Annotated in this window: 109 protein-coding genes, 1 CRISPR repeat array and 1 riboswitch (2 of these 111 running past the window's edge); of the genes, 49 read left to right on the top strand and 60 right to left on the bottom strand. The window is 39.8% G+C overall.

What is annotated here, in order from left to right; translation table 11 throughout:
- Together PL9214_RS25905 and PL9214_RS25900 are read left to right on the top strand one after the other, a co-directional pair.
- Positions 1 to 104, top strand: partial view of a type II toxin-antitoxin system RelE family toxin gene (locus PL9214_RS25905; RefSeq protein WP_072722166.1) — the end only. 166 nt of this gene lie to the left of the window's left edge; the window shows 104 of its 270 coding nt (coding positions 167-270); its start codon lies beyond the left edge, outside the window; the stop codon is at positions 102 to 104.
- A 149-nt stretch (positions 105 to 253) separates the two neighbouring features.
- Positions 254 to 3,643 (top strand): CHAT domain-containing protein, encoded by a 3,390-nt coding sequence (locus PL9214_RS25900; protein WP_072722165.1) that lies wholly within the window; start codon positions 254 to 256, stop codon positions 3,641 to 3,643.
- A 31-nt stretch (positions 3,644 to 3,674) separates the two neighbouring features.
- Here PL9214_RS25900 and PL9214_RS25895 read toward each other — a convergent pair whose 3' ends face one another.
- Positions 3,675 to 4,097: a putative toxin-antitoxin system toxin component, PIN family gene (locus PL9214_RS25895; RefSeq protein ID WP_072722164.1), complete on the bottom strand. Its 423-nt coding sequence runs from the start codon at positions 4,095 to 4,097 to the stop codon at positions 3,675 to 3,677.
- Complete coding sequence (locus PL9214_RS25890) at positions 4,084 to 4,332, bottom strand: hypothetical protein (protein ID WP_072722163.1); 249 nt, start codon at positions 4,330 to 4,332, stop codon at positions 4,084 to 4,086. The genes PL9214_RS25895 and PL9214_RS25890 overlap by 14 nt, the downstream gene beginning before the upstream one ends.
- 165 nt (positions 4,333 to 4,497) lie before the next feature.
- Between PL9214_RS25890 and PL9214_RS25885 the strand changes: the two genes are divergently transcribed.
- Together PL9214_RS25885 and PL9214_RS25880 are read left to right on the top strand one after the other, a co-directional pair.
- Complete coding sequence (locus tag PL9214_RS25885) at positions 4,498 to 4,881, top strand: hypothetical protein (protein WP_072722162.1); 384 nt, start codon at positions 4,498 to 4,500, stop codon at positions 4,879 to 4,881.
- Positions 4,882 to 4,884: 3 nt separating this feature from the next.
- Complete coding sequence (locus tag PL9214_RS25880; RefSeq protein ID WP_072722161.1) at positions 4,885 to 6,318, top strand: hypothetical protein; 1,434 nt, start codon at positions 4,885 to 4,887, stop codon at positions 6,316 to 6,318.
- Positions 6,319 to 6,618: 300 nt separating this feature from the next.
- Here the strand turns inward: PL9214_RS25880 and PL9214_RS25875 are convergent, their stop codons facing one another.
- The 4 genes from PL9214_RS25875 to PL9214_RS25860 all read right to left on the bottom strand — a co-directional run bounded on the left by PL9214_RS25875 (position 6,619) and on the right by PL9214_RS25860 (position 8,632).
- Positions 6,619 to 7,173 (bottom strand): Npun_F5560 family protein, encoded by a 555-nt coding sequence (locus PL9214_RS25875; protein WP_072722160.1) that lies wholly within the window; start codon positions 7,171 to 7,173, stop codon positions 6,619 to 6,621.
- Positions 7,174 to 7,411: 238 nt separating this feature from the next.
- The gene (rpsF, locus tag PL9214_RS25870; protein WP_072722159.1) at positions 7,412 to 7,750 is read right to left on the bottom strand and encodes a 30S ribosomal protein S6; all 339 of its coding nucleotides are present in this window, start codon (positions 7,748 to 7,750) and stop codon (positions 7,412 to 7,414) included.
- Positions 7,751 to 7,869: 119 nt separating this feature from the next.
- Positions 7,870 to 8,346: a Tic20 family protein gene (locus PL9214_RS25865; protein WP_072722158.1), complete on the bottom strand. Its 477-nt coding sequence runs from the start codon at positions 8,344 to 8,346 to the stop codon at positions 7,870 to 7,872.
- 88 nt (positions 8,347 to 8,434) lie between these two features.
- Positions 8,435 to 8,632, bottom strand: a complete 198-nt coding sequence (locus PL9214_RS25860; RefSeq protein WP_072722350.1) for a hypothetical protein — start codon at positions 8,630 to 8,632, stop codon at positions 8,435 to 8,437.
- A 248-nt stretch (positions 8,633 to 8,880) separates the two neighbouring features.
- Here PL9214_RS25860 and glyA point away from each other — a divergent pair, with 248 nt between their 5' ends.
- The 7 genes from glyA (at position 8,881) to PL9214_RS25830 (ending at position 17,566) form a co-directional block, all read left to right on the top strand.
- Positions 8,881 to 10,164 carry a serine hydroxymethyltransferase gene (gene glyA / locus PL9214_RS25855; RefSeq protein ID WP_072722157.1) on the top strand — a complete coding sequence of 428 codons (1,284 nt, stop codon included), beginning with the start codon at positions 8,881 to 8,883 and terminating at the stop codon, positions 10,162 to 10,164.
- A gap of 184 nt (positions 10,165 to 10,348) precedes the next feature.
- Complete coding sequence (locus PL9214_RS25850; protein ID WP_072722156.1) at positions 10,349 to 11,407, top strand: glycosyltransferase family 4 protein; 1,059 nt, start codon at positions 10,349 to 10,351, stop codon at positions 11,405 to 11,407.
- 56 nt (positions 11,408 to 11,463) lie between these two features.
- A complete protein-coding gene (locus PL9214_RS25845) occupies positions 11,464 to 12,711 on the top strand; it encodes a competence/damage-inducible protein A (RefSeq protein ID WP_072722155.1) in 1,248 nt (415 codons plus the stop codon).
- A 539-nt stretch (positions 12,712 to 13,250) separates the two neighbouring features.
- Complete coding sequence (locus PL9214_RS31605) at positions 13,251 to 13,388, top strand: hypothetical protein (protein WP_186440459.1); 138 nt, start codon at positions 13,251 to 13,253, stop codon at positions 13,386 to 13,388.
- On the top strand, positions 13,366 to 13,869 hold the full coding sequence (gene aroQ / locus PL9214_RS25840) for a type II 3-dehydroquinate dehydratase (protein WP_072722154.1): 504 nt from the start codon (positions 13,366 to 13,368) through the stop codon (positions 13,867 to 13,869). Before PL9214_RS31605 ends, aroQ begins: the two co-directional genes overlap by 23 nt.
- 11 nt (positions 13,870 to 13,880) lie before the next feature.
- Positions 13,881 to 14,951 carry an ADP-ribosylglycohydrolase family protein gene (locus PL9214_RS25835; RefSeq protein ID WP_072722153.1) on the top strand — a complete coding sequence of 357 codons (1,071 nt, stop codon included), beginning with the start codon at positions 13,881 to 13,883 and terminating at the stop codon, positions 14,949 to 14,951.
- Positions 14,952 to 15,250: 299 nt separating this feature from the next.
- On the top strand, positions 15,251 to 17,566 hold the full coding sequence (locus PL9214_RS25830) for an HD family phosphohydrolase (protein ID WP_439331544.1): 2,316 nt from the start codon (positions 15,251 to 15,253) through the stop codon (positions 17,564 to 17,566).
- A 10-nt stretch (positions 17,567 to 17,576) separates the two neighbouring features.
- Here PL9214_RS25830 and PL9214_RS25825 read toward each other — a convergent pair whose 3' ends face one another.
- The 3 genes from PL9214_RS25825 to PL9214_RS25815 form a co-directional block, all read right to left on the bottom strand.
- Positions 17,577 to 18,431, bottom strand: coding sequence for a carbohydrate ABC transporter permease (locus PL9214_RS25825; protein ID WP_072722152.1), 855 nt, complete (start codon positions 18,429 to 18,431; stop codon positions 17,577 to 17,579).
- A gap of 1 nt (position 18,432) precedes the next feature.
- On the bottom strand, positions 18,433 to 18,999 hold the full coding sequence (locus PL9214_RS25820; protein ID WP_072722151.1) for a 5-formyltetrahydrofolate cyclo-ligase: 567 nt from the start codon (positions 18,997 to 18,999) through the stop codon (positions 18,433 to 18,435).
- A 332-nt stretch (positions 19,000 to 19,331) separates the two neighbouring features.
- Positions 19,332 to 19,676 (bottom strand): cytochrome P450, encoded by a 345-nt coding sequence (locus PL9214_RS25815; protein WP_139295158.1) that lies wholly within the window; start codon positions 19,674 to 19,676, stop codon positions 19,332 to 19,334.
- Between the two features lie 202 nt (positions 19,677 to 19,878).
- Here PL9214_RS25815 and PL9214_RS25810 point away from each other — a divergent pair, with 202 nt between their 5' ends.
- Positions 19,879 to 21,189 (top strand): serine hydrolase, encoded by a 1,311-nt coding sequence (locus PL9214_RS25810; RefSeq protein ID WP_072722150.1) that lies wholly within the window; start codon positions 19,879 to 19,881, stop codon positions 21,187 to 21,189.
- 157 nt (positions 21,190 to 21,346) lie between these two features.
- On the opposite strand, the gene PL9214_RS25805 is transcribed toward PL9214_RS25810, so the two are convergent.
- From PL9214_RS25805 to recR, 3 genes are all read right to left on the bottom strand, one after another.
- A complete protein-coding gene (locus tag PL9214_RS25805) occupies positions 21,347 to 21,748 on the bottom strand; it encodes a protein kinase family protein (protein WP_072722149.1) in 402 nt (133 codons plus the stop codon).
- Between the two features lie 268 nt (positions 21,749 to 22,016).
- Complete coding sequence (locus tag PL9214_RS25800; protein WP_072722148.1) at positions 22,017 to 22,424, bottom strand: molybdopterin-binding protein; 408 nt, start codon at positions 22,422 to 22,424, stop codon at positions 22,017 to 22,019.
- A 373-nt stretch (positions 22,425 to 22,797) separates the two neighbouring features.
- Entirely contained in the window at positions 22,798 to 23,409 is a 612-nt protein-coding gene (recR, locus tag PL9214_RS25795) for a recombination mediator RecR (protein WP_072722147.1), read from the bottom strand.
- A gap of 261 nt (positions 23,410 to 23,670) precedes the next feature.
- Here recR and PL9214_RS25790 point away from each other — a divergent pair, with 261 nt between their 5' ends.
- A complete protein-coding gene (locus tag PL9214_RS25790; protein WP_072722146.1) occupies positions 23,671 to 24,162 on the top strand; it encodes a redox protein in 492 nt (163 codons plus the stop codon).
- An 80-nt stretch (positions 24,163 to 24,242) separates the two neighbouring features.
- Here the strand turns inward: PL9214_RS25790 and PL9214_RS25785 are convergent, their stop codons facing one another.
- The gene (locus tag PL9214_RS25785) at positions 24,243 to 24,452 is read right to left on the bottom strand and encodes a hypothetical protein (protein ID WP_139295157.1); all 210 of its coding nucleotides are present in this window, start codon (positions 24,450 to 24,452) and stop codon (positions 24,243 to 24,245) included.
- 233 nt (positions 24,453 to 24,685) lie between these two features.
- On the opposite strand from PL9214_RS25785, the gene PL9214_RS25780 reads away from it, so the two are divergent.
- The 5 genes from PL9214_RS25780 to PL9214_RS25765 all read left to right on the top strand — a co-directional run bounded on the left by PL9214_RS25780 (position 24,686) and on the right by PL9214_RS25765 (position 29,624).
- Complete coding sequence (locus PL9214_RS25780) at positions 24,686 to 26,275, top strand: hypothetical protein (RefSeq protein ID WP_072722144.1); 1,590 nt, start codon at positions 24,686 to 24,688, stop codon at positions 26,273 to 26,275.
- 72 nt (positions 26,276 to 26,347) lie between these two features.
- Positions 26,348 to 28,045, top strand: a complete 1,698-nt coding sequence (locus tag PL9214_RS25775) for a glycosyltransferase family 39 protein (RefSeq protein ID WP_072722143.1) — start codon at positions 26,348 to 26,350, stop codon at positions 28,043 to 28,045.
- 42 nt (positions 28,046 to 28,087) lie between these two features.
- Positions 28,088 to 28,837 carry a DUF8692 domain-containing protein gene (locus tag PL9214_RS25770; protein WP_072722142.1) on the top strand — a complete coding sequence of 250 codons (750 nt, stop codon included), beginning with the start codon at positions 28,088 to 28,090 and terminating at the stop codon, positions 28,835 to 28,837.
- Between the two features lie 27 nt (positions 28,838 to 28,864).
- Positions 28,865 to 29,005, top strand: a complete 141-nt coding sequence (locus tag PL9214_RS31600; RefSeq protein ID WP_186440458.1) for a hypothetical protein — start codon at positions 28,865 to 28,867, stop codon at positions 29,003 to 29,005.
- Positions 29,006 to 29,036: 31 nt separating this feature from the next.
- A complete protein-coding gene (locus PL9214_RS25765) occupies positions 29,037 to 29,624 on the top strand; it encodes a Uma2 family endonuclease (protein WP_072722141.1) in 588 nt (195 codons plus the stop codon).
- Positions 29,625 to 29,628: 4 nt separating this feature from the next.
- Here the strand turns inward: PL9214_RS25765 and PL9214_RS25760 are convergent, their stop codons facing one another.
- Both PL9214_RS25760 and PL9214_RS25755 read right to left on the bottom strand, forming a co-directional pair.
- On the bottom strand, positions 29,629 to 30,222 hold the full coding sequence (locus PL9214_RS25760) for a TIGR04376 family protein (RefSeq protein WP_072722140.1): 594 nt from the start codon (positions 30,220 to 30,222) through the stop codon (positions 29,629 to 29,631).
- Positions 30,223 to 30,351: 129 nt separating this feature from the next.
- Positions 30,352 to 31,524: a hypothetical protein gene (locus tag PL9214_RS25755; protein ID WP_072722139.1), complete on the bottom strand. Its 1,173-nt coding sequence runs from the start codon at positions 31,522 to 31,524 to the stop codon at positions 30,352 to 30,354.
- Positions 31,525 to 32,147: 623 nt separating this feature from the next.
- Between PL9214_RS25755 and cphA the strand changes: the two genes are divergently transcribed.
- The 5 genes from cphA (at position 32,148) to PL9214_RS25720 (ending at position 42,477) form a co-directional block, all read left to right on the top strand.
- On the top strand, positions 32,148 to 34,730 hold the full coding sequence (cphA, locus tag PL9214_RS25750) for a cyanophycin synthetase (RefSeq protein ID WP_072722138.1): 2,583 nt from the start codon (positions 32,148 to 32,150) through the stop codon (positions 34,728 to 34,730).
- Positions 34,731 to 35,311: 581 nt separating this feature from the next.
- Positions 35,312 to 39,589 (top strand): EAL domain-containing protein, encoded by a 4,278-nt coding sequence (locus PL9214_RS25735; RefSeq protein WP_083580190.1) that lies wholly within the window; start codon positions 35,312 to 35,314, stop codon positions 39,587 to 39,589.
- Positions 39,589 to 39,864 carry a glutaredoxin family protein gene (locus tag PL9214_RS25730; protein WP_072722347.1) on the top strand — a complete coding sequence of 92 codons (276 nt, stop codon included), beginning with the start codon at positions 39,589 to 39,591 and terminating at the stop codon, positions 39,862 to 39,864. Before PL9214_RS25735 ends, PL9214_RS25730 begins: the two co-directional genes overlap by 1 nt.
- A 95-nt stretch (positions 39,865 to 39,959) precedes the next feature.
- On the top strand, positions 39,960 to 41,465 hold the full coding sequence (locus PL9214_RS25725; protein ID WP_072722137.1) for a UDP-N-acetylmuramoyl-L-alanyl-D-glutamate--2,6-diaminopimelate ligase: 1,506 nt from the start codon (positions 39,960 to 39,962) through the stop codon (positions 41,463 to 41,465).
- A 292-nt stretch (positions 41,466 to 41,757) separates the two neighbouring features.
- Positions 41,758 to 42,477 carry a cyclic di-GMP-binding domain-containing protein, MshE-related gene (locus PL9214_RS25720; protein WP_072722136.1) on the top strand — a complete coding sequence of 240 codons (720 nt, stop codon included), beginning with the start codon at positions 41,758 to 41,760 and terminating at the stop codon, positions 42,475 to 42,477.
- Between the two features lie 113 nt (positions 42,478 to 42,590).
- Here the strand turns inward: PL9214_RS25720 and PL9214_RS25715 are convergent, their stop codons facing one another.
- From PL9214_RS25715 to PL9214_RS25685, 7 genes are all read right to left on the bottom strand, one after another.
- Positions 42,591 to 43,403, bottom strand: coding sequence for a sulfite exporter TauE/SafE family protein (locus PL9214_RS25715; RefSeq protein ID WP_072722135.1), 813 nt, complete (start codon positions 43,401 to 43,403; stop codon positions 42,591 to 42,593).
- 156 nt (positions 43,404 to 43,559) lie between these two features.
- On the bottom strand, positions 43,560 to 45,623 hold the full coding sequence (locus PL9214_RS25710; protein ID WP_072722134.1) for an elongation factor G: 2,064 nt from the start codon (positions 45,621 to 45,623) through the stop codon (positions 43,560 to 43,562).
- 406 nt (positions 45,624 to 46,029) lie between these two features.
- Entirely contained in the window at positions 46,030 to 48,312 is a 2,283-nt protein-coding gene (locus tag PL9214_RS25705; protein WP_072722133.1) for a caspase family protein, read from the bottom strand.
- Positions 48,313 to 48,556: 244 nt separating this feature from the next.
- Positions 48,557 to 49,735 (bottom strand): sulfate adenylyltransferase, encoded by a 1,179-nt coding sequence (gene sat / locus PL9214_RS25700; protein ID WP_072722132.1) that lies wholly within the window; start codon positions 49,733 to 49,735, stop codon positions 48,557 to 48,559.
- A gap of 178 nt (positions 49,736 to 49,913) precedes the next feature.
- Complete coding sequence (gene fabF, locus PL9214_RS25695) at positions 49,914 to 51,167, bottom strand: beta-ketoacyl-ACP synthase II (protein WP_072722131.1); 1,254 nt, start codon at positions 51,165 to 51,167, stop codon at positions 49,914 to 49,916.
- 232 nt (positions 51,168 to 51,399) lie between these two features.
- On the bottom strand, positions 51,400 to 51,636 hold the full coding sequence (acpP, locus tag PL9214_RS25690; RefSeq protein ID WP_072722130.1) for an acyl carrier protein: 237 nt from the start codon (positions 51,634 to 51,636) through the stop codon (positions 51,400 to 51,402).
- A 120-nt stretch (positions 51,637 to 51,756) separates the two neighbouring features.
- Positions 51,757 to 52,524, bottom strand: a complete 768-nt coding sequence (locus tag PL9214_RS25685) for a cobalt-precorrin-6A reductase (RefSeq protein ID WP_072722346.1) — start codon at positions 52,522 to 52,524, stop codon at positions 51,757 to 51,759.
- 48 nt (positions 52,525 to 52,572) lie between these two features.
- Here PL9214_RS25685 and PL9214_RS25680 point away from each other — a divergent pair, with 48 nt between their 5' ends.
- A complete protein-coding gene (locus PL9214_RS25680; protein ID WP_072722129.1) occupies positions 52,573 to 53,598 on the top strand; it encodes a cysteine hydrolase family protein in 1,026 nt (341 codons plus the stop codon).
- Here the strand turns inward: PL9214_RS25680 and PL9214_RS25675 are convergent.
- The 8 genes from PL9214_RS25675 to PL9214_RS25640 form a co-directional block, all read right to left on the bottom strand.
- Positions 53,582 to 55,024: a GGDEF domain-containing response regulator gene (locus PL9214_RS25675; protein WP_072722128.1), complete on the bottom strand. Its 1,443-nt coding sequence runs from the start codon at positions 55,022 to 55,024 to the stop codon at positions 53,582 to 53,584. The genes PL9214_RS25680 and PL9214_RS25675 overlap by 17 nt on opposite strands.
- Complete coding sequence (locus PL9214_RS25670) at positions 55,008 to 56,951, bottom strand: response regulator (RefSeq protein ID WP_072722127.1); 1,944 nt, start codon at positions 56,949 to 56,951, stop codon at positions 55,008 to 55,010. Before PL9214_RS25670 ends, PL9214_RS25675 begins: the two co-directional genes overlap by 17 nt.
- A 58-nt stretch (positions 56,952 to 57,009) precedes the next feature.
- On the bottom strand, positions 57,010 to 57,399 hold the full coding sequence (locus PL9214_RS25665) for a response regulator (RefSeq protein ID WP_072722126.1): 390 nt from the start codon (positions 57,397 to 57,399) through the stop codon (positions 57,010 to 57,012).
- Positions 57,400 to 57,510: 111 nt separating this feature from the next.
- The gene (locus PL9214_RS25660) at positions 57,511 to 60,237 is read right to left on the bottom strand and encodes an ATP-binding protein (RefSeq protein WP_072722125.1); all 2,727 of its coding nucleotides are present in this window, start codon (positions 60,235 to 60,237) and stop codon (positions 57,511 to 57,513) included.
- Positions 60,238 to 60,342: 105 nt separating this feature from the next.
- Complete coding sequence (locus PL9214_RS25655; protein ID WP_072722124.1) at positions 60,343 to 60,945, bottom strand: hypothetical protein; 603 nt, start codon at positions 60,943 to 60,945, stop codon at positions 60,343 to 60,345.
- Between the two features lie 2 nt (positions 60,946 to 60,947).
- Positions 60,948 to 62,036 (bottom strand): bifunctional diaminohydroxyphosphoribosylaminopyrimidine deaminase/5-amino-6-(5-phosphoribosylamino)uracil reductase RibD, encoded by a 1,089-nt coding sequence (gene ribD / locus PL9214_RS25650; protein WP_072722123.1) that lies wholly within the window; start codon positions 62,034 to 62,036, stop codon positions 60,948 to 60,950.
- 91 nt (positions 62,037 to 62,127) lie between these two features.
- Complete coding sequence (locus tag PL9214_RS25645) at positions 62,128 to 62,646, bottom strand: cyclic nucleotide-binding domain-containing protein (protein ID WP_072722122.1); 519 nt, start codon at positions 62,644 to 62,646, stop codon at positions 62,128 to 62,130.
- A gap of 152 nt (positions 62,647 to 62,798) precedes the next feature.
- Complete coding sequence (locus PL9214_RS25640; protein ID WP_072722121.1) at positions 62,799 to 63,617, bottom strand: tetratricopeptide repeat protein; 819 nt, start codon at positions 63,615 to 63,617, stop codon at positions 62,799 to 62,801.
- 108 nt (positions 63,618 to 63,725) lie between these two features.
- Here PL9214_RS25640 and PL9214_RS31595 point away from each other — a divergent pair, with 108 nt between their 5' ends.
- From PL9214_RS31595 to PL9214_RS25620, 4 genes are all read left to right on the top strand, one after another.
- The gene (locus tag PL9214_RS31595) at positions 63,726 to 64,442 is read left to right on the top strand and encodes a hypothetical protein (protein WP_186440457.1); all 717 of its coding nucleotides are present in this window, start codon (positions 63,726 to 63,728) and stop codon (positions 64,440 to 64,442) included.
- A gap of 203 nt (positions 64,443 to 64,645) precedes the next feature.
- Positions 64,646 to 65,002: a DUF7980 family protein gene (locus tag PL9214_RS25630; RefSeq protein ID WP_072722119.1), complete on the top strand. Its 357-nt coding sequence runs from the start codon at positions 64,646 to 64,648 to the stop codon at positions 65,000 to 65,002.
- Between the two features lie 29 nt (positions 65,003 to 65,031).
- Positions 65,032 to 65,754 (top strand): phosphatase PAP2 family protein, encoded by a 723-nt coding sequence (locus PL9214_RS25625; RefSeq protein ID WP_083580189.1) that lies wholly within the window; start codon positions 65,032 to 65,034, stop codon positions 65,752 to 65,754.
- A gap of 15 nt (positions 65,755 to 65,769) precedes the next feature.
- The gene (locus PL9214_RS25620) at positions 65,770 to 66,582 is read left to right on the top strand and encodes a prohibitin family protein (RefSeq protein ID WP_072722117.1); all 813 of its coding nucleotides are present in this window, start codon (positions 65,770 to 65,772) and stop codon (positions 66,580 to 66,582) included.
- Between the two features lie 8 nt (positions 66,583 to 66,590).
- Here PL9214_RS25620 and PL9214_RS25615 read toward each other — a convergent pair whose 3' ends face one another.
- Positions 66,591 to 67,580 (bottom strand): LysR substrate-binding domain-containing protein, encoded by a 990-nt coding sequence (locus PL9214_RS25615; RefSeq protein ID WP_245824369.1) that lies wholly within the window; start codon positions 67,578 to 67,580, stop codon positions 66,591 to 66,593.
- Between the two features lie 124 nt (positions 67,581 to 67,704).
- On the opposite strand from PL9214_RS25615, the gene PL9214_RS25610 reads away from it, so the two are divergent.
- From PL9214_RS25610 to PL9214_RS25585, 6 genes are all read left to right on the top strand, one after another.
- Positions 67,705 to 68,292, top strand: coding sequence for a Crp/Fnr family transcriptional regulator (locus PL9214_RS25610; RefSeq protein WP_072722115.1), 588 nt, complete (start codon positions 67,705 to 67,707; stop codon positions 68,290 to 68,292).
- A 40-nt stretch (positions 68,293 to 68,332) separates the two neighbouring features.
- Positions 68,333 to 68,905 (top strand): MgtC/SapB family protein, encoded by a 573-nt coding sequence (locus tag PL9214_RS25605; protein WP_222425282.1) that lies wholly within the window; start codon positions 68,333 to 68,335, stop codon positions 68,903 to 68,905.
- Between the two features lie 242 nt (positions 68,906 to 69,147).
- The gene (locus PL9214_RS25600; protein WP_072722113.1) at positions 69,148 to 70,671 is read left to right on the top strand and encodes an APC family permease; all 1,524 of its coding nucleotides are present in this window, start codon (positions 69,148 to 69,150) and stop codon (positions 70,669 to 70,671) included.
- A gap of 37 nt (positions 70,672 to 70,708) precedes the next feature.
- Complete coding sequence (locus PL9214_RS25595; protein WP_072722112.1) at positions 70,709 to 71,407, top strand: cadmium resistance transporter; 699 nt, start codon at positions 70,709 to 70,711, stop codon at positions 71,405 to 71,407.
- 61 nt (positions 71,408 to 71,468) lie between these two features.
- Entirely contained in the window at positions 71,469 to 72,113 is a 645-nt protein-coding gene (locus PL9214_RS25590) for a hypothetical protein (protein WP_072722109.1), read from the top strand.
- Positions 72,114 to 72,276: 163 nt separating this feature from the next.
- Entirely contained in the window at positions 72,277 to 72,696 is a 420-nt protein-coding gene (locus tag PL9214_RS25585; RefSeq protein ID WP_072722345.1) for a YidH family protein, read from the top strand.
- Positions 72,697 to 72,840: 144 nt separating this feature from the next.
- Here the strand turns inward: PL9214_RS25585 and PL9214_RS25580 are convergent, their stop codons facing one another.
- Complete coding sequence (locus PL9214_RS25580; protein ID WP_072722107.1) at positions 72,841 to 73,803, bottom strand: DUF389 domain-containing protein; 963 nt, start codon at positions 73,801 to 73,803, stop codon at positions 72,841 to 72,843.
- 89 nt (positions 73,804 to 73,892) lie between these two features.
- Between PL9214_RS25580 and PL9214_RS25575 the strand changes: the two genes are divergently transcribed.
- Together PL9214_RS25575 and PL9214_RS25570 are read left to right on the top strand one after the other, a co-directional pair.
- Positions 73,893 to 74,402, top strand: a complete 510-nt coding sequence (locus PL9214_RS25575) for an SLOG cluster 4 domain-containing protein (RefSeq protein ID WP_072722344.1) — start codon at positions 73,893 to 73,895, stop codon at positions 74,400 to 74,402.
- A 36-nt stretch (positions 74,403 to 74,438) separates the two neighbouring features.
- Positions 74,439 to 74,777 (top strand): cupin domain-containing protein, encoded by a 339-nt coding sequence (locus tag PL9214_RS25570; protein WP_072722104.1) that lies wholly within the window; start codon positions 74,439 to 74,441, stop codon positions 74,775 to 74,777.
- 160 nt (positions 74,778 to 74,937) lie between these two features.
- Positions 74,938 to 75,853: a CRISPR direct-repeat array (repeat unit 37 nt; unit sequence GTTTCAATCCCTGATAGGGATTAATAGTAGTTTAAAC).
- Positions 75,854 to 76,116: 263 nt separating this feature from the next.
- Here PL9214_RS25570 and wecB read toward each other — a convergent pair.
- From wecB to PL9214_RS25535, 7 genes are all read right to left on the bottom strand, one after another.
- Positions 76,117 to 77,232, bottom strand: a complete 1,116-nt coding sequence (gene wecB, locus PL9214_RS25565; protein ID WP_072722102.1) for a non-hydrolyzing UDP-N-acetylglucosamine 2-epimerase — start codon at positions 77,230 to 77,232, stop codon at positions 76,117 to 76,119.
- A 148-nt stretch (positions 77,233 to 77,380) separates the two neighbouring features.
- Complete coding sequence (locus PL9214_RS25560) at positions 77,381 to 79,204, bottom strand: ABC-ATPase domain-containing protein (protein WP_072722100.1); 1,824 nt, start codon at positions 79,202 to 79,204, stop codon at positions 77,381 to 77,383.
- Positions 79,205 to 79,225: 21 nt separating this feature from the next.
- Positions 79,226 to 80,311, bottom strand: coding sequence for a M20/M25/M40 family metallo-hydrolase (locus PL9214_RS25555; RefSeq protein ID WP_072722098.1), 1,086 nt, complete (start codon positions 80,309 to 80,311; stop codon positions 79,226 to 79,228).
- Positions 80,308 to 80,853 carry a hypothetical protein gene (locus PL9214_RS25550; RefSeq protein WP_072722096.1) on the bottom strand — a complete coding sequence of 182 codons (546 nt, stop codon included), beginning with the start codon at positions 80,851 to 80,853 and terminating at the stop codon, positions 80,308 to 80,310. The genes PL9214_RS25555 and PL9214_RS25550 overlap by 4 nt, the downstream gene beginning before the upstream one ends.
- A gap of 20 nt (positions 80,854 to 80,873) precedes the next feature.
- Positions 80,874 to 81,728, bottom strand: a complete 855-nt coding sequence (purU, locus tag PL9214_RS25545; protein ID WP_072722094.1) for a formyltetrahydrofolate deformylase — start codon at positions 81,726 to 81,728, stop codon at positions 80,874 to 80,876.
- Between the two features lie 260 nt (positions 81,729 to 81,988).
- Positions 81,989 to 83,419: a D-alanyl-D-alanine carboxypeptidase/D-alanyl-D-alanine endopeptidase gene (gene dacB / locus PL9214_RS25540; protein ID WP_072722092.1), complete on the bottom strand. Its 1,431-nt coding sequence runs from the start codon at positions 83,417 to 83,419 to the stop codon at positions 81,989 to 81,991.
- A 7-nt stretch (positions 83,420 to 83,426) separates the two neighbouring features.
- Positions 83,427 to 84,608, bottom strand: coding sequence for a lipid-A-disaccharide synthase-related protein (locus PL9214_RS25535; RefSeq protein WP_072722090.1), 1,182 nt, complete (start codon positions 84,606 to 84,608; stop codon positions 83,427 to 83,429).
- 260 nt (positions 84,609 to 84,868) lie between these two features.
- Between PL9214_RS25535 and PL9214_RS25530 the strand changes: the two genes are divergently transcribed.
- Together PL9214_RS25530 and PL9214_RS25525 are read left to right on the top strand one after the other, a co-directional pair.
- Positions 84,869 to 85,651: a 2-phosphosulfolactate phosphatase family protein gene (locus tag PL9214_RS25530; RefSeq protein WP_072722343.1), complete on the top strand. Its 783-nt coding sequence runs from the start codon at positions 84,869 to 84,871 to the stop codon at positions 85,649 to 85,651.
- 39 nt (positions 85,652 to 85,690) lie between these two features.
- Positions 85,691 to 86,851 carry a RusA family crossover junction endodeoxyribonuclease gene (locus PL9214_RS25525; RefSeq protein ID WP_245824368.1) on the top strand — a complete coding sequence of 387 codons (1,161 nt, stop codon included), beginning with the start codon at positions 85,691 to 85,693 and terminating at the stop codon, positions 86,849 to 86,851.
- A gap of 28 nt (positions 86,852 to 86,879) precedes the next feature.
- Here PL9214_RS25525 and PL9214_RS25520 read toward each other — a convergent pair whose 3' ends face one another.
- Both PL9214_RS25520 and trxA read right to left on the bottom strand, forming a co-directional pair.
- Complete coding sequence (locus tag PL9214_RS25520) at positions 86,880 to 87,368, bottom strand: hypothetical protein (RefSeq protein WP_072722088.1); 489 nt, start codon at positions 87,366 to 87,368, stop codon at positions 86,880 to 86,882.
- A gap of 3 nt (positions 87,369 to 87,371) precedes the next feature.
- A complete protein-coding gene (gene trxA / locus PL9214_RS25515; RefSeq protein WP_072722086.1) occupies positions 87,372 to 87,689 on the bottom strand; it encodes a thioredoxin in 318 nt (105 codons plus the stop codon).
- A 126-nt stretch (positions 87,690 to 87,815) separates the two neighbouring features.
- Between trxA and fabG the strand changes: the two genes are divergently transcribed.
- Entirely contained in the window at positions 87,816 to 88,583 is a 768-nt protein-coding gene (fabG, locus tag PL9214_RS25510; protein ID WP_072722084.1) for a 3-oxoacyl-[acyl-carrier-protein] reductase, read from the top strand.
- Positions 88,584 to 88,637: 54 nt separating this feature from the next.
- Here fabG and map read toward each other — a convergent pair whose 3' ends face one another.
- Positions 88,638 to 89,402 (bottom strand): type I methionyl aminopeptidase, encoded by a 765-nt coding sequence (gene map, locus PL9214_RS25505; protein WP_072722082.1) that lies wholly within the window; start codon positions 89,400 to 89,402, stop codon positions 88,638 to 88,640.
- Between the two features lie 77 nt (positions 89,403 to 89,479).
- On the opposite strand from map, the gene PL9214_RS31590 reads away from it, so the two are divergent.
- Positions 89,480 to 89,650 carry a hypothetical protein gene (locus PL9214_RS31590; protein ID WP_186440456.1) on the top strand — a complete coding sequence of 57 codons (171 nt, stop codon included), beginning with the start codon at positions 89,480 to 89,482 and terminating at the stop codon, positions 89,648 to 89,650.
- On the opposite strand, the gene PL9214_RS25500 is transcribed toward PL9214_RS31590, so the two are convergent.
- From PL9214_RS25500 to PL9214_RS25425, 16 genes are all read right to left on the bottom strand, one after another.
- The gene (locus tag PL9214_RS25500) at positions 89,641 to 90,093 is read right to left on the bottom strand and encodes an Hsp20/alpha crystallin family protein (RefSeq protein ID WP_083580188.1); all 453 of its coding nucleotides are present in this window, start codon (positions 90,091 to 90,093) and stop codon (positions 89,641 to 89,643) included. The two genes, PL9214_RS31590 and PL9214_RS25500, sit on opposite strands and share 10 nt — an antisense overlap.
- Positions 90,094 to 90,307: 214 nt before the next feature.
- Positions 90,308 to 91,114 (bottom strand): pyrroline-5-carboxylate reductase, encoded by an 807-nt coding sequence (proC, locus tag PL9214_RS25495; RefSeq protein WP_072722078.1) that lies wholly within the window; start codon positions 91,112 to 91,114, stop codon positions 90,308 to 90,310.
- Positions 91,115 to 91,392: 278 nt separating this feature from the next.
- Positions 91,393 to 92,007, bottom strand: a complete 615-nt coding sequence (locus tag PL9214_RS25490) for a cell division protein SepF (RefSeq protein WP_072722076.1) — start codon at positions 92,005 to 92,007, stop codon at positions 91,393 to 91,395.
- A 117-nt stretch (positions 92,008 to 92,124) separates the two neighbouring features.
- The gene (locus PL9214_RS25485) at positions 92,125 to 92,796 is read right to left on the bottom strand and encodes a YggS family pyridoxal phosphate-dependent enzyme (protein WP_072722074.1); all 672 of its coding nucleotides are present in this window, start codon (positions 92,794 to 92,796) and stop codon (positions 92,125 to 92,127) included.
- A gap of 73 nt (positions 92,797 to 92,869) precedes the next feature.
- Positions 92,870 to 93,139, bottom strand: coding sequence for a transcriptional coactivator PipX (gene pipX / locus PL9214_RS25480; protein WP_072722072.1), 270 nt, complete (start codon positions 93,137 to 93,139; stop codon positions 92,870 to 92,872).
- Between the two features lie 120 nt (positions 93,140 to 93,259).
- Positions 93,260 to 94,204: an energy-coupling factor transporter transmembrane component T family protein gene (locus PL9214_RS25475; RefSeq protein ID WP_072722069.1), complete on the bottom strand. Its 945-nt coding sequence runs from the start codon at positions 94,202 to 94,204 to the stop codon at positions 93,260 to 93,262.
- Between the two features lie 47 nt (positions 94,205 to 94,251).
- Positions 94,252 to 94,512 (bottom strand): four helix bundle protein, encoded by a 261-nt coding sequence (locus PL9214_RS25470; RefSeq protein ID WP_072722067.1) that lies wholly within the window; start codon positions 94,510 to 94,512, stop codon positions 94,252 to 94,254.
- The gene (locus PL9214_RS25465; protein ID WP_072722065.1) at positions 94,497 to 95,498 is read right to left on the bottom strand and encodes a sirohydrochlorin chelatase; all 1,002 of its coding nucleotides are present in this window, start codon (positions 95,496 to 95,498) and stop codon (positions 94,497 to 94,499) included. The genes PL9214_RS25470 and PL9214_RS25465 overlap by 16 nt, the downstream gene beginning before the upstream one ends.
- Before the next feature lie 47 nt (positions 95,499 to 95,545).
- Positions 95,546 to 95,642: riboswitch (adenosylcobalamin-variant (AdoCbl-variant) riboswitch) on the bottom strand.
- Positions 95,643 to 95,814: 172 nt separating this feature from the next.
- Positions 95,815 to 96,027, bottom strand: coding sequence for a ssl0294 family protein (locus tag PL9214_RS25460; RefSeq protein WP_072722063.1), 213 nt, complete (start codon positions 96,025 to 96,027; stop codon positions 95,815 to 95,817).
- A gap of 77 nt (positions 96,028 to 96,104) precedes the next feature.
- Positions 96,105 to 98,570 carry a transglycosylase domain-containing protein gene (locus PL9214_RS25455; RefSeq protein ID WP_437126726.1) on the bottom strand — a complete coding sequence of 822 codons (2,466 nt, stop codon included), beginning with the start codon at positions 98,568 to 98,570 and terminating at the stop codon, positions 96,105 to 96,107.
- A 154-nt stretch (positions 98,571 to 98,724) separates the two neighbouring features.
- Complete coding sequence (gene chlG, locus PL9214_RS25450) at positions 98,725 to 99,747, bottom strand: chlorophyll synthase ChlG (protein WP_072722059.1); 1,023 nt, start codon at positions 99,745 to 99,747, stop codon at positions 98,725 to 98,727.
- 390 nt (positions 99,748 to 100,137) lie between these two features.
- On the bottom strand, positions 100,138 to 100,386 hold the full coding sequence (locus PL9214_RS25445) for a gas vesicle protein GvpG (RefSeq protein WP_072722057.1): 249 nt from the start codon (positions 100,384 to 100,386) through the stop codon (positions 100,138 to 100,140).
- A gap of 11 nt (positions 100,387 to 100,397) precedes the next feature.
- A complete protein-coding gene (gvpF, locus tag PL9214_RS25440) occupies positions 100,398 to 101,135 on the bottom strand; it encodes a gas vesicle protein GvpF (RefSeq protein WP_072722055.1) in 738 nt (245 codons plus the stop codon).
- Positions 101,136 to 101,508: 373 nt separating this feature from the next.
- Entirely contained in the window at positions 101,509 to 101,970 is a 462-nt protein-coding gene (locus PL9214_RS25435; RefSeq protein WP_072722053.1) for a gas vesicle protein K, read from the bottom strand.
- A gap of 156 nt (positions 101,971 to 102,126) precedes the next feature.
- Entirely contained in the window at positions 102,127 to 103,572 is a 1,446-nt protein-coding gene (locus PL9214_RS25430; protein ID WP_083580185.1) for an LCP family protein, read from the bottom strand.
- A gap of 85 nt (positions 103,573 to 103,657) precedes the next feature.
- A complete protein-coding gene (locus PL9214_RS25425; protein WP_072722049.1) occupies positions 103,658 to 104,032 on the bottom strand; it encodes a hypothetical protein in 375 nt (124 codons plus the stop codon).
- Between the two features lie 152 nt (positions 104,033 to 104,184).
- On the opposite strand from PL9214_RS25425, the gene rpe reads away from it, so the two are divergent.
- The 9 genes from rpe (at position 104,185) to PL9214_RS25380 (ending at position 113,223) form a co-directional block, all read left to right on the top strand.
- Entirely contained in the window at positions 104,185 to 104,886 is a 702-nt protein-coding gene (gene rpe, locus PL9214_RS25420) for a ribulose-phosphate 3-epimerase (RefSeq protein WP_072722047.1), read from the top strand.
- A 526-nt stretch (positions 104,887 to 105,412) separates the two neighbouring features.
- Entirely contained in the window at positions 105,413 to 106,189 is a 777-nt protein-coding gene (locus tag PL9214_RS25415) for an SDR family oxidoreductase (protein ID WP_072722045.1), read from the top strand.
- 58 nt (positions 106,190 to 106,247) lie between these two features.
- Entirely contained in the window at positions 106,248 to 106,781 is a 534-nt protein-coding gene (locus tag PL9214_RS25410; protein WP_072722043.1) for a DUF1349 domain-containing protein, read from the top strand.
- A 115-nt stretch (positions 106,782 to 106,896) separates the two neighbouring features.
- On the top strand, positions 106,897 to 108,360 hold the full coding sequence (locus PL9214_RS25405) for an aspartate aminotransferase family protein (RefSeq protein ID WP_083580184.1): 1,464 nt from the start codon (positions 106,897 to 106,899) through the stop codon (positions 108,358 to 108,360).
- A complete protein-coding gene (locus PL9214_RS25400; RefSeq protein ID WP_072722042.1) occupies positions 108,357 to 109,334 on the top strand; it encodes an alcohol dehydrogenase catalytic domain-containing protein in 978 nt (325 codons plus the stop codon). The genes PL9214_RS25405 and PL9214_RS25400 overlap by 4 nt, the downstream gene beginning before the upstream one ends.
- Before the next feature lie 10 nt (positions 109,335 to 109,344).
- A complete protein-coding gene (hxpB, locus tag PL9214_RS25395; RefSeq protein ID WP_072722040.1) occupies positions 109,345 to 110,022 on the top strand; it encodes a hexitol phosphatase HxpB in 678 nt (225 codons plus the stop codon).
- A gap of 58 nt (positions 110,023 to 110,080) precedes the next feature.
- On the top strand, positions 110,081 to 111,277 hold the full coding sequence (locus PL9214_RS25390) for an MFS transporter (RefSeq protein ID WP_072722038.1): 1,197 nt from the start codon (positions 110,081 to 110,083) through the stop codon (positions 111,275 to 111,277).
- Between the two features lie 43 nt (positions 111,278 to 111,320).
- On the top strand, positions 111,321 to 112,154 hold the full coding sequence (locus PL9214_RS25385) for a sugar phosphate isomerase/epimerase family protein (RefSeq protein WP_072722036.1): 834 nt from the start codon (positions 111,321 to 111,323) through the stop codon (positions 112,152 to 112,154).
- Between the two features lie 262 nt (positions 112,155 to 112,416).
- Positions 112,417 to 113,223, top strand: coding sequence for a peptidoglycan-binding domain-containing protein (locus PL9214_RS25380; protein WP_072722035.1), 807 nt, complete (start codon positions 112,417 to 112,419; stop codon positions 113,221 to 113,223).
- Positions 113,224 to 113,285: 62 nt separating this feature from the next.
- Here PL9214_RS25380 and PL9214_RS25375 read toward each other — a convergent pair whose 3' ends face one another.
- Both PL9214_RS25375 and PL9214_RS25370 read right to left on the bottom strand, forming a co-directional pair.
- Positions 113,286 to 113,852, bottom strand: coding sequence for a sugar O-acetyltransferase (locus PL9214_RS25375; RefSeq protein WP_072722340.1), 567 nt, complete (start codon positions 113,850 to 113,852; stop codon positions 113,286 to 113,288).
- Between the two features lie 4 nt (positions 113,853 to 113,856).
- Positions 113,857 to 115,343, bottom strand: partial view of an nSTAND1 domain-containing NTPase gene (locus PL9214_RS25370; RefSeq protein WP_072722033.1) — the 3' portion only. Its footprint extends 784 nt past the window's final position; the window shows 1,487 of its 2,271 coding nt (coding positions 785-2,271); its start codon lies beyond the right edge, outside the window; its stop codon occupies positions 113,857 to 113,859.

Genomic DNA, 115,343 nt, shown 5'->3' with positions numbered 1-115,343 from the left:
GTATTCGCATCGGTGACTATCGAGTTGTTTATACTATCAATGATGAAGATAGAATAGTCCGTATCATGCACGTCAGACATCGGCGAGACGTTTATGGGGGTTAGAGACTCCAAGAAACGGGGTTTGGTGCAACAATAAATCAGACTAACATCAGGGAGTTAAGGTTATAACTAATAGTTCCCAGGACACGCCGACTCAACAGCCTAATCATTTTTAAAATAATCTCTATCTCCTCTATTTCCCACCCCTAACCATGAACGAACAACGCCTCAACGCCTATCTAACTTTAATTAACAATCTTCTCACCTGTCCCAGTGGCGAAGAATCCCAAATATTACAGGACAATCAAGAATTACTGGATCAAGATTTCTTACAGGTTTTATTAGAAATATCCTCACAATTGCAGGAAGCTGGAAGACAACAGGAAGCAGAACTTTTAATCAATTTAGCAGAAGAATTATCGGCTTTTATGGGTAACACCAATTCCCCGGAAGATTATTCTAAATTTTTCATGGAAGTTTTGCAAGCCGTTTTAGAAAGTCGAGGGAATCCTCAAATTGTTTATCCCCTATTCCAACAAAACCTCGATAAACTCGATGAAAATTTAGCCTATATTTTAAAAAACAGGGTAACGGCTACACTTAAAGAACTTTCCCTAGAAGCTGCTATCTATATGGCCGCAGTTATTGCGGAATTTGGTAATTTAATCCTACAGTTTCCCCTGGGAAGCCGAAAGAACAATTTAGAAATTAGTATTGCAACCTCTCAAGCTACTTTAGAAATTTATACCCGTGAAGCATTTCCTGAACAATGGGCAGGGACTCAAAATAATCTAGCTAATGCCTATAAGGATCGAATCAAAGGGGAAAAAGCTCAGAATATAGAACAGGCGATCGCAGCCTACCAATCGGCTTTAGAAATTAGAACCCGTGAAGCATTTCCTAAACAATGGGCAACCACTCAAAATAATCTGGCTCTTGCCTATTATTATCGAATCAAAGGGGGAAAAGCTCAGAATATAGAACGGGCAATCGCACTCTATCAAGCTGCATTAGAAATTTATACCCGTGAAGCATTTCCTGAACAATGGGCAATGACTCAAAATAATCTGGCTCTTGCCTATTCTAATCGAATCAAAGGGGAAAAAGCCGAGAATATAGAACGGGCGATCGCATTCTATCAAGGTGCATTAGAAATTAGAACCCGTAAAGCATTTCCTGAACAATGGGCAGAAACTCAAAATAATCTGGCTCTTGCCTATTATTATCGAATCAAAGGGGAAAAAGCTGATAATATTGAATGGGCGATTATAGCCTACCAAGCCGCTTTAGAAATTTATACCCGTGAAGCATTTCCTAAACAATGGGCAACCATTCAAAATAACCTGGCTCTTGCCTATTATTATCGAATAAAAAGGGAAAAAGCTGAGAATATAGAACGGGCGATCGCATTCTATCAAGCTGCATTAGAAATTAGAACCCGTGAAGCATTTCCTGAACAATGGGCAGAAACTCAAAATAATCTGGCTAATGCCTATTCTTATCGAATCATAGGAGAAAAAGCCGATAATGCCGAGAATATTGAACGGGCGATCACAGCTTATCATGCTGCATTAGAAATTAGAACCCGTGAAGCATTTCCCGAACAATGGGCAGAAACTCAAAATAATCTGGCTCTTGCCTATTCTAATCGAATCAAAGGGGAAAAAGCTCAGAATATAGAACAGGCAATCGCATTCTATAAAGCAGCTTTAGAAATTTATACCCGTGCAGCTTTTCCTTACAATTATGTACTGACATCATATAACTTAGGACTCGCTTATCAACAATCTCAACAATGGCAATTCGCTTATGATACTTTTTATAATGCTATTGAAACCCTCGAAGAAATACGGGCAGGAATTGTTAAAGGGGGAGATGCAGATAAACAGAAATTAGCGGAAAAATGGCAAAAACTTTATCAAGCAATGGTAGAAGTTTGCATCGAACTGAAAAACTATACCGCCGCCATAGAATATGTTGAACGCAGCAAAACCCGTAACCTCGTTGAACTATTAGCAACCCGTGACCTTTACCCCAAAGGCGATATCCCCCAAACTGTCCTCGATGAACTCGACCGTCTGCGTCGAAACATCGAAACCGAACAACGTCGCCTGGAAATCGAAGAACGCAGTCGCAACTCCTTCACAGACGGGACAACCGGAGAACGCAGTGCCAATATCACCGCCCTACAAACTCCACCCCCAGATCGTAGCCGTCTCAACCAACTTCAGCAACAACTCGACACCCTCATTACCTGTGATATTACCCCCATTGACCGTGATTTCCGCCTCACCCAAAAGGTTCAACCCATCCCCTTTAGTGATATTCAAGGGTTGACGGGGGACAATACCGCGATTTTAGAATGGTATATTTTAAGCGATCGCTTTGTGGTATTTATTGTTACTCCACCCTCCTCGCCTCGCGCAAGAGAGGATGGGGGAGAAGTCAAACTCTGGCAGTCCACCCCCGAAGACTATAACGCCTTAATAGCATGGGCTGACGACTACCTCACCGCCTACCGAACTGATAAAAAACAATGGCAAAACACCCTAAACTCCCGTCTGCAACGTCTGGGGGAAATCTTACATTTTGACCAACTCCTCAATGCTATCGGGGAAAAATGCGATAGTCTGGTACTTATTCCTAACCGTTTCCTGCATTTATTCCCCCTTCATGCTTTACCGATATCTCAAGATCGTTTAGGAGAGTTAACTTCCTCGTCAGGGCTAGGGGCGAGGCGCGCCTCGCCCGTACAGGAGTCTGTCATTTTAATGGATCTGTTTTCCGGTGGGGTGAGCTATGCTCCCAGTTGTCAACTATTACAAACGGCAAAAAACCGCCAGCGTCCCGCTTTTTCTCAACTATTTGCCATTCAAAATCCGACAAAAGATTTAGCCTATACCGACTTAGAAGTTAACAGTATTCGCACTTATTTTAATCCAAGCCATATTCTAGTCCGTGAAAACGCGAAAAAAACAACCTTTAATTTAGAACAACAAACCACCCTAAAAACGGCTAATTGTCACCATTTTTCCTGTCACGGTTATTTTAATTTTGAGAATCCTATTTTGTCCGCATTACTATTCGCAGACTGTTACCTAGAACCCCCACCTTTGCCCCTTGATCCCAGTCGCCATCTTCCCTTACAAACAGGTCAAACTCTCGATCTCAGTGAATGTTTAACCTTGGGGGATGTGTTTACATTAGATTTGCGTTGCTGTCGTTTAGTCACCCTTTCTGCCTGTGAAACGGGGTTAATTGATTTTCAATCTAATAGTGATGAATATATTGGTTTACCCAGTGGGTTTCTAGTAGCGGGTTCGACTAATGTTGTTAGTTCTCTATGGTCTGTGAGTGATATTTCTACGGCAATTTTAATGATTCGATTTTATCAATTATTGCGGGAGGGTGAGGAAGTTGCGATCGCGTTAAATCATGCTCAAAACTGGTTAAGAAATGCGACGAAAGCCGAATTATTAGCTTGGATAGATCTGGGGAATAAAATGCAGTTGCGTCATTCCTTAAAGGAAATCAAGGATCATGAAAAACCGTTTGCTTCTCCCTATTATTGGGCTGCATTTTGTGCGATCGGTAAAATTTAATGGTTTAACAGAAGTTAATTAAGACTTTTAATTAAACTAATTTTAAGTTTAAAAAATCAGATACGGTGATTACAGGTTTTCCTCGAAATGGGTTTAAAACTAATAAATCTGCATCTCCAGTTATGAGATAATCAGCTTGACCATTAACAGCTAACTCCAAATATTTATTATCCTTGGGATCACGGCATTCTTGAATTTTTTCTGTCACCTCCATAACAAGAATAACTGTATCGAAAAAATCTTGTAAAAACTTGCTCCTATCTTCCGAAGAAATATATCGATCAAATTTTGGTCGGGATAAAACTTGTTCTAATTCAGCCCAAATTTCAGGAGACATTAAAATATTGCCTAAATTTTGAGCCTTACGGATAGCTAAATCTGGCTTACTTTCAGGTAGTAAAACTGCACTGATAATAATATTTGCATCAAAAATAAATAGGTTATCCTTCATCATCCTTTAAAAGATCTTCTAAAATCTCTGGGGTTAATCCTTTTACAACGGCTTTTTGACCAATTTCGCTCATTGTTTGTCGTAATTTATTAATAGCCACTTTTCGGGATAACGTTTGACTTTTCAATAAAAAAGCAATTCTAGTTTCTATCTGTTTTTTTTCTTGTTCGTTAGCCTGACGGTAACGTTCAGCAATATCAACTGGAACTTTAATCGTAATTTCTTCTAGGTATGTCATCGTGATTTTACCTCAATTATCATATCCTGCGCTATAAGATGTTTCTCCTAGTATAACAGTACAGAAACCCGGTTTCTGGAGGAAACCGGGTTTCTTGGGATGGGTTTACAAAATCAACCCTAAATTTGATATAATTAATCCTATATTGCATTAGAGTATTAGCCGATGTCTTTCTACCAGCAAAACCTAGAAGCTTTTCTGCAACTGTTACAGGAACAGCCTCAATTATTTAGCGAGTCAAAACGTCAAGAATTAATCGCGTTAATTGAACCCTTACCCGATGATCTTCAAACCTTATCCGTTGCGATCGCAAGCTGGTATGAAAACCATGATGAAATTGTGGCTGCTCAATTAGAAATCCTGAATAATTCAAACCATGATGAAATTGTGGATGCTCAATTAGAAATCCTGAATAATTCTATATTAGAAGTTGGTCGTGCACCCGGAACTAACGTTGGTAATGTCCCTAAACTCAATCAACAAATTAACAAAGAAACATTAAAAAACGCTATTCAACAATCCGTTAAAACACCTCCGGCTAAACCCTAATTTATGGCAGATGAATCAATAATTAGAACCGTTAAAAATCCCAAGCTAACACTAATTGCTTTTCAACTTAGAAATAATTTAGCGTTAGGGGATGAACCTGTAGAAACAGCCGATCACCTTTGGAAAAAATGCCAAGAATTAGGAAAAATATTAAATTGTCCCCCGTTAGAAACGTTAATTAATCGACTTTATCAACATCAAGGAAAAATTGGTTTTCCCCCCAGAGAAGATGATATCTCAAATGACTATGTAGAGCTTTTAAAACCAGATCGGTTTTTACATTTTAATGCTATTCCTGATCCAGATAAACCCCAACTTAAAGGCGAAGTCTATCCGCTACAAATTCATGATACCTACGCCATTGATATTACCTTTCGTCGTCCTGAAGCCGTTGTTAATCTGTCTGAATTTAACTATTTTTTAAACCCTAATTATTGTTTATTACCCGATAATATTCAATCGGATTTAGGACAAACGTTAATATTATTTGCAGAACCTTTACTTTCAGAATCAGATCATTATCAAGATTTTGCCAATGCTTGTGTTGAGGCGTTATTTCCCAGTTCAGACGCACAACGGTTGTTAGCAAATTCTCCCTTGGTAGGAGAGTTGTTTGGAAGTCCGATTTTTGAATATAATACGGGAGAATATAACCTCTCTCGTCAGATTCATTTGTTAATTTGGTTTAATTGTTCCCCACAAACCCAAATGTTAGAAGAACAGGGGAATTATTATGAATTGTTAGTTAATTTGTTGTGTTGTCGAAATAAAATTCTGTATAGTTATACTCAAGCTCGTTGGTGTTATCAACAAGCCAAGGATCTATATAAACAATTATTACCCAAAGTAGAGAATCTCAAGAAATTACCTCAAGACTTAACTGAAAAACTGGAATTTTTAAAACAGGAGTTGATTTTAATTCCTCAGTCTTCCTGTGAATATGGTGAGTATATTCAACACATAAAGCTCCACTTAAATACAATAAAAACGAATCTTAAAAATTATCAATATTATCTAAATCAACTGTATGAACTTCTGATATTAGAGGATAATTTACCCTTTTTTAAAAGATTTGAAACCCGCACAAAAAACAAGTTTATAGAACAAATTAACGTTGATTTAGGTTATTTAATACCAGGTCAAAATTTGTTTTCAGAATTAATTAATACGATTCGCGGATTAGTTGAAATTGAACAAGCGGAAATTGATCGCTCGTTAGAAAAAACAATTGCAATATTAGGAGTCAGCTTAGGTGTAGGAGGAATAGCAGCATCAACTTTTTCTGGTTATGTTGAAAGACCTTTGATTGATTCTAATCAATCCCTATCTAAAATATTTACTCATCCGGGGATATTTGCCTTTTTATTGAGTGTAGCTTTCACTTTGGTTACGGGATTATTAACCGCCAAATTTTTATGCTATAGAGGCAGAAAATAACTTATCTAAATCCTAAAATCCTTTTAATTCTTACTGTTGCCTGTTGCCTGTTGCCTGTTCCCTTAAAAATTATATGAAATTATTAAATGTTTGCTACGCATCTAGTCGCTGTAGAGACGTGCCATGGCACGTCTCTACAAAGGTTTAGGATAATAATCTGTAGCATCGATTTCAGGATTTCATATTAGCACTATACTTTGGGCAATTCTTTACTGACTATCAAGTTAAAAGGTTATTCTTGAGTTAGAATAACCTCTTAATTTTTAAGATTTGATATTTTGTTTGAAATCCCATTAACAATCAAGCATTACCAAAAGTGGGAACCTCAACAGAACCCCCACCTCGATTTTGAAAACTGGGTAGATCCAACCCACTCGGACGACGACTTTTTTGAGCTAAACGATAGCTAACGCTTTGTAACTCAGCATTAAGTTGTTTATTTTCACGTTGAAGTAATTCCACTTTTTCCATCACTTCATTCAGACGTTCTGAGAACTTCTGACGGTAAACTCCAGGTAACTCTTGAACGACTTGTTCCAACATCCGGGAACGATCTGTTAACTCCTGAACCGACTGTCTCAGTTGATAAACTTCTGTATCCCGTTCAGCAATTTGTTCTTGATAAAACTTAACCTGCTGTTCCATCTCTTGCAGTTGTTCTCGTAAAGCGACCATTTGGACTTGATGCCGTTCAGACACGTCCGGGGCCGGTAATAAATTAGCATCCCCTTTAACCAAACGGAACAGTTCTTGAGATAACTGTTGAATCAACTGATCTCGCATTTGTAGCTCTTCGTTTAAACGAGCAACTTCAGCGTTTAATTCCTGTGGCGTTTGACTTTTGGCTTGGCTCACGGTAACTGACGGCTCCTATAAATTTATTCTGTATATTTGTTCTTAAAATACTCTTCCTTCCCCAAATTCGCAATAGTAATGAAGCGGGGGTAGGGTGTGGGTATCAGTGTCAACTTCAGCCGAAAACCCATGATTACAGCCCAGATCCCCCTAAATCCCCCTAGAAAAGGGGACTTGCCTCTCCTGTTCCCTCCTTTTTTTTAGGGGGGGTTAGGGGGGATCTTTTGCTCTTCTCTACTTAGGCTTCTTGAAGTTCAGGTTCTGGGGTTTCGGCGATCGCTGGAGCAACTTCTTCCTTAATGGTTAGATAACGAATAACGTCATCACTGATCCGCATTGCTCTTTCTAGGACAGCGATTTGACTTCCAGGGCCTTCATAATTCATCTGGACGTAAATCCCTTCCCGATGTTTAGCAATATCATAAGCTAGACGACGTTTACCCCGATTTTGAATTTCAATATTCTGTCCACCCTGTTCCCGCAGAATATTTTCATATTTGGCAATAGACTGCTCAACTTGTTCATCGTTGAGATCGGGACGCAGGATATACATCGTTTCGTAAACAAAAGGTTTCATGCTGTTATGCTCCTTCTGGACAACAAGGCTTCTGGATTAGAAGCAAGGATCTTTGATTATATCAGGTATTGTCGGTGAAATACAGAAATTTGGGCAGGAAGACCCCGCCCCTAGAAACCTTAACGAACTTGCATATAAACCGCATCAGAAAGGGTAGGAATTTCTGCATATTTTCCTAAAAAGCACTGAATTATAGAATAGAAAAATGCAGCTAAAAGTCCTAGAAAGATCATATTGTAGAGAGTTTGACCAACAAATCCTTGCAAAAGAACATTGCCTAATACTTGGAAGATTAACGTACATAAAATGATAACAATGTCAATCAAAATTGCCTGCATTGTATTGAATCGAATGAAATGAGGAATATTTTCATTCCGAACTACTAGCATATATAACGCTATGAACACAATAAATCCCGCAAAAGGAACAATTTGATAAAGCGTCATCAAGGGAATAACAGGCAATGTAATCAGTTGTAAAATCGGAAACTGTTGAAATAAAAAGCGTCCAAAGGGCAACCCATCCATTAAAGGCAGTAGATAAGGTAAAGCCGCAAAAATGCGATCGCGTACTGTCGTCGTCCCGCGCCAAGTCATAACCAGTTCTCCTGAGTGTGTCTTAAACTCAGGATAGCGTAGTCCCAGATATTCGGTGTCAGTTGTCAGTTAATAGTCAGCAGTTCTATCATTGAATGTTGGCCATGCGGAAACCCATTTGACAATCATACTGACTGGGTTGATTGTCGATGGAGGGGCGCACCAAATGACCACAACAAAGCTGACCGCCTCTCCAACGAGGTTGACCGCTTTGATCAGCCAGCAAACACCCTTGACAAACCTGTTGAGAAGCAAGTACCTGGTTATCCATCAAGATGACTAGCATAATGGTTCCTCCGACAGATGCCATTTCTCTGTATCCATTGTAAGTCAAGAGTTCCAGCCTATTCAGCTAAATGACTTACAATTTAACAAAACGGGCGAAGATTTTAGGGCGTTGCGGTTAGGGAGTCAAGGACTAGAAGGGTTCAGCAAAGAAAGTTATTATTGAAGATTCTGGGTAAAATACGCTATTGAAACCCCTGATTAGGTGCAATAGCATTCTGTTTTTGTTTCATTAAGAGGAATTTTATTGTGAGTCAGACTAACTTAGAAATCTTATCTGAAACTGATCCGGTCATTGCTGATCTGATTCAGCATGAACTTTGTCGCCAACGGGATCACCTAGAATTAATTGCAAGTGAAAACTTTACCTCCGCCGCCGTCATGGCTGCTCAAGGGTCTGTTCTAACCAACAAATACGCAGAGGGATTACCTAAAAAACGCTATTACGGAGGTTGCGAATTTGTTGATGGTGTCGAACAGTTAGCCATTGAACGCGCTAAACAACTGTTCGGGGCAGCTAGTGCCAATGTTCAGCCCCATTCCGGTGCTCAAGCCAACTTTGCCGTGTTTTTAGCCATGCTCAAACCGGGTGACACCATCATGGGAATGGACTTATCTCATGGCGGGCATTTAACCCATGGTTCCCCGGTCAACGTTTCGGGTAAATGGTTTAAAGTTTGTCACTATGGCGTTAGCCCCGAAACTGAACAACTCGATTATGACCAAATTTTAGAATTAGCCAAACAGCATAAACCCCAAATGATGATTTGTGGGTATTCTGCCTATCCCCGAATTATCAATTTTGAGAAATTCCGTGCCATTGCCGATGAAGTCGGTGCTTATTTAATGGCTGATATTGCTCATATTGCCGGGTTAGTGGCAACGGGTCATCATCCTAACCCCATCCCCTACTGTGATGTAGTGACAACAACGACCCACAAAACCTTAAGAGGGCCAAGAGGGGGGTTAATCTTAACACGAGACCCTGAACTGGGCAAAAAATTGGATAAAGCTGTATTTCCGGGTTCCCAAGGTGGCCCCTTAGAACACGTCATTGCCGGAAAAGCCGTTGCTTTTGGCGAAGCACTCAAACCAGAATTTACCACCTATTCGGCTCAAGTGATTGCCAATGCCAAAGCCTTAGCCACTCAGTTACAAAACCGAGGGTTAAAAATTGTTTCCAATGGCACGGATAACCATCTGATGTTAGTGGATTTACGTTCCGTGAGCATGACGGGAAAACGGGCGGATGCACTGGTCAGTGATGTTAATATTACTGCTAATAAAAATACCGTTCCCTTTGATCCTGAATCTCCCTTTGTCACCAGTGGGTTAAGACTCGGTTCTCCGGCTATGACCACACGGGGAATGGGAGAAACGGAATTTATTGAGATTGGTAATATTATTGCAGACCGACTGCTGAACCCCGATGATGAAACCATTAAAGAGGCTTGCCGTCAACGGGTTGCTAATTTATGCGATCGCTTTCCGCTTTATCCCCATCTCAGTGTTAAAGTTCCGGCTTTAGCCTAAAGGTTGGGTAGTGTGAATAATTGTAGAGACGTGCCACGGCGCGTCTCTCTATAACACCGAGGGATCTAATCGTAGGTTTTTCCAATTTCTTGTGACCCAATTTCGATATTTCTTGCAAGAAACGATCCCAAATGTAGTAAACTCTGGCTGACACTTGAAGAACATTTTGCACCTATAACCTCAGATGCCCCACCATCTGTACCACCTCCTTGCTTTTATTATTTCGGCTCTAGTTGTCATCTGGAGTACCCCGATTGTTAAGAAAATCGCCATCCGTTCAGGACAGGTTGATTTACCCAATGATCGCAAAGTTCATCAACAACCGATGGTTCGCTTAGGCGGCGTTTCCATCTTTGCTGGAGCCTTAATTGCTCTATTATTTGTTTGGATATCTGGTGGCTTTATTGATGCCACAGGTAAACCCTTAAGTTCAGAAGCTGAATATGAAATTTGGGGCGTGACTATCGGTGGCATTGCCTTTTTTCTGATTGGTTTAGCGGATGATTTGTTCAGTTTATCTCCCCTAACTCGCCTGATTTTGCAAACAGGAGTTGCGAGTCTGGCTTGGTGGGTTGGTGTCCGTATCGACTTTTTAACCATCCCTTATTTGGGTTTATTTCATATTGGATGGTTGAGTCTACCCATTACAATTATTTGGTTAGTGGGGATGACGAATGCGATTAATTGGATTGATGGTTTAGATGGATTGGCGGCAGGTGTTTGTGGAATTGCTGCCGTTGTCATGTTAATTGTTAGTTTATTTATGAATCAACCGGCTGCGGCTTTAATTGCGGCAGCGTTAGCTGGAAGTGCATTAGGATTTCTGCGATATAATTTTAATCCGGCTCAGATTTTTATGGGGGATGGGGGTGCCTATTTTATGGGATTTACCCTCGCTGGAGTGGGGGTCATTGGTTTAGTCAAAATAACGGCTGTTACCTCTGTTGTTCTTCCCTATTTAATTTTAGCGGTTCCGATTTTAGATATGTCTGCCGTTATTTTAGATCGGATTCGTAATGGTAAATCACCTTTTATTGCGGATAAACGCCATCTCCATCATCGACTATTAGATGCAGGTTTATCTCAACGCAGAACGGTATTATTTATCTATTCTCTTACGCTTTGGGTGGGCAGTTTAGCACTCGCTTTTTCAGGAATACCCAGTGGTTTAGCTTATGCCTTGGGTGCAACCGGATTATTAGGTTATACCAGTTGGCAAGCCTTAAAACGAGCCAGATTGTAGTAACTTCTGAAGTAGCTTCTATCTTTAATTTACAATAACTGACTCTCATTGATCTTATGGTTGCTGAAATTATTTGTGTCGGTACGGAATTGCTTTTGGGTGATATTCTCAATAGTAATGCTCAATTTTTAGGTCAACAATTAGCTCAATTAGGAATTCCCCATTATTATCAAACGGTTGTGGGAGATAATCCAGAACGTCTGAAAAAAGTGATTGAGATTGCCTCTAAACGCTCTCAATTATTAATTTTTACCGGAGGATTGGGGCCAACTCCCGATGATTTAACCGTAGAAACAATAGCAGATTTTTTTGGATCTCCATTAATAGAAAAACCGGAAATTATTGAAGATATTACTCAAAAATTTACTCAACGGGGACGGGTAATGTCTGCGAGTAATCGTAAACAAGCGTTAATTCCTGAAGGGGCAGAAATTCTAACCAATTTAACGGGAACTGCACCAGGAATTATCTGGAAACCCAGGGGAGATAACCTGACCATTTTAACCTTTCCCGGTGTTCCGGCTGAACTTTATCAAATGTGGCGAGATGTGGCAATTCCCTATCTTAAAAATAACGGTTGGTGTCAAGGAATTATTCAAAGTCGAACGTTAAAATTTTGGGGAATAGCAGAATCAACTTTAGCAGAAAAAGTTGCGCCTTTTTTAGAGATGAAAAATCCAACTGTTGCCCCCTATGCGAATCATGGAGAGGTGAAATTAAGAATTTCTGCCCGGGCAGAGTCTCAAGAACTTGCTCAACAATTAATTACCCCCGTTGAAACCCAACTGCGAGAAATTGCGGGGCTCGATTGTTATGGAGCACATGAGGATACCTTAGCTTCAGTAGTTGGGGCGTTATTACAAAAAAGTCGAGCCACATTAAGTGTTGCAGAATCTTGCACAGGAGGAGGGTTAGGACAAATGCTAACCCAAATTCCCGGCAGTTCTGACTATTTTCTTGGGGGTGTGATTGCTTATGGTAATGCCGTGAAAACCTCTGTGCTAGGGGTTAACCTTGATGATTTAACTCAACAGGGGGCCGTTAGTTCCATCGTCGCCCAACAAATGGCCTTGGGGGTGAAAACCCTATTAAAGACGAATTGGGGTTTAAGTATTACAGGGATTGCGGGGCCAGGAGGAGGGACAGCTACAAAACCCGTCGGACTGGTGTATATCGGTTTAGCAACACCCAACGGCCAGGTCGAAAGTTTGGAATGTCGTTTCGGTCAAACCCGGGGTCGGGACTGGATACGCCGGGGGAGTGCCAGTAGCGCCCTTGACCTTCTGCGTCGCCATCTGAGTTAGGGAGAAAAGGAAAGTCGTGCTACGCCTACCCCCGCTCATCAACAATCAACCGTCAACTCTGAAAACCCCTTGCGTAAATTTGTAAAGATTTGTTATGATGAAAGCGGTAAACTTTAATTCAAAACCTAATCACAACTTGTAAAAATTGGTAAGATGTAATTAGTGCAGCCTATCTCAAATTCTAGTTGAGCCAGCCTGTATAACATCGGTTATCATCATTAAACCTTGTTTCAATTCATCCTAAATGCAATTGCTCTAGGAGATGAGTTAAGCTGTAAAATTCTCTAAATTCCTTAGATTGCTCTAAGACTGTCATGTTAGCAAACGCTTAAAAATTCCCAAAATTTTTGTAGAATTTTGAGCGGGAGGTAACATAATAAAATAAAAAATATCTCAGAGATATCTGTTCTGTATAAAACTTGCTAACCCATAGCAAGGCTGAGTTTTGAGCTATATGCCTAGCTTGGCTTAAACTTCGGTTAATTTTAAACCTGCGGTCAAGTTGCGTAGCCAGTTTACAACGAGGAGCCATTTGTTCAATGGAATACATTGAGAGAATACTGGAAAAACTAAAAGAATGGGCGCGTGAGCTAATTGATGCCTTATTAGGCCCTGCGGCTCAACCGGAAGCGGAGCCGATTCCTGTACCAGTAGATGAACCCCTTCGTCGAAGGTAGTTTAGTTGATTTAACATTTTATCAGGTTACTCCGTTGCTAAGTCTTTTGGTACTGCATGGCCCTAATTTGAATTTGTTGGGTCAGCGCGAACCCGAAATCTACGGGAAAACAACGTTAGACGGAATTAATCGAATGTTGGAGCAGGAAGCACAGTTGCTTGAGGTTCAACTTTCGATGCTTCAGTCTAACCACGAAGGAGCTTTGGTGGATGCAATACACTCCGCATTCGGGCAACACCAAGGTTTATTAATTAATGCTGGAGCGTATACTCACACAAGCATTGCCATTCGAGATGCGATTTCAGGGGTGGGAATTCCGACCGTTGAGGTACATCTGAGCAATATTTATCGTCGAGAAGCGTTCCGGCATCATTCTTTTATCTCATCAGTGGCGATTGGGCAAATTAGTGGATTTGGCGCAGAAAGTTACCGTCTGGGACTACAGGCTTTAGTTCATCATTTGAAGGGGCAAAAAGCCTGAGAATCGGTTCCATGAAGAAAGATTCATTATGCAGCCAATTTCAGGGGGCGATTCTCGGAGGAGTCCTCGCTTATGAATTAGGTCAATGTTGGTTAACCTATGGCTCCGTTTCACCGGGTAAACCAGCGATGGAACTTGAGGATGATCCATCTCTACAACCGATGATATCTCTGCTCAAAACAGAAGTTGGACATCTTCAAAAACCTCTGTCTGGGGCGCTATCTCCTCGTTCATCTGGGAATGCAGGAAGATTAATTTCCCAACTCACCCAAAGCTTAATTCAATATCAAGGCTTCGATGCGGTTGATTATGGCAAAAGGGTACAAACCCAAACCAAACCTTTGTTTAAGTCTGCTAGTGAAGTAGCTTTAGTCGGCTTACCCCTAGGGTTGTTCTTTCATGACAATTTGAGGGCGTTACAACCCTTAGACTGGAAGGAATTAGAAGGGGTGGCTGAAATTCAGGATGGGATAGGACTGATGGCCACAGTGATCGCCCAGATGCTCACACCCCACCCAGACCTTCATCGGCTGATTCCTAACCTTTTACCCCGATTACAGCCAAAAACAGCTTTAACGGCTAAATTAGAACAGGTTCAAACTTTATTGGAACACAGAGCTAGTTTAGAAACGGCAGTTCGTCAATTGACTCAAGCGGCAAAAGCTAGTTCTGCTACCTTCGATTCTGAAAACTGGATCGCTTTAGCTTTGAGCCTCTATTGTTTTCTGACCACTCCCGAAGATTATTCTTTAACGGTTTTGCGATCGCTACAAACAGGATATCACCCCGAACTCACTGTGACCCTAAGTGGAGCCTTATCCGGTGCCTATCAAGGCTTAATGGGAATTCCTACCCGATGGCGTTTAGCATTTTCAGAGAAACCGTTATTTTCCCAAACTGACCCAAAGATTGAAAATAATTCTGTAGAATTCAACAATTATGAGACTGAATTGCTACAGTTAGCTCATCACTTATTCGCGGTTTGGTCAGGGGTGTATCATCCCATTCCTTCTCATCCCGCTTGTAAGACTTTCGCACAATCAGCCGTTGCCACCCCAACCCAAATGAGAATACAAGGATAAATTATGTTCAGCCGGAGAGATCGGTGCTGAAACCGCCTAACGATAAGCGTTCCTTAAAAATTTCAAGCAATACTATAGAATGAAGATGACACGGCTGCTAAACCCTTGATCTAGCTTCAATGCAGATGAATACGCTCCATGCTCTGACGCAACAGATTGAACGGCTTTGTAGCCGCGCTCATCCCCCCTTGCCTTGTGCCAAGCCTTCCCAAACAAAAATACCCACTTCCCTCTCCAGTGATAGGACTCCCTCGTGGCCTCGATACCAACGCAGAAACATTAACAAAAGTCCTGGTTCCATGAGTAGTCCCACCTTTTTTCTCGTAGCCGTTGTTTCCTTAACCAGTGTTATGGGAGTACGGTTTTACAACCAACCGAAACTCGATGTGGGTCGGGTTGCACCGGAAACGATTAAGGCACCGTGGGACGCCAGTGTTCCCGATCTTAAAACAACCGATGAGAAGCGCAAAGCCGCAGAAATTGGTGCTATTCCCGTATTAGTGATTGACCTATCTGTTAATCAAGAGATTCATCAAAGGATTCACAAGGTATTGGAACAGGGAACCTATATCCGCAAGATTTCGCAACCCTTTCCTTTTGTGGATAAAGGGATTTTATCGACTGAAGTTCAACGTTATTTAAGGCACTGTCCAGAACGGGAATGGCAGGATTTATTGGCTCAAGTTGAACAAGTGAGTGTGCAAATTCCTTCGACAATTCAACGTAAAAGTCCTAATAAAAAGACGGCTACAAAATTTGCAGATTGGCAACAAGCAACTTTAGAGGCGATTCGCCAACAAAGCTTAATCCAATTAAAATCCTATCGTCGTCGAACGACTCCCGTTGAATTTTCGCAATTGGTCTCTGACATCACGCAAGCTCGTTGGCGTTATGCGAAAGCTTTAAATGCGTTTTCTCAAGAAGGGTCTATTGAGCAAGAAATTTTCTACACGGAATCTTTTTTTGAATGGCCTCATACAACTTGGTTGCAAACTCAAAAAGGAATTAATCAAATTAGTCAGGAAATGTTGGCTCAAGGCATCGCTCCCGGCTTACCCGATGAAATTCTTAGACAAGCGATTGAGATTCAAGTCAAAAATACGATTCCTTCAGACAGTCAATTGTTTGCTACCCATTTATTTACTGAAGTTTTAAAAGCAAATTTGGTTAAAGATCCTCTAGCAACTCGTCATCGAGCGGAGTTAGTTGCCCAACAAATTGAACCTGTGATGGTGAATATTAATAAAGGAGAGATCATTGTTTTTAAAGGGGAAAAAATTACTCAACAGGATTTTGTTCTCCTGGATTATTTTGGTTTAAGTGAACGGGGAATTAACTCCAAAGGATTAATGAGTCTTGTGGGATTAGTGAGTGCTGGAGTTGGAGTGGTTTTAGTCGTTGAATGGAAATTTCATCGAGGTTTACGTCGTCGAGATCGGTTGCTATTATTATTGCTAACGTTAAGTACGCCGATTATTATTTTATTAAAATTACCCCTGATTAATTTACCCGCAGTGGGGTTATTAGTGGGTAGTTTTTATGGGTCTGCTGTGGGTGCTACAGTGGTGGGTTTGCTTTCAATTTTGTTACCGATTGGGATGGAAATTGATAACGTCCATTTATTAGCGAGTGCGGCGGGGGGACTGGTGGGCAGTTTGTTAGCGGGACAATCTCGCTGTCGAGAAGAGTTAGCGTTATTGGGATTAGGAGTTGGCGCGGCTCAAGGTGCAGTGTATTTAATTCTAAATTTAATGGCAAGTGCAACGGCGGGATCAATTTGGTATGTGTTGCTTAAAATTGTGGGGTTACAAGTATTAGAAGGGATTGCTTGGAGTATTGTCGCCTTGGGTTTGAGTCCCTATTTAGAACATTTATTTGATTTAATTACTCCGATTCGATTAGCCGAATTAGCGAACCCCAATCGACCGTTATTAAAACGATTAGCTATGGAAGCACCAGGCACTTTTCAACATACAATGTTTGTGGCTAATTTAGCAGAAGCAGCAGCACAAGAATTAGGCTGTAATGTGGAATTAGTCAGAACCGGAACCCTTTATCATGATATTGGAAAAATGCACGACCCGTTAGGATTTATAGAAAATCAAATGGGGGGGCCTAATAAACATGATACGATTAATGACCCTTGGGAAAGTACCAGAATTATTAAAAAACACGTCAGCGAAGGGTTAGTAATGGCGAAAAAATATCGTTTACCCAAAGCAATTCAAGCGTTTATTCCTGAACATCAAGGCAATATGCAGATTGCTTATTTTTATTATCAAGCGCAACAACAAGCGAAAGAAAATCCTCAGTTAGTCGTGAATGAAACGGATTTTCGCTATGATGGGCCCATTCCCCAATCAAGGGAAACGGGTATTGTCATGTTAGCAGATTCTTGTGAGGCTGCCTTGCGATCGCTTAAAGATGCCAGCCATGAAGAAGCGTTAAATATGGTGAATAAAATTTTAAAAGCTCGATGGCAAGATAATCAATTAATAGATTCGGGTTTAACGCGAGAAGAAATGAGTAAAATCGCCGAGGTTTTTGTCCGGGTTTGGGAACAAGTGAATCACAAACGCATTGCTTATCCTAAAGCGGCGTTAACTTGTCGCTAATAAATATTAATTAGCCTTTTACCCCTGACCCCGCATCTGTTGGCACAATATAGCGTTGTAAAATTAAAAATAATAGCAAAACAGGTGCAATGGAAATGACCGAACCCGCCGCAATTAATCGCCAGTCTAAGGAAAATGTTCCGGCTAAAGTTGCTACTCCTAAAGGCATGGTATAATAATCGGGTTGATCTAATATTAATAACGGCCAGAGGAAGTCACTCCAAGACCCAATAAATACAAAAATTGCTAACGTAATTAAAGCAGGTTTAACGGCGGGAATCATCACATTCCACCAAATCCCTAATTCTGAACAACCATCAATTCTAGCGGCTTCTTCTAGTTCTTTGGGGACGCTTTGAAACGCTTGTCTTAAGAGAAAAATTCCAAAGGCAGAAGCAATACTGGGGAAAATAATTCCTAAATAAGTATTCCTTAATTCTAACTGCACCGTTAACACATATAACGGAATCATCACAATTTGAAAGGGAATCATAATTGTGGCAATAATAGCCGTAAAAATTCCATCTCTACCTTTAAAGTTTAATCTGGCTAAGGGATAAGCTGCTAAGGAACAAAACAATAAATTTAAACTCACTGTTAAGGTGGCCACAATTAGACTATTCAATAAATATCGGCCAAAAGGATTCGCTTCCCAGACGGTAATAAAATTCTGAAACGTCGGTTGACTGGGGATTAATTGCGGGGAAAATTGAAAGATATTCTCACTGGGAGATTTAAACGCGGTACTCACTAACCACACCAAAGGAAATAACATTAAGACAGCAATTATTCCCAAAATAATATAAATAATAACTGTTTTTAGGGTTTTATTATTGAGGTTAAATTTAGGCAATTGATCAATCATTTTAAACTCTTAAATCAAAAAAATTAGATTCTGTACAAACTGCATTTAACGGTTGATCCCAAGAATCAATTGGTAATTGAGGAAGATAAGCAGAATCAAAAATAATTCCAACCGTGGGAATAGAATTCCATTCGGGTAAACTCAACATTCGGTCATAAAATCCGCCTCCGTATCCTAACCGATATCCTTGAGCATCACAAGCAACGGATGGAACTAAGATTAAGTCAACTTCACCGGGTTTGAGTTTCGGTAAGTTAATATGAGGTTCAAGAATACCATAACGATTCATCTCATAAGTATCTCCGGGTTGCCAACAATGCCACGTTAAAGATTGTTCAAAACAACGGGGAAATCCCCAGGTTTTAGGGGTGTTACTCCATAATAAACTTAAATCGGGTTCTTGACGAAAACTGAAATAAGATAAAATAGTTTTGGATTGTTGAAAAAGTGAGTGCTGTTTTAAATTTTGGCACAAGTTTTCACTTTTTTCTTTCCAGTCTTCTGTTGACAGCGAACGACGTTGTTTAATCAGTAAACGTCTTAATTCTGGTTTGGTTTGATTTAACATTACTTTTTAATTTAATGAGATTAAAATTTTTCTAAGATGTAATAGATCCCTTAAGTCTAACAATAAATAGAAAGCGGATTAGAGAAAAAATTCAGTATAATTTAATCTTGACAAACCCGCGCCCAATTTATCATTAAAAAAATTCCAAAACTGCTATAAACTAGAGCCAACAGGATTAGAATTTTGGGGTGAAGTTTCAGATAGGGATCTCTTTTCTTTTACTAACATTTTAAATGAATCTGATATTCCTAATAAAGCTCCCCGTCGTTCCGGTTTTACAGGCTCATTTGTTGTTAATTCTAATTGCCATTGGCTTAAAATTGTAGCTAAAACTAACTTCTCCGTTCTCCATGAAACGGCGGAATTAATAATTTTCGTTGTCGTTGGTGGGGTTTTCCCGCTAAAGATAACAGTGATTGTGGGCCAGCTAAGGGAACTTGAATACCTGCTTCTGCGCCAGAATCTAATTGTTGAGGGTCAGTGGTTAAAATTTGTTGAATCGCTTGGGGATTACTAATAAACACTTGGGGTTTAAATACCGGGCCAATTCTAACAGTAAACATATCCCCATATTGTTGAGTATATTTATCCATGAAACCTAATGGATCTTTCATCCATTGTAAGGTTTGTAGCCAGGGGTGGGTTCGGGGGCCATTAGGAAGTTGAGTATTGACCATGATTTAAGCTTTTGTGGATTTCTGTAAGGATGTTTTCAACTAATTTAACTCATGGCTGTAATGATTTAATTTTGATAGAGATCATGGTAATCTGATTTCGGATCTCATCTGTTTAAGAAACTGAGCAAAGAGATGTCTTTGCTGAGGAAAGATGTTATCTGTGTCTATAAACCGATGAAGCTTGTGTGTGAGGAGTTTAAGAATGCGTCAAGTCTGGCGTTGGGCTATAACAGTAACAGGTAGTATGGCACTGATTGTGGGTCTGGGACTGACTCAAGCACTTCCTTCATTCGGAACCGCTTCAGAATTGTATGGAGCTCGTTCCTTAAAAGAATTAATTGTATTACGAGATCGCTTAATTCACGAGTTAGAAACCCCTCCTAAAGATCAACCTGAACCCAACTTTTTTAATTCTTTATTTGCTGACCCTCTGGAATTTGAACCGAATGAAATATTATTACAGAAATTAAAAACCGTTGAAGTTCAAATTTTAGTGGAAGAACGGGCTGAAGATAGTTGGAAACAAGCGATTCGTTTAGCAACCCAAGCTCAAAAAGTTGCTAATCCTAATGATCCTTCTCCCCAACAGCGAAAACAAGTACAAGATCTATGGGAAAAAGCAATTAATAATTTACAGGAAATTCCCCCCTATTCTTTATTAGCCCGCCAAACCTCTAATAAAATTAAAGAATACAAATCTAGCTTATCTGAAATTACCGATGAATTATTAGATGCACGGGCAAAAATATTAGAACAAATTCGTCAAGAAAGTGGGTTAACTCGTCAAGCAATGCTTACGGTTTGTACCTTAAAACGAGACTGTGTTAATTTACGGGGAAATGAACCCCCAGCGAGTCCCGCTAGTTTAATTAAAGTTCCCGTTGCCATCGCTCTTTTACATAAAACAGCCGAAGAAAAAATTAGTTTAGATCAAAAAGTTCTCGTAGAGAGAGGAAACTTTACCGAGGATGCTTCATCGATTCAAGCTCGTCAATCTTACTCTTTAAAAGAGTTAATGGGAGTGATGATTGATCACAGTAGTAATATTGCAACCAACCAATTAATTGATTATTTAGGTTCAGATTATATTAATAAATTTTTAGAATCCCAAGGCTATAAATTCACAAAAGTTAATTTTAAATTGATGGGAGATCATATTATGCCTTGGCGACCCGGAACAGGACGAAATCGATTAACCAGTAATGAACTAACAGAAATGATGGTACAGATTTATAATTATGAACATCCCTCTTCTCAAGTCTTAATTGATGCGTTAAATCGTCAATATGATCGGGTGATTGGTTATGCGGGTTTGCAAGGATTACCGAAAACTCAATGGTTAGGAGAAAAAACGGGTCAAAATTCTAGGGTTATTGGCACAACCGTTGCGGCTCAAATTAATGGGGAAAAATATATTATTACTGCAATTGATAATAACACAGCTAACGTTCCTCAAATTAGCACCTCAGTCCATAAAATAGCAGAATATATTGTGGAAAATGGGCAACTATAATCAATCATTTCACCGGATGTAGCGATCGCCTAATTAACAATAAAATGTCAGGGACTCACTACACCGTAGTAAGCCCTTCAGGGCTTTCTTAGAGTCCTAAAGGACTCACTACAAAAGTCCTAAAGGACTCACTACAAATAGAAAATTTAGCAGTCAATTATTCTTCATCTTCACTATCAACTTTATTTTTAATTTCATGCCAAACCGATAAAACTCCTGCCATCCAACTTTTAACAAATGTTAATTTATTTTCCTCATCATCGGGTAATAAATGACTCAATTCACCCGATTCTAAACGATTTTGATTTTGATAGTGGTGATGATCTAAAAAATCCCACAATTCGGCAAATGCGTCTGAGTCAATATTAATCCCGGCAACATTCAGATTTGCAATGCGGTGAAATTCTTGATAAGATAAACTACTCGCCGATTTAACCCCAAAATTAAAACCTTGTTCTTGAACTTGTTCTTCTATCGTTTTTTTGTCTTCGCGTAAGCGTTGAACTAAGGATTCAGAATCAAAGGTTGCAGTCATTTGTTCTTGTAGAGAAATAGCCATAATTAAAGCCTCCTGGCATTTGCCAGATTAGTAAATAAGTTAAAAAGGGGAAACTATAGCAATCTGATCTGACTTGTAAATTCTCTCTATTTCGTATTTAAAAAATCGATTACCCTTGTATCTCATAATTTACAAGTAATCTGGAAATGCTATAGTTATTGTTAATAGCATCTGGGTTGTTTGACAAAAATCAGAGTTGTTAACAATAGGAATAGTCGAATCCTGATGAGCCCATTGAAATGAATTCATTAGGTTAAATCACTGAATTTTATTCAGCTTCCACATCATTAAGTTCGTCTTTAATTTGATTCCAAACCGTTAATACGCCTTCCATCCAACCTTCAACAAAAATTGATTGGTTTTCCTCATTCAGAGAAGTCATTTCGCGTAATTCTTCGCCTTGAAATTCCATGTTTTGCTCAGGTTGACGACTGGCTAATAATTTCCACATATCCGCAAAGGAATTAGCTTCGATTCTGACATGACCTAGGCTGAGGCGTTCAATGCGTTGGAATTCTTTATAGGAAAGGGTCATGGCAGATTGAATTCCTAATTTCCGACCTTGTTCTTTGATTTGCGCCACTAACAATTTTTTTTCCAGTTTCAGGCGGTCAATCAGTTGTTGGTGGTTAAAGGTTAATGCTTGGGTTTGGGTTTCTTTGAGTGTAATCGCCATGTTTAAAGCCTCCTGGCACACGCCAGATATGTTGATTTCTTGTTTAACAGTCTGCAATCGCTCATACAACCCATTGGGGATGGCAATAGTCAGTCGTTTTGCACACATCGTTTTAACTTTTCTGTGTATAGGTATACAATAACTCGACTATTTGCATAATGGTAGCTCTTGTTACATTTTTTTACATACTTTTTGGCATTTATCCAATTTGTTATGTATTTATAGGGGTTTGGGGCGATTTAGGACTTATATTATGTAATCAATGGATTTTTGAATAAAGTTATGCAATAAAGGAGTGAACATATAGCCATCGCAAAAACCCGGCTTCTGTCAGAAACCGGGTTTTTATTCCCCAAGGGATGATTGAAGCAGGTTATTCTAACTCTCGTCGCCCTTCTAACGCTCTTGCTAAGGTAATTTCATCGGCATATTCTAACTCACCCCCCATCGGTAAACCAAAGGCAATTCGGGTGACTTTCGTAAAGGGTCTTAACAGTTGACCTAAATATAATGTTGTGGTTTCTCCTTCAACACTCGGACTAATCGCAATAATCACTTCTTTAATTTGTTGTTGACTTACCCGACGAATTAACGGTTGAATGGTTAATTGTTCAGGGCCAATACCATCCATCGGAGAAATCACACCCCCCAAAACATGATATTTCCCTTTATATTCCCGCGTTTTTTCTAATGCAATCACATCACGGGAGTCGGACACCACACAAATTGTATCGGGGTCACGTTGGGGATGGCGACAAATCTCGCAAACGGGTTCAGCCGAGAGATGGAAACAAACCTGACAGAAACCCACTTGCTGTTTCGCATCCAATAACGCCTGGGCTAAGGCTTGCACATCTTCATCAGGACGCTTAATCAGATGAAGCGCCAACCGTTGGGCTGTTTTTGGCCCCACACCGGGTAAATGTTGCAATTGCTCAATTAATCGAGCTAAAGGACGAGTATAAACCGTTGGACTGCCTCCAATTCCAAACCGTAGTAAGCCCTTCAGGGCTTTCTTAGAGTCCTTTAGGACTCACGACAAACCGTAGTAAGCCCTTCAGGGCTGTCCTAAAGAGAGTCCTAAAGGACTCACTACGATCTTACCGTAAAAATTCCCCCTCCCCGTCTCTAGACTATCTATTCGGTTTCCGCATAGAAACTATTCTGAATAAGTTTTGATTGTTTGAACGAGTGTGACTAAGCTAAAGACAACTCGCGAAAAACTAATATTTTAAATAGAGTGAATATGTTTGAATTAATCCCCTTTCATAAATTTCGTGATACCCCCAGTGTGCGTTTTTTTGATATTACAATTGCCAATTCAAACGCCCGTGATTTAGTCTTTCATGAAGGGCCAGCCATTAGCCCGAATAATACTGAAACCGGATATTGGCAATTTTATCTTCATCCTCATCAAGAAGATAATTTATTAGCGGTGAGTGGGGGACGTACTTTTTATTTAGTTAATTTTGCTTGGAAAGATCCCTATCATATTGTTAGATTAGATGCGAACCGTCACATTTTGAGAATTCCCCCCGGAACCTTCCATCGTTCTGTTTCTGACCCCGATGGTTCTTTAGTTTTAAACCAAGCTGTTAGAGCAGCAGAAGCAACAATTCAAAGCGAGTTTCGCATTTATAATAGTTTTGAAATTCCCCGTTTGCTGAAAGTTACTTCTAAATTCGGCCCCGAACCCATTTTACATGGCTTTGATCAGGAAGAACGAAAAGCAGCTTAAATTAGCAACTCAGTCATTCCGCTATAAAACTAAAGGAATGGCTGGGGATACAAATAATTGAGATTCTTCAGTTTAGTCTGTTAAAACTCTATAGTAATCCTATTTGATTTGTATCCAAAATTTCTGCTCAAAAGGGAACAGGGAACAGGGAACAGGGATAATACTTCTGATACTAAACAATAAAGAGCTTCTTCGCTCCCCTTGGGAAGATAGGTAAAATATCCATCAAGATCAACTTTAGGAATTCCAGGATGATTAATTTGACTCAAAACTTCTGCTTGTTGTTTCAATAAATCGACCGCTTTAGGATTATTTGTCAATAAAACTTTAAGAACCTTAACTTTCCCTTGATCATCAATTTCAAAATAAGCTTGATATTTAACCCCAAAGACATCAAGAATATCAAGAATTTACCAGGACTAACCTTGGAAGACCCAATAAACCACGAAATCAAATAGCGATCGCACCTTTTTTGGTACAATAGCGGTGATTTGTTTGGTGCACCGAATAGCCGTTATTAACCGTGAGTAAAGATTTATTTGCCCGTGAAGCCTTGGCTCAAATTCCTAAAATTTTAACCTTATTGGATCGAAATCCCCATAGTCGAACTTATGGTTGTTTTGATCGAAATTTTTGGCATTATAAAATCAAAGATTTTGCCAATGGTAGAATGCAAGAATTAGTGTTACCTCTGGCTTTAGTTTATGATCTTCCGATTTCCGATAATCCCTATTATCAACAACCTGCGATTAAAAATTGGGTGGAGGCGGGTATTCTTTATACCACTGATACGGTTCACAACGATAATTTTTGTGATCAAAATTTTCCCTTAGAACATTCTGCTAGCGCAACGGCTTTTTCCCTATTTGCTTGTTTAGAAAGTTATCATTTATTAGGGTTGATGAATTATGAAGGGTTACAAAGTTTTGAACGTCGGGCGAATGGATTAGCTTATTGTAAATTTAGCCAGAGTGCGAGTCAGGAGGCGTTAATTATTCTCTGTTTAGAACGGTTGGGACAAATGTTACAAACGTCTAAATGGCATCGCATTAAAGCTTCACGTTTAGATTGGTTATTCTCCTTACAAAGTCAGGAAGGATGGTTTAAAGAATACGATACTTTTGATCCCGGTTATCATAGCTTAACGATTTCTTTTTTAGCTCAATTGGATGATTTAAGAGGGGATTTACGCTTTAAAGAATCTTTGCTGAAGGCGGTAGAGTTAGCGTCTTATTTTATTCATCCTGATGGGTCGTATGGGGGTGAATATGGAAGTTTAAATACTTATCAATTTTTTCCCTATGGGTTTGAATTGGTAGGGGAATGGTTACCGGATGCACTACGAATTAATGATCGATTTTTACAGGGTCTTAAGAATGGTTTATCAGCTTGTTATGGCGATGATTATTTATTAGGAAATTGGGTTGGAAATTATCTGCTGGCTTGGCGCAATTTTGTTCCTGGAAGACCCCAGCCTTTACCGCGAGATGTGGCGAGTATTGGCTTAAAGGAAGCAGAAATTTTAATTAAACGTCGTCCTCATGTAGAATTATATGTGGCTTTAAATAAAGGGGGAGTTTTTAAGCTATTTAGAGAAAATAAACTGATATTATCAGATACTCATTTTTCCCTACAAGTTCGTCAGGGTCGTCAGATTAAAAATGCTGTGGCGCATTTAATGAGCTCCTATACCATTCATGTTGAACAGGATGATGTTTTAATTGAAGGGGGATTAAGTTGGGTAAAACCTAATCAATTATCTTCGTTGAAATTAGTGTTAATGCGAATTTTAATATTGATTTTAGGGAGATTTTTCTCAAAGCAAATTCAGAGTTTAAATCCTTCTGAAATTGTTCGCGGAAAACAGGATGCACCTTTTCGATTTACACGACGATTTCGCTGGGAAAGAAATCAATGGCATATTATTGATGAATTATATGCTGATTCTTGGCGAGGAATTATTTCCGCAGGTATTAGTTGTGATCAAACGTCGATGGATATTCCTTCTAGTCGCACATTTCAACGAGGACAATTACAACCTTGGTTAGATTTAACGGATGAAATTAGGAAGTTAACGCCGGGTCAATGTTTGAAATTAGAACGACGATTTTAAGTTATAGTCAGGAACAGAGAGAAAAGATGAATTATAATAATTATCTGCTTTCGTTAAGGATTGTTTTTAAGGATGAAAATTACTAATAACCGATGGTTTCATCCGGTTTTATTATTATTTTGGGTAGGACTGGGAATTTTATTGAGATTTATCAATTTAGGAGCTAAATCAGCATCGAGTATTGAAATTTCTACTTTAGTCTTTAGCTTGGGTCACGGACTGAAAATAATTCCTTTAGATCAAATAATTTCGGCGGATATTTTATTATCCCCTTTGCGGTTTGAAGCAACAACTCAACCGTCGGATGTGGTTTATCATTTGTTTAGTGAAAGTAATCACCCACCCTTATATTTTCTCTTGAATCATTTTTGGATGAAATGGTTTTCAACCGAGGGAGAATTTGTTTCTTTAACGGTAGCGCGATCGCTCAGTTCTATTTTAGGAGTTTTATCAATTCCGGCTATTTTTAGTTTAAGTTATTTTGCCTTCAGATCGTTGATTTTTGCTCAAATTACTGCTGCGTTAATGGCAGTTTCTCCTTATGGCATCTATTTATCGCAGGAAACCCGACATTATACTATAACTATACTCTGGATTATTGCATCTTTAGGCTATTTTGTCAAGGCGATCAGAAGTTTAGAGGGGGAAAAACCCTTATCTATTATTCAAGTAATCGGTTGGATTATGATTAATGGCTTAGGAATAGCCAGTCACTATTTTTTTATTGTGTTCTTGGGTGCAGAGGGGTTGGTTTTAGGGGAATTTTGGTTAAAGAATTGGCAAAATAAATTAGGCATTTTAAGAACAGCTTGGCTAAGAATTTATGGAATAATTTTAGGAACCTTTATCAGTGGGTTAGTTTGGATTCCCATTTTAAAAAGTATTCCCAATGATCAACTTACAGACTGGATTGAAACTGAATTTAAAGGCTTAGGATGGATAGAACCTTTATTTCGTTTACTCGCCTGGTTAATTACCCAGATCTTTTTATTACCCGTTGAAGGAACACCGACTATTATAACGGTAATTTCAGCCTTAATTTTATTAACAGTTTTAGTTGGGGTCAGTCCTGGAATTATTCAGGGAATTCGGTTCAATCTTACATCCTCTAATACTCAATTAGAAACTAAAATTTTTGGCGGTATTTTGTGTGGTATTCTGGTTTTGTTTTTGATTTTAATTTATGGGCTTCAAAAGGATGTCTCTCTGGCAGCCAGATATCAATTTGTTTACTTTCCTGTGTTTATTTTAATTGTAGGTTCTGCATTGGGTCGGATTTGGAAACAACCCGAAATCTTTAATCATTCTTGGGTTTCACTTCCGCCTATTTTGCAAGCTAATAGCCAAAAAATTGTGATTGTTACCTTAATTATGGGATGTGTTGGTGCATTAACCGTTGGGGGAAATTATGGGTTTCAAAAATCTCAACAATCCGATCATTTAGCTAGTTATATTATTAATGAAGCAAAAACACCTGTGATCATTGCCACCAGTCAACGAACCCATGCAGAAACTCGCGCTTTGATGGGATTAGGATTAGAATTCCAACGTCAGCAGGCTGAAAAATTACCCCAATTTCTGTTAGTCAAAAAAACAGATACTCCTTCGCCTGTGGTAGCAACCGTTTTAACTCAAGTTCAACGTCCCTTTGAATTTTGGAGGGTAAATTTAAAAGATAATACAGATTTTAGCCAATTTCGGTGTCAGGAAGATCCCCGCCCTCACCCTGATTTTAAGGGATATCGATATCAACGATATTATTGTCGATAGTTGGGTTATGATTTGAGTTTAACGCCAATAGGATGAGTTCAAATGCAGTTATATCTAACGCTTTCCCCCCTAAAATTAGCCAAACGTTTAACCATGGGAGTGGCATTTTTTACACTAACGAGTATTGCAGTTCAAATTGGTAAATTTGTCTTTAATTATCGAGAAGATTGGACAGCCATGTTCAATGTAGACCGAGAGATGAATTTACCCACTTGGTTTAGTACATTTATGTTAGCCTTTTGTGCTTGGTTATTGGGGGCGATCGCATCAGGGAAACAAGCGGAACTAGAACAACAAAAAACCTTAAATGATCCTGATGATAATACTCCGGTAAACTATCGTTATTTCCAACAGTGGAAATGGTTATCGATTATTTTTTGGTTATTAGCTTTTGATGAAATAGCTACGATTCATGAAATATTAATTATTCCTGATCTTGCGGATGCGTTAAAGTTACCTCCTTTTTTACATTCAATGTGGGTAATCCCAGGGACAATTGTAGTCGTTATTTTTCTAAAACAATATTGGAAATTTTGGTTATATCTTCCCCTAAAAACCCGCTATCATTTTGCTTTAGCTGCATCTTTATATATTGGAGGTGCGTTATTCATGGAAATGCTAGGGAGTTATATTACTGTTATAGAAAATCAACAAAATCCGATTTATGCAGGAATGGCAATTGTAGAAGAAATTATGGAAATGATGGGAGTGATTGTGTTCATGTATGGATTATTAGTTTATATTCGAGAATGGCAACAAAAAATTGATGTAGAGATTAAAATCCTGAGTTAACTGATAACTGATAACTGATAACTGATTATGTATATTCCGACTGAAGGAGAACCTGGTCAACAGATTATTACCGAGTTAGAAGCGTTATTTCAATGTTGGGTAGATGCTCAAGGATTTGTACATTTAATTGACTGTACAGATGTTTATTTAGCTGATGTTAATTTATAATAGAAGGATATTATATTATTAGGAAAATTGTATGGTTGTGCAAACTAAACCTCTCCTCTATTCTCCAGAGGATTATCTCAAACTAGAAGAAACCGCAGAATTTAAACATGAGTATCGAGATGGAGAAATTATTCCCATGACCGGAGGAACAACCAATCATAATCAAATTTTAGTTAATCTTTGCGCTCATTTATATTTTGCTTTAAGAAAACAAAATTATCGGGTATTTACTAGCGATGTTCGCCTATGGATTCCTGATTATCGGTTATATACCTATCCTGATTTAATGGTGATTCGGGGAGATGTAAGCTATCATGAAAATCGCACAGATACAGTTTTCAATCCCTTAGTCATTGTGGAAGTTTTATCAAAATCAACGGAAAATTATGATCGGGGAGATAAATTTAAGTTCTATCGGTCTATTCCTGAATTTCAAGAATATATTTTAATTGATCAATATCAATATTCGGTTGAACAATTTATTAAAACAGAAACGGGAAGATGGCAACTCAACTTTTATGAGTCGGCTGATTCTATTTTAACCTTAAGTACCGTTGAGTTTCAAATGAATTTAACTGATCTTTATGAACAAGTGAATTTTGAACAATTAGAGGAATAAAATTTTAACGTTTCATATTTCGTTTTAACTGGTCTAATTCATCATCCATTTCCCATTGTCTAAATTTCGATTCTAAAGAATCACCAGAGGAACTGGAACTGCTATAGGATGTACTTTGATTCCACCCTTGAGTTTCCCAAGGATTTTGAGCTTTTTGTTGAGCCTGGGATTTCACACGGTTGGCTTCCATTTCTGCGGCTTTGACTTTAACTTCTTTGTGGCGTTGTTGCACTTGATAATAGAGTTCTTTGGATTTTTGAATCCGTTCTTTCACGCCTTGCATTTGTCCCCAACGTTGATTTCCCTGACGCAGCAATGCAGCTTCTCGTTCTTGTGCTGCTGTCACTAAATCTAAGCGATTGGCGGCTTGTGCTTTTTTTACCCGTTCATGCCATTTTTGAATATCTTGAGCAATTTCTAAAATTTCTGCTTGCAGCTTTTTTTCTTCACGGTTCAACTCAGCAATTAACCGTAATGTATCCTCTTCTTGTTCCCGTAATTGTTCTTCTAACGCTTGTAATGCTAAATTAGGATTATCTTTAAGAAACTCCTCTAAACGAGTCTCTAAAAATTGACTAAAATCTTCAAATAAACCCATAATTAAAACTTAAATCTAAGGGGACAGGGGAAATAACTAACTGTTCATAAAAATTGAGCAATCTGCCTAGATTAGATCCCCCTAAATCCCCCTAAAACAGGGGGACTTTGACTGATCTACAGCGACGTTTTAGAACTGTTGTCCGACAAAAATAGTACGAACTTCCCCATTACGACGAATGACGGCTTCTTGGTTGGCAACTTCAACTAATGACCAACCACTCGCCCCAACGGTTTCACCCACATAGATGCGACGAGCGACACCATTAATTTCAAACAAAGCCGCCGAACGATCACCCAATTCCAAAATCCCTACTAAAGTATGGGTTATTGCGGGTGCTGGGTTAACGGCTGTAGGCTGTTCTGTGGGGGTTTGAGTCACCGCCGGAGGAGGTACAGGACTACTTTCGGGTACAGGTTGTTGAGTTTGGGGTGTAGGGGTAACCACTTCCAACGCTGGAGCAGGTTTGGCTTGAGCTTCCGGTTTGGGGGCTGGGGTGGTTGTTTTAGGCGCAGGTGCGGAGACAGAACCCGAATTCCGGCCACCGGGAACCGCAGTTGAGACAGGCGGCGCAGGTTGTTGTCCCTTGGCCAAAGTATTCATCACCTGTTGAGACAGAGAGGCCGTTTGATTCGACGCATCTTGAATAGCCCCCGCCACACGGTTAATCGCGGCGACGAGGTTATTAGTATCCATCACAGGAGCCGTCTGAGCAACGGGAGGAGTCCCAGGAACCGGAAGAGTCGGTAACGCTGTGTTAGGAACCGGAGGAGGTAACAGGGGCAACCCTAACGGAGTTTGTTGATTCTGTTGTTCAATATTGGTGAGCGATCGCTCAATATAATTGGAAAATTGAATATCCGCTTTGGTTTTGGTATCTAAAACAGGTTCCGGGGCTATAGCGACAGGTTCGGGGGCAAATAAACGCCCTAAACCGCCCCGGGTTGCTAACCATAATAATAAGGTAATCAATAATGATGAAAACGCGGCGATTAGCAAAATCCGATCCAGGGATGGAGAGGATTTTTCAGCACTGGCATCGCGTAATTTTTCAGCGTCTTCTTCCTCCTGCCGGGGCATTGGAGGCAGAATAATCTGAGGAACTTTAATTGATTTTAGAGAAACAAATTCCGGTGGTGCGGGTTCCTTGGGTAGCCGGGATTCTCCCTGCATCACACGTTCGACATCGGAAAAAATGTCGTCCATGAGTTCATCGGCATAAGCTTCTACCGAGATCGGTTCTTTGGCGATTGGCACTTCGGAGAATTCCAATCGGGTTTTACTCATCGTTTCTTGAGCCATTAATCGCTCCTCTCCCTGTAAATCGTTAACCTCGATTTATTGATGATACAGCTATATTATTGATATTTTTATATCATTCGTTGTGGCGAATCTGATCTCTATCTCAGAGAAACTTTATGCAAATTTTAGAATATCTGCTCAGTTTAAATACACATACCACACAATTTTAAATTTGTCAACTTCCCTTTGAGAGATGCCTGATGTTTAAGTTCTCCTTTCCGGGAAAATCATTTAGAAATCCATCATTTTCTTGTAGGCGATCGCTAAACCCTTGTCAATATTCGTTGATTTGCTTATACTATTGCCGAAGAAGAAAGGTTAAAATTAAGGGCATTCCCGGCAATTCAAGCTAGGATTCAATGTTTAATTAATCAAGCTAATTATATTTGTATTATTTTTTCAAATATCCGTAAAAAAATAATCCGATAGGCTTTAGCTACAGAATCTAATATTTTCCTTAAATTTTGGAAAAAATTACCCAATTTCTAGGGATTTACTACGCCCAGCTTCTGAAATTGTGGGATAATTTACCCTAAGCTGAAACCGTGAATTGGAGTTGCTGAAGATTCCCCCATGAAGAGGAACACAAATCACTAAATTCTAAAGTTTAGGAGGCAATGAGTATGAAAATTCTAAAAACCCAGACCTTATGCGGGCCGAACTATTGGAGTATTGATCACCATCACCTGATTATTATTCACCTCGATTTAGAAAAGGATAATCGCTACACCCATGAAATTCCAGACTTCTACGAAGGACTGCTGGAAATCTTCCCCCATTTCAACCAATCCAAATATCAAGATTTCATGACAAATGTAAAAACCGGAATCTTGATGAGTGATATCGTTCTACAAGTTGCTTTAGAATTGCAAACCTTAGCGGGAATGCCTGTGGAATTTGGTTGTACTCGTCCCAGTGCTCAAACCGAAGTCTACCGTGTTATTTTTCAATATAAAATCGCTGAAGCGGGACGCTATGCAGCCAGAGCCGCCGTGAGGTTATGTCATCGTTTAATTGATGATGGATATTATCGAAAAACAGAACTGCAACACGATTTACAAGACTTACAAGAAATTTTCCTAGACGCTCAACTCGGCCCAACAACGGAGGCTATTGTCCGAGAAGCGGAATCTCGTGGAATTCCTTGGAGAGAATTACCCGCCCGCCATGTGATTCAACTGGGTTATGGTAAACATCAACGACGAATTCAAGCGTCACAAACCGATGGCAGTAATATTTTAGCCATTGAATTTGCTTGCGATAAAGAAGGCACAAAAACCCTCTTAGACGCAGCCCGTTTACCCGTTCCCAAAGGCACGGTAATTAATAGCTTAGATGATTTAGAAAATGCTATTGATGAAATTGGAGGATTTCCCATTGTTTTAAAACCTCTCGATGGAAATCATGGTCGTGGTATTACTCTGGATATTCAAACTTGGCATGAAGCTGAAAATGCCTATCAAATGGCAAAAAATGAATCTAAAATCGGCAGTGTGATTGTTGAACGTTACTATAAAGGTAATGATTATCGCGTCTTAGTTGTCCAAGGAAAAGTTGTGGCAGTGGCTCAACGAGTTCCGGCTCATGTGATTGGAAATGGTCGTTCCACCTTAGTCGAATTAGTCGAAGACACCAACCGTGATCCTCGTCGCGGAATGGGTCACGAAAATATGTTAACTCGTATTGAAATAGATCGCCAAAGTATTGATATTTTAGATCAACAAGGTTATCGCTTAGAAAGTATTCCTAAATCGGGACAGATTTGCTATCTTAAAGCAACCGCAAATTTAAGTACCGGGGGTATTGCCATTGACCGTACCGATGAAATCCACCCGGAAAATATTTGGATTGCAGAACGGGCGGCTCAAATTATCGGTTTAGATATTGCTGGGATTGATATTACCGCCCCCGATATTAGTCGGCCGTTGCGGGAAGTGGATGGAGTGATTGTGGAAGTTAACGCCGCACCAGGGTTACGGATGCACATTCAACCCAATGAAGGCAAGCCCCGCAACGTCGCCGCCCCCATTGTGGATATGCTGTTTCCCCCCGGAACCTCCGCCCAGATTCCGATTACCGCCATTACCGGAACCAACGGTAAAACCACCACCACTCGTTTAACGGCCCATATTTTCAAACAAACTCAAAAAGTTGTGGGGTATACCACCACCGACGGGACTTATATTGGAGATTTTCTAGCCGAAGCGGGAGACAATACCGGGCCTGCTAGTGCCGCTTTAATTTTAAATGATCCGACGGTTGAAATTGCGGTATTAGAAGCCGCACGGGGGGGAATTCTCCGGTCTGGATTAGGGTTTAATCGTTGTGATGTGGGGGTGGTGTTGAATGTGTCTGAAGACCATTTAGGGTTACAGGATATTAACACCGTTGAAGAAATGGCAGACGTGAAAAGTGTTGTGGCAAAAGTAGCTCACAAGTATGCTGTGTTAAATGCCGATGACCCGTTAGTCGCCGCGATGGCATCACAGGTAAAAGCGAAAGTTGCTTATTTTTCCTTGCAAGCTGATAACCCGATTGTGAATGAACACGTTGCCCAAGGAGGCGTTGCTGCGATTTATGAATCCGGTTATTTATCCTTTTTAAAAGGAGAACAAATGATCCGCGTTGAACAAATGGCTAATGTTCCCCTAACGTTACGCGGGTTAGCCCCTTTTATGATTGCCAATGCCCTCGCGGCTAGTTTAGCGGCCTATCTCCAGGGAGTGACCATTGCCGAGATTAGTCAGGGGTTGCGGACGTTTGAGATGTCGGTGGAACAAACCCCCGGACGGATGAATTTAATTCCTTATCAGTCCTTCCATATTTTATTGGATTATGCCCACAATCGAGCTAGTTTCCAGGCGATTTTGGAGTTTGTTCGCAATTGGCCTGATGGTAAACGGATTGGGGTTGTTGGTGCACCGGGTGATCGCCGTCAAGAAGATTTTATCGAATTAGGACGATTAGCGGCGCAAATGTTCGAGCGCATTATTATTAAAGAAGATGAGGATAATCGCGGATGTCCACGGGGAGACGTGGCTAAATATATTCAGATTGGGGTTAAGAAAGAAAATCCTGATTTTGACTGTGAGATTATTCTCCAAGAAACAGCAGCCCTGGAAACAGCCTTCAAGGAAGCTTCTCCAGGTAGCTTGGTTGTGATTTTCCCCGAAAGCGTTAAACGAGTCCTGGCGTTACTTCAATAACAGCAGACACCAACAAAAAAGGGTGTAGGGAATTTAACTCGAAAATAATCACTTTATCCCTATTCCCTTAATATTTAATAACTTCAAATGTTTTGGATATTCTGTTCTTTATTTCCTCTTCTCTGTGGTGATCACAATTGCCATGGTTTAATCAGATTTGAAAAAAGAGCTACATGAGATCGTCTAAATTGATTTGTCTTAATGTAGAGAAAATCTTCCCAGCAGCTTGATCCTTCTGTAGAGAGATGCAATCCTTCTAAGATTTAAGTATGATCTTGATTGTAACACAAAAGTAACGAAACACCTCGATTTTCACCCTAAGATTTTTATCTTTAGAAAGAATTATCAGGGACAAGGGCATTAATTGAGCAAGCAATTTGGCTCTTGTAGTGACACTGCTGTTAAATCAAAGCCTAGATGTCCGTTAACTTTTTTTTAATTTTCGTTAAAAAAGTCAAAATTTAATGATGATAATCGTAGAATATATAGGGAGGAGCAGATAAAAACCCTTGGTGCATCGAATACTCTGCCAGTGAGCGATAACCACGAGTAATCGAACCAAAAATGCTGGAACCTAGTTGATGCTCAACAAACACGGGACACAGGGAGATCAAGAACAACTTTATCCCATTGCATCCATTGATCGCAGATGGGTCATGGATTCGGATGTGGAGGTTGCATTGCAAGACAGCCAAGCCCTAATACAAGTTATTGCAGAATTATTGCAAGTTCCCTTGGTAGTCAGTCGGATGACTGATGGCCGAATTTATTATTACAATTCTTGCTTTCAAAACACCTTTGGATTTCTGATCGGCGAACCTTTAAATTTTACTGATTCCGACATCTTTGCTAATCTCACGGATCGAGAAATCCTGCTGGAAACACTGCGAAAAAAAAATTCTATTCAACAACAACCCCTACAAGTCAAGGGGGCGGATGGAGTGCTTTACTGGACAATGATCTCCATGCGGTTATTGACGCTTAATGGGGAATCATTGATTGTATCCACCTACTCGAATTTAATTCCGAATCCCTCCCATCATCCCCTACCGTCACGCCCCATCCCCAGTTTTGACCATTGGCAAGACGGGGTAATTTTAATTAATGCAGAAGACCAGATTATTGAGTGGAATACCACAGCCACACAGATGTTTGGTTATGACAAATCTCAAGTTTTGGGTAAAACCCTAGAAGCCTTAAATTTTCCCCTGTTTCATCATCTGGTTACTGACCTCTGCGCTCAAAATCATTGCTATAACTGTTCCGGCTGTACCCGTGACCTGCCCTGGCAACGCCAAGATGGAACATTAAGCCAGTGTCGGACAACCATTTTACCCCTCCGCAATGAATTTGGCCAGTTAACAACCCTGTTAATCAACGTTCAGGAAATCTTTGAAGAAATTCCAGCCCTTCCGATTGAACATCAACTCTTAGCCACTTTACAATCCAAGATTAGTCAGCAGGCGACCGTTGCTTACCTGGGTCAACAAGCTCTGATTCAGTCCGACCTGAGTGTCTTGATGAATGAAGTGGTTTCTGCCGTCGTCAAAACCCTGGATTTAGAATATTGTAAACTCTTGGAACTCATGCCCGGTGGCCATGCGTTTTGGTTGCGGGCGGGCGTCGGTTGGCAACGGGGACTGGTGGGGAATGCCCGCGTCAGTGCCCATGTCACCTCTCAAGCGGGGTATACCTTATTCAAAAATGAACCTGTAATTGTGGATGATTTGCGGGTAGAAACTCGATTTTCCGGCAGTCCCCTGCTGCATAATCATCGAATTATTAGCGGGATGAGTGTGGTGATTTCCCGTTGGGGCCAAGACTCAACAGTCAGCCCAGAACAATTACAGTTTCCAGTATCCATGACCTGGGGGGTTTTAAGTGTCCATAGCCATAACCCTCGTCAGTTTACCCCAGAAGATGTTCATTTTTTGGAAGCCATTGCCAATGTGTTAGCCGCGGCCATTGAACGCCATCGGGCCGAAGAACGGTTACATTTAATGGAACGGGCGATTGATAGTAGTAGTAATGGAATTGTGATTACCGATGCGACTCAACCGGATAATCCAATTATTTTTGTTAATTCTGGGTTTGAGCAAATTACCGGATACAGCCGAGAAGAAGTTTTAGGAAAAAATTGCCGATTTTTACAAGGGAATGATCCCAACAAGCCAGAAGTTGAAGCCATTCGCCGAGGGATTTTAGAAGGAACAGAATGTCATGTAGAATTGCGGAATTATCGAAAAGATGGGACGTTTTTTTGGAATGAACTTTCCATCGCTCCGGTGTATAGTTCTAAAGGGCATTTGACCCATTTTATTGGCATCCAAGCAGACATAACTAAACGCAAACAATCTGAACAAGATTTAGTTTCAAAATCCCAAGCTTTAGCTCAGTTTAGTTCCCATCTCAAACATTTACATCGGATTACCACCTATAACCATCAAAATTTGAATGAACTCTTTCGGGATTATCTTCAGGCAGGTTGTGAAATCTTTCAACTGTCTATGGGTTTTATTAGCCGAATAGAAAACAATCAGATTATTATCGATACGGTTCATTCAGATTTAGATTTAATTCAACCGGGTAGTATCATCCCTTTAGAAGAAAGTTACTGTAAGCAAGTGATTCAGACCCAGGCGACCCAAGTTCATACCCAGATGGGGCAAAATTCTCAGTTCAATCAACTTGAAAGCTATCAAAGATTTCATTTAGAAACCTGTTTAGGAACACCCTTATGGGTTAATGGCAAAATTTATGGCACATTGGGGTTTGCTTGTTTAGAAGCCAAAACCATTACTTATGAATCCCATGAACTGGAAATTTTAGAATTAATGGCTCAAAGTATTGGTCGATTTATTGCCGCAAACCAAACCGAACAACAACGAGCAAAAGCGGAGTTAGCTTTGCGAGAAAGCGAAGAACGCTATCGCCGTTTAGTCGAATTGTCTCCCGAAACCATTGCCATTCATAATGGAGAACAATTGGTTTATATTAATATGGCTGGAGCCAAACTTTTAGGAGCCAATCGTCCTCAAGATTTAATCGGTCGTTCTATTTTTGATTTTCTTCCTCCTGATTATTTGAATTTAATTCAGGCTCAAATTCAAGACCCAATCAACAGACAGCAACCTCTGGATTTAATAGAACAAAAATTAACTCGGTTAACCGGAGAAGTGATTGATGTCGAAATTGTAGGAATTCCAGCAACTTATCAAGGTCAATTGGCGATTCAAATTATTATTCGGGATATTACCGAACGAAAACGATTTGAAGCTCAACTGATGTATGAAGCTTTACATGATGCCCTGACTCAACTTCCAAATCGTAGCTTTTTTAATGAACGTTTAGCCCAAGCCTTAAAACGATCTCGAAAAGAACCAAATTATCAGTTTGCCGTTTTATTTTTGGATTTAGATCGGTTTAAAGTTGTAAATGATAGTTTAGGACATTTGATTGGAGATCAACTCTTAATTGAAATTGCCCACCGCCTTCTCTACTGTGTTAACGCGGTTGATACCGTTGCTCGTTTAGGGGGAGATGAATTCACAATTTTGATTCATCAGATTCAAAGTATTAGCGATGCGACGAGAATGGCGGAGAGAATTCATGATGAATTAACCCAGCCGTTTTATATCCAAGGACATGAGATTTTTACTACTGTAAGTATTGGAATTGTTCCCAGCCGAGGTTATTATCAACAATTGGAAAATGATAGTGAATCTTATCAGTGTTTATTGTATAATAATCCTGAAGATTTTTTACGAGATGCAGATATTGCGATGTATCGGGCAAAAGCAAAAGGTAAAGCTCGATATGAAGTATTTGACTTAACAATTCATAGTCAAGCCATGTCAATGTTGCAGCTTGAAACGGATTTAAGACAGGCGATTTATGGGCGAATGCGAATCGGAACTTCCCCACGTTCAGAATCCTTAACGCCTTCAGAAAATCCTCATTCCAAGGTCTTACAAACGACAGAACATTTATTAGAATCTTTCCCTACTCAACCCATAAATCTCAAGGGTTTTAAAGTTTATTATCAACCGATTGTTTCTTTATCTACGGGTAAAATTACAGGATTTGAAGCTTTAGTGCGTTGGTTTCATCCGAAACGAGGTTTAGTCTCACCTGCGGAGTTTATTCCAGTTGCAGAAGAAACAGGATTAATTATTCCATTAGGAGCTTGGGTTTTACGCGAAGCTTGTCATCAACTGCGAGTTTGGCAAGAACAATTAGCTCAAAAATTAACAGGTTTTCATACGGCTTTAACAGTTCAATCTCATGGCAAAAAACATCATCTGGAGGCTAACATTTATCCGTTAACAATGAGTGTCAATTTATCGAGTAAACAGCTTTGTCAACCCAACCTTTTAGAACAAATCGATCAAATTCTAGCAGAAACAGATTGTAATCCCAGTGATTTAAAGCTAGAAATTACTGAAAGTGTGATTATGGAAAATTTAGCCACCTCATTTATTATTCTAGCCCAATTAAAATCTCGCAAAATTCATTTATCCATTGATGATTTCGGAACAGGGTATTCCTCCTTAAGTTATTTACATCAATTCCCGTTAAATAGCTTAAAAATCGACCGCTCATTTGTTAATCGTTTAGATCTAAAAACGAGTCCCTTTAGTGGAAAAACCAGCCAACCTTTACAAATCGTGAAGGCTATTATTTCTTTAGCTCAAAATTTAGAATTAGATGTGGTTGCTGAAGGTATAGAAACTCGTGAACAACGAAAAATTTTACATCAATTAGGCTGTCCCTTTGGACAAGGCTATCTGTTCGCTAAACCCTTAGAAGCTGAACAGGCAACACAACTCTTATTAGCAGAGGTCAAAGGTATCGTATGATCACACTGATTTTATACAGTAAACCGGGCTGCCATTTGTGCGAAGGCTTACAAGAAAAATTAGAAAAAATTCAAGCATCCTCCCAAAAGTTAGGAGAATTTCAATTAGAAATTCGAGATATTACGACCCGAGAAGATTGGTTTCAAACCTATCAATATGAAATTCCTGTGCTGTTTAAATCCAGTGATGTGGATAGCACAGAACAGCGTATCCCTCGCCCCTCACCCCGGATGTCGGTCATACAGCTAGAACAACTCTTACAAAAATATTGGTAAGTGGGTGGAACAGGCATCTTGCCTGTTTCACATAGCCAGCTTCCCCCTGATATGATGCAAAATAAAATGAGTCCAGTCGTGAGGATTGCTAACAGATGAAGCTCAAAGAGTTACTGGCAAAAGCAGGAATATCAACACCCTTTCAGTCTCACCCCGCTTTAGAGGAAGAAATTAAGGGGTTAACAACCAACTCCATCGCTTCTGGGCCGGGAGATTTATTCTTAGGAATGCCCGGAACCCGTGTGGATGGGGGAGAATTTTGGCCTAGTGCCATCGCCTCTGGTGCAGTAGCTGCCTTCATCTCCGAAACCGCCGCCGAGAAAACCCAAGACCGCATCGCCGTCGAACATCCCTGCATTATTCCCACCCCGGATATGACCCAAACCTGCGCCCAAATTGCAGCAGCGTTTTATGATTATCCAGCAGAAAAATTACAATTGGTAGGGGTGACAGGAACCAATGGGAAAACCACCACCACCCATTTAATTGAATATCTCCTCAGCAATACTAACCATCCAACGGCCTTACTGGGAACCCTTTACGCCCGTTGGCCCGGATTTCAAGAAACAGCAACCCATACCACGCCTTTCTCCGTTGAACTTCAGGAACAACTGGCTGATGCGGTGGCGGCGGGTTGTGAATTGGGGGTGATGGAAGTCAGTTCCCATGCGTTAGACCAGGGGCGGGTTCTTGGTTGTCCTTTTCAAGTGGCGGTGTTTACCAATTTAACTCAAGATCATTTGGACTACCACCCCACCATGGAAGATTATTTTGCAGCCAAAGCCTTATTATTTAGTCCCCAATATCTTAAAGGTCGGGCGATTATTAATGCGGATGACTCCTATGGCCAACGGTTAATCGCTCAGTTGGGAAATCAAGCTTGGAGTTATAGTACCCACGACTCAACCGCCGATTTATGGGCGGATCAACTGTGTTATGAACCTACAGGGGTTAAGGGGGTTCTCCATACTCCCCAAGGAGAGGCGGCATTTTATTTACCGTTGGTCGGTCAATATAATTTATCGAATTTGTTAGCCGCTTTGGGGGCGGGGTTAAGTTTGGGCTTAGATTTAACCACCTTGGTCGAAAAAATTGCCGAGTTTCCCGGCGTTCCCGGTCGTATGGAACGGGTGCAAATTAGCCCTAATCAAAATATTAGCGTGATTGTGGATTATGCCCATACCCCTGATAGTTTAGAAAATTTATTGAAGGCGTCCCGTCCGTTTATTCCAGGTCGGATGATTTGTGTGTTTGGTTGTGGGGGCGATCGCGATCGCACCAAACGCCCACAAATGGGGAAAATTGCCGCAGAATTAGCGGATGTGGCCGTTGTCACCTCAGATAATCCCCGCACCGAAGATCCTGAGCGGATTTTGCAAGATGTTTTAGCCGGAATTCCCGACAATATTAAGCCCATTGTCATTGCTGATCGGGCTAAAGCCATTCATCAAGCCATTTTGGATGCTCAACCGGGAGATGGCGTTTTAATTGCGGGAAAAGGTCACGAAGATTATCAAATTTTGGGAACCGAAAAAATTCATTTTGATGACCGAGAACAAGCCCGTGAAGCCTTAGCCCATCGTCTCCCTAACCCAATTTAGACCCTGAAACTGTCTTTTTTAGAGGGTTGAGGTTGAAGCGTTCGTCTAGTCTTCCCCTCAACTCTCTTTTTTTGTTCAAAGATTTTACTAAACTTTTACAAAAAAACTCAATAAAGTATTCAAATCTTAACACAACACTTGATAAGATAAGATGGAGAACCGTTTAAAATAAGGTTCTAATTACAAATTAAACTGTCAATTTTCCACTAGAGTTCATTGACTAACTCATTTGACCAGAGATTGTATTTTTGATTTAAAGCACTACTACCACTGACTAAGAAGAGAGAGTCTAATGGAAATATTAATTGCCTATTACACAGTAGGAGTTTTAGCTTCGTTTTCGGTGTGCTTTAAAGCATTCGTCGAGGATTCAACAACACCCTTAACGGATCAAAGTTCGTGGGGCGTTTTAGCATTAACATCGGTGTTTTGGCCGATTACAATCCCAATTTCTTGGCTAGAATTAGTCACGAAATCACAAATGTCAATTGTATCCTCTTCTAATAATGGGTTCACTAATTCTTTCTATGACTATCAACCCCAAATGGTCAGGGTGAAACCGTCTCCGTCCCTAGATGTTCAACCTTTATCTAAAACCGTTAATTCCAATCAACCGCGATTTTTACCCCTGGGTTATTTACTCCGTCAAGCGGGGTTAATTACAGAATTTCAAATTAAAGGTGCTTTAAAAGCACAAAAAACCCATCTCAATCATCTACGCTTAGGAGAAATTTTAGTTGATCAAGGCTTGATTGAACCCGAAACTATTAAGTTTTTCGTAGAAGATTTACTGAATCTATATCAAAATCCCCATAAGAAACCGTTAAGTGAATATTTAAAATTAGCTAAACTGTTAGATGATCAACAAATTGAGGAGATTCTCGCTGAAAAACCCCAAACCAATCTTCAATTCGGTACATTAGCGGTACAAAAAGGATGGGTAAAGCAAGACACGATTAATTTAGTATTGCACTATCTGGGAGATCAATCTCAAAAGGCTATACAAGCTTAAAGAATTAAGGTTTTGTAGAGAAATTTGAGGGGTTTCCTATAACGATATACCCAATTTTGATAGCTTGGTACTCTCATTTTTAATTCCCCTGTAGAAAGAGACTCTGAAAGCTATTAGGGTTGCATCCAGGCTTGTCTAAAGATATAAACAGAGAGAATAACTAAGAAAATTCTAAACATTAAACTAACCGTTTTATCCGATAATTTGGGCAAAAACCGGGTGCTAATTTGCGCTCCTAATAATCCCCCTAATCCTAATATAATGCCTTGAATCCATAAAACATTTCCTTGAATAGCGTGTCCAGCACAAGCAGAAATAGCTGTAATGATAATTACTCCTAGACTGGTTTGAATTGCAACTTTAATGGTTTCTCCTAATAAAACAATTTGCAAAGGAACCATAATAATTCCACCCCCCACTCCAAATAACCCAGCTAGAATTCCCGCAGTCCCTCCCGTTAAAATTCGAGCAAATACTGGATTAAAGAGGATATTTTGATTAGAAGAAATAGCAGAATCAGAAACTTGTTGTTCTTCTTGTTGTTTTTTATGGGCTGTTATTTGTTGACGCACTTCTACTAAATAAACATTTAATAACAATAAACATCCAAATAAAAATAATAATAATCGGGAGGAAACTAATTCTGCCAAAAATACCCCTATTTGTGCGGTTAATATAGCCGGAAATCCAATACCAATCACACGATTGAAACTGAGATATCCCATGCGCCAATTTTGTACACTCCCCGAAATTGCGGTAATCACAATTGATAAACTACTGGTAGCAACGGCTTCAACTGGGGTATATCCTAACGCTACCAATAAGGGGACTAAAACTGTCCCCCCGCCAATCCCTAAAAAGCCTGCTAAAATGCCAGCAATGAGTCCCGCCGTCGCCAAAATAATTAATTCAATAGTGCTACGCATGATTGGTGTTTGACAATGAGTAAAACCTGAAACCCTTTCACTTCTTACTGTTCCCTGTTCCCTGTTCCCTGTTCCCTCTTCAAGTAGCACTATAGAAGCTAGAAATCTCCCTAATGCTGTTAACTCGAAAAGGGAGATTTTTTAGCTTACAGGAATTTAGGATTTACTATTACCATTCCCGTTACTCGTTGCTAAAATCCGTTCCGTTAACTTTTCAGGAACTTCTTGTAAATGATCGAATTGCCAATTGAAATAACCCACTCCTAACGTTAAGGAACGCAATTCTACAATTAAATCCTGCATTTCCGCCTGGGGAATATAGGCAGAAATTTTATCCCATCCTTTCCAGTCTGACATCGGTTCATAGCCTAAAATTTGCCCCCGACGCCCGGTAATTAACTGAAACATTTGGGAGGTAAAATCACTGGGGGCACAAATTTCAACAGAAGTAATCGGTTCTAATAAAACGGGTTCACATTTCTCCATTCCTGACTGCATGGCTAACCGGGCAGCTTGTTTAAAAGCTTGTTCGGAACTATCCACAGAATGATAGGAACCATTGGTTAATGTTACCGCTACATCAACAACAGGGAACCCTAAAGGCCCCTGGGTTAAATATTCTCGAACCCCAACTTCAACACCGGGAATATATTGACGAGGAACCACACCCCCCACAATCGTTTCATCAAAATTAAACCCTTCCCCACGCGGTTGAGGTTTAATATCTAAATACACATCTCCAAACTGTCCATGACCGCCACTTTGATGTTTATAACGACCGTGAGAATTTGTGTTTTTACGAATGGTTTCTTTATAGGGAATCCGAGGCAAATGAGTCACCATCGGTAAATTATATTTACGCCGTAACCGATCTAACGTCACTTGCAAATGAATTTGACCTTGACCCCATAAAATAATTTCATGGGTATCTCCATTTTGTTCCCAACTTAACGAGGGATCTTCATCTAACATTTTAGATAAAGCCGCACTAATTTTAACTTCATCTTTGCGGTTTTCAGGAGTAATTGCCCAGCCATAAACAGCCGGTAATAAAGTTGCTTTCGGTAACGGATTTTTTAATTGATTGGGTTCCGTTGTTAAGGTATCTCCGGTTTGAATGCCTTCCATCCGCGCCAAAGCTACAATATCTCCAGTTTTCGCCACTTGTACGCTTTGGGTTTGTTGTCCGATCAACCGATACATTCCCCCCGGTCTTACCCCATTTAAGGTCTGGCCTTCGGTGAGTTCACCTTGCCAAACCCTCACCAGGGAGAGTTTACCGCCTTGGGGGGTGTAATAGGTTTTGAGAACTTGGGCAATGGGCAACCCTTGTGGAGATTTCAGCCCCCGTCGTTCTGCGGTAATGACGGGTTCTGGTGCTTCCCGAACTAAGGCATCCAATAAAGCTCGTACCCCATGATCTTGTTCCGCTACCCCAATTAATACAGGTACAATTAAATCCGCTCCTAATTCCATTTTTAAATCTTTGACAATTTCATCTTGAGGAGGTTCAATTTCTTCTAATAATTCTTCTAATAGATGATCGTCAAAATTGGCTAACTCCTCTAACATCGCTTGACGGGCAGCGTGTTCAGCTTCCTTGAGAGATTCGGGAAGGGGTACAGGATCAGAGGGAGCACCGGGATGATAATGATAGGCTTGTTCGGTAATTAAATCGATAAAACCGACCAATTGTTCACCGTTGCCAATGGGATATTGTTGAGGAATAATAGGACGAGTGGAAACCGCTTTTAAAGCATTCAAGAGTTCGCTAAAACTGGTAACACAACGTTCCTCATCGGTACAAACCCGATCCATTTTATTAATAAAAACGAGATGGGGAATTTCCCAGTCATCCAAGAATTTGAACAGGGGAGATAAGGTTAAAATCCGGGCGGGATCAGGTTCACAGACGACAATAGCTAACCCCGTTCCGATTAACGCATTATAGGTTTCTTGGGCAAATTCTACAGACCCCGGACAATCTAAAAATGTAAAGCGAATGCCGCCATATTCGGTACTGGCGGCATTAACTTCTACACTCATATTGCGTTCACGGGCTTCTGGGGAACTGTCCCCAACCCTGTTGCCATCTTTTGCCGTTCCTTTGCGAGTAGTTACTCCCGTTACGGACAAAATACTTTCTAAAAGTGCGGTTTTCCCACTTAAATAGGGGCCAACAATGGCGATATTACGGCAGTTTGTGATAGTTTCTGGCATATCTATTGCTCCACAAATATAAGTGACTCATTCTGAGGTTTTATCCTCAAAAAATCAGGATCAACCGTTGAGGATGGAGTCCCAAAAATTAAGGAATTGTTAAATTTAACGAATCCGTTGACTGTAGATAGACATCTATTGAATCGCTTTAGTTGGGACTTGGTACTACTCCTTTAAGATTCCGGTTTCTTGATTCGCTTACTTTTTAATTTATAGTGTTTTTGCCACAAGTTAACATCTTGTTCATCAAAAAAAACATTATGAACTTATTACAAGATTTGTAAATGAATATTAAGGAGACGGTTGAGGCAGGTTTGGGTCAATGGTTTAGGAATTGAGAATGGCTCTGGGTTTGAGTTTCATCAGGTTTCAAAACGCGGTTTAAAGAATTATCAATATAAACAGCTTATCCCACAACCCGATAAACAAAATTAAAAGTTGCCCAGCTATTAATATCTAAAGCCAAATCATCCGTAATCACTCCGATTTTTTCTAAACTTTGTTGACTGCCTCGATTCAAATCTTGTAAAATAGCATCAGCAATATCCAAAGGATTTGAGATTAAGTTGAACTTCAATAATCCCTCACTTTTTTTAATGCTTTTATCTAAAATTGTTAAGCTTTCCAAAAAGGGATTTTGGCTTAAAATTACCTGGGTTTCTGCTAATCCTGCTGGACTTTTAACCAGTTCTCCGATAATTTCTGTAGAAGAGTTACCACCGTAAACCGTAGTGGGAGGTACACTCATAGATTTACCCGGTGCAATTTGTTGTTGCTGAGGATCAAAACCTGAATGAAATAGATAGGTTTGTCCTTCACTATTAACGTAAAACAGTAAAAAATAAACGGGAAACTCTCCCTGATTTTGCAGTTGATATTGTAAACGACTGCCCACAGGCACTGTCACAATTCCTAGATTTTCGGAAGCCAATGGAAAAGATGAACTTAAAGTTGAAATAGAATTAACAGATTGAGCATTTTCTCGATTAATTTTGTTTAAAATTCCAGTTGTTTCCCGTTTGATTAATACTTGAGATTGAGGAGCTAATAAATTTAAAGTTGCTCTCACTTTTAACTGCGAAGAGCGTTCATTTTCTGTTAATCGTAATAACTTAATCGCTAAACGGGTTTTGAGTTGGGGAATTAACCGATGTACCGCCACTTTTACCGCCTCTCCTCCTTCACCAATGGTATCGGGAAGCAACACTGATCCTTTAGAGAATAAGCCATAGCGTCCTTGAAAAATCGGGGATAAGGGAGCATTTAAAGCTTGGGCAATGGTTCTATCCGTAACGCGACTGAGTAAATAATCCGCAGGTTGATCACTCGCTACAATCGTCATCCGAGAAAACCCGGAAAATGCACTGGTCGCATCCACCCGTTCAATTCGATTTAATTGAGGATCTAAGGCGATTTTTAAATTAATTTGCCGAGGGAAGATCCGAATAAATTCTTGTACTTTTTGCCCAACTTCTAACCCGAAAGATAAGTTTAAATCAGTCGTTTTGATCTGGGCTTTGGCTTTTAATCCTGCGCGAGAACGTAGTTGTAAATAAACCGGATTTTCTAAAGAATTAGATTCTGAAATAATCGTTAATATTGTATTTAAACCCAATGAATCTAATACAAACGTTGGCAGCCCTGTTAATGAAACTTGAGCAGTTTTTCCATTCTCTTCAACCCCCGTTATTACCCCATCAAGAGGTAAGGAGGGAAGCCACAAACTCCCTAGAGAAACATCTGAATCAGCTTTAGTAGGATTTAAGGTTCTGCGGAGTTGGGGTTGCTGACACGGCCCAACCATTTGTTCAACTTCTCCCGCCACTCGGCTAATTTGGGCCGTTAAATTTGGGAAGGGACTTGCACCCCAAAAAGCTTGGGTTAAAGTATAAGTAAATAATCCTGCATTAAAGCCATCCCATCGACCTTCTGTAGCAACTTGGGACGGTTTAGATGCGGCTAAGACTAATCCGGGTAATTGACCGGGTTTTCGGTGTTCTAATTCTGGTTGTGAAAGGTTGAAACGAGATAACAATTGCTGTTGTAAATCCAGTTCTGTGGGATTAATTTCCAAGGTTGTTGGACTTGAGGCGGCGCGAATTTTGAGAGTCCCTTGTTGATGATACCCAGGATAAATAAAACTTGTATCTAAAACCGTAATTACTTCAGAGGTCGGCAGCGATCGCAATAATAACCACAAGGTATCTTCTAAAATATCATTAACCGTTTCCTGTTCTGATATTTCGGCATCAACAGGCAGATAAGAATATTGAATTTGAGGTAAATTAGAAACAACATCATTACGGGGAATACAACTACCATAACCACTAAAATGAAACAGTACCACATCCCCCATTTGAGCTTGTTCAATTAAATGGGAAATAAAGGCAGATTCAATTTGATTGCGAGTTGCAGCTTGGTTGGTTAACGTGAGAATATCATCGGGTTGAAACCCAAATTTATACATTAATAAATTGCGTTGCAATTCCACATCCGTTAAACAGCCTTGCAACGGTTCTTCAATCCGATTTCCACTCGGATATTGATTAATTCCCACTAATAAAGCTAACTTCCGTCGGGTTGGCTGTGCTAAGGCTTGATAGGAACGCTCATAAAGTCTTTCCTGAATCCCCAGCGCTGCCATCAGTAAGCCAGCTTGTTGTAAAAATTCCCGTCGTTTTAATCCCATTACCAAAAATCAGTTATCAGTTATCAGTTATCAGTAAAGACGTGCCATGGCACGTCTGTGCCAGTTATCAGTTGTTTTCGTGACTAGGAGCAAGGTCAAGAAAAACTTTATTAATTCCCTAAAATCTTGATGAACCTGCTCATAAAGTCTTTGGTTTTAGAGTTTGGGTTAATCGTTGTTAATTAATAACTATTTAACCATCAACCCTTAACTCTTCCACTGATAACTGATAACTGATAACTGATTAAGCTTCCGTTGCCACCTTCATTGCTTTAATCAGTTCATTGGCAACTTCAGGGCGGGAAAATTGCGGGGGTGGAAGTTCACCACGACGCAGTAATTCTCGCACCTTAGTTCCTGATAAATGAATGCGCTGTTCTGGGGTACTAGGACTGGTTTTGCTGGTAGCCATACCTTCAGTCACAGTACAATAAAAAGCGTGTTCAAACATCATCGGAGTAATGCCTAATTCCCCAGGCTCAAACTCATCGAAAATATATTGAGCATCATAAGTTCCATAATAATCCCCGACCCCGGCATGATCTCGACCCACAATAAAGTGAGTACAGCCATAATTTTTCCGCACTAGGGCATGGAAAATCGCTTCACGGGGGCCTGCATAACGCATGGCGGCGGGATTAATCGCTAAAATAACCCGTTGTTTAGGATAGTAATGATCAATCAAAATTTCATAACACCGCATCCGTACATCTGCCGGAATATCATCGGATTTGGTTGCCCCGACTAAAGGATGCAAAAATAATCCATCAACGGTTTCTAAGGCACATTTTTGAATATATTCATGGGCCCGATGGATAGGGTTTCGAGTTTGAAATCCAACAATGGTTTTCCATCCTTTTTCTCGAAACATTGCCCGTGAGTCTGCGGGGTCAATTTGATAGTTCGGGAAGTAAGGATGGGGTTGACGTTCTAATAACCATACTGGGCCAGCGAGATTAACGCCCCCTTGATCATAAACGACTTTCACCCCTGGATGTTTTTCGTCTGTGGTGCGATAAACGTTGAGGGCTTCGGTTTCCTTATCATAGGTATATTTTTGGGTGAGTTCCAAAACACCCACAAATTCCCCCGTCGGGGCATCTAAACGAACTAAACCCCCTTCAGTCAGGGTTGAAGCTACTTCTTCAGAAACCGATAAAGTAATGGGAATTGACCAAGGTAAACCATTACTCAGGTGCATTTGGTTGACGACGGTTTTATAGTCCGCCTGTTCCATAAACCCGGTGAGGGGACTAAAACCACCAATAGCAATTAATTCTAAATCAGAGAGCGAGCGCTCATCCAACTGAACTCTGGGTAAATGTTCCCCTTTGTCCAAAAACTCCTGCCGTTGGTCAGGAGTGGCAATTCGGTTAATTAAATGTCCACCATGGGGAGCAATGGCGTCGAGATGATGACTCAAGGATACCTCTCTAAGTTGACTACAAAGACAACAATTATTAAATTTTCTTTATATTTCTATCCTACCCTGTTACGCGAGTACAGAACAGCTTAATCACTACAAGAGCCACTCCATCAACAACTTGATAAAGTGGCTCTTGTCCTAAGGTAGAGACGCGCCATGGCACGTCTCTACGGGGTTAGGGTTTAAATTTTTTAAACGCTAAGGTCACATTATGACCTCCAAACCCAAAGGAATTGGATAAGGCGACATTAACGGTGTGAGCGCGACTGGTATGAGGAACATAATCTAAATCACACTCTGGGTCAGGATTATCCAAATTAATCGTCGGAGGAACCCGATCCTCAGCAATGGCCATTGCCGTCGCTACCGCTTCAATTCCTCCAGAACCCCCTAATAAATGACCCGTCATCGACTTTGTAGAACTAATCGCCACCTGATAAGCACTTTCACCTAATACCGTTTTAATCGCTGCCGTTTCTGTGGTGTCGTTAGCAGAGGTACTGGTTCCATGAGCATTAATATAACTAATTTGGTTAGGGGTTAATCCAGCATCCTTCATCGCCAAGGAAATCGCTCTAGCCGCGCCTGCCCCACCCGGAACAGGGGAGGTCATGTGGTAGGCATCACAGGTCATGCCATAACCGACTAATTCCGCATAAATGCGAGCGCCACGACTTAAGGCACAGTCTAATTCTTCTAACAGTAGAATTCCGGCGCCTTCTCCCATGACAAAGCCATCTCGATCTTTGTCAAAAGGACGACAAGCTTTAAGAGGTTCATGGTTGCGGGTTGATAGTGCCCGTGCTGCTGCAAATCCAGCCACCGATAAAGGAGTCACCGCCGCTTCGGTTCCCCCACAAATCATCGCTTGAGCATAGCCGCGTTGAATTAAACGAAAGGCATCACCGACGGAATTTGAACCTGCCGCACAAGCGGTTACGGAGCAGGAATTTGGCCCTTTAGCTCCCGTATGAATGGCTGTGAGTCCCGCCGCCATATTGGCAATCATCATCGGGATCATAAAAGGACTACAGCGATCTGGGCCACGATTTAAATAGATCTCTTGCTGATCTTCGAGTACCTTGAGTCCGCCAATACCGGTTCCAATAATGACACCCACCTGTTCTGCATTTAGGTCATTAATGACGAAGCCCGCATCTGCGATGGCTTGTTGACTAGCCGCCACCGCAAATTGGGCGAAGCGATCCATCCGTTTAGCTTCTTTGCGCGAGATGTAATCACAGGGGTCAAATTTTTTGACTTCCCCCGCTATGCGACAATCATGCTTTGACGCATCAAATAAGGTGATAGGGCCGATCCCATTCCGTCCGCTCATTAACCCTTCCCAATAGTCAGCTAGGGTATTTCCAAGCGGAGTAATTGCCCCTAAACCTGTTACAACAACGCGCTTAACATTCATCGTAGTCATGATTTTCGTCGATTCAAGAATTTAATCACCCAAAATGCAGAACAAAGCGTGAGAAGCAAAACTAACAGTATAACAGTAATTTAATTTAAGAGGGGTTGGGATTGCCTAAGCCAGACAGTCGAACGCAGCAAAATTTCCGTGAGACTGGTGGAAGGCTAATCCTTCGCTTATTCTGTTGATTTTACTTCAATTGCAGATTAAGCCTATGCTTTGGCTTGGTGGTCGATGGACTTTACTCCTCCTTGGCTTTGATGTAGTCTATAGCGTCTTGAACGGTCTTAATTTTTTCAGCATCTTCATCGGGAATTTCGGTCTCAAATTCTTCTTCCAATGCCATGACCAGTTCTACTGTATCCAGGGAATCCGCGCCTAAATCTTCGGCGAAAGTCGCCGAAGGAATAATTTCCTCTTCCTTAACATCTAATTGTTCTGCAATAATTTTTTTTACTCTTTCGTCAATTTTACTCATGTCCTATCTTTCCTTTTTGGATGCCGCGTATACCATCTTATCGGAAAGGGGGATCACCGCAGCAACGATCTCAGAGATTTTTTGGGGGTTGACTTTTCCCGACCTCCATTCCCCGGTTCCCTATTGACAAAATTCAACGGCAGTCTTAAAAGAGTGAGTCATTTGAGGATAATCAATCTGGGGTCGGGCAATAATAATTAAAGGAATATTTAATTGGTGAGCTAAATTAATTTTTAGATCTTCGCCTCCTGCCGATCCAGAAGCTTTTGTGACGACCAAAGAAATCTTCCAATGTTGCCATAATGCCCGTTCTAATTCTAAACAGAGGGGGGGACGAATTGCTATAATCCGATCCGGGGTAAATCCAGCCTTTAAAGCAGCATCCAAAGCCATAAGAGACGGTAAAATTCGAGCAAATAAGACGGCTTGTTCTTGCCATTGGGCAAATTGAAATAAACTGCGATATCCCAAGGTTAGTAAGACTCGTTTTCCTTTTAAATAATCCCCGGTTAATAAAGTTTCAAAACTGTCTAAATACAGAAGATGAGTTGAATTTTCAAACTCTATAGCTGGACGTTCATACCGTAAATAGGGAATTTGATGGGTTTGGCTAATGGCAATTGCTAATTGAGAAATTTCTACAGCATAGGGATGGGAAGCATCTAAAATTCGATTAATCTTATAATTTGTTAAAAATAAGTTGATTTGGTTTGGCTCTAATTTTCCCACCCAAATCGTTAAAAATTCTGATTCGGGGTAGAGACATTTTGCTGATTCTGTCGTTACACTAATAATACAATAGATTTGGCATTTGGCGATTGCCTGAGCCAATCTTGCACTTTCCTGGGTTCCTCCAATTAACCACACTCGATCAATTGATTTCAGCATAAAACTAGCTTGAATTCTGCTCTTTAACTTTAATTTTATCATAAACAAATGATGACAGAAAAAATAGATTCTCTCCCCATTCCCCCCCACTTTAATCCCCAGCGTGTGGGAAAAGTTTGGCGTGTTCGATATCAAATTCGAGCCCAGGAAGCAGAACAATGGGCAAAACAGTATAAGATTCAACCTGCTAGTCAGGATCAACTTAAAACCTGTTTAATTTTAATTGATGTTCAAAATACGTTTTGTATTCCTGAATTTGAGTTATTTGTAGGAGGCGCATCGGGAAATGGTGCAGTAGAAGACAATATTAGATTGTGTGAATTTATTTATCGAAATTTAAACAAAATTAGCCATATTATTGTGACTTTAGATACCCATACCGCCTTCCAGATTTTTCATCCCATTTTTTGGATTAATCAACAAGGTGAACATCCAACTCCTGCAACCTTAATTTCCGTTGAAGATATTCAAAATCACATTTGGAAAGTGAATCCGAAAGTTATCAATAGAATTTTAGGTGCAGATGAAAACACCCTAGAACAATACGCCTTACATTATGCCCAAACCTTAGCAAAAAAAGGTCAATATCCCTTAACAGTATGGCCCTATCATTCAATGTTAGGGGGGATCGGTCATGGGTTAGTTTCAGCCGTTGAAGAAGCGTTATTTTTTCATACGATTTCCCGATGTTCTCAAGTTCAATTTGAGATTAAAGGAAATCATCCTTTAACAGAAAATTATTCGGTTTTGCAACCGGAAGTTTTAGAAAATATGCACGGAGAAACCATGGCTCAAAAAAACAAACAATTAATAGAACAGATTTTAAACTTTGATCGAATTCTGATTGCGGGTCAAGCAAAAAGCCATTGTGTTGCTTGGACAATTGACAATTTATTAACCGAAATTCAAGGCAGAAATTCTAATTTAGCCCAAAAAGTTTATTTATTAGAAGATTGTACCTCTCCTGTTGTTATTCCCGATATTGTGGATTATACTGAACAAGCAAATCTCACATTTCAACGATTTGCTACCGCAGGAATGCAGATTATTAACTCTTTTAATCTACTTGAGTAACGATGCAATTTCTCCCTTGTTGTTTAGCTTGATATAAAGCTTGATCAGCAGATTTTATTAATATAAAAGTTGAGTTTTCTTTCGTTGGAATTAAACTAGATATGCCGAAACTTAGTGTGAGTAATTCACTCACTTGAGATTGAGAATGGGGAATATTGAGAATCCGAATAGAAGTTTGAATATCTGTAGCAATTTGCCCTGCTTCTAAGAGATTCGTCTGGGTTAGAATAATAACAAATTCTTCACCTCCATAACGAGCTAGTAAATTTCCAGGACGTTGAATCACTTGATCAATTGCTTGAGCTACTTTTTTTAAACAGTCATCTCCTTCTAAATGACCATAGGTATCATTATAAGCTTTAAAATAATCTACATCACATAAAATCAAGGAAATTGGCTTTTGTTCCTGTAGATGTCTCTGCCATTCTTGATTTAAAAAATCCTCAAAATAATGACGGTTAGCAATTTGTGTTAACCCATCTAATTTAGCCCAACGAGATAAATCAAGCTCTATCTTTTTACGGTCTGTAATATCTCGAATGGCGATCGAAAATCCGTCCCCTAACCTCACGGCAATAAAATGATACCAACCTTGAGTATCGTCACTGTGATAAAAAATATCATCAATTAAAGGAGTTCCTGTTTCTACTAAATTAACAAACTTTTCAAATAAGCTGGAATCTATTTTTTTCAATAATCTTTTTAAAATAACTTTTCCCATTAACTTAGAGCGATCTTGCTTCAAAATTTGGCCAATGATTGGATTCACAACTAAACAACGGAAATCCATAATTTTTCCGGTCATTGTGTTTCGGATAGATTGAAAAGCAGCAATTCCATCCATTGACGTATTTAAAACACTTTGAATTAAAGCACGAGATTGATATAAAATTTCTTCTGTTTCTTTACGTCGTTGAATTTCTTCTTGTAATTGCTCTTCTTTGGCGAGACGGTGTTGAATTTCCTCTTTTAACCGTTCTTCTTGGGCTTGACGATATTCTATTTCTGCTTGTAATTGTTTTTTCTGTCTTTGAATAATAAACTGGGTTTCAATCCGGGCAATAACTTCTTCCACTTGAAAGGGTTTATTAATATAATCAACCCCTCCTAATTGAAACGCTCTTACCTTATCCCAAACTTCATTTAAAGCACTAATAAAAATAATAGGAATTTCCTGTGTTTGAGAATCTTGTTTCAGTTTTTGGCAAACTTCATAGCCATCCATTTCCGGCATTTTTATATCTAATAAAATTAAATCAGGGGGGGATGATTGTATTGCCCTTAAAGCGGATATTCCATTGATAGCTTGACGAACTTTATACCCTTGTTGCTTAAGGATTTCTGATAAAACTTTTAAATTTTCAAGTTTATCATCTATAATTAAAATACCACCGGGTTGTTGTTTTTTATTAGGTCGAATATTCATGGATTTTTATTTTTTCAATAAGATTAAAAATTTGATCAACTCTATAATTAGAAACTAAATCCGTTAAAGCTTGAGACAGATCAGCTTGTCCCAACGGAATTTCTTGAATTAGATCTAAAACTAACTCATAATCTAAGTCAAGGCTGGCTTGATAAAGTTCATCTATCCATTGAGAGGGCATCCCTTTCAAGCTTTCAACAGTAAGTATAGAGTTTGAAGGATTTAAAAAGTTTAGGGAGGTGTCCTCCGCATAGATATATTCAAGACCTAGATATTTTGCAATCATCTCAAAAATATGGGATTCTTGAAAGGGTTTTCTCACAAAATCGTCACAACCCATTGAAAGTACCAAGGCTTTTTGTTCTTCTAAAACACTAGCAGTAATCGCAATAATCACCGTAGCATTTCCTTTTAAGGTATTTTTAATTTGTTTTGTGGCTTCATAACCATTCAAAATGGGCATAATCAGATCCATTAAAATTAAATGGGGTTCCCACACATCCCAAATTTCTACAGCTTCTTTGCCATTTGAGGCTTCTTTTAATTCTAATCCCAAAGGTTTAAGCAATTGCATTAATAATTTACGATTAGAGAATTTATCGTCAACAATTAATATTTTATAGGCAGGTTGATTGGGGACTAAACCAACTATTTTTCGAGATAAATTTTGATTAAATAAACAAATGTCATCAACAAATTTAGCGTGAATATTAAACGTAAAGGTTGTACCGACTCCGACTTGGGAATTAACTTTAATTTTCCCACCCATTAGGTGTACAAATTTTTGACTAATCGATAAACCTAACCCCGTTCCTTCATCAGCTTCTCTTCCCCTTTGAGTTTGAGTAAAAGCCTCAAAAAGCTGATCAATTTCTTCTGGATCAATTCCAACTCCCGTATCTTGAACTGCAAAAATCAGTTGTAGGTTTGAGGGGTCAATTTTATTACAATTGACGGTTAGATGCACGCCTCCTTGATGAGTAAATTTAAGAGAATTATTGAGTAAATTAATCAGAATTTGGCGAAGTTTAATCTCATCAGTACAAACATATTGAGGAACAGCTTTACAACAGCTAAATGTTAAGCTTAAACTCTGATTTTTAGCCTTGAGAGAGAACATATCTTCTAAATCTTGAAGGAGATGATATAGATCAAAATTAGCCTCATTAAGGGTGATTTTGCCTGCCTCAATTTTAGCTAAATCTAAAAGTTGGTTAATTAAACTTAATAAATGTTCTCCACTTTGTAAAATAATCTTCACTTGTTCTTGGTGTTCAGCAGAAAGAGTTGTACTTCGGTTCATTAATTGAGCAAAACCTAAAATCGCATTTAAAGGCGATCGCAATTCATGACTCATATTGGCTAAAAATGTACTTTTAGCTTGATTCGCCACTTCAGCCGCCTGTTTTGCCTGTTCTAATTGTGTAGTTCGTTCTAAAACTTTTTGTTCCAGAGAAATATTTAACTGTTGTAATTGTCGATTTAATTCGTGTAATTTTTGGTTTTGTTCTACCAGTTGTTGTTCTTGAGCATAGCGCCTTAATGCCTCTTGAACTGTTAAAATTAAGTCCGTTTCATCCCAAGGTTTGCTAATATAACGATACAAACTTGCTTGGTTGACTACATTGCCAACAGATTGAGCGTCTGCTTGTCCAGTTAACATGATTTTTAACATTTGGGGATAACTTTGATGAATTCGGATTAATAACTCATCCCCTTGTAAACCCGGCATAATTTGGTCAGAAATAACTAAAGCAACTTCCAACCCTTCCTCATGCAATTCTTCAATAACTTCTAAGGCTTCTTCGCCACTTTCTGCTGATTCTAATTCATAATGTTGAGGTAAATTACGTTTGAGTTGTTCTTTAAGGCTTTCTAAGATAACGGATTCATCATCTACACATAAAATTGCCAATTGTTTAGCCATTGTTCTCAAGTTATTATCGGAATAAATTAAAGCAATAAAAATCTATAAATGTTGATCACTATCCTAAAGCCGATGCAATCGTTTGTGCTAACTCTTCTTCTGTCCAAGGTTTATAAAGACAACGATATAAATTAGCATATTTTTCTGCCCGTTTAATCGCCGTTTCATCCGCTTGTCCCGTCAACATCACTGTAATAATTTTGGGAAAACGACGATGGACTTCAATGAGAAATTCATCTCCTCGCATTTCAGGCATTAACCAATCCGAAACAATAATTAATACTTCAATATTTTCCTGTTCTAAATCTTCCAGAATATCTAAGGCTTCCGGGGCACTTTCTGCACCTTCATAGATATACTCCTTTCCAAATCTCCGCTTGAGTTGTTCTAGGAGACTTTCTACCACAAACCGTTCATCATCAACACAGATAATAGCTTTTTCTACCATTGGCTTTTCCTTTTTGAATTTTAATTAAATTGATTTTTTTGATTAAGATGGCTAATTAAAAGTAAACTTTACTCATTTTAACATAAACAGAACTCATCTCAAAATTTCAGTTTAGGTTCGAGGTAAGGAGATCGTAAAAATAGTGTTTCCGGGTTGACTTTGAACGGTAATCTGACCTTGATGTTTATCAATAATTTTTTGAACAATATCTAATCCCAAACCACTACCTTCTCCCCAAGGTTTTGTTGTAAAGAAAGGTTCAAAAATGCGTCCTTGAATATCCGCCGGAATCCCACAGCCTGAATCGATGATTTGCACCCGAAACTCAGTTTCTTCTTGGAGAACGACAATCTTGAGAGTTCCCTGACCCTTCATGGCTTGAATACTATTATGAATTAAATTTGTCCAAACCTGCATTAATTCATCAGGATAACAATCAAGGGAATGGGTAATTTGATAGATACGATTGACTTCTATGCCGCGTTTGAGTTGATTGTGATAGAGTTCTAAAACCGTATCAATGCCTTCAGTAATGAAGACAGATTGTTTTTGACCACTGGGATCATAACGAGCATAACTTTTGAGAGCAAAAACAACTTTAGAAGCTCGTTCAATCGCCGTAATCATGGTTTGATTATTTCGTTGTAATCGAGCTAGATTATAAGCTAAATTTAATAACCATTCTTGTTCAGGATGTTGAAGCAGGGGTAAAATAAATTCCAAGTTATCATAAATGCCAATATCAATTAAAATATCAGCTATTTTTCGAGGAGATTCGATTTGATACTCTTTTAATTGTTGAGCCAGTTGACGTTTATATTCACGCTGTTCTCGTGTAGAAATTTGCTGGGGGTTGTTTCGCGAAAAATCTAATACCTTAAAAAACAGCACTTGTTGATCAGGATCAAGTTTTTGAGAAAGTTTGGGTAATTCAATTAAAGATTCAATTAAAGCTTGATTATTATTATTAATAGCAGCTTGAATTGCACCTAATGGAGTATTAATTTCATGGGCAATTCCAGCCACCAATTGCCCTAATGTCGCCATTTTCTCAGACTCAACCAGTTGACTTTGAGTAGCTTGTAACTGTTGCAGGGTGTGAGATAATTCTTGCGTCCGTTCTTTGACTTGATGTTCTAAAGTTTGGTTATATTCAGCCAGAATATGTTCGGCTTCTTTAGTCGATGTAATATCGGTAATGGTTCCAACATATCCTGTAATTTGACCTTCTCTATTTCGTTCAGCTAGTGCTTTTCCATAGACCCAAATTGTACTACTATCGGGTTTAAGAAACCGATATTCATACTGAAAAGGAACACCTTCGTGGACAAATTTTAACCAACAGGAAAGAATCTGATCTCGATCTTGTGGGTGTAGAGTTTTTGTCCAACCCATCCCCATTGTTTCCGCTTGACTCAGACCAATCATGGCAAAATGTTGGTCATTTCCATAGATATAATTTCCTTCAATATCAGCCCGAAAAATTCCAACGGGTGCAGCTTGAGCTAAACTCGTATAACGTTGTTCACTAATTTGTAAAGATTGGTTCAGATTTTGCAGTTGAGTTAAAGTGGTTTGCAATTGTTGAATCATGTTATTAAAAGAACGGGTCAGTTCTCCTAATTCATCTTGACGATTCGCTTCTTGGGGTAAATCCCATTGTCCGGCTGCAATGTTTTTCGACGCTTGATTGAGTAGGATAATAGGAAATGTAACCCATCTTGCTGTTAAAATTCCAATGGTAATTGCTACAATAAAGGTGACTAAACACAAAAGTAATGTTGTTCGATTGTTGGCTTGAATTTGATCTAAAAAATCCTGTTCAGGAACAACCAAAACAATCATCCATTCTAATTTTTTATTATCACTAAAGGGAATAACATTTAAAAAATAGTTCTCTTTATTAATTAAGAATTTAAGTTTTTGAGGGTTATAAATTTTATGCAGGCTTTTAAACTGTTTCAATAATTGTTCTGTCGCTGATTGGGTAATTTTATTCTGACTTTCTGTTGCCAAAAAAAGTTGATTTTGATTGCCAATTTTTCTAAAGGGTTGTTCTCCCGTAGAACTAGCTAACAAATGACCTTGGGGATCAACAATAAAAACTTGTCCTGATTTACCGATTTTTAAACCTTTTAAAAAAGTAATAATTTGGTCAAGCCGTAAGGTAGCCAGTAAAATTCCTTCTATTTGTTGTTTTTGATTGTAGATAGGTTCTAAGGCACTAATTAATAAGCTGGGTTCTAAAATAGAAACAAATACATTACTCCAGGAAGCTCGGCGTTCTTTTATGACTTTTAAGTAAGTGGGATGTTGACGTAAATCATAGTCTTTTTTGACTAATTCACCTTGAGTCCGATTTCCTTGAGAATCAAGTTGAAACGTATAGAAATTATTACCAACATCATCCCCGACAACATTAACTTGGAAATCACCATTCAGGCGTTTTTCACCTGACCTTTGTTTATTTTGATTGGTCGCAATGGCAATAAAAGTAATATCAGGATATAATTGAACTTGTCGCCAAAGGTATTTTTCCCAAGGATATAAATTAGTTGTATTTAAAAAACCTAATTTAATTTGATTATAATTAGTTTGGTTAATTTGATCGGGAGTTTCTAAGAAAAACTGTAAATTTTCTTGAACACGATTACTTACTTGGTTCATTAACTGCTGGGCTAAATTTTCAACAGCTTTTTGTCCATTTTTAAATGAAAAATAACCCACTAATCCAACCGTAGCCGTAATTTGTACCACAAAAGGTACAATTAAAACTGTTCTTAACGGCAGTTTACCGATGGTTTTTGCTACAAATTGATTCCAAGGTAAGCGTAACATTATTCATTATTTCTATAGAAATAGTGTTGTAACCTCCCCAAACCTGCAAAAAGTGTAAGTAAGGGTGAGGTTATCGCCGATCATTGTAATTGTTTTGAGGACGTTTTAAGGGGAAGTAGGAGAAACTTCGGGTTCAGGAGATGAAATCGTGGGGGAAGAATTTTGATAGGATTTATTAAAGCTCATGGCAACTAATGAAAATCCTAAATAGGCAGGTAAAATAATGGCAGTTATAAAAGCAATCACCGTTAACCAAGCTCCTAAATTACTAGAAGAACCATAGGTTGAACGATAGGGATCAGCTTTAATTTGGTAATGGTTTTCGGCATGATCTAGTCCTCTTGGACGCTTAAACCGAACCCGTCGATCATCTAATTTTTCCACTAAAATCCAACCCATTTCGGTTTCTTCCTGACATAACTTTTTAAAAATAGTTGGATTCCGAAATACATCTCGACTTGCCCGAACAATTTTATACTCCCATTCCCGAACGAAAGGTTCAGGAGATTCAGCGTTAGAATAGCCGTTAGGTTGTATAGATTTTACAGGCATTTGTTTAGTATCTTCTGAGTCGTACCGAGTCAATGTTTCTTCCTCCTCCTGTTCTAATTGTATATCAGTTTGTATGGAACAGAGCCAACTCGCCAATAAAACAGCATCAATTCCTAGGCTACTGACCATAAGACTTAATAGGGCAACTTCGCTCATAATTAAGTTTGAAATAAATATCCTTCAATCCAAAAATCTTTACCTACAGAACCCCAGGTCATTCGTTCTAATAAAAGTGCTTCTGTCATCTGAGTTAACCCTAAATCTGCGACCGGAGATGGTGCTGTTTTTCCCCCAATAATTTTAGGGGCAATAAACGCTAAGATTTTATGAATACTGCCATCTACGAGCGCCTGAGCCGCAAGGGTTCCTCCACATTCCCACAACACCGATAAAAACTGACGTTTATACAAATAAGCCATGACTTGGGCAGGCGTCAAGGGCGATAATTCCGCTACCTCTACCCCCTTATTCTGCAAAAACTGTTGGAAATCTGGATTTACACCCTCCTCTGTTATAACTAAAGTTTTCGCTTCTTGAGTGTCCCATAAATGGGCTTGTTTGGGTAAGTCTAAAGTTCGACTCATAACCACTCGCAAAGGGTTGGGTTCTCCGGCTTCGTGGGTCGTTAGCCAAGGATTATCTCGTCGGACGGTATTTCCTCCGACAATGACCGCATCACAAGCAACGCGCAACTGATGAACTTTTTGTCGAGCTTCGGTTCCCGTCACCCAAGAACTATGACCTGTTGTGGTGGCAATTTTTCCATCTAAGGTCATGGCATATTTCAAAATTCCCCAGGGTTTCTGATGCAAAATTCGATAGACAAAAGCTTCATTTAATTGTTGACAATCTGGTTCTTCAAGGCCAACAATAACCTCAATTCCTGCATCTTTTAACCGTTGAATTCCTGTTCCTGAAACTAAAGGATTGGGATCAACCATTCCCACCACAACTTTAGCCACTTCAGCTTGAATTAAAGCTTCTGTACAGGGAGGAGTCCGCCCAAAATGATTACAAGGTTCTAAATTAACATAAACCGTTGCTCCCTTGGCTTTTTCTCCGGCATTTCTCAGAGCAAAAACTTCGGCATGGGGTTGTCCAGCACCCGGATGAAACCCTTCTCCTACAATTTTTTTATCTTGAACGATGACACATCCAACTAAGGGATTAGGTGCTGTTTTTCCTAATGCTTGACAAGCTAATTTCAAGCAATATTGCATCATTTCTTGATCAAAATTTAAAGTCATAATTAAAAATAATTAAAATAATCTAAATGGACAAGTTTAATCATAAAAGCAATAAGTTTGCTTCTCGAAAATTTTTTAATTGTATTAATGATTACCCTCCCAAACGCTGCATAATCCAATCTAAACGATGATTGGGTTCATTTTCGGCTATATTATTGGAAGATTTAGAAGCTAACAAAGTAACGTTTTCTTCATGGCCAAAATGGTTAACGGTAGCTCGTAAGCGGGAGGATAAAAATTTAGTAATAGCTCGATAAAATCTCAATGAGAATAAAACATCCTCTTCTAATTTTTGAGATAAAAGTGATCGAGAAATGGATAACACACAACACTCTTCAACCGCTTGCACTGTAGCCGAGGGTAAACGTCCATCCACAAAAGACATTTCCCCTAATATTTCACCACCGCCAATTTTTCCAACCACTTGATTTCCTAAAGCAGCCACACAAACGTTGAGGGTTCCACTCAACACAATATAAAGCGCATCTAAGGGTTGATCTTCTTCAATTAGAACAGTACCCGCTTGCAAAACTTCTCGTTTTCCTTGGGTCACGATCCAATCTATATCTCGATCATTTAATTCCCCTAGAATCAGTAAGGCATTAGTCATAAATTTATGGGATTTTTAGAGAAAAAAAGTCCTTCCTAGAAAAACCGTTAAATCACCGATTTTTCGATCAGAACAAATGATAAAGTTCCCTATGGCGCGTTCTCTATTTTCGGTTTCCGATTCCCTCTGCTCTATTCCCTGTTTGAGTCCCCTTAATATAATTGTAGCATTAATTGTTTCCGATATTTTTGGGTCAAGGGATGGTCATCCCCCAGTAAATTAAAAATAGTCAACATTGCTTTTCTAGCCCCATCCTCTTTATATTTGCGATCGGTAGATACAATCTCTAAAAATAAAGATAACGCCTCTGCGTAGTCTTCCGCTAAAGTTAATTGACAAGCTTTTGCATAGTTCTGTTCCAGTTGGCTTTCTCCCGAAGCAGTAGCATCTGTTTTGAGTTGGATTAATTGTTTTAAAGCCTGAGCTTTGGGGAAGAAATCGCGCTGATCTTCTCCAATGGTATTTAACAGTTTTTCAGCATTTTCAAGTTGATTGAGAACAATTAAAAAATTAGCCGCTTCTAACACTACTTCTAAGCGATTTGGATAGTGAGAAAATAGCTGATCTAAAAGTTGTTTGGCGGTGGGAAAGTTCTTTTGAGTGATCGCAGTTTTTAAAGCCTCTAAATCCTGATCAAAATTAGATTTTAAATTAAATTGGCTTAGGGTTTGCCGAATTTGAGCTTCTGTTAATGCTCCTACAAAACCGGGCTGCATTTCTCCTTGAAGCACAATTCTTACATCCGGTACACCTTCTACCCCATATTGACTTGCTAATTCAGGATTTTGATCAATATCAATTTTCGCTAAAATAAAATCATATTCGTTCACCAACTTTTCTAAAATGGGTTTTAAAATTTGACACGGGCCACACCAAGTTGCATAAAAGTCTACAAATACAGGGCTTTTATAGGAAACTTTGATTACCTCTTGCTCAAAGTTAGATTGATTAACGTCAATTGCATATCCCATCGGATAAATCCTCCCATTGATTTCGTTTCCTATTTTATCGTAAATGTTCAGAGTTATCCTTTAAAATTCCTAAAAAACGGTTTTTTCCCCTTAAAAATTGAGACTGTAATGAAGACTAATCTTAAATTGATGAGCGGGTTAACGGCTATCTTTATTTTTGCTTTTGGTTGCCGTTTATATGCTGTTGATACTCCTAGAACAAATTCTTCTAAAAAAACTAAAATTTCTAACCTTTTCTTAGAAGGTTCTGTTTTGTCTTCTACAAACTCTTCAAGCTTTATTATCCCAAAACCTCCCCATATTAATTCCGTCGAAGAAACAGCTTTTCAAGCCAGAGGGTTAGCGATTAGAGAGAAATTAGCTGCGATTAATTTAGATGAAAAAGATGCTTGGTGGCGACGAATTAAACTCGGTGATCCGCATAAATATTTATTACCGATTATTTTAGCACGATTAAGTCTACAAAATGAACCTGTCGGCAAAAATTATGATCCGCAACACAGTTGGGATGTTTTATTAAAATTGGATCAAGATAAGCCCGATCTCTATCATTTTCGAGCAGATTGGAAAAGTCAAGGAAAATTAAGTTATAAAAGTTTAGCAGGCGATCGCTTAACCTTAACCTATCAACAAAATGGAGCCCTTGGCAATGCTATCATTAATGGAAAACAACAAGTTTTAGAAGATTGGCCCGTTTTAGAGAGTCCTTATATTCAAGAAAAGCTTTATAGTGGCCTACTAGAGGTTAACGTCCCTCAACACCCTCCCTGGCGACTGCGAGGAACCCTGATGGGGCCAACTTGGGAGACGGGCAAACAAAAATGAATTGGAAATGTATTGAATTTCATGCGAGATTCATATACAATATACACAGAAATCAGGTTTCTGAACCAGACCTTTTGATTTCAGCCCCTAAACAACAACTAGAAACTGAGTTTCTTAGGTTTCTGGCATCAGTCCTGAGTCAGATTTTTTTTTGATAACAATTGATAACAATTGAGTTGAAATTGTGGATAATCAAGAGGTTTATGTCTAAAAAATGGATCGGCGGAATTTTGGTTTTTCTGGGTTTCATGATGTCTCCGTTGTGCTGGTGGAACGATTTAATTTTTAATTTACCGATTGCTTATGGGTTTGGATTTGTTTTTAGTAAATTGTCTGAAGATTTATTTTTTCCCAGTTCTATTTTTGGCTATTGGCTGTCAAATTTAGCGGGAATTCTCCTAATGCAATATGGGGCCATCAATGTTGTTGAATCTTCTTCCCCTGAACGAAATCTTAAGAAAGATTTAGCAATGGGTGTCTTTTCCTCAACTGCTTTTACCGTAGTAATGGTACTCTTAGTTCAGTCTAATGTAATTGACCTGTCCCTGCTACCGCATTAAACTGAAAATATGTGCAGTTTTAGGGCAAAATGATGTCTGATTTTAATCCCCATAAACCGTCATTTAGGGACTGGAGTTCTGTTCAACAGTGGTTCATCCTGCATTGGCAGTTTTTAGCTTTAGGAATTTCTTTACCCTTACTGTTGTTTGGGATTCTAGCTTTAAAAGTAGGCGAAAGTTCCAGTGGTCTACCTTGGGATTTATCGATTTTATTCGCCATTCATTCTATAGAACAACCTCAACTGGAAAGCTTGGCGATTATCTTAACCTTTACTTGTACTTCTCTAGGAATCGTTTTCCTAGCAACTCCGGTTGTTTTAATTTTAGGGTATCAAAAACAATGGCGATCGCTTTTGTATTTAATTTTAACGCTTTCAGGAAGTGGAATTCTGAGCCAATCCGCTAAAGTTTTCTTTCATCGAATTCGACCTCATTTGTGGCAATCTTCCTATCCTTTTCCTTCAACTTTTTCTTTTCCTAGTGGTCACGCACTCTTAAGTATGGCCTTTGTAATCGTTTTAATTCTTATAACTTGGAGAACAAAATGGCGAGGGTTCGTGATTGGTTTAGGAGGATTATTTGTCCTTGGAATTGCTTGGACAAGACTGTATTTAGGCGTTCATTTTCCCAGTGATATTTTAGCGGGTTGGTTTCTCGCTATCACTTGGTCAATTCTCAGTAGTTTATTATTAAATATTCACCAATTTAATCGAATTGTAGATACTCAATCTTCTACTGTTCTCGAAAGTTAACTTCAGATTGTACCCATGCCCAGATATCAATTATTTTTGAAGCCAGCTAACCTATTTTTTTTATTTTTATTACTTTTAATTTTCTTCAATCCTCTGATTATTGTTAATGCTGGGGAACGGGGAATTTTAATGGTGTTTGGTCAGGTTCAAGCTGAAATTTTGGATGAAGGATTGCATTTTATTATTCCTGTAGCTGAAACAGTACAAAAGATGACTGTCCGTATTCAAAAACAGGAAATATCGGCTGAAGCTTCCTCAAAAGATTTACAGGAGGTATTTACTGATGTGGCATTGAATTGGCATATTATCCCTGAAGAAGTCAATTTAGCGTTTCAACGAATTGGGGATAAACAAGCCATTATTGAAGCGATTATTAATCCCGTTATTGAAGAAATTCTCAAAGCGGTTATGGCTAAATATACTGCCGAAGAAATTATTACTCGTCGGGAAAATGTTAAATCAGAAGTGGATCATTTATTAACAAGCCAATTAATTAATTATCACATTCAAGTCGATAATATTTCTCTAGTTCATGTTCATTTTTCCCAACGGTTTACCGATGCTGTGGAAGCCAAACAAATTGCTGAACAGGATGCTAAAAAAGCTGGATTTTTAGTTTTAAAAGCCATTAAAGAAGCAGAAGTTAAGGTTAATTTAGCTAAAGGAGAAGTTGAAGCTCATAGTTTACTGCAAAAAACCTTAACTCCCGAAATTTTGCACCAGAAAATCATTGATAAATGGAATGGAAGTTTACCTTTAGTTGTAGATGATAAATTTATTCATGGATTTAAGCTAGAATCTTTATTGAATCATCAGTTTTCTGAATAGAGATCCATTTAGCTAACATTCATTTGAGTGAACTGTAAATTAATTTCATTCAATAATAACATTTTTTCAAAGGTTTGAGAAATGCGAGTTTGAAACCGTTGATAATGTTTGATTTTTAAAAAAGGTCGAATCAATTCTAATTCTTTATGAGAAGGTTGACGATAATCAACAATCCGAATCGCCTTTAAAACTCCTAATTTTAATTCTTTTTTAACCATCAGTTCAGAAATTCCGGCTGCTACATGACCTTCTTCGACAACAGATTTCACCATTTCTCCCGTATTTAAAACTAAAATAACCTTTAATTCGCTGAGATTAATTCCCCAATTTTGTAACGCTTCTTCTAAGCGTTGTTGAGTCCCTGAACCCGGTTCTCGCATGACCCAATCTGTATTTTTAAGTTCTGTTAAATCAACTTTGTCTCGGTTAAACCAAGGATGGGACTGTCCAACAACAATTAATAAGCGATCGCTGCCAATTTCCTCCTGACTTAATAATTTTTGTAAAGAAGGTTTGACTTCCCCTTCAATTAATCCTAAATCAAAGTGTCCGTTGGCTGTCCCTAAACAAATTTCCTCGGTATTCGCTAAGGTGCAGTTGACAATAATTCCTGAATATTGCCGTTGAAATTGACTAATTTTTTCCGGTAGCCAATAGTTTCCAATGGTTAAACTTGAGCCTAACTTGAGTTCTCCCCGTTGTAAATTATTTAACTCTCTTAATCCTCGTTCGGTTAACGCGACTTGTTCTAAAATTTTTTGGGCTTCAAGTTGCAGTAATTGTCCAGCTTCTGTAATTTCAACGTGGCGACCAATCCGATGAAATAACTTAACTCGATATTCTGTTTCTAAGCTTTGAATCGCAGCACTAACCGCCGGTTGCGTAATATAGAGGTTCTCAGCCGCACGGGTAAAGTGTAGATGTTCTGCTACCGCCAAAAAAATTCGCAGTTGCTCTAGGGTCATTCCAGCCATTGTAAAGTTACTCACCTCTTGCATGATTCGGGGATGGGGTTAGCCTGGGGACTATCAAAAATTTAATACAATTAAAACTGTATTTTAATACAAACACAAGTAACATAGTCTACAATTTTAGTTAAATTTCGTTTAGTTTGTATCTTCCATGACTTTAGCTTCAGGAATTGCACCGGAATTCAGTCAACAACAGCGTTACTTCCAACGTCGTGACCGACTTCCTTTAAGACGGGATCACCTGTGGAAAATTCAGTCGGGTGTTGTGCGTACCCTCACTTACCTGGAAAATGGAACTGTTGTTACATTAGGGTTATGGGGAAGAGGAGATATCGTTTCACGGGTTTTGTCTAAAGCTGACCCCTACTATATGGAGTGCGTGACCCCAGTTCAGGCGATTCCTGTTCCAATCTCTGAATTTGATAATCTATATCCCCTGTTAATTGAACATATTCATCAACTGCAAACCTTTTTAGAAATCGTTCATTCCCGTCCTGTTGATGAAGCGTTGCATAAATTATTGACCTTATTAGCCAACAAATTTGGCAGTGGTGTCTCTCAGGGACAACTGATTGAATTCCATTTAACCCATCAAGAAATTGCTGAAACAATTGGCACAACAAGAGTCACGGTCACTCGACTTTTGAAAGAATTTGAACAGCATGGAATTATTGAACGGTTAAATAGGCAATTTATTCTTTTACCTGGACATCAACCTTTTTGGCACTATGAGATTTAAAAAATAGTAGGATTTTTTATCCTAGGGGGGTTGAGGAGCAATGGCTATAAATTCTAACCCAATGTTTTTTCCGGCTGATGATTGGTTCACCATTATTTTCCGCCTAGGAATTGCTTTGTTCATCGGAGGATTGATTGGACTAGATCGTCAGCAACCCAGTAGGCCGGCGGGAATGAGAACTTATATGATTGTCAGTTTAGGGGCTGCTATTTTTATCATGCTGCCTTTACAAGCCGGGTTTGATATGAACTCAACTAATGCCCTTAGTCGTACTGTTCAAGGCATTGCAACCGGAGTAGGATTTCTTGGGGCGGGCCTGATTTTGCAACAGCCAAAACCTAATCTTAAGCCTAAAGTTAAAGGGCTAACTTCGGCAGCAGCTTTGTGGTTAACCGCAGGTTTAGGAACCGCCGCTGGATGTGGATTATGGCGCATGAGTTTAATCGGAACCTTAATGACGTTACTGATTTTAAGTGGGTTTAAAAAAGTCAAACACACGTCTATTTATCGGCAACGAGTTTATAAACCCTTCTATAAACAGCAACGAATTCCTCGTCCTAAAACTCAAACCATTCATGAGGAAATCCACTCAGAAGATTCAGAACTGAAGTAGAAAATTTTCAGCGATTACCCTTTGATCCTACCGTAAAACACCATTAAGGGGAGAATCAATCAATAAAATTTATCAATTCAACAAAAAAGAACAGTTGATTCTATTATCGAATCCGCATAGAGTAAAACTTGAAACACTAACGGTTTCATTTCCGGTGATATCGTTAATCATTGCTCAATACTTTATTGGCGATCGCAGAGCAATTCACCGATGTCTATTTGAAATACAGAAGGAATTACTCTATGACCGAAAGCACTCAACTCCATCAGGGTTCTCATGGCTTAAAAAAGGATTGTCTTTCTTTTGGTGAAGTTTTAGCTCAATCTTTTGCTGTAATTGCCCCTACAACAATTCCAGCCTCTAATTTAGGATTATTAGTTGCCCTTTCAGGAAAAGGAACCTGGCTCAGTTTTTTAATTGGTTTAATCGGCTTAATCTTTGTCAGTATTAATATTAATCAATTTGCCAGACGTTCTGCTTCTCCGGGTTCATTTTATGCGTATATTGTTAAAGGATTAGGCCCCACCGCCGGAGTTATTTGTGGTTGGAGTTTGGTACTCGCCTATTTATTCACGGGAATGTCTGTTCTCTGTGGTTTAGCTAACTTTAGCGGCATATTATTTGGTCATTTAGGGATTCATCCTTCGGCAATTACCTTACTCGCCATTGGTGCTGGAATTGCTTGGTATGCAGCCTACAAAGATATCCAACTTTCCGCTATGGCGATGTTATGGATGGAAGGAATTTCGATTTTGTTAATTGGCATTCTAACTATCCTTATTTGGGCACATAAAGGCTTTGCTTTAGATCTGAGCCAACTCACCTTAGAAGGGGTTACTCCGGGTCATATTGCCACTGGATTAGTGTTAGCTTTATTTGGATTTTCAGGATTTGAAAGTGCCACCACATTAGGGGATGAAGCTAAAAATCCGTTAAGAACGATTCCCCGTTCTGTGATGGGCAGTGTTATCTTAGCTGGAGTCTTTTTTATCTTCACCAGTTATGTTGAAATTCTAGGATTTGAAGGAACTGGGGTTTCGATTACAACAACAGAAGAACCCTTAGCTTTTCTTTCCCATCAAATCGGCTTCGGATTCTTAGGAGATATTATTGCTTTCGGGGTTTTATTTAGCTTCTTTGCTTGTGTTTTAGGAACTATTAATCCCGCCGCCCGCATCTTTTTTACTATGGCGCGTCACGGTTTATTTCATGCGTCTATTGGTACAACCCACGCTTCAAATCGTACCCCTCATATTGCTGTTACCCTCTGTTCCTTTGTAATGTTTCTAGTTCCAGCAATCCTGTCAATGTTTAATATTCGCTTATTTGAAAGTATGGGTTATTTAGGAGCGATTTGTAGTTATGGATTTTTAACGGTTTACATTTTAGTTTCCCTGGCTGCGCCCCTTTATCTCCACAAAATTAAACAACTGCGCCCGATGGATGTTGTCTGTTCTATCTTAGCTATTGGCTTCATGATGATTCCGATTATTGGTAGCGTTGGTATCCCCGGAAATCAACTGTTTCCAGTTCCTGAAGCCCCTTATAATCTCTTCCCTTATTTATTCCTCCTCTACTTATTCGTAACTTGTGGCTGGTTCGTCAGACAACGCACTCGTTCACCGAAATTAGTCAGAACAATGGAACGACATATTGAAGAAATTCATGCTCAATTTACTCACCCCACTCCTGAAATTATTCCTTCAGCTTCTTTAGTGCTTCCTACTTCCCATTCCTATTCGACTAAACGCAGACGAAAATTCTAAACCTCTCCATTATTAACCCTCACAGGAAAATCAAACCATGAACGAATTTATAACCGCCATTTCCACAGGAACCGCCGCCTTTGCTGCGACTAATATTGATGATATTTTCATCCTCACTCTATTTTTTTCCCAAGTTAATGCCTTGTTCCGTCGCCGTCAAATTGTTATCGGTCAGTATTTAGGATTTACCCTCTTATTATTGGCAAGTTTACCCGGTTTTTTTGGAAGTTTATTGATTCCTCCTGATTGGATTCGAGGGTTGGGTTTAGTTCCTGTTATTTTGGGAATTTATTATTTATTGAAATCTCAAGAAGACGAGGATGATGATTCACCAACTATAGAGACTTCCCTAACATCGGATAACCCCTCTTTTTGGCAAAATTGGTTATCTCCTCAAACCTATGGAGTCGCGGCGGTAACGGTTGCCAATGGCAGCGATAATATAGGGATTTATGTTCCCCTATTTGCGAGTAGCAGTTGGGAAACTTTATTAACGATATTATGTACCTTTTTCTCCCTCGTTGGGGTTTGGTGTTATGTCGCTTACAAGTTAACCCATTTTCCAACTATTGCCAAAGTATTAACGGGTTATGGTAATACGTTTGTTCCCTGTGTTTTAATTGGTTTAGGTGTGTTTATCGTTAAAGAAAACCTTTTATTAGCACTTCTGGCTTTAGGCATTAGTTGTGCTTGGGTTTTGTTTTCTAACCCCCCCAAAGTAGCCGAAGTTGAATAATGGGATTACACCCGGTACAAGTTTTAACGTTTTGATTCAACCTAATTCAAGGATAAAATTCATGAAATTCTTAACCTCTCTATTGATTGCTTTGGTTCTGATGCTCAATTTGGTGTTCTCTCAACCTGCTTCCGCCGAACCTAAATATACAAAGAATCCTGATTATATTGAAGTCACCCAAGCTTTAAAACAACTGTCTTTAGTTGCTGAAGATGAAAAGCAAACTCAAGGTGCAATTTCTAAACCTGTTCAACAACAACTTGACTATTTACAGTTTCAACAATATGCGTTAAAATCAGCAACTCATTGGGGACAATGTACCAATAAAACGGGAAAAACAATCGCAGTTTATGGCAGTCCCCAAAAAGAAGATCAAGAAGATCAAGCAACCCTTTATTTTTTGGGTGATAATCAAACTACCCCTAAAAAGTGGGATTGTGATGGCTTCTATTTACCCCAAGATATTAAGGGAACTAATTTGGCACTCAGTGAACAATCTGAGCCTTTACAAGGGCCGATTGCCGTTAAAATTCTGGATGGAACTCAGTTAGAAATTACCACTAATCCTGACACGGGAACTCTTGAGTTTAACTCCCCCTTAGCAAAGGTTGTTCAAGCTAATGATACTCATTGGTTTATCCCTAATATTTCTCAGAGTATTATTGATAGCCAAATTCCTAATACTTTGAGTACAAAAAAATCTTAAGTGATTCTAACTATGTTCCCCTGTCTCCCTTTAAACGGGGAGAAAAGGGGTAATCAAAATCACCCTGAAAAAAAGTGATTTCTTCGTTAATTCTCTGTATTTTTGTTGAATTTTCTCAACTATGAAAACTGAAGATTACACCCAAATCAAAGCCTCTGAGTTCATGAAATCACCAGATTCTACCGCAGAAATTATCCAGAAACCCAAAAAATTGAACCCTTCCCGCGTTCGAGATCACTTAGCCAATGAACGAACTTATCTCGCCTGGATGCGAACCGCCGTTGGTTTAATGGGATTTGGTGTTGTGATTTTACGCCTGCGTGCATTTCAACCTATTGCTGTTCCTGGCCCTGGTTATGGTTGGAAATTAGGATTATTATTTTCAGGAGTGGGTTTATTAACCGTATTATTATCCACATTTCAATATTTTATTGTGCGTCGAGATATTGAAGAAGATACCTACGAACCACCTGATCGTTGGGTAATTCTTTTTAGTTTAGCGATCGCATTATTAGGAGCCGGAATTATTTATTTTGTCTTCACCAGTCCTGTATCTAGCCCCCTTGATTTTGGCGGATTTTAAAATCAGTTATCAGTTATCAGTTATCAGTTGTCAGTTGTCAGTAATTACTAATTAGTTGATTGACTCTCTCTTAACTCGTACAGGCACACCTGGGCGAAACCATATCTCTACACTAATTACTGATAACTGATGACTGACAACTGATTACTTCTCTGCTTCGACTTGTTCTACATCTTCAACTAAGAAAACCAATGTGAAATTTTGTCTCATTTTTTGATTGATAAAATCTTGGACTAAACGCACTTGTCTGGGGGTAACGGGTTCGGTAGAACGAACTTTTAAATAAGCTGTGGGAGGATTTTGTTTCCAATTAATATGAGTGTCTTGTAAATCTACTCGTTGTCCCGTTAAGGTTTTTTCTTGAAAAATATTCCTTAAATCCGTTTGTAACCGCAGTTGAGTTACGAACTTTAAAAAACTAATGCCTAAAGGAATTGCTAACACAGAAGCCACAATCAGTGTGATGACAAATTCTCTTTTGAGTTGGGAATAACCTGCCAAAACAAAAACGATCATGCAAGCTAAGGCGATGCCAATTAAATTGGTTAAATAAAGCAATGTTGCGCCATAACTTAAATCATAAAAACCTTGAGATAACGTTAAACCAATGACACATAAAGGAGGCATTAACGCCACTGCAATTGCGGTTCCAGCTACAGCGTCACTAATCCCCTTTTCAACTTTCGTAAAACCGCTTAATCCCCCTGCGACAACAGCGATTCCTAAATCTATTAAATTGGGTTCAGTTCTCGCTAAAACCTCTGAACCAAAATCTTCAATTCCGACTATTTTTCCTAAAGTAATTGATAAGATCAGTGCTACTATTGTTCCCACAACAATCGAGATAATACCACACCGAGATAATTCTTGATCATTTTCTAAAATACCAAAGGCTAATCCTCGCAATGGTAACATAATGGGAGCGACTAACATGGCTCCAATAATGACGGCTGTACTATTACTGAGTAATCCAAAAGTCGCAATTAAACAAGCCGTTATGACTAAGATCATGTAGTTAAAACTCGGTCGGGATTCAGCCATTAAATCCTGCCGCATTTGGACTAAGGTATCCCCGGATACTTTTTTGAGCTTTAGTTGAGTTTTCATAACAAATCTTAAGATTTCTCAAGGTTTAGAAATCAGCGATGATTGATCGCTCTAAATTAATAGATGTCTGGCATCTTATCACATTATTTATGAGAAAAATTACTATTGGCGTTATGGGGCCAGGAGAAGGAGCAACGTCCCTGGATGTTGAGCATGGGTATCAATTGGGTCAATTGATTGCTGAATCAGGATGGGTTTTATTAACAGGAGGTCGAAATAGGGGAGTGATGGAATCAGCCAATCAAGGAGCAAAAGCAGCTAATGGTTTAACTTTAGGAATTTTACCGAATGGGGATAATCAAGGAATGTCTGAGGCGGTAGATATTGCAATTTTTACTAATTTAGGTCAGGCTAGAAATGCTATTAATGTATTATCTTCCGATGTTATTATTGCTTGTGGAATGGGAGCCGGAACTGCTTCGGAAATTGCTTTAGCAATTAAACAAAATAAGTGTGTTATTTTATTAAATCAAAACTTAGAAAGTCAAAGTTTTTTTAAATCTTTAGCGCCAGAACAAGTTTTTATTGTGAATTCTCCTGAATCTGCTATTCAAATGGTTAAAGATTGTTTGGCTAAATTAATTGACAAAATAACATAAATTTAGTAGAATTTAAAAAAGATATCTTTAATTTTTATGAAAATAACCGATTTAAACCAAATTCCAGAACAGGAAGTTTCCCATAATCCAGCGATTAAAAAAAAGGTGATGTTGAGTTTAGGAGATTTACCCCATTTAACGAATTTTTCTCAAGCGTGTTTTTCCCCCGGACAAGTGGCGGGAGGTCATTCCCATGCTGATATGTGTGAAGTTTTTTTTGTAGAATCAGGTTTGGGAAATATTGCGATTAATGGTACAAATTATGAATTAAAACCAGGAGTTTGTATTGCAGTGGAACCTGGAGAAGTTCACGAAGTCACCAACACAGGAAATACCGATTTAATTTTAACTTATTTTGGCTTACGCACCCCGTAGTAAGCCCTTCAGGGCTGTCTTTAAACAGTTAATATCACCCCTTATTGTTAACTTAAGCCTAAAAACTCTGATTTTTGAAAGAACCACAAAAGCACTTTACTTTTTTCACTAAGAAACGTATTCAGTCATTATGTCAGCACAAAAAAAAATTCCAAAAATTGTTTCAATCCCTGATAGGGATTAATAGTAATTTAAACAAAGCCGCCGCCGTAGTGGTACGGAAATCGAACCGTTTCAATCCCTGATAGGGATTAATAGTAGTTTAAACAAAATCATTATTGTTTTCCATCCGTGTAATCCCAGTTTCAATCCCTGATAGGGATTAATAGTAGTTTAAACTTTGTTTTACCGTTTTACCTTCAGAGAGTTCATGTTTCAATCCCTGATAGGGATTAATAGTAGTTTAAACAAACCTTCAGGAACATCTGCAACGATAGCTGATGCGTTTCAATCCCTGATAGGGATTAATAGTAGTTTAAACTAAAGAATCCCTCGGTGATTACCAGGCAAGGATGTTTCAATCCCTGATAGGGATTAATAGTAGTTTAAACCGGTTAGGGAAGATGTAAGATCTTCCTACCAGATGTTTCAATCCCTGATAGGGATTAATAGTAGTTTAAACTTAAGCTGTATCCTCAGCCTCAACACTTACTATTAGGTTTCAATCCCTGATAGGGATTAATAGTAGTTTAAACTAACAGTAAAGCCTATTCATTCCCCAGTAATTGGCTTGATGTTTCAATCCCTGATAGGGATTAATAGTAGTTTAAACCATAAATGGATTGATCCTATTGGTAATGTTTATGTTGTTTCAATCCCTGATAGGGATTAATAGTAGTTTAAACTGCCACACGGATAAAAGAAGGGGAAACAGAATTGGTTTCAATCCCTGATAGGGATTAATAGTAGTTTAAACAAGGAGGAACGACGGGTTATGTAAAGTGAGTTATTAGCGAAGTTTCAATCCCTGATAGGGATTAATAGTAGTTTAAACCATATTGAGCGCACCAAATATGCCAATCAGCCGACAAATCCCGATGTTTCAATCCCTGATAGGGATTAATAGTAGTTTAAACTGCACGCTTTGAAACCCGCATTGTATTTAGTTTTCAAGGTTCATTTGCGACAACCTGTTGCCACTTGAGAAAAATATACCACCAAACCGGAAAAAAAGTCAAGGGATTGTTCCCAAAAAACGGCTGAAATCCTGACGATACAGAGGTTCCAAAAAATGCGACAACCGATTTTTTATTCAATTTCCTTGTAACCCTTATGCAGAAGGAGATACAGCCGATTTTTTTCCCTTTCCAATTTCAACACCTCCCCCTTGTCGCAAACCTCAGCCCTGAAAATACCCTTGAATAATATTAATAATCCGTTCCGAAGCGTGACCATCCCCAAAGGGATTAATGGCATTTGCCATATTTTGATAGGCGATTTCATCCTGCAATAATACACTCGCCTCTGTGAAAATATCCACCGCTTCTGTTCCCACTAATTTAGCCGTTCCCGCTTCCACCGCTTCAGGACGTTCTGTTGTGGTTCTTAACACTAAAACCGGTTTTCCTAAACTCGGTGCTTCCTCTTGTAATCCTCCCGAATCTGTTAATACAAAATAACAACGATCAATCGCCGCCACTAATTCCGTATAATCTAACGGTTCTGTTAAAAAGACCCTGGGATGATTCCCTAATTTTTCCGTTAAAGGTTCCCTAACCGTTGGGTTTCGATGTAAAGGTAATAATAACGCCGTATCAGGAAATTTATTGAGAATTTGTAAGAATCCTTCAGCTATTCCCTGAAGGGGTTCTCCCCAATTTTCTCGACGATGAACCGTTGCTAAAATTAATCGATAGAGACTATTATTTAATTTAGGGATATGCAATTGAGGTTGTTTTCTCGCAACGGATAATAAAGCATCAATTACGGTATTTCCCGTATGATAAATTTCTCCTAAAACCCCCGAATTTTTAAGGTTTTGAACCGCTTGAATTGTCGGGGCAAAATGGAATTGCGTTAATTGAGATATTAACCGCCGATTTGCTTCTTCAGGATAGGGATTAAAGACATCATTGGTGCGTAATCCGGCTTCAACGTGACCAACCGGAATTCTTTGATAAAACGCCGCTAAACTCGCCGCAAAAGCCGTTGTTGTATCTCCTTGAACTAAGACTAAATGGGGCTTGAATTGTTTAAATAAATCTTCTAATCCTTGTAAACTTCCGCAGGTAATATCCGTTAAGGTTTGTTGTGGCTGCATGATGTTTAAATCGTGATCTCCCGTTAAATTAAATAACGTCATCACTTGAGAAACCATTTCTCGATGTTGACCCGTTAAAATCACCTGCGTTTCAAACCCAGGAGTTTGTTTTAACAGTTGAATGACAGGTGCTAATTTAATCGCTTCTGGGCGAGTTCCAAACACTACATTGACTCGAATTGGAAGATTTGACATAATTATTAAAAATAAAAAATCAATGATTAAACGGGTTATTAGCTCCCCCTAAATCCCTTAAGAAGGGGGACTTTATTAAATTAATGCACTCAACGGAGACACTAAAATATTGTTCCTGCTGTTCCCTGTTCCCTGTTCCCTCCTAAAATTACAATTGCTTCACTTCTAAGGTTCTAATGCGATTAATCGCCGCTGCTAATTCAAACCGTCTAAAGATTGCTAAATCTCCTTGGGGAAAGGGAGTGATCACATCTAACCCTTTCGCTACAATATCCTGCATAACAGCATCTAAAATTTGAGGTAATGTTTTCTCCCCATTAATATAGTTTTGTTTGGCATAAACCATCGCGGCGGCGATCGCTCTTAATTGGTCTTTAGAAACAATTTGTTCTACCGCAGAAACATCAATATCTTCACTTCCAAATAATACCTCATCCACATCTCGAACTTTAATCCGCACATCCCAACGTCCACGACTGGGATCTAAGCTTTCAGAAATGGGAATTCGAGGGCGAATAACCCCAAAAGCTTCACCCCCTTCTAAGGTGCGACCTGTGCTATATTCACGGGCGATTTCTTTAGCTTTTGCTGTTAATTCTAGTGCCTGAAAATTCTCCATTGCAATCACAGTATCCGCCACATCAAAATAATCTCCACTTCCTCCCATGACTAAAATAGTAGAAACTTGATGATCCGTATAAAGTTGTCGAACTTTATCAATAAAAGGCGTAATCGGTTCCGAATCTTTGGCAATTAATTCTTGCATTCGGCGATCGCGGATCATAAAGTTTGTAGCCGCCGTATCTTCATCCACTAATAACACCGCAGGAATAGAGGAAGATTCCGGTTTTTCAGCTAAAACTAAAGCCTCTAATGCCTCCATAATATTAGCAGCTTGGGAGGTACTTCCACTAGCATTTTCAGTAGAAAATTCGGTGGTAGAACGACCTTGAGGCAGTTGATTAATAAAAGGAGAAATATCAACACCTGACACACTCCGACCATCCTCCGCCCGAATTTTGACCGCCGATGGATTAGTAATTACAAATTCTCGACCATCCCCTGGAATATGATTATAAACTCCTAATTCAATCGCATTTAATAAGGTTGATTTTCCATGATAACCGCCCCCTACAATTAAACTAATTCCCTTGGGAATTCCCATACCTTGAATTGTACCTTGGTTAGGACAATTAAACTCTACTTCTAAGGATTCTGGAGATTGAAATGCAATCACATTTTCTTGTAAAGGATGGCTATCAATGCCACTTTTTCGGGGTAAAATTGCACCATTTGCAACAAAAGCAACTAATTCTTTTTCGGCTAATTGTTCTCGCAACCAATCTGCATCTTCAGCCGTTTCAACATGACGTTTAATCGCTTCCCCATCCAAGTTTTGATATCGTAAAGCTCGATCTACAATTGCCGGAATATCATCACAAATCATCATCGCTGCTTGACGGCCTAAAATATTCCGTCCCCGTGCCGGAAGTCCGACAAAAAAGCGCATTTCAATGCCTTTTTCTGAAGTTGAAAGTGTTGGACGAGCGCGTTGTAATGCGGGATTTCCCCCTATAATCGGTTTAAGAGAAGGGGGGGTAATGGTAATCAATGAAGCCGATGTGCGTTCGAGGATTTCCTGACCCATTTTTGTCACCGCAATCATGCCACTTTTGCCTGTTCCTCGATGACTACTAATCTCCCGTGCTGTGTGGTCAAATTCACGAATGAGATAATCCCGGAGGGCTATTTCACGGCTGCGGGTGCGATATAATTCCGAGGGAAATCCGGCAACGTTTGGGGAAATATGAACCCGAAATTTACTCGGTGCAGCAAAGGGATCACCTTGAACATAATCAATAATTAAGGTAAAATCGGGGAATTCATAAGTCCCTAAAATATCTTTATAAGCTTTGTAACCTCGGTTATCGAGATCTAATAAGAGCCGTTGTAGGTTTTCTTTAGTATTCATCGTTATTTTATAGGTTGATGATTAAGACGGGGAAACCGGAAAAGGAGTTTGACTGTTCAGAAGTTCAACAATGACATTATAAATGATCTGGGCTGATCCTTCAAAAAATTCAGGATCTAAATGAGAGAGAGTATCACTGGGTTGATGATAATGAGGCGATCGCAAATTTGCCGTATCTGTTAGTAAAACGGCTGGTATTTCTTGATACCAAAAAGGCGCATGGTCACTGCGTAAAACATCAGGTGTCAATAGACCTTTTAAGGGAATGGGAAGGGTTACTAAGGGTGGAATTTTTGGGGAGGAAGAATTGGAGAGTTTTAGGGATTGATCGACAGCTTGAAAGACTTTTAATAAGGGTAAATTTTGAACTTCTCCGACTACGGTTAAAAATTCTCCCCGGTCTGGAAATTCAATTCCGGCTGCTTCTAAAAGGGGAGTTACCGTTAATCCAGGGGGATAGGTTTGACACCCCGAAGTGTGGCAAGCATAACCCACCATATCTAATATAATAGCAGCTTGTAAATTTGTTAGATTTTCTGGTTTTCCTGTAAAGGCAAAACTGCCTAAAAGTCCAACTTCTTCTTGATCAAAAAAGACAATCGTTAAGGTTTTAGGAGTGGATTTTTCAGCCAATAAACGGGCAATTTCTAAAACAACAGCAACTCCACTGGCATTATCATCTGCACCGGGAGAATTCGGAACCGTATCATAATGAGCAGCTAATACAATTTCCCCTGCTTTTGGATCAGTTCCTAAACGTTGAGCAACAATATTAACCCCCTGTTTAAAGGATTGTAAATGGGGAGAAAACTTCAATAATTCTAATTGCTGGGTTAAATAATTTCTCACCCGTTCTCGGTCAGAGTCTTGATATCGTTCTCCCACTAAGACTTGAATATGTTCCCATAATTTAGTAGGATTAATTTGATTGAATTGAGGAGAAATTGAAGAACTTGAAAGAGATTCAAGGTTTGGGGTTTTAGGACTCTCTAGGGGAATCAGTTTAGAAGGAATTTGCTGCTCTGCTAATCCTTGTACCAACCCCAGGAACACCCCAATCAGTATCACCCCACCAAGAAAAAAATGAATCCACTGTTTTACCTTCATTCGCGATTAAAATCAATCGGTTTACCCATTAGCTTAAATTGTTTCTCTTCCGATTGAATATAAGGAATATGAGTCATTTCTAGCTCTAATAATTGAGGGTGTTTAGGAAGCCATTCTTCAGGAAGGGGTTGAAAATTTTCAGCCGTTTTATAGAAGGATAAAATTTCGGCTTCTAAAGAATTTGATAATTGATTAATGCGTTCATACTGTTGTTTCAGTTTAATCCAATTTTGTTGAGCTTGAAATCGATAGATTTGTGCTTGTTTAACCGCTAGTTTAGCACGAATTTGTCTTAATTTAATACGAGTGGCTTGAATTTCTTGATCGAGTTGTTGTAAATCCAATGACCAGCGATTAGCTTCTTCTTGAGTTTGTTGTTGTAGGAGTGCTAGAGATTCTGGAGAAGAATCTGAGGTAAATAAGACGGTAACATGAAAGTTAGAACGCTTATTTCGCAAACTTTCATATTGAAATTTAATTGCATTAATTTCTGCTTTAATGCTGTTCCATTCTGTTTGTAACTCTTGTAAAGTTTGGCTCATGGGATCATCCTTTTGAGAATTTAAGCAAAAACAACCGTTCGATTTCCATAGACTAACACGCGATTTTGTAAGTGTAAACGAACGGCCCTCGCTAAAACCAATCGTTCTAAATCCTTACCTTTTCTAATTAAATCTTCTACGGTGTCTCGATGGCTGACCCGCACAACATCCTGTTCAATAATTGGCCCCTCGTCTAAATCCGCCGTAACATAATGGGCGGTTGCACCAATAATTTTAACCCCCCGTTCATGGGCTCGTTGATAGGGATTTGCACCCGCAAAAGCCGGGAGAAAAGAATGGTGAATATTGATAATTTTAGAATAATTATCGACAATTTGAGGACTTAAAATCTGCATATATTTAGCAAGAACAACTAAATCAATTTTATATTTTTTTAAGAGTTCTAACTGTTGAGCTTCTTGCTCTAATTTATTTTCTGCTGTAATGGGTAAATGGTAAAAATCAATCCCAAATTGATCGGCAAGGGGTTTTAATTTTAAATGATTACTCATTATTAAGGGAATTTCTGCTATCAGTTCTTGAGCTTGCCATCGCCAGAGTAAATCTAATAAACAATGATCTTGTTTTGTGACCCAAATGGATAACCGAGGAATGGTATCGGAAAAATGCAATTGCCAATGAGCATTTAAGGGTTTAGCAATGGCACTAAAGGCAGGCGCAATAACATCACGGGGTAAATTAAATCCGTCTAATTGCCATTCAATTCGAGTTAAAAAAATGTTAGCCGTAAAATCCGTATGTTGATCGGCATGAATAATATTTCCTCCATTGGAGTAAATAAAATTCGCAATTTTAGCAACTAACCCTTTTTGATCGGGACAAGAGACTAATAAAGTGGCTGTGGGTACGTTCATTCTCAAGTCGGATTAAAATAGTATCAAAATTATATAGCAATCCTATTTGAGTTGTATCCAAAATTTGGGTCTAAAAGGGAATAGGGAATAGGGAATAGGGAACAGAGATAATACTTCTGGCTGTTTCATATCAGTTGTAAATGATTACAACCTGTCTCGAAGGCGCGGATTACTATATCTAAAACTTGTTGTTATTCTTCAGCCTATTCCTGATATTGTTATGTGTTAGCTACTCTTTTGCAATGGAGCAAAAACAAAGGTTAAGGGCAGGATTTTAAGCGCGTTAATAATAATACAATTTCATCAATAGCTTTTCTGAGTTCAGTTGTAGGTAAGTGAGTTTGATTAATCATAATACTAAAAACTAAAGGTTGATAATCGGGGGGAGAAATATATCCGGCTAAGGATGAAACTCCGGTTAAAGTTCCCGTTTTTGCTTGGACAATTCCGACAGCCGAACTATCTTGAAATCGTCCTTTTAATGTGCCACTGATTCCCGCAACGGGGAGGGAATTCTGATATAATTCTGTAACGGGAGAACCTGCCATTAGTCTTAAAGTTTGAACTAAAGCCAAAGGAGTAACTAAATTATTCTGAGAGAGTCCTGAACCATCAACTAAGTAATAACCCTGGGGATTAACGCCTAATCGAGTTAACATTAATTGAATTTCTTTTAATCCTGATTCTACACTATCAGACCGGGAATTCTGTACCCCTAAAGTTCTTAAGAGAGATTCAGCAAAAACATTATTACTTTCTGAATTTAGGGTTTTAATTAATTCAGATAAAGGGGGAGATTCCACAAAGGCTAATTCTTCTGGAGGATAGGAAAAATTAGCAGCTATTGAGGTTTGCAAAACTTGAATTCCTGAATTCAGTAAAACCTGCTTAAAGACTTGAATAAAATTCTCCGTCGGTTCAACAACGGCGGCATAAACGGGTTCAGGTTCTGCACCAACTCTTAATTGTCCTGAAACTCGAATAATAGGTTTACTTAAATCTCGTCCAATATCCACAAATTCGGGTTCATTTTTGTTAACCGTTTTGGTTTGATTCTCTACTGTCCATCCCGTTGCTTGTTCTGGACGTACCCAAGTTACTTTTAACGGTTGTCCGACCCCTTGGGGAGAGAGGATTAAATCTAAGGAATTTTGATTTAAAATTAAACTATTAATTGGTGCGCCATAACCGGATTGTATATCTTCCCATTGCCAACTAGAATGTATAGGTGAACCTGTAAAATAACCATCTACAGCAATTAATTGATTAATTTGACTGATGCCTTTATTTTTTAACTGTTGTGCTAAATCTTTAAGTTGAGTTTCGGTTAAACTAGGATCACCTCTTCCGACAATATAAATATTTCCTTGATTATCGCCATAAACCGAGGTTCTAATTCTAAAATTTGCGCTTAATTTTTGGAAAGCCGCAGCCGTTGTTAAGAGTTTAACGGTGGAAGCAGGAATAAAATAATATTGACTATCTCGATTATAAAGGGTTCTACCTTGGGTTAAGGTTTCGATTAAAATTCCCCAGCGAGAGTGTTGAAATTGGGGACGATTTATAAGGGTATTAATGGCGGGTTCCAGTTCTGTTGGGCAGATTTTTTGAGAAGAAGATTCAGTTTGACTCAAAACAGGTTGAGATAGACTCAAAAAACAGATTAAGCCACCGAATAAAAATTTTTTCATGATCTTTTTAAAATTTAGAGGTTTCTAGTATAAATTGAGCCATTTTTAAACTTCCTCCTGGTTTTCCCATGCGTTCTTCCCCATTTGTTAAACAAGATTTTAAATAGTCGGAATTTTGTAAGGTTTGTATTACTGTTTCCGCAGCTTTATCTAAAATAGTATCATCCGCAGGTTTCGTTCCAATTAATTGAATCGATGATCCTAATAATCTCAACTGCGCTTCAGCAAATCGATAGGTAAAAGCAGGGCCATTACCAGGAATTGTAATCACAGGTTTTCCCTGTCCCACGGCTTGTTCGTTAGCAGTTCCAGCCATTCCTAGAACTAAATCAGCCGCATTTAAAATGTCAGCAAATCTATCACAATAACACATCACGTTTAAACCCGTTTTACTAATTAATGTTCCGCTTTCATGTTGCCAACCCAAAGATATTGCTAGTTCATCTAATTCTACCATTAAACGGTGAACAGCCGCGACTCTAAATTGAATTTTTTGCAAACTCTTATTATCAATCAATTCAACTAATTTTAACAGTAATTTCAAATTATGTTTAGCTTCCGGGAGGCGAGAACCGGGAAGAATAGCAATCATCCGAGATGCAGAATCTAGGTTTAAATTAACCTTGGTGAGGGTAAGATTATCCATCATCGGAGTTCCCACAAATTGAGCTTTTTTAATCTCTTGTTTTTGTAAATCCTTGGCGGTAAACTGATCCCGTGTAAAGACAGCTAAACAACGCTTATGATTCAGCAAATAAGGAAGAATTAACCCTAAATTGAGTTTTCCTTCATAATAACTAGAATAGGCAGACAGAAAAATAATATAAGGTTTTTGGGTTAAATAAGCGATCGCAGCCACAACAATATCTCCTGTCACCATTAAAATATCATAATGTTTAACTTCTTTCTTAATAATTTGTAATTGTTTACATAATAATCCGATTAAACCCGATGTAATATCTTTGAGAAAAACAAAAGGATTCATATATAAAAACCCTCCCGATGGTAACGTTCGAGTGGGGGTGAGAATTGGAACCCCTAAGCGACGGTAAACCTGACCCTCTCCAACAATAGGAACAGCCGCAATTTTTACGGTAGAATCTAAAGATAATAACTGTTTAATAATCTCTCCATTACAAGTATCTTCTCCGTGACCATTACTTAAGAATAAAATAGTTTTATTTTTCATATTTTTGTGCAAAAATTACCTAAAAACAGACATTCATTTAAAATATCATTAATTTTATATAGCAATCCCAAATAGGTTGTAATAATTTATAACTGATATGAAACAGCCAGAAGTATTATCTCTGTTCCCTGTTCCCAGTTAAGCTGTTCCCTTTTGAACCGAGATTTTGGATACAACTCAAATAGGATTGCTATATTCAATTTTTGAGCCAATTCTATGTAAAATAAAAATTGGCAATTTTATCCAACACAGTCCCAACCGTGAAATTTTTTGTCTATCATACTCCTGAACTAGCCCCTGCGAATGTTCTTCCCGACTGTGCAATTGTCGTGGATGTGTTACGCGCGACAACCACCATCGCCACTGCCTTAAATGCGGGAGCCGAGGCGGTACAAGTGTTCAGCGATATTGATGCCTTAATGCAAACGAGCGAAAAATGGCCCGCCGACAAACGCATTCGTGTCGGTGAACGGGGGGGTGCAACGGTAGATGGGTTTGATTTAGGCAATTCTCCCTTAAGTTGTACCCCAGAAGTGGTCAAGGGCAAACGATTATTTATGACCACGACCAATGGAACCCGAAGTTTAGAACGAGTTCAAGCCGCTGCTGTCGTGTTAACTGCCGCTTTTATTAATCGACGGGCCATTGTAGAATATCTGATGACAAAAACCCCAGAAACCGTTTGGGTCTTAGGTTCGGGTTGGGAAGGCAGCTATTCCCTCGAAGACACCGCCTGCGCGGGAGCAATTGCCCAAAATTTAGTCAATGAAATGGGTTATCCTTTAGATGATTTTGCGGGCAATGATGAAGTGTTTGGGGCAATTGCATTATATTCTCAATGGCAAAATAAACTGTTTGAATTGTTAAATCATGCCAGCCATGGTCAACGGTTATTGCGTTTAGGGTGTTATGATGACTTGAAATATTGCGCCCAAACCGATATTTTAGATATATTACCCATGCAAAAAGAACCGGGAGTTTTAATGAAATCGGACATCAAAAAACAAAGCTTACAGTTTTGGATGGAAGAACCCAACACCTAACCCCAATTTCGGAATTAATCAATACTAAATATACCGTCGGTGAATCAACCTTCTAACCCCCATGCCAACACTGTAACTCTCCCCTTTTTCTCGTGGATGGGGGCAAATTATCACCGACTTCCTGTTGAAATTCAAAACTTTTATTTAATGTTGTCAACCTATTTGCAAATTCTCAGTGATTCTCAAGTTCTCCCCACCTTAGATGATTTTGCAGAACGCATTAATCAGGAACACCAAAAATGTTTAGACACTCCACAAACCTCCTTGATTCATGCGCGCAATGCTGGAGAATGGTTGCTGCACGTTCAAGCTCAATTATCCCCTGAACATTGGCAAGTTTGGTTTAACGAACATTTTACGTTTTCTCCCCAAACCGCCGCCATGTATATGCAAATTGCTAAAAAAATGCCAGGGGTGAATCCCGGTGTTTTTTCCTCAGCTATCGATTCTAATCCGAACCCTTCAAAAACCCTGGTTTTTCCGGTTAAGCCAATTTTACCCGATTCTCAACCTCAAAATTTAACAAATGAGGTTAAAACTCTTTCTCCTAAATCCCCTCAAATAGAACCTCAAAACCTTGTTCCCAAACCTACTGTAGAGACGCGCCATGATACGTCTTTATCCGGTTTTGAGATGATTTTAACAGGCGAATCTCCTACCCTGAAAAATTCTCCAATTCCAGAAAAACCCGAAGTCTTAGAATCTCCTGTCACTCGAATTACTATTAATCCGAAAGAATCGATTATTGATGTTGAAGTTACTCCGATTAACCCTCCTGAACCTGCGCCAATTGAACCTCAAAAACCGGCTAAAAAAACCGCAGAACTAATTAAATTAATGATTCCTGGGGTTGTTGTTCCCAAAGCACGTCCTAGAGTAACTAGCAATGGAACTTATTTACCTCCCCGTTATCGCGCTTGGCGAAATCGTGCAGAAGTAGAAATTTATCGGCAAATTTCAGAACAAAATATTACCCATAAATTTCCTTTACGCAAAGCCGCCATTGTGATTCGATTATTAGGAAATCATCGGACAAATTCAGATATTGATAATTTAGCAGGTGCGTGTTTAGATGCGTTAACGTTAAATGGTGCTGGGGTTTTAATTGATGATCGTTTAAGTTGTTTACCGCAATTAAGCGTTGAATTTGATCCCGATTCCAAACAAACAGGTGTTTATATTGAAATTGAACCGTTGTAAGTTAAGGATTTCCGATTATCCAGGGAAATTAAATCCTAGAAAATATCCGAATTGTACCGAGGATTACGAATAAAATCTCGACTAAATTAACCTGAGAAGCATAATGTTTTCTATCCCAATAAGAAAAGGGACTCATAAATCGATAATCACTAAACGGGAAAAAATGGCGGTGAGCATCGTCGTGATGGACGGGTAAATCAAATAAGGAATGTAAGACTAAACTTAAACAGAATATTTGTAAGATTTGCCATTGATAAAATGTAGCAATCGCTAATCCAATAACCGCTAAAGGAATTGAATGAGAAATCGCAACAATTGTTTGTATGGCTGGGGAATAATACCCCTCTGACCAGATTTTATATTCGGGCATTTTAGTGATAAATTTTGCCCATCCATAGAATAAAAAAATGGGAATATCCGGTAATATTCCCCCTAAAATAATCCATAAATTCGCTTCGGGATCAGTGGCTTTTCCCAAAATCGCTAAATTTAAAATAGCGTGACTGGGTGTATACATAAATTACAGCAAACCATACACCCATTGAACTAACTCAGGTGCGCGTAAAACCCCTTCATGGCGACCCACGGGTTGACCATTTTTAAATAATATTAAAGTAGGTAACGCCATAATATGATATTGAGACGCGAGTTCCGAGTATTTATCACTATCAATTTTAACAATTTGGATTTGTTGACTCATTTCTTGATTGACTTCTTCTAAAATAGGAGTCATCATTTGGCAAGGGCCACACCAGGTTGCATAAAAATCCACTAACACCGGAACATCGGAATGGGCGAGTAATTCTTGAAAGCTATTAAAGGTTTGTTTCACGGCCATAGCTCATCACCAGACAGTTTTGCTCCTTAATTATAACGATTCTTCCCAAATCAGGTTTCTCTTAACGGGACAACTCAAATCTGAGATGATGAGTTTTGATGGAATAACAGTTGGAGAAACAATTGAATGGAACTTTTACCTGAAAATCTACAACACTTAAAAGGACAAGTGGCGATCATCACGGGGGGCTCACGGGGTATTGGTCGCGCGACAGCCTTAGCGTTAGCCACAGAAGGTGCTAAAGTTGTGATCAATTATGCGAGTTCTTCGACCCCCGCAGATGAAGGGGTTGCTGAAATTACAGAAGCGGGGGGGGAAGCGATCGCACTCCAGGCAGATGTGTCCAAAGTAGATCAAGTGGATACCTTATTTAACAAAGTCACCGAAACCTGGGGAAGAGTTGATATTTTAGTGAACAATGCCGGGATTACCCGTGATACTTTACTGTTAAGAATGAAGCCGGAAGACTGGCAAGCAGTGATTGATTTGAACTTAACCGGGGTATTTCTGTGTACTCGTGTAGCGAGTAAAATCATGCTCAAACAAAAGTCGGGACGAATTATTAATATTACTTCTGTTGCGGGACAAATGGGCAACCCCGGCCAAGCCAATTATAGTGCAGCCAAAGCGGGGGTGATTGGGTTTACAAAAACAGTAGCTAAAGAATTAGCCAGTCGCGGGGTAACGGTAAATGCGGTTGCGCCTGGATTTATTGCTACAGATATGACCAAAGAGTTGAAAAATACGGAAGAAATTCTCAAATTTATTCCCTTGGGTCGTTACGGTGAACCCCAAGAAGTGGCGGGAATGATTCGCTTTTTAGCCGCAGACCCAGCAGCAGCTTATATTACAGGTCAAGTATTTAATGTTGATGGCGGAATGGTGATGGCTTAGATCAAATTGGGGTTCGAGTCCCCGTAGAGACGCGCCATGGCGCGTCTCTACTATTTATTCGGCTAGAGTTAGAATATCTACGCCTGTTTCTGTCACCGCAACGGTATGTTCAAATTGAGCCGAGAGTTTGCGATCGCGGGTAATTGCTGTCCAACCATCATCTAAAACTTTAGCTTCCCAGGTTCCTTCATTAATCATCGGTTCAATGGTAAAAACCATCCCTGGACGCAGACGTTTTCCCTTTCCCCGTTCTCCATAATGGGGAATTTGAGGCGCCGTATGAAAGACTGTATTCACCCCATGACCCACAAAATCTCGCACCACCGAAAACCCGTGGGCTTCCGCATATTCTTGAATCGCCGCCCCAATATCACCAATGCGTCCATTGGGTTTAACCGCTTCAATACCCCGTCTTAAACATTCTTCCGTAACTTCAACTAATTTTTGAGCCACGGGAGAGGGTGTTCCAACAAAAAAGGTGCGAGAGACATCACCATAATAACCATCCAGAATCGGGGTGACATCCACATTGATGATATCTCCATCTTGAAGAATCTGTTTCGCGTTTGGGATACCATGACAGATGACTTCATTAACACTGGTACAGATTGATTTTGGGAATCCGTGATACCCTAGGGGAGCACTGCGAGCACCATGTTCCTGTGTCCAGCGTTCCGCTTCATCGTTGAGTTCCAGGGTACTTACCCCCGGTTTAATCATCGGTTCAAGATGATTTAACAGTTGTGCCGCCAGACGTCCTGCTTGACGCATTTTTTCAATTTCTCGGCGGGATAAAAGAACAATTGTGTCACTTCCCATTTGTTTGTTAAAAATCTGAATGTATCTCGCAAGTTGTCAGCCTTTATCTTAAAGTATCATAATTAGTTAACTAAATTGTGGCTATTGTTGAGGTTTTTAAAGCTGCAATTGTTAGGCAAGCCCAGCCACAAATCAAAGCTAGACCGCCGATAGGAGTGATCATCCCCAGCCATCCAATAGATTTTATAGCGAAAATCTCTAAGATCAAAAAAAAGGTGGGCATTGCCCACCCTTACGATTATGATTGAGTTTCAGAGTTTAAATTCACTTTAACAACGCGATGAATTACTTCCGGTGCTTTCGGTAACGTAACGGTTAGAATTCCGTCAGTGTATTCAGCTTTAACTTCCGTTTGCACAATGGCTTCATTAAGGGAAACTACTCGACGAAATTGACCGACAGGAAACTCAGAATGAGTGATTTTGTGACCTTCAGAAACTTCTGTTTCAAGAGTTTTACCCGAAATAGCAACCCCACTTTTTGCGACTTCAATATCTAATTCATTTTTATCTAAATTGGGGATAATAGCCCGAACAATAAACTGTTCTGGCGTTTCTTCCAGTTGTACCGCCGGAGTCCAGTCTGTAGCAACTTGAGTTTGGCTTAATTCATCTAAGACTTGATCAACTTGACGTTGAATGTTTTCAATTTCTGCAAAACCGGGAAAAGAAAAACGAGTTAACAGCATCATTAGTGTTCTCCTTTGAGATTGTTTAGGTTTTTGTTTAGGAATTGCTTTGCTTTACATCTCTAATAATGGATTATTTCTTCAAAACCTAAAATGGAAAAAACCGTACTCTTAAGTCGTACTTCCCTAACAGTGATCAGTTATCAGTGATCAGTTATCAGTGGGGAGTAGGGAACTGGGGATGGGGAAGCACTGATAAGAGTACCTCAACCGTCAATTAACGTCCTAACTCTTTTGACCGTTGAGTGGCAGCTTTGACCGCTTCTATTAAAGCTGAACGAAATCCCGCTTTTTCCAGTTGGGAAACTCCGGCGATGGTAGTTCCTCCTGGACTGGTAACACGATCTTTGAGTTCGGCTGGATGTAAGTTAGATTGTGACAGGAGTTGGGCGGTTCCTAATACCGTTGATAACGCTAATTTAGAGGCTATAGGGCGAGGAAGTCCAGCCGCAACTCCTCCATCGGCTAAGGCTTCAATTAAAATCGCCACATAAGCGGGGCCAGAACCCGATAATCCGGTGACGGCATCTATTAAAGCCTCCGGCACGTCTACCACGTCTCCAACGGCCTGAAAAATGCGTCTGGTGAGATCTAAATGGGGGGGGTACACCAATTTTCCAGAGGCGATCGCACTCACACCCGCCCCGACGGTCGCTGGAGTATTGGGCATAATTCTAATCACCGGATGTTTCGGAAAAGCCGTTTCTAATTTATTAAGAGGAACTCCTGCTAAAATAGACAAAACAACCGTATCCAGTCCTAACGTCACACCTCCCCCTAATTCCGTGGCGATCGCTTCAAAAATTTGGGGTTTAATCGCTAATAAAAGAGCTTCCGTTGCCTGAGTAGTTTCCTGATTATTAGCGGTTACAACAACACCATACTGTTGTGCCAAACTATTGCGACGCTCTTGTTGAGGATCACTAATAATAATTTCAGATGGTTGATAAATATGAGAAGAAATTAAGCGGGAGATGAGAGCTTCTCCCATCACCCCGCCACCAATTACACCTAATTTAAACATAAATTAAACTTGTAATATTAAATCCTGAAATTAATGCTACAGAAGAGGGAACAGGGAAAAGTTATCAGTTATCAGTTATCAATTATCAGTGAAATTATCAGTGGTTAGATTTACTTGGAGCCTACGGTCTGAACTTGACTAGCCACGTTTTTACAGAAGTTAAACCTCTCCCCCCCATCCCCTTGTCCCCTTGTCCCCTTGTCCCCCCATCTCCTTGTCCCCTTGTCCCCTTGTCCCCCCATCCCCTTGTCCCCTCTTCCCGTGCTGCCCTGCTTAATTTACTGAATAGCCTGAGCGCGTTCCGGTTGCCAAACGGGGGCTGATGGAGCCGCCATGCGGGGGTTACGCGCTTGAGGAATTCCTTCGTGGACGACGTTACCGCCTTGAGTTCTGACTTGAACGCAACTGGGGGTAAACAGGAAGATGCTTTCGCCAATGCGTTCTTGATGACCATCGAGGGCGAAGGTGCCCCCAGCCACAAAGTCAACGGCTCTTTGGGCTTGATCTGGATCCATTAAGGTTAAGTTTAAAACCACAGATTTGCGTTCTTTGAGAGCGCGAATGGCGGTCGGCATTTCTTCAAAGGTGCGGGGTTCCATCACCACCACTTCAGAAATACCATTCAGAGCACCGGGCATTCCAATAACATTATTCATGGTTGATCCCATTCCAACTTCAGACATTACACCACTACCCATAGATCCAACAGATCGTTGTGAACGACGAGATGCACGAGGTTCCTCTGCCACCATCGGTTGAGGGACAGGTTGTTCCTGTGGGGGGGGATAGTTACCCGGGTAGCGATCCCCTTCCATTTCATCGTATTCGTAATCGTATTCTACAGAGTCATTGAACCCTACAAAATCTTTTAGTCTAGTAAAAAGTCTGTTCACGGTCTAGTCTCCAGTACGACTTTAGAATTTTAACTCAACTCCCACGAGGGGTAAATTGAGGGTGTTGGCTATATCGATTTTTTGTAAGACTTGCCTATTTTACAGTAAGTTTTTGGTTTAATTCCTCCTCTGCCCAAAAATGATTCGTCCTAGTCGGATCATCGTAGCACCTTTTTGAATGGCTAGAGAATAGTCTTCTGACATTCCCATTGATAATTGTTGCATCTCAATATTAGTCCAATTCTGGTGTTGAATTGTTTCTGCTAACTCACGGGTGCGCTCAAAAACACCCAGGGTTTCTGACTCGCTTAATCCTAAACAGGGAATGGTCATTAACCCTTTAATTTTAAGATGTTGGCATTGGTTTAATTGAGGTAATTCTGCTAAGAGTTCGGGGATAGTCCAGCCAAACTTATTCGGATCGGGTAAAATCTTCACCTGAAGGCAGACTTGAGGCTGATACCCCAACTCTCCCGCTAACCGATCTAAACGCAAAGCTAACTTTAAACTATCGATAGATTGAATCCATTGAAACAGTTGTAATGCTTTTGTGGCTTTATTCGTTTGTAAATGACCAATTAAATGCCAAGTAATATCCTGAAGATCTTGTAATTGAGGATATTTTTCAGCCGCTTCCTGGACTCGATTTTCAGCAAAATCTCGAATTCCGGCTTGATAGGCTATCCGCATGGCTTCAACGGAAACCGTTTTTGTGACCGCAATTAATCGCACAGACTCAGGAATAGAAGCTCGAATTTTAATAATTTGTTCTGTGATCAAATCAATCATAATCGTTTTTTTATCAATTTACGGTTATCTGTCAACGGTTAACCGTCAATCATTAACAGACACCGATCAGAAATTATTGAAACGTATTGTGATGGACATCTTGGAGTTTTTTATATTCCTCGGCTTGTCCGGTTCGGCGCAGCATTCTTAAGCGAATTTCGACGAGAAGTTTCGCATCAGAACGGCTAATGGGTTCAAATTTTAATCCCGTTGGCCCCTGTGTCACTAAGAAAAATAGGCGCTGGGCGTAAAGGGTTGTGAACAATTCTTGATGATCCTCAACCGGGCATATTTTGAACAATAACCCGAAGTTGGGATGGTTCATGTAAGTTTCAGTGGTCATTAAGTCTAAAAAATAACCAATAAAGTTAATTGAGGAACAGCTTAACAGGAATTTGAATAATCCAAGCTATCAATTATACAAGCCTATGGTCAATTTAGTTTGACTGATCCACTTCAGGGTTTAAAGTTCCCCGCCCCAAATTAAACGCACACCCCAAAACAAGGTTAAGCCAACCAGAGCGATACTATCCCGACGTTTAAAGCGCAGTTGATGCCATTCCACCCGATGCTGGTTCGGACTGGTGAACCCTCGCACTTGCATGGCACTGGAAATTTGTTCTGCGCGTAATAATAAGTTTTGTAGAAGTCGTTCTGCAATGGTTAACCAAACCTGAATGGTTCGTTTTAGCCCTAGTTTTTTCCAATTAATAGCACGAGTTCGCACGGAACGGATTAAATTTTGAATTTCTTCTAAAACTAAAGGAAAAAATCGTAACGATAGGGTTAGGGTTAAGGCAATTTCTGTAACGGGTAACTTTAACCCTCGTAACGGCTCCATTAAACTTTCTAAAGCCATTGCAATTTCTTCAGAAGCAGTGGTCAGCAAATACAAATTTGTACTATAAACGAGGGTAAATAATAAGGTACTGGTTCTGATTCCTAAGTCTACAGAATAACGGGTAATTTCTAACGGCCATTGATCAAATAACACATACCGATAGGACGTTGGTTGAGGTAAAGTTAGGCTTGAGTTAGAGGCTTGATTCGTTTGTTGTTGCTCTGGTTTATTTGCCAATAAATCAAAGGTTAATTCCTGTTCAGGAAGTCGAGGTTGATGGTCTACGGCTAAACCATCGGGCATAATACAACTGACCACAAAAAGTAACCCACAAAACATCAGTAACCACCCCATTTGTCGCTTCCACACTCGTAACGGAATTCGAGCCAATAAGGTGATTAAAATTAACAACCCGACTAATACTAATCTCCATACAGGGTGTGCTAAAAGCGGAGCTACTAAAAAGCTCATCAACCACACTAACTTAACCCTGGCATCTAAACGATGTAACCAAGTAATCGGTTGTTCTAAATATAGTCCAATGGGAAGCGATCGCAGTAAGTCCATAGAAGAGCAGGGCAGGGAAAGTAGGGGGATCAGGGGGAAAAGGTAGGTTAGTGTTTAAGTAACCAAGGAGAGGGGCTGTTAATCATATTAACAACACCTCCTAAGACTTGATTATAACTTTCATAAAGTTCTTGATCGGTTTCAGTATTGATGTAATTACATCTAATAGCAAATTCAATCCAAGTTTGGGTTTCTGATGCTTCAGATTCACCATCATTAAGCTGGGCAATAAAATCGACTTCATCGCGATGCTTTTGTCCTGATCCAGCAAAATTAGCACAAACAGAAACAATTAAGGTGTATTCCAAATGCGTTGATGATAATCTTCTAATTTGGCATAGGGATCAACTGAGGGATGTTCATGATCATGATGGTGGTGATGATGATGATCATGACCACCATCATGATCATGATGATTTCCTGAAATTGCAGCTAACCGGAATTTGCACATTTCACAGTTCATTTGAACTTCTCCGAGTTGGGTTTCTATTTCCCGTTCTCGTAAGAGGTGTAAAAGTTCCTGTTGAATGCCCATTTCCGGTAAACAAGTCATCTGAATTTCGGGATATTGTTCCTGTTGTTGGGCTGTTATATCAAAGATTTTTTTAACTAAAACCCCAGTAAATAAGAAGTAAGGTAAGACAATAATTCGTTTGGGTTGATAGAGTCGAGCGCGACGAAATCCTTCTTCTAAACGGGGATGAGTAATACCAATAAAACAAGTTTCAACGGTTGAATAACCGCTTCCTTCCCAAAGAATTCGAGCCAGTTTATAAACATCTCCATTAGCATCAGGATCGCTTGCACCCCGTCCGACAAATAATAATACGGTTTCGGAATTGGAAATGTTTAAAGGGTTTAATTCGGGCTGTTCTAATTGGTGTAAACGCGATCGCAATAATTCTAAAATATTGGGACTAATGCCAAAATGTCGGCCATAATGAAAGGTTAATTGCGGATGTCGTTGTTTGGCTCGATCTAACTCATTGGTAATATCAAATTTATTATGTCGCGCTGCAAATAATAATAAGGGTAAGGCGGATAATTCCGTATAACCTTGTTCAATACAGCGATCAATTCCTTCTTGAATAGTAGGTTCTGTTAATTCTAAAAAACAAGGAACCACCGGACGCGAATGATCTAATTGTTGATAGGCTTGAGCAAATTCTAAAAAGGTTTCTCGTCCATCTGTATCACGGGTTCCATGACCAATGAGTAATAACGGACGCTGTAGAGGTAAGGACGGAAATGTTGAGTTTGAGGGTTGAATGGAAAGTTCTGTGTTATAAGTCATGTTAAGTTTAAATCTCCTTCCCCGTGTGAGGCAGGTATAGAGCAAAGTGATCGGTAGGCATTCTGGCTTGTTAGAAATAACCTAACTTACAGTTGCCGCACAGCCTCGGACTTTCACCGATGTTTCCCTACCCGATTACAGTGAATGATTAAGTATTTATTCCATTTTACCCCAGAAAGCAAAAAGATGCGATGAAGGTTGATGGTTTGTTAGTGGAGGTGAAGAATGTGCTTCGCACGCTAATGTTTCTAGCTATTAACCCTTGCCAGAACACTCATTGCATCTTGATAACTGATAACTGATAACTGATAACTGATTAATCAATCGTGATGGATTGAGGGCCGCCGGAATTTCCGTTATTATTTTTAGAGTCAGAGGGGCTAGATACAGAGGTTCCTCCCTGTTTCTCTAGCCAAGTTTTAACGGGATCATCATTCAGGTTTAATTTCAATAAACCTGAGAAAAACCCACCAAAAAATGCAATGGGTTCACGGGTTAATTCTTGTAAAATTGGTTTGAGTTCATCCATAATCGAACAGTCTCCTTAAAGCCTGCGATCGCAATAAATCCATCTGGATTTTAGCGCGTTTAACAAAATTTAGCCGTTTAGTAATTATTGGAACCTTCTGAATATCCCCCATCCGAGGAATAGCCATCGGAGGAAGAACCCTCAGAGGAAGAACCCTCAGAGGAATAGCCCTCGGAAGAATATCCCTCAGAATTTCCCCCAGAAGAGGAGTTATCATAATATCCATCAGAAGAATAACCGTTGCTATCACTATAGGAACCCGTATCTGAATAACCGTTATTGTAAGTTTCAGCCGTGTTAGTATAGGTGCCATCCCCACTCGAACCTTGTACTGGATCACCGTCTTCAATAGCAACTTTAGTTCCCGTTTCTATGCTATTAGGTTCATGGGGTTTCGCTTTAATACTGCCTTTTCGTCCTTCTAATTCAGGCAATTCTGGGAACTTTTCAACAGGCATTCCTTCAACAACTTTTCCCATAAATTCCCCCCAACTATAAGCCGCGCTACTACTAGCTCCCCAGGTTGGATCATTATTATCATTTCCTAACCAAATTCCGGTTACAGCTTGAGGAATATACCCAATAAACCATAAATCTCTCGCTTCTTCAGAGGTTCCAGTTTTACCAGCCACTTCTCGGTCGGGTAACGCCGCTGCGCCTCCAGTACCGCCATTAACAACTCCTTCTAACATCCAAGTTGTAATTGCAGCACTATTTTTATCTAAAACTTGTTTGGGTTTAAATTTAGCTTGATAAATGATATTTCCCTGTTGATCTAAAACTCGCCGAACCCCATGAGCCGGAATATAATTGCCTTCATCAGCTAAAGTTCCATAAGCATTGGTTAATTCTAATAAATTAACTTCATAAGCACCTAAAGCCATGGCATAAGTTGGTTTTAAAGGAGATTTAATTCCCATATCTTTTGCTAATTTTATGGCAGGTTCAAACCCCACATCCACTAATACTTTAACAGCAATTACATTAATAGAACGACTCAAGGCATCAGACATCGACATCCAGCCATAATGTTTATTGCCATAATTTCGAGGACGATAACCATCGACTTTATAAGGTTCATCCAAATAACTATCATAAGGGGAAAAACCCGCCCCAATCGCTGCGGCATAAACTAATCCTTTAAAGGTTGATCCCGGTTGTCGTTGTGCTTGGGTAACCCGATTAAATTCACTTTCTTTATATTGATATCCCCCGACCATTGCCTTAACTTCTCCGGTTTTGGGTTCAATAGAAACTAACGCAGCTTGACCAAAATTAGCTCCAGCACCATCAAGTTCTACCGCATCTTTAACGGTTTTTTCTGCGGCTTCTTGCCATTTTAAATCTAAACTGGTTTCAACCGTTAATCCCCCTGCTGCCATCGCATCTTTGGATATATATTGGGGGAGTTCTTTGAGAACATAACTCGAAAAATAAGGAGCTTTCACTAATAACCGTTTAGGTTGACTAGGTTTAAGATTAAGCGGTTCTTGCATCGCGGCTTGTGCTTCGGCGGCCGTGATCACCTTAGCATCCTGCATTCGTTGGAGAACAATATTGCGTCGTTTCGTCGCCGCCTCTGGATTTTCTAAGGGAGAATATTGACTCGGTGCGGGGGGTAAACCCGCTAACATTGCCATTTCCGACAACGTTAATTCATTCACGGATTTACTAAAATAAACATAAGCTGCGTCCGCTACTCCGTAAGCCCCTGAACCCAAATACACTAAATTTAGATAGCGTTCTAGGATATCTTCCTTACTCATTTGATCTTCAATTTTCCAAGACACCATGGCCTCTTTGAGTTTACGGATGAGGCTATGTTCTTGATTCAAATACACAATTCTGGCTAACTGTTGGGTGATGGTACTTCCGCCTTCAACCACTCCCCCCGCTAAGACATTAGACCCAATGGCGCGAACAATTCCTTGATAGTCCACTCCATCATGGTCATAAAAACGAACATCTTCCGTAGAAATAAAAGCTTGTACCAGTTTTTCGGGAATTTGTTTGAGTCGCAGTTTTTCCCGTGTTGCTGGCCCGGTTTGCATTAAAATATCACCATTCGCGGCTTTAATGGTAATAGTGCCATCCCGACTAAAGGATGCCATCGTATTTACTGAAACTTGGGGTAAGCTTTGATCAATTTGATACCATTGCCAAGCTCCATAACCCAACGCACCACCGCCGACACTAATTACGCCAACTCCAATCCAGACACTCGGACGACGATACCACAGTTTCCCTTCAGCATTGGGGGATGTCAGCTTCTGTCGCAGTTTCACCCATTCTGAATTTAACCGCTTCAAGGTGCGATGATGCCAAGCGACCTCCGGGGAATTAGACTCAGAAACCAATTCAGGGGTAGTTTCATCAATTTCAGGTTCTGTTGTCATCGGGGATGACATTACAACCGGTTGGGTTGAAACGTTACTGGGGTTAGTCTCCCATTCGGTTTCGGATGGAGTTGAGTCCGTCTTAGGTCGGGATGGTAATTGAGATTCTTCCATTGGTTCGGACAAATCGGTGGTTTTGGTCATCATTCGACAGTGAATTTTAACAGTGCAGAAGGCAAGCAAAACTTGCCTCTACAGTTGGCTGTCGAAGCCTGATGTCACTGAAAATCAAGGTTTTTTTCTTGATCCCAGTTTTCAGGAGGGTTGGGAAACTGCGGTTTTGCTGGAAGTGGGAAACTCCCTAAACCGCATGACCCAGCGCTAAACCCACAACTAACATTCCTAATACCAGGAACGGTTGGGCACTTGCTTGATATTTAACATCATTTTCTACAGGATTGCGTAGAAAATACATATCTTGGAAGGTAATTTGAGGAATGACCAGCAGCAAGAGAACGGTAGCATAGAGATTTTGCTTGATACTGACCAAATAAACGGCCATCCCCGCTTGGAAGATATCAATCATCAAAACACAAATCCAGGCGGCGGTTGTAATCCCAAACATCACTGGAAGGGATTGTAACCCTAATTGGCGATCGCCTTCGACACTCTTAAAGTCATTAACAATGGCAATTCCTAACCCGGCTAAACTATAAAACAAAGTTAAAATCATCACGGTTGGGGTCAGTTCTCCAAATAAGGCATGACCCGCCCACCAAGGTAAGGCAATATAACTAGCTCCTAGAGCATAATTTCCTAACCAGCCATTTTTTTTCAGTTTCAAAGGGGGTGCAGAGTAAATATAGGACACAAATGCTCCCCCAATACACAGAAGGGTAACGATAGGAAATTCATGTCCGGCCCAAGTATCTAACAGGTAGGAAATGCCGATTCCTAACCCTAATAACAATAAAATTTGGGTGACAACTTGGGGAATGGAAATCGCCCCGGAAGGGATGGGACGGTAAGGTTCATTAATGGCATCGAGTTCGCGATCATAAAAATCATTCAGGGTTTGGGTGTACCCCGTCATTAACGGCCCGGACATTAACATACAAGTCGCTACTTTTAACACATCTTCCAGTGACCAAGAAAAATGTCCTGATGAAGCAGCACCACAGACCACCCCCCAAATTAAGGGAATCCAGGTGATCGGTTTCATCAACTGTAGGCGAATTTTCCAAATGGAGGTTTCTCCCGGTGCTGCCCCTTTCATTCCTAAGAGTTGTCGGGTTTTAGCACTGCGATCAGAAGTCGCTATGTCATTCGCGTTGGCTTCTGGGGTTGATTGTTCTGAAAGTTGAGACGATGGAGTGTCCGACATGATCGTTTGTGCGCTTGTGTGTTGAGTGTCTGCAATACAAAAACTAAGATTAACATGGAGTTGGCCGTTGACTGGTAGGGAACAGGGAACAGGGAACAGGGAACAGGGAATGAGTTGGCTGGATTTAGAGACGCGCTAGGCATCAGTGTCAACTTAAGTTCCCCGCCCGGAAATAAATTTCGGGCTGTAGAGGGGGTTACATGGCGCGTCTCTCTACTGAAATTAATTTCAAGGCTTTTAAACTTAAGTTGACACTGATGTGGCGCGTCTCTACTACAAAGGTTTAAGGATTTCATATAAGGTAGATTACCCATTCTGAAATTGACCTCAATAGAGGTCGGGTACAGCGAAACACACAGAAAACTGAATTAAACCGTCTCGGAAATTCGTTTAATTCATTGAATCTGCATTTTCATCTTCTAAGGCTTGAATTTGCAATAATAATTCTTCTTCTTGGACTTCAAACTCTTCTTCAGAAATATCTCCCATATCAAAAGCTAACTGAAGGGCTAATAATCGTTTACTTAAGTTTTCTTTATCGTCTAGTTCGGCTTCAGCCCGTTCTAGGAGTTGTTCGCCGATCCAGATTACCCCCCCAAAGGGTGCTGTTATTGGAGATAATAATAATCGTAAGACCATAACACCTCCGATTAAGGATTGAGTTGGGCAAAATTAAAGGGGGCTGTAAAATTATTATAGCGAATTCGTAAGCGGTTCTTAAAATAGTGATCAAGTTCTTCAATTTTATCACTAAATTTAGGTTCCGTATCCCAAGGAATTAAATAAGCAGCATTATAGATCATCGTATTAGTTAAGGTTTCATTCTCAACAATTTCTTCTGCTAAGGGGGTTAAGGTGTGTTGAAATTTCTCAATAATTCCCTGTTGGCGATCTTGCATCGCCTGTTCAATTTCTTGACCAATTCCAATGACTTCATCCATACTGAGCGGTTTACCTTCTAAGCGATCGCGTTTTTCTCTTAATTCTTGATTTTCTGTCATTAAACGATTTAATTCTTCCGTTTCTTCCCAAAAAATTTTAACTCCGACTTCCCGTTTTCCCTCTAATTTATGAAACAATTGTTTTAACCGTTCTTGATAGGGAAGAATTAACTGCGTTTCTACAGTTTCCCAATCTTGAATCACTAATCCAAATTGCAAAGGTAAAACGCTTCTATAACCATGTTGCATCACCAGTTCTAAGACTTGTTCATGACCTAATAAATTCCGGCGACTGGCTAAATACCGCTCTTGCTGGGCTGCGGAATATAAAAAGCTAAACTCATTCACCGGATAGGTTTGAATTGGTTGTTGATCTAATCCCGATAACGCTAAAGGTCGTACTCGGTTTGTCGGTAAAATTCCATATAAATAGAAACCGTTTTCCATAATTAAAAACCCTTATTAATTTAACTTGTAGTGTGCGTCAGCGCAGCGCACGCACCAAAGTTTGTCAACGACCACCGACAACCCGTGATTACAGCTAAGATCAGATCCCCCTAAATCCCCCTGCCTTGATCAGGGGACTTTGATCTCCTGTCCCCCTATTTTTAAGGGAGGTTAGGGGGGATCATTGACTTGAGATCAGATCCAAGGAATTCGGTTTTGAGTGCCTACTTTTAGCGCGATTGTTGACAACCCTGTAAACACACCATCTCCTATCCATTATAAACGTTAATGCTCATAAAACCTATAGGAAACACTGCAAATATTTTCCCTATTTTCTGTTTTAAGTCAATAATGTTTAAACCCCAAAAGATTTCTACAAAGGTTTAGAGGTTAAGACTAATCTTAATTTGGCATGAATTAAGTTGAGTTGGGCTAACCCTAAATCTACGCTTCCCTCAACAACAATTCCCGTATTCATTAACCGATCTAATAATTCTAAAACTGAAGGGTTTTGTGAACTTTCTCCCGGATAATAAGTTCCTGATTTCGGTAATAATGTCCCAAATTCTGATAATTCAATATTCAAATCGGCTGGATCAATTTCAAAGATTTCACACAATTGTAACACCTGAATTTCTAATTGTCGCAAACTCTCCGCAGCCCGATCTAATTCTTCCTCACTCAGGGTATTACCTTCCATCCGACGGATGATTTGTGCTTCCATTAATTGCCGAATGAGTTCTACCAAAGTCAGCACTAAGGGTGCTAAACCCGCATCTTTTCCAGAGGATTTCGGCGTAATACTTGTTTCTATCGAAGGTTCAGAAGATGACATTTGGATTTATATGAACTGGACGAGGGACTTTTAATTTTCCTTTTAATCGATTGTAATATTATTTTAGGGTAGGTGTGGCATCCTTCCCAAGCCTGTTTGCGCCTGGGTTGGAAGGGACGCCCCCTACAGGATTTGATCACAAATCATTTAGACTGGCTATAATTGTTTTTTGGAAGGAGAAATAGATTCCGAATTAGGAACATTAGAAGGAGTCGGTTTATTATATTTTTCTAGCCAATCTTTTCCGACTTGAATAGTAATATCCGATTCTAAATAACCTGTACTTTCAACTACAACTTTACCAAACCCTAAAGATTTTTGTAACGCTTCAGCACTCTTAATATCGCCATCCTGAGCTACAATTTTAGTTTCTGCTAAAGGTTCTGTCCAAGGTTTAGAAATTTTAACATTCCAGAATCCGCCATCATTCAAATTTCCAACTAATCGATCAATAGCATCAGAATTATCATTACTATCTTGAATCGCAATTCTTAAATCTTTGGGATCAATATTGTCAAATTTCCAAACATCTTGACCGAAATCAAAATGTTGTGCGACTAAATTTTCTAGGCGATTTGCATCGGGTAGCCAATAACTCGCTCGATATTCTTTCGGATCACTAAATTCACCAGGAACCATCAGCATTTCAACATTTTCCCGTTGAATTCCGGCAGAAAAACTTACTAAAGCCACTAATTCTTCCAAGCTTAAATTTGTATCAATATGAGATTGAATAATCGATACAACTTGAGGAATTTTAGAAATAGTACCAACATTTAACGCCTGTTCCATAAACGCCCGAATTAACATTTGTTGACGTTGTACCCGACCAATATCTCCCAAGGCATCATAACGGAACCGTAAAAATTGTAACGCTTGTGATCCATTTAAGTGTTGTTCTCCTTGTTTTAAATTAATATAAAGATGCTGACTATCATCTTGATATTTCATATCCTTGGGAACGTAAATATTAACACCGCCTAGGGCATCAATTAATTTTTCCACCCCTTGAACATTGACGCGGACATAACGGTCAATTCCCACACCGCCTAATAATTCACTGGTGGCTTTTGCACTTAAAGCAGGGCCACCATAATAATTAGCATCATTAATTTTAGTCATTCCCCGACCTTCTACATAGGTACGAGTATCACGGGGAATCGATAAGACTTTTAACTTTTTGTTAGCCGGATCAAAGCGAATTAATAGCATTGTATCCGATAACCCTTTAAAAGAATCGACTAACGCATGATAGCCGACATCAGGGTGGGAATCATCTTCCAAATCAGAGGTTAAAACCTTTACCCCCATTACCAAAATATTCACCGGACGGGTTAGTTCAGGCAACTTCATATTAGTCGTTGCCATTTGACTTTTAGAAAAAACGGCTGCTTCTTCCGGGGTTAACTTTTGCTGTAATAGGGGGGTCGTGGATAAAGACACCGCTAATAAAGCTCCAGCAGTGGCTGAAATCATCGCAACTCCAGCTAGACCTAAACCGAGTCCTAACCAACGACCGGGACTAGATTGAGCTAATTTTCTCAGACTGGGTTTTGACAGTTTTGGCAATGGTTTTTGACTTTGATATCTTGGTGCTGACACGGACTTCCTCACACACTCAATGAATGATCTAAATTAGGAATAACAGACTTGTAGCAAAAGAGAAAATGATTTTAGAACCAACCTATTATGGCAGATGTTTGCCTAACCCTTGTTCAGCAATTCGGCTCAGTCCAGGTAGCCAAATCGGTTGACGTTTCCACACTCGAATCATTAACCCTAAACTGACGATAAAATAGCTAGTTGTCAAGAGACTACTGGTTAATAACATCGGTAAGGTGAACGATTCCGTGCTTTGATAGCCAACTTCTAACAATAGCAGTCCTGCTAACCAACTGAACGCTAATACAATTACTAATCGACTCACCGCTTGTTGTTGTCGTGTTCCTTCCTGTCGATATAATGTCCATAATGCGGGGAAAAAACCCAAAATGGGAATTAAATACACAAACAACTGTAAACGTTCTTGCTGGGGATTTTCATAGAGGTCATGCGTTTTCATAGTAGAAAAAAAAGAAAGTAAGTAGAAAAAAATAAAATATTTCTGAGAGACTCAATACCCTAAAACCCGCTTAACAGGCAAGATGCCTGTTCCACATACCCCGATTCTGATACACTGGTTACAACTTGAGATGCAGGAGAACAGATTCCCCCATGACCACAACCCAAAAACCGATTGTTATTGCTCCTTCTATATTATCAGCCGATTTTAGTCGTCTAGGTGAAGAAATTCGAGCCGTGGATGAAGCGGGTGCAGATTGGATTCACGTTGATGTGATGGATGGCCGTTTCGTTCCTAATATTACCATTGGGCCATTAATTGTAGAAGCCATTCGTCCCGTGACCCAAAAACCTCTGGATGTTCACTTAATGATTGTGGAACCGGAAAAATATGTTGAAGGGTTTGCCAAAGCGGGTGCTGATATTATTTCAGTTCATGCTGAACACAACGCTTCTCCCCACTTACATCGAACTCTTGGCCAAATTCGGGAATTGGGAAAACAAGCGGGTGTGGTTTTGAATCCTTCAACTCCCTTAGAATTAATTGAATATGTGTTAGAGCTTTGTGACTTGGTGTTAATCATGAGTGTTAACCCTGGTTTTGGCGGTCAGAAGTTTATCCCTGGAATTCTGCCGAAAATTCGTCAATTGCGCCAAATGTGTGATGAACGGGGTTTAAATCCCTGGATTGAAGTTGATGGTGGTCTTAAAGGTGATAATACTTGGCAAGTGTTAGAAGCAGGTGCTAATGCGATTGTTGCAGGTTCTGCGGTTTTCAATGCACCGGATTATGCTACAGCCATTGAAGGAATTCGTAATAGCAAACGTCCAACTCCTGAGTTAGCAACTGTCTAATCTTGATAACCTTAAATCTTTCTATACCATTAACCCTTCTGAATGATTAGGAGGGTTAATTTTTTATTGTTGACCGTTGACAGTTAACCCTTGTGGGTTTGTTTACAAATATTTTTCTCTTTCTCTTAATCTTCATCTCCCATAAATTATTAATAGTATTGGCAGCAATCTTTCCCTAAGTGCAGCAATATTTCTTGAGTTTGTTAGCTTAATTTACTCACTTTCTTCTTCTCACTTATCGTTACTAAATACACCGATTGTAACCTTTTAAACATCTACTGCATCGTCGGTTTATGGGTTAATTGATTGACCTGATTTCTCACCCATTCTTGAGCTTTCTCTAATTGTTTTCTCAATTTTATTTAGGCTAAATTATACGCTAATACGCACAATCTTATTATCATTTCTGCACCATGTAAACTTTTGTAAATAAATTAAATGCCTGTGTTCGCATTGCATATTTTTCTGGTAATATTTTCCTTGCTAAACCATAAAGCTATATAGAAAAAAAAAGGATATTCTAACCATGCAAAGACTGGCAGGTAAAGTCGCTTTAATAACTGGTGGTAGCTCCGGGATTGGTAGGGCTACAGCACTGGCTTTTGCCAAAGAAGGAGCTAGAGTTGTTGTTGCTAGTCGGCGAATCAAAGAAGGTGAAGAAACCGCACAGTTGATTCAAGAAATAGGTGGTGAAGCGTTGTTCATAAAAACCGACGTTTCAAAAGCCACTGAGGTTGAGGCATTGGTTAACAAAACCGTGGCAACTTACGGTCAACTAGATATTGCCTTCAACAATGCGGCGATTGAGGGGCCGATAAAAACCCTCGTTGAACAGACTGAGGAGGAGTTTGATTCCATCATTGATATTAATCTCAAAGGATTGTGGTTGTCGATGAAATATGAAATCCTAGAAATGCTTAAGCTTGGAGGTGGCTCTATTGTCAATACTTCCTCAATATCTGGACTGGTTGGTATGCCGGCTTCCTCTATTTATGCAGCCAGCAAGCATGGTGTTTTAGGAATGACGAAATCAGCAGCTTTGGAGTATGCTAAATCCGGCATCCGAATTAATGCAGTGTCTCCTGGCTCGATTGAAACTGCAATGCTAAATCGTTTCCTCAGCAATAACCCCTTCCTGGGTGATAGTGTTGAAGCCAAAAAGGAAATGATGGCAAAGCATCCATTGGGACGGATTGGTGAGCCGGAAGAAGTTGCGGAAGCAGTGGTGTGGCTATGTTCAGAGGGGGCATCCTTTGTCACGGGACAATCCTTGACAGTTGATGGCGGCTATACCATACAGTAGGAAATCCTTCTTAGAGATAGTTATGAATGATCAATTTTGATAAAAGAAGAGAACTGTGATGAACTGGCACAACGAACCTCCGATATGGGAATCTCAAAATAACACCATTAAAATTACTTCAACTCACAAGACAGATTTTTGGCGCAATACCCTTTATGACTTCATCAGCGATAATGGGCATTTCTATTACACACAAGTCAGGGGAGATTTTGTTGCTGAGGTCAAAATTATTGGTCAGTATCAGGATCAATACGACCAAGCCGGATTAATGGTACGTTTGGATGAAGAAAATTGGCTCAAGTGTGGGATTGAACTGATTGATGGAGTGCTGGAAGTTATTGTTGTAATTACCCACAATTATTCAGATGCGTCTTTTGTCTCCATACCCCAAAACCTCTCTTCGATTTGGATGCGTGTGATTCGACGAGGAGCAGCCCTAGAGAGCTTCTACTCCCTGGAAGGAGAGAAATATTCTTTAATCAGAATAGCCCATTTGACATCTAGTGAAAGCGTAAGCGTCGGGGTTATGTGTGCATCACCAACTGGGAACGGTTTTCTTAGCACTTTTGAAGAATTCAAAGTCGAAAACTAAACAGGATTTTTTTAGGTTTTACCCCGCATGAGAAGGAACTAGCCGAGGATTAATAACTCGGCTCAAAATTGTTAGTTAGTTAGTACAAATAGTCAGGATAGAAAGAGGGAAAAGTATGTTGGAAGAGCAGTTGCTTAACATCAACACAGAATTGATTGGTGAAGCCGGTAATGAAATACTCTTGGAGCAAGAAGTTGAGGATTTGCGGAAAATTGATCGAGAATCTGTTTCCTGGGGAGATACTGTTCACTATCAAGACAATCCCATCTTAGTGAATAGTTGTCAGGGAGGGTTAGTTTTCGATAACGATGGTAACACCTACATTGATACAGGAATGTGGCATTCAAGCTGTAACTTTGGCTATCGAAATCCACAGATTGACTCAGAAGTTTTAAAACAATTTAATAGGCTCCCCCAAGCGTGCGGTGACTTCCTACATCGGGAAAAGCTGTTGATAGCCCAACAGGTGGTCGATGCCATATATGAAAGGACTGGCATCAAGGGTCGAGTATCTTTCAATGTGGGCGGTTCTCTGGTGGTAGAAGACGCGCTGAAAATTGTTCGGAAGAATACAGGCAAGAACAAGGTCGCTGTGTTGATGGGCGCATACCACGGACGCTCCCTCGCTACACTGAATCTTTCTTCTAGCCACCGCTATCGGCAGTATTTTAACGAGTTCCCAGATCGGGCGATTATGTTCCCCTTTGCTAACTGCTCTCAGTGTTTCTATGAAAAGGAAAGAAACACCTGCGATCTATACTGCGCTAACATGATCGGCAAGGCTTTTGAAAACGAATATTATGGCATTGCCAGCGCCACCAGTTCCGAGATCGGTGCGATGGTGATAGAGCCTTGTCAAGGGCGGGGCTACACGATCCCTCCAAAGGATTTTTATCAGAAATTTATCCCGGCTTTGCGCGAGCGAGGGATTCTGATTATCTCGGACGAAATTCAAGTGGGGATGTATCGTACTGGAAAGTTGTTCGCCTTTGAACACTTTGGGTTTGTTCCAGACATTATCACCTTGAGCAAATCCTTCACGAATGGGTTGAGTCCAGTCAGCTTAGTATGGGCAAGAGCCGACTTAGTTGATCCAACAGTCTTTACCCCTGGACACGCCCACAGTAACTTTGCTAATCACCCATTGGGTACAGCCGCAGCATTGGCAACATGGCAGTATATGATGGCGCAGGACTATGAAATTTCCGTACCCGCCAAGGGGGAGTATTTTTTAGCCAAGCTGCGTCAACTGCAAGGGCGTCATTCCTTTGTCTACAGCGTTGATGGCTTGGGAATGCTCTTAAATATGGTGTTTGCAGATGAAACGGGTGTACCCTATCGTAATTCTGCACAATTGGCCGCCGCGATCGCCCAAGACAACGACTTTACATGGCAGGGCCAGACTTGGCGAATGATCTTGCAAACCGGGGGATATGACCTTAACGTGCTGAAGTTTGCTCCTTATCTTGACATTAGCTACGAAGAAATCGATCGTACTATTGGGGTTCTCGATCAGGTACTGCAAAAACTCGGTTCGATGCTTCCCACCCCATCTTTAGCTACAGGAGGTGTCCAGTGAAAGCCGCAGTTGTATACGGAGTTAACCAGGTAGAAATTCGTGAAGTCAGCACGCCAACTCATGTCCAAGATGGAGAGGTGATTGCTGATGTAGAGTTTGTCGGAGTGTGCAAAACAGACCAACAATTGACCATGATGGGCTTGGAGCAAGAGCGTATCTTGGGTCACGAGGTAGTTTGTCGGCTACCTGCCCAAAAAGGTCATTTTGCCCTCAATAATGAGATTTCTTGTGGTCAATGCACCTATTGTCAAGAGCAACTTACTAGCCATTGCCTCAATTTGCAGGAACTCGGTGTAAACGAGGACGGTGGATATGCCGAGAAAATTCGCACCCCCAGGAAGTCCTTACATCCGTTTGAATTGAACAATCCAGCATTGGGGGTTCTGATCGAGCCTCTAAGTTGTGCGGTGAGGGGAACAAGTCGGATTCTGGCTGCTACCAATCTGTTATCGGTATCTCGACCCAAAACCCTGATTATTGGGGGAGGACTTTCGGGTGTTCTGATTTCCTACCTGCTCACTCATTCCCCCAACTTCGATGGGGAAATTGACCTTTACGATATTACTCAAGCCCCGCTTCCTTGGGTAGATCGATTAGGTATTCAACGAGTCGATGAGCCAGAACCCGATCAGGCCCACCTAATCGTCGAGTGTTCGGGTTCGCCAGAAGGTCTTGCCACTGCTCTGCGTCTGGTACGCAAGGCTGGTATCGTCTGCATTTATGGCGTTCCCAAGCCAGAGATTTCCTTACCCATATCCCCACACGAGCTATTTATGCGGGAAATTACCGTGATTACATCCTTTGCTGGTGCTACAGACCATACTATGGGGGCTGCGATCGCTTACATTAAACGCGACGAACAATTCTTTGAGCAACTGCTAGGTCGAATCATCCCTCTGGAGAAACTTCCCACCGAACTAACTGTCTGGTGCCCTCAACCGGGTACACGCACTGTTGTGGACATGAACGCTTGAGGAAAGTCTCATGGTGGATATAGCTGCGATCTTTGATATGGACGGTGTATTAATAGACAGCGAACCGCTTTGGTGTAGAGCGGAAGTAGAGGTATTCAACCATTTAGGAGTGCCGCTTACAGAGAGTATGTCTTCTCAAACAATGGGTTTGCGTACCGATGAAGTGGTTAGTTATTGGTATGCCAAGTTCCCATGGACAGGTGCTAACCAGTCCGTAGTTGCCGATCGCATCCTGAGTCAGGTTGGCGAACTTGTGGCGACAGAGGGTAAGCCAATGCCCGGAGCAGTTGAAGCCGTACAACTTTGTCGGAGGATGCAGTTACCCCTAGCGTTAGCAACTTCATCGCCCATGTCTTTAGTCCACTTGGTACTCAAGAGGCTTGGTTTGCAAGACGCATTCGATGTTTTAAATTCGGCGGAAACTGAGGAATTTGGCAAACCTCATCCCGCCGTTTATTTGACAACTGCACACCGTCTTGGCGTGCATCCTAGCAAATGTATTGCGGTTGAAGATTCTATTCGCGGTATGATGAGTGCCAAAACTGCGGGTATGCGGTGTATCGTTGTTCCAGCAGCAGAGGAACGAGAGAATCCTCAATTTGCAGCCGCAGATTTTGTGCTGGATTCACTGGAAACGATTAATCAAGCTTGGTTAGAGCGTGTCATTTATTCGCTATATTCAGCATAATTGCTTATTGACTTTGTTGGCGCTATCTGAACCTGTTACCCATGAAAGGAGGTAGGAAATGTTTATAAGTCAAGAGCGGCTGGATGAACAGGTACAAAAGGAAGTGCCAAGTGCTTCTCGCCTTGCTGTAGCGGCACTGTTTTACATTCAGGGTGCAGTATTTGCTAACTGGGTTGCACGCATACCAACTATCCAACAGAAACTTGAGTTGAGTAATGGAGAACTCGGACGTGTGTTACTGGGGATAGCAATTGGGGCGGTCGTTACTATGCCCGCAACGGGGTGGTTACTTGCTCGCTTTGACAACCGACTGATAACCACAATAGCCGTGTTAGGCTACTGCATGGTGCTACCCCTACTTGCGTTAGCTCCTAATGTAACCCTACTAGAATTGTCATTAGTGCTATTCGGAGCGTTTAACGGAGCCACTGATGTGAGCATTAACAGCCAAGGTGTTGATGTTGAGAAACGTTATGGCAGACCGATCATGTCGTCATTTCATGGAATGTTTAGTATTGGCGGGATGAGTTGTGCAGCAGGCAGCGGCTTGTTGGCTTATTTAGGGGTTAATCCAGTTCTACATTTGCTTAGTGCTGGACTGTTGCTGGGAATAGTTGTGATTGTTGCATCACATTGGCTATTGTCAGGCGATATTACAACCGATAGCCATGATGAAGAACCAGTATTTGCTCTACCAACGGGGATACTCTTGGGGATGTCGATAGTGGCGTTCTGTGGTCTGCTGGGGGAAGGTGCGATGGCGGACTGGAGTGCGATCTATCTCCAGAATACACTTAACACTGGCCCTGGACTGGCTGCTGCTGGATACGCAGTCTTTTCAATGACGATGGCTGTAGGTCGTTTTCTAGGTGATGGCCTGACCCAAAAGTTGGGTTCAGTCTGGATGATACGCCTGGGTGGTCTTGTGGCTGGTGGTGGATTGGGGTTATCTTTACTGATTGCCCAGCCTGTTACAGCACTGATCGGCTTTGCCTGCGTTGGCATGGGTTTAGCTTCCATTGTGCCGATTGTACTGAGTGCAGCCGGACTGACCCCAGGAATAGCTCCGGGTATTGCCTTGGCAGCAGTAACAACTGCGGGCTACTGTGGATTTCTCTGTGGCCCACCCTTGATCGGGTTCGCTGCCGATGTGATTGAGCTCCGAGGTGCTTTAGGGATTATTGTTATCCTGAGCGCAGTTATTACAGTTCTAGCCCAAACTGTGCTTCATACTGCCCCATCAGAAAATAGTTAATCTTAAAGTCAAAGATACATTCTACTCAATAGTGTAAAGCTACATGATGTCAAATCCTAATAACAACCCAGTTAAATTTGCCTGTGCTGCATGGGGTTATAGAGAGTTAGAAATCCCAGAATACTTCCGTTTAGTTGCTAATTTAGGGATAAAGTCAGTAGAGGTTAATGTAGATTCTACAACACCGAAACATCTGCTTGATAGTTGCAGTGACGAGGAAGTAGATCGGGTTGCGAGTTGGGCTGAGGAGATTGGTGTGGGCGTAGTCTGCATAGCAGCCAATAATGACTTTACGTTGATGGATCAATTAGATTTGAAAGAGCAGATTCAGAAAGTTCAACGTTTTGTGGACATAGCCAAGCGGTTGAAAGCAGAGGTCGTGAGGATTTTTACAGGTGATAGTGTAAGAGAAAATATTTCTTCAGAAGTTCTTAACCGCCTCCATTACGCCTTTAACCGGGTAGGAGATTATGCCCAAGAACATGGAATTAAGCTGGCTATAGAAAATCATGGAGGACTTACAGTTAATGGTCAACAGACAGCAAAGATTATGGAAGGGATAAAAAGCCCTGCTGTTGGTGTAAATTTTGACCCAGCAAACTTTTTGAAAGAAGGTGTTGATCCCTTAATGGCGCTACGCTATATCTTGCCTTGGGTGAATTACACGCATTGGAAAGATGTTCGGTGGAGCAACGGTGGCACAGAATACTGTGCTTTTGGCGAGGGAGAAATCGTTTGGAAGCCCATTATTAAGGAGCTATTAAACTCTGGTTATCAAGGGTATTGGACGATTGAATATGAAACCGTTGAAGATGTCCAACGGGGAACGGCAGATAGCCTGGTCTGTCTTCGCAAAATGTTGCCAGAAGCTTTCTAAGGTGCGATTCGTTTCTGCGAAAGTTAACGGTTCCCAAAATTTATCAGAAAAAGCCTTTTATTGTTATAAGGTTTTAGTATCATATTGTATCCCACATTTTTATTCCCCTCTCCTATTCCCCTCTCCTATTCCCCTTGCCTCCTATTCCCCTTGTCTCCTATTCCCCTTGCCCCTCTTTTTCTATCCGCCTCCTGATGATAGAATCCAATTCAGAAACTAGAATTTGAGTACAATCAAACTTTATAGAAATAGGGTAAGGGTCATGGGTATCAGAACTGCTATTATTGCTGGCCTGTTTTCTTTGGTTCTTCCGGCTTTTGCTCCCGTGGCGTTCGCAACGTCGAATTCCAGTTTAGGATTAACAGAATCATGGCAGGAGGGCAGCAATTCCGGGTTCACGTCTAGTGTTACTGATAAAGAAGGTGCAAGACGAGAACTTTTTTCTGAACCATTTTATCAAGTTGAACCTCAACCGTCGCGCCGACGGGAACGGGTGTTATCCCAGGGAACAGAAGGTTCCCAGGTGACGGGGTTACAACAACATTTAAAAGCTCATGGGTTTAGTCCGGGGAAAATTGACAGTGTTTTTGGCCCTCGGACAACGGCTTCGGTTCGAGCATTTCAGGCTGCTAAAGGATTAGAGGTGACGGGGGTTGTAGACCGAAATACCTGGCAGGCGTTATCGGCAGAGCCTGAAATTGCGAGTCCGGTTCAACAGGAAAGCCTTTTAGCCAGAGGTTCACGCGGAAGCGATGTTCGCATCTTACAAGAACGTTTAGAAGCTAAAGGCTATAATCCTGGCCCCATTGATGGGATTTTGGGCTCTCGCACCTTAACGGCGTTGCATGAATTCCAAACAGCCCAGGGGTTAGAAACGAGTAATCACGTTAATGAAGCGACTTGGACAGCTTTAAATGGAACTTCATTGCGTCAAGAAACCCCCGCTAATTTAACGGAAGAAAAGGTAATTTCTCCTGAAGAAAATTCTAATTTGACTCAGGAAGAAACGAAAGATTTAGGGAATAATTCTGAGGAAGAAGTCTTCAATTTAGAAGGGTTCACCAATTAAAATTAAATTGAACAGAACTATAGGGACGTGCTACAGCGCGTCTCTATATTTTATGGTGCTTTTTATAATGTCCGAATCACGCGACAAGGATTCCCCGCCGCAACAACTCGTTCAGGAATATTATTAACAACAACACTCCCCGCTCCAATGGTTGTATTGTCGCCAATTTCTATCCCTGGACAAATAATAGTGCCTCCTCCAATCCAAACATTATGACCAATTTTAATCGGTGCAGCTAGTTCTTTTCCTGTTAGACGTAATTCAGGCTCAATCGGATGATAAGCAGTATAAATTTGAACATTAGGTGCTAATAAAACATTATCGCCAATTTCAACAAAATTGCAATCTAAAATGATACAATTATAGTTCATGTAAACATTACTTCCAAGTTTAATATAACACCCATAATCGCAATAAAAAGGGGGAGTAATTTGTACGTTATCTCCAATTTTAGCGAATAATTCTAATAGAATTTCTTGACGTTTTTCTAACTGTTCTTCTGTTGTGTTATTGTATAAACGAGTCAGTTTAGAAGCTCGTTTGCGGGTACTGATTAACTCAGCATCATTAGCGAAATATAATGCCCCTGATAGCATTTTTTCTTGTTCGGTTGGAGAGATATTTTCCATAATATTAATCAGCATTAATCCAACGTAAGACAGAGGCGATCGCACGATTGACAAAACTATTGGGTTTCTCTTCAATAATTTTGCGTTGAGCTTTATCTCGTTCTAATTCTAACCCAGCAATTAATCGTTCTCCTTTTTGGTAACGAACTAACGCCACTAAATAATCATGGGTCAGTTGATATCGATCATCAGGAATATCAGGAATATGTAAAATCAATCCTTCTTCAACTAAAATTTCTAATAAAGGTTCTATTTTACTAAATTCTGTATCTAATTCTTCCGCAATTTCTTTGCTAGTTTTTAGCAGGCGGTGTTCTTGCTTGTTGGTTAAACCATACAAGATTTTAATCGCTGTTCGTTCATTTTTAGCACTACAATCTCGAATAACTTCATCTAAAAAATGTTCTAATAATTTTTGCTTAGGATGTTCTCCAAGCTGTTCATATTGATTTAAAGTTTGAATATCATGAACTTGTAATTGAGTCCCAATTAATTGAAGTTCAATGGGTCGAATACGATCAATATCAACGGTTAAATCCCGAAGCAATTGAGACATTAAATCAGGTTCTATTTTAAATTGAGCGCGTTCAATTTGATTTTGAATAAACGTTTGTGCTTGACTTAATGTAAAGTTTTCTAAACTATAAATCACCTTTTTCGAGAGAATCTCAGAGTGAATAATATCCTCTAGGTTAGTACGATGAGCACATTCTAGTAAATAATGTAAAGCATCAGTTCTTAAACAAAGTAACACCGTAATTGAAGTCAGCATCAAACTTTCTTTTAAAAATTCATAAAAAGGTAATCGTTGTTCTAACTGCTGACAAACCACAAAAAACTCTTCAAACTGATCAAAAATTAATACCGTTGGAATCTGATTTTGATCATTTTGCTTAAGTAAATTTAAAACCGGATTCAAGTTCCAGGTTTTGGGGTTTGGTTCTCGTAACCAATCCGTATAAATTCGCAGTAAAATAGGTCGAGCAATACTAGGATTTTGAGACCGTTGTTCTAACAATATCGGGACAATTCCTGCATTGAGTAATGAACTTTTTCCAACGCCAGATTCTCCCTGAAGAACAATCAGTTTATTGTCGGGGTTTTGAATCCGTTCTAATAAAGTATGAACGTCCTTTAAACGATTAGAATTTTCTATTTCTAAAGCAATAGACTGTTGTTTATGATTCGGGTGAGATTGAGCTTGCAATGTCCGTACCCCAATAAAAGCTCGTAATCCATATTGATATTCAATTCTGATTTTTTCTTCTTTTAAACGGGAAGCTTGAGTATATAAATCTTGATCCAAATACAGCTTATGTAAGGCTGTTAAAATTTTTAAGTAACCTTTAGGATCATCCTCAACATTGCTTTTCCGTAAAGCTTCTTCTAATTGGTTAACTGTTGTTTGCCATTGTTGAAATTCCTGTGTGGATTCTGCTAGTAAATAAAGATAAGGATTATGAGATGCTGTGCTGCTACTCATTGGATCAT

Origin of the sequence: Planktothrix tepida PCC 9214, assembly GCF_900009145.1 — a bacterium.
Lineage (GTDB): Bacteria > Cyanobacteriota > Cyanobacteriia > Cyanobacteriales > Microcoleaceae > Planktothrix > Planktothrix tepida.
The sequence above is the reverse complement of the archived record's forward strand: the minus strand, read 5'-3'. Positions and strand labels throughout refer to the sequence as shown.

Bases quoted from the DNA above. Each gene is read 5' to 3' on its own strand.
- PL9214_RS25900 (WP_072722165.1), top strand. From the start codon at position 254: ATGAACGAACAACGCCTCAACGCCTATCTAACTTTAATTAACAATCTT.
- PL9214_RS25895 (WP_072722164.1), bottom strand. From the start codon at position 4,097: ATGATGAAGGATAACCTATTTATTTTTGATGCAAATATTATTATCAGT.
- PL9214_RS25890 (WP_072722163.1), bottom strand. From the start codon at position 4,332: ATGACATACCTAGAAGAAATTACGATTAAAGTTCCAGTTGATATTGCT.
- PL9214_RS25885 (WP_072722162.1), top strand. From the start codon at position 4,498: ATGTCTTTCTACCAGCAAAACCTAGAAGCTTTTCTGCAACTGTTACAG.
- PL9214_RS25880 (WP_072722161.1), top strand. From the start codon at position 4,885: ATGGCAGATGAATCAATAATTAGAACCGTTAAAAATCCCAAGCTAACA.
- rpsF (WP_072722159.1), bottom strand. From the start codon at position 7,750: ATGAAACCTTTTGTTTACGAAACGATGTATATCCTGCGTCCCGATCTC.
- PL9214_RS25865 (WP_072722158.1), bottom strand. From the start codon at position 8,346: ATGACTTGGCGCGGGACGACGACAGTACGCGATCGCATTTTTGCGGCT.
- PL9214_RS25860 (WP_072722350.1), bottom strand. From the start codon at position 8,632: ATGCTAGTCATCTTGATGGATAACCAGGTACTTGCTTCTCAACAGGTT.
- PL9214_RS25850 (WP_072722156.1), top strand. From the start codon at position 10,349: ATGCCCCACCATCTGTACCACCTCCTTGCTTTTATTATTTCGGCTCTA.
- PL9214_RS25845 (WP_072722155.1), top strand. From the start codon at position 11,464: ATGGTTGCTGAAATTATTTGTGTCGGTACGGAATTGCTTTTGGGTGAT.
- PL9214_RS31605 (WP_186440459.1), top strand. From the start codon at position 13,251: ATGGAATACATTGAGAGAATACTGGAAAAACTAAAAGAATGGGCGCGT.
- aroQ (WP_072722154.1), top strand. From the start codon at position 13,366: ATGAACCCCTTCGTCGAAGGTAGTTTAGTTGATTTAACATTTTATCAG.
- PL9214_RS25835 (WP_072722153.1), top strand. From the start codon at position 13,881: ATGAAGAAAGATTCATTATGCAGCCAATTTCAGGGGGCGATTCTCGGA.
- PL9214_RS25830 (WP_439331544.1), top strand. From the start codon at position 15,251: ATGAGTAGTCCCACCTTTTTTCTCGTAGCCGTTGTTTCCTTAACCAGT.
- PL9214_RS25825 (WP_072722152.1), bottom strand. From the start codon at position 18,431: ATGATTGATCAATTGCCTAAATTTAACCTCAATAATAAAACCCTAAAA.
- PL9214_RS25820 (WP_072722151.1), bottom strand. From the start codon at position 18,999: ATGTTAAATCAAACCAAACCAGAATTAAGACGTTTACTGATTAAACAA.
- PL9214_RS25815 (WP_139295158.1), bottom strand. From the start codon at position 19,676: ATGGTCAATACTCAACTTCCTAATGGCCCCCGAACCCACCCCTGGCTA.
- PL9214_RS25810 (WP_072722150.1), top strand. From the start codon at position 19,879: ATGCGTCAAGTCTGGCGTTGGGCTATAACAGTAACAGGTAGTATGGCA.
- PL9214_RS25805 (WP_072722149.1), bottom strand. From the start codon at position 21,748: ATGGCTATTTCTCTACAAGAACAAATGACTGCAACCTTTGATTCTGAA.
- PL9214_RS25800 (WP_072722148.1), bottom strand. From the start codon at position 22,424: ATGGCGATTACACTCAAAGAAACCCAAACCCAAGCATTAACCTTTAAC.
- PL9214_RS25790 (WP_072722146.1), top strand. From the start codon at position 23,671: ATGTTTGAATTAATCCCCTTTCATAAATTTCGTGATACCCCCAGTGTG.
- PL9214_RS25775 (WP_072722143.1), top strand. From the start codon at position 26,348: ATGAAAATTACTAATAACCGATGGTTTCATCCGGTTTTATTATTATTT.
- PL9214_RS25770 (WP_072722142.1), top strand. From the start codon at position 28,088: ATGCAGTTATATCTAACGCTTTCCCCCCTAAAATTAGCCAAACGTTTA.
- PL9214_RS31600 (WP_186440458.1), top strand. From the start codon at position 28,865: ATGTATATTCCGACTGAAGGAGAACCTGGTCAACAGATTATTACCGAG.
- PL9214_RS25765 (WP_072722141.1), top strand. From the start codon at position 29,037: ATGGTTGTGCAAACTAAACCTCTCCTCTATTCTCCAGAGGATTATCTC.
- PL9214_RS25760 (WP_072722140.1), bottom strand. From the start codon at position 30,222: ATGGGTTTATTTGAAGATTTTAGTCAATTTTTAGAGACTCGTTTAGAG.
- PL9214_RS25755 (WP_072722139.1), bottom strand. From the start codon at position 31,524: ATGGCTCAAGAAACGATGAGTAAAACCCGATTGGAATTCTCCGAAGTG.
- cphA (WP_072722138.1), top strand. From the start codon at position 32,148: ATGAAAATTCTAAAAACCCAGACCTTATGCGGGCCGAACTATTGGAGT.
- PL9214_RS25735 (WP_083580190.1), top strand. From the start codon at position 35,312: ATGCTCAACAAACACGGGACACAGGGAGATCAAGAACAACTTTATCCC.
- PL9214_RS25725 (WP_072722137.1), top strand. From the start codon at position 39,960: ATGAAGCTCAAAGAGTTACTGGCAAAAGCAGGAATATCAACACCCTTT.
- PL9214_RS25720 (WP_072722136.1), top strand. From the start codon at position 41,758: ATGGAAATATTAATTGCCTATTACACAGTAGGAGTTTTAGCTTCGTTT.
- PL9214_RS25715 (WP_072722135.1), bottom strand. From the start codon at position 43,403: ATGCGTAGCACTATTGAATTAATTATTTTGGCGACGGCGGGACTCATT.
- PL9214_RS25710 (WP_072722134.1), bottom strand. From the start codon at position 45,623: ATGCCAGAAACTATCACAAACTGCCGTAATATCGCCATTGTTGGCCCC.
- PL9214_RS25705 (WP_072722133.1), bottom strand. From the start codon at position 48,312: ATGGGATTAAAACGACGGGAATTTTTACAACAAGCTGGCTTACTGATG.
- fabF (WP_072722131.1), bottom strand. From the start codon at position 51,167: ATGACTACGATGAATGTTAAGCGCGTTGTTGTAACAGGTTTAGGGGCA.
- acpP (WP_072722130.1), bottom strand. From the start codon at position 51,636: ATGAGTAAAATTGACGAAAGAGTAAAAAAAATTATTGCAGAACAATTA.
- PL9214_RS25685 (WP_072722346.1), bottom strand. From the start codon at position 52,524: ATGCTGAAATCAATTGATCGAGTGTGGTTAATTGGAGGAACCCAGGAA.
- PL9214_RS25680 (WP_072722129.1), top strand. From the start codon at position 52,573: ATGATGACAGAAAAAATAGATTCTCTCCCCATTCCCCCCCACTTTAAT.
- PL9214_RS25675 (WP_072722128.1), bottom strand. From the start codon at position 55,024: ATGAATATTCGACCTAATAAAAAACAACAACCCGGTGGTATTTTAATT.
- PL9214_RS25670 (WP_072722127.1), bottom strand. From the start codon at position 56,951: ATGGCTAAACAATTGGCAATTTTATGTGTAGATGATGAATCCGTTATC.
- PL9214_RS25665 (WP_072722126.1), bottom strand. From the start codon at position 57,399: ATGGTAGAAAAAGCTATTATCTGTGTTGATGATGAACGGTTTGTGGTA.
- PL9214_RS25660 (WP_072722125.1), bottom strand. From the start codon at position 60,237: ATGTTACGCTTACCTTGGAATCAATTTGTAGCAAAAACCATCGGTAAA.
- PL9214_RS25655 (WP_072722124.1), bottom strand. From the start codon at position 60,945: ATGAGCGAAGTTGCCCTATTAAGTCTTATGGTCAGTAGCCTAGGAATT.
- ribD (WP_072722123.1), bottom strand. From the start codon at position 62,036: ATGACTTTAAATTTTGATCAAGAAATGATGCAATATTGCTTGAAATTA.
- PL9214_RS25645 (WP_072722122.1), bottom strand. From the start codon at position 62,646: ATGACTAATGCCTTACTGATTCTAGGGGAATTAAATGATCGAGATATA.
- PL9214_RS25640 (WP_072722121.1), bottom strand. From the start codon at position 63,617: ATGGGATATGCAATTGACGTTAATCAATCTAACTTTGAGCAAGAGGTA.
- PL9214_RS31595 (WP_186440457.1), top strand. From the start codon at position 63,726: ATGAAGACTAATCTTAAATTGATGAGCGGGTTAACGGCTATCTTTATT.
- PL9214_RS25630 (WP_072722119.1), top strand. From the start codon at position 64,646: ATGTCTAAAAAATGGATCGGCGGAATTTTGGTTTTTCTGGGTTTCATG.
- PL9214_RS25625 (WP_083580189.1), top strand. From the start codon at position 65,032: ATGATGTCTGATTTTAATCCCCATAAACCGTCATTTAGGGACTGGAGT.
- PL9214_RS25620 (WP_072722117.1), top strand. From the start codon at position 65,770: ATGCCCAGATATCAATTATTTTTGAAGCCAGCTAACCTATTTTTTTTA.
- PL9214_RS25615 (WP_245824369.1), bottom strand. From the start codon at position 67,580: ATGCAAGAGGTGAGTAACTTTACAATGGCTGGAATGACCCTAGAGCAA.
- PL9214_RS25610 (WP_072722115.1), top strand. From the start codon at position 67,705: ATGACTTTAGCTTCAGGAATTGCACCGGAATTCAGTCAACAACAGCGT.
- PL9214_RS25605 (WP_222425282.1), top strand. From the start codon at position 68,333: ATGGCTATAAATTCTAACCCAATGTTTTTTCCGGCTGATGATTGGTTC.
- PL9214_RS25600 (WP_072722113.1), top strand. From the start codon at position 69,148: ATGACCGAAAGCACTCAACTCCATCAGGGTTCTCATGGCTTAAAAAAG.
- PL9214_RS25595 (WP_072722112.1), top strand. From the start codon at position 70,709: ATGAACGAATTTATAACCGCCATTTCCACAGGAACCGCCGCCTTTGCT.
- PL9214_RS25590 (WP_072722109.1), top strand. From the start codon at position 71,469: ATGAAATTCTTAACCTCTCTATTGATTGCTTTGGTTCTGATGCTCAAT.
- PL9214_RS25585 (WP_072722345.1), top strand. From the start codon at position 72,277: ATGAAATCACCAGATTCTACCGCAGAAATTATCCAGAAACCCAAAAAA.
- PL9214_RS25580 (WP_072722107.1), bottom strand. From the start codon at position 73,803: ATGAAAACTCAACTAAAGCTCAAAAAAGTATCCGGGGATACCTTAGTC.
- PL9214_RS25575 (WP_072722344.1), top strand. From the start codon at position 73,893: ATGAGAAAAATTACTATTGGCGTTATGGGGCCAGGAGAAGGAGCAACG.
- PL9214_RS25570 (WP_072722104.1), top strand. From the start codon at position 74,439: ATGAAAATAACCGATTTAAACCAAATTCCAGAACAGGAAGTTTCCCAT.
- wecB (WP_072722102.1), bottom strand. From the start codon at position 77,232: ATGTCAAATCTTCCAATTCGAGTCAATGTAGTGTTTGGAACTCGCCCA.
- PL9214_RS25560 (WP_072722100.1), bottom strand. From the start codon at position 79,204: ATGAATACTAAAGAAAACCTACAACGGCTCTTATTAGATCTCGATAAC.
- PL9214_RS25555 (WP_072722098.1), bottom strand. From the start codon at position 80,311: ATGAAGGTAAAACAGTGGATTCATTTTTTTCTTGGTGGGGTGATACTG.
- PL9214_RS25550 (WP_072722096.1), bottom strand. From the start codon at position 80,853: ATGAGCCAAACTTTACAAGAGTTACAAACAGAATGGAACAGCATTAAA.
- purU (WP_072722094.1), bottom strand. From the start codon at position 81,728: ATGAACGTACCCACAGCCACTTTATTAGTCTCTTGTCCCGATCAAAAA.
- dacB (WP_072722092.1), bottom strand. From the start codon at position 83,419: ATGAAAAAATTTTTATTCGGTGGCTTAATCTGTTTTTTGAGTCTATCT.
- PL9214_RS25535 (WP_072722090.1), bottom strand. From the start codon at position 84,608: ATGAAAAATAAAACTATTTTATTCTTAAGTAATGGTCACGGAGAAGAT.
- PL9214_RS25520 (WP_072722088.1), bottom strand. From the start codon at position 87,368: ATGTATACACCCAGTCACGCTATTTTAAATTTAGCGATTTTGGGAAAA.
- trxA (WP_072722086.1), bottom strand. From the start codon at position 87,689: ATGGCCGTGAAACAAACCTTTAATAGCTTTCAAGAATTACTCGCCCAT.
- fabG (WP_072722084.1), top strand. From the start codon at position 87,816: ATGGAACTTTTACCTGAAAATCTACAACACTTAAAAGGACAAGTGGCG.
- map (WP_072722082.1), bottom strand. From the start codon at position 89,402: ATGGGAAGTGACACAATTGTTCTTTTATCCCGCCGAGAAATTGAAAAA.
- PL9214_RS25500 (WP_083580188.1), bottom strand. From the start codon at position 90,093: ATGATGCTGTTAACTCGTTTTTCTTTTCCCGGTTTTGCAGAAATTGAA.
- proC (WP_072722078.1), bottom strand. From the start codon at position 91,114: ATGTTTAAATTAGGTGTAATTGGTGGCGGGGTGATGGGAGAAGCTCTC.
- PL9214_RS25485 (WP_072722074.1), bottom strand. From the start codon at position 92,796: ATGATTGATTTGATCACAGAACAAATTATTAAAATTCGAGCTTCTATT.
- pipX (WP_072722072.1), bottom strand. From the start codon at position 93,139: ATGACCACTGAAACTTACATGAACCATCCCAACTTCGGGTTATTGTTC.
- PL9214_RS25475 (WP_072722069.1), bottom strand. From the start codon at position 94,204: ATGGACTTACTGCGATCGCTTCCCATTGGACTATATTTAGAACAACCG.
- PL9214_RS25465 (WP_072722065.1), bottom strand. From the start codon at position 95,498: ATGACTTATAACACAGAACTTTCCATTCAACCCTCAAACTCAACATTT.
- PL9214_RS25460 (WP_072722063.1), bottom strand. From the start codon at position 96,027: ATGGATGAACTCAAACCAATTTTACAAGAATTAACCCGTGAACCCATT.
- PL9214_RS25455 (WP_437126726.1), bottom strand. From the start codon at position 98,570: ATGATGACCAAAACCACCGATTTGTCCGAACCAATGGAAGAATCTCAA.
- chlG (WP_072722059.1), bottom strand. From the start codon at position 99,747: ATGTCGGACACTCCATCGTCTCAACTTTCAGAACAATCAACCCCAGAA.
- PL9214_RS25445 (WP_072722057.1), bottom strand. From the start codon at position 100,386: ATGGTCTTACGATTATTATTATCTCCAATAACAGCACCCTTTGGGGGG.
- gvpF (WP_072722055.1), bottom strand. From the start codon at position 101,135: ATGGAAAACGGTTTCTATTTATATGGAATTTTACCGACAAACCGAGTA.
- PL9214_RS25435 (WP_072722053.1), bottom strand. From the start codon at position 101,970: ATGTCATCTTCTGAACCTTCGATAGAAACAAGTATTACGCCGAAATCC.
- PL9214_RS25425 (WP_072722049.1), bottom strand. From the start codon at position 104,032: ATGAAAACGCATGACCTCTATGAAAATCCCCAGCAAGAACGTTTACAG.
- rpe (WP_072722047.1), top strand. From the start codon at position 104,185: ATGACCACAACCCAAAAACCGATTGTTATTGCTCCTTCTATATTATCA.
- PL9214_RS25415 (WP_072722045.1), top strand. From the start codon at position 105,413: ATGCAAAGACTGGCAGGTAAAGTCGCTTTAATAACTGGTGGTAGCTCC.
- PL9214_RS25410 (WP_072722043.1), top strand. From the start codon at position 106,248: ATGAACTGGCACAACGAACCTCCGATATGGGAATCTCAAAATAACACC.
- PL9214_RS25405 (WP_083580184.1), top strand. From the start codon at position 106,897: ATGTTGGAAGAGCAGTTGCTTAACATCAACACAGAATTGATTGGTGAA.
- hxpB (WP_072722040.1), top strand. From the start codon at position 109,345: ATGGTGGATATAGCTGCGATCTTTGATATGGACGGTGTATTAATAGAC.
- PL9214_RS25390 (WP_072722038.1), top strand. From the start codon at position 110,081: ATGTTTATAAGTCAAGAGCGGCTGGATGAACAGGTACAAAAGGAAGTG.
- PL9214_RS25385 (WP_072722036.1), top strand. From the start codon at position 111,321: ATGATGTCAAATCCTAATAACAACCCAGTTAAATTTGCCTGTGCTGCA.
- PL9214_RS25380 (WP_072722035.1), top strand. From the start codon at position 112,417: ATGGGTATCAGAACTGCTATTATTGCTGGCCTGTTTTCTTTGGTTCTT.
- PL9214_RS25375 (WP_072722340.1), bottom strand. From the start codon at position 113,852: ATGGAAAATATCTCTCCAACCGAACAAGAAAAAATGCTATCAGGGGCA.